General features: G+C 66.6%; 111 protein-coding genes (2 of these 111 running past the window's edge). 58 read left to right on the top strand and 53 right to left on the bottom strand.

Features of this window, described 5'->3' with window-relative positions:
- The 3 genes in view from N0B15_RS01520 to N0B15_RS01510 are tightly spaced (at most 56 nt apart) and all read left to right on the top strand, a layout consistent with a single transcriptional unit that may run on beyond the window.
- Positions 1-1,145, top strand: the 3' portion of a protein-coding gene (locus N0B15_RS01520) for a DUF8167 domain-containing protein (RefSeq protein WP_263017534.1). It extends 118 nt beyond the left edge of the window; 1,145 of the gene's 1,263 nt are visible here — the last part of the coding sequence; its start codon lies beyond the left edge, outside the window; the stop codon is at positions 1,143-1,145.
- Positions 1,142-2,344, top strand: coding sequence for a TrkA C-terminal domain-containing protein (locus tag N0B15_RS01515; protein ID WP_263017533.1), 1,203 nt, complete (start codon positions 1,142-1,144; stop codon positions 2,342-2,344). Before N0B15_RS01520 ends, N0B15_RS01515 begins: the two co-directional genes overlap by 4 nt.
- A gap of 56 nt (positions 2,345-2,400) precedes the next feature.
- Entirely contained in the window at positions 2,401-2,682 is a 282-nt protein-coding gene (locus N0B15_RS01510; RefSeq protein ID WP_263017531.1) for a ubiquitin-like small modifier protein 1, read from the top strand.
- On the opposite strand, the gene N0B15_RS01505 is transcribed toward N0B15_RS01510, so the two are convergent.
- From N0B15_RS01505 to N0B15_RS01495, 3 genes are all read right to left on the bottom strand, one after another.
- Positions 2,679-3,569, bottom strand: a complete 891-nt coding sequence (locus tag N0B15_RS01505; RefSeq protein ID WP_263017530.1) for a GNAT family N-acetyltransferase — start codon at positions 3,567-3,569, stop codon at positions 2,679-2,681. The two genes, N0B15_RS01510 and N0B15_RS01505, sit on opposite strands and share 4 nt — an antisense overlap.
- Positions 3,570-4,817: a Glu-tRNA(Gln) amidotransferase subunit GatD gene (gene gatD / locus N0B15_RS01500; protein WP_263017529.1), complete on the bottom strand. Its 1,248-nt coding sequence runs from the start codon at positions 4,815-4,817 to the stop codon at positions 3,570-3,572. It lies immediately after the preceding gene.
- A gap of 77 nt (positions 4,818-4,894) precedes the next feature.
- On the bottom strand, positions 4,895-5,107 hold the full coding sequence (locus N0B15_RS01495) for a hypothetical protein (protein WP_263017527.1): 213 nt from the start codon (positions 5,105-5,107) through the stop codon (positions 4,895-4,897).
- A 134-nt stretch (positions 5,108-5,241) separates the two neighbouring features.
- Between N0B15_RS01495 and N0B15_RS01490 the strand changes: the two genes are divergently transcribed.
- On the top strand, positions 5,242-5,820 hold the full coding sequence (locus tag N0B15_RS01490; protein ID WP_263017526.1) for a UbiA prenyltransferase family protein: 579 nt from the start codon (positions 5,242-5,244) through the stop codon (positions 5,818-5,820).
- Between the two features lie 104 nt (positions 5,821-5,924).
- Here N0B15_RS01490 and N0B15_RS01485 read toward each other — a convergent pair whose 3' ends face one another.
- Positions 5,925-6,599 carry a metalloregulator ArsR/SmtB family transcription factor gene (locus N0B15_RS01485; RefSeq protein ID WP_263017525.1) on the bottom strand — a complete coding sequence of 225 codons (675 nt, stop codon included), beginning with the start codon at positions 6,597-6,599 and terminating at the stop codon, positions 5,925-5,927.
- Between the two features lie 95 nt (positions 6,600-6,694).
- Positions 6,695-7,630, bottom strand: coding sequence for a hypothetical protein (locus N0B15_RS01480; protein WP_263017524.1), 936 nt, complete (start codon positions 7,628-7,630; stop codon positions 6,695-6,697).
- Positions 7,631-8,059: 429 nt separating this feature from the next.
- Between N0B15_RS01480 and N0B15_RS01475 the strand changes: the two genes are divergently transcribed.
- The 4 genes from N0B15_RS01475 (at position 8,060) to N0B15_RS01460 (ending at position 11,763) form a co-directional block, all read left to right on the top strand.
- On the top strand, positions 8,060-8,437 hold the full coding sequence (locus N0B15_RS01475) for a DUF5802 family protein (protein ID WP_263017523.1): 378 nt from the start codon (positions 8,060-8,062) through the stop codon (positions 8,435-8,437).
- Between the two features lie 134 nt (positions 8,438-8,571).
- A complete protein-coding gene (locus N0B15_RS01470) occupies positions 8,572-9,486 on the top strand; it encodes a Vms1/Ankzf1 family peptidyl-tRNA hydrolase (protein ID WP_263017560.1) in 915 nt (304 codons plus the stop codon).
- A 138-nt stretch (positions 9,487-9,624) separates the two neighbouring features.
- Positions 9,625-10,413 (top strand): DUF7388 family protein, encoded by a 789-nt coding sequence (locus N0B15_RS01465; RefSeq protein ID WP_263017521.1) that lies wholly within the window; start codon positions 9,625-9,627, stop codon positions 10,411-10,413.
- A 150-nt stretch (positions 10,414-10,563) separates the two neighbouring features.
- Positions 10,564-11,763, top strand: a complete 1,200-nt coding sequence (locus N0B15_RS01460; protein WP_263017559.1) for an NAD(P)/FAD-dependent oxidoreductase — start codon at positions 10,564-10,566, stop codon at positions 11,761-11,763.
- Here N0B15_RS01460 and N0B15_RS01455 read toward each other — a convergent pair.
- Both N0B15_RS01455 and N0B15_RS01450 read right to left on the bottom strand, forming a co-directional pair.
- Entirely contained in the window at positions 11,760-12,215 is a 456-nt protein-coding gene (locus N0B15_RS01455; RefSeq protein ID WP_263017520.1) for an Hsp20/alpha crystallin family protein, read from the bottom strand. The genes N0B15_RS01460 and N0B15_RS01455 overlap by 4 nt on opposite strands.
- Positions 12,216-12,403: 188 nt before the next feature.
- Positions 12,404-12,562, bottom strand: coding sequence for a DUF7559 family protein (locus N0B15_RS01450; RefSeq protein ID WP_263017519.1), 159 nt, complete (start codon positions 12,560-12,562; stop codon positions 12,404-12,406).
- A gap of 123 nt (positions 12,563-12,685) precedes the next feature.
- On the opposite strand from N0B15_RS01450, the gene N0B15_RS01445 reads away from it, so the two are divergent.
- Positions 12,686-14,407, top strand: a complete 1,722-nt coding sequence (locus tag N0B15_RS01445) for a radical SAM protein (protein WP_263017517.1) — start codon at positions 12,686-12,688, stop codon at positions 14,405-14,407.
- Positions 14,408-14,494: 87 nt separating this feature from the next.
- Positions 14,495-14,938: a TRAM domain-containing protein gene (locus N0B15_RS01440; protein ID WP_263017516.1), complete on the top strand. Its 444-nt coding sequence runs from the start codon at positions 14,495-14,497 to the stop codon at positions 14,936-14,938.
- A gap of 48 nt (positions 14,939-14,986) precedes the next feature.
- On the opposite strand, the gene N0B15_RS01435 is transcribed toward N0B15_RS01440, so the two are convergent.
- A complete protein-coding gene (locus N0B15_RS01435; RefSeq protein WP_263017515.1) occupies positions 14,987-15,643 on the bottom strand; it encodes a YkgJ family cysteine cluster protein in 657 nt (218 codons plus the stop codon).
- 46 nt (positions 15,644-15,689) lie between these two features.
- On the bottom strand, positions 15,690-15,968 hold the full coding sequence (locus N0B15_RS01430; protein ID WP_263017514.1) for a MarR family transcriptional regulator: 279 nt from the start codon (positions 15,966-15,968) through the stop codon (positions 15,690-15,692).
- A gap of 156 nt (positions 15,969-16,124) precedes the next feature.
- Here N0B15_RS01430 and N0B15_RS01425 point away from each other — a divergent pair, with 156 nt between their 5' ends.
- The gene (locus N0B15_RS01425; RefSeq protein WP_263017513.1) at positions 16,125-16,529 is read left to right on the top strand and encodes a PPOX class F420-dependent oxidoreductase; all 405 of its coding nucleotides are present in this window, start codon (positions 16,125-16,127) and stop codon (positions 16,527-16,529) included.
- Between the two features lie 9 nt (positions 16,530-16,538).
- Here N0B15_RS01425 and N0B15_RS01420 read toward each other — a convergent pair whose 3' ends face one another.
- Positions 16,539-16,679 (bottom strand): hypothetical protein, encoded by a 141-nt coding sequence (locus tag N0B15_RS01420; RefSeq protein ID WP_263017512.1) that lies wholly within the window; start codon positions 16,677-16,679, stop codon positions 16,539-16,541.
- Between the two features lie 91 nt (positions 16,680-16,770).
- On the opposite strand from N0B15_RS01420, the gene N0B15_RS01415 reads away from it, so the two are divergent.
- The gene (locus N0B15_RS01415; protein WP_263017511.1) at positions 16,771-17,478 is read left to right on the top strand and encodes a class I SAM-dependent methyltransferase; all 708 of its coding nucleotides are present in this window, start codon (positions 16,771-16,773) and stop codon (positions 17,476-17,478) included.
- A gap of 74 nt (positions 17,479-17,552) precedes the next feature.
- Positions 17,553-18,473, top strand: coding sequence for a glycosyltransferase family 2 protein (locus N0B15_RS01410; protein WP_263017510.1), 921 nt, complete (start codon positions 17,553-17,555; stop codon positions 18,471-18,473).
- Here N0B15_RS01410 and N0B15_RS01405 read toward each other — a convergent pair.
- Positions 18,470-19,282 carry an amidohydrolase family protein gene (locus N0B15_RS01405; RefSeq protein WP_263017509.1) on the bottom strand — a complete coding sequence of 271 codons (813 nt, stop codon included), beginning with the start codon at positions 19,280-19,282 and terminating at the stop codon, positions 18,470-18,472. The genes N0B15_RS01410 and N0B15_RS01405 overlap by 4 nt on opposite strands.
- Positions 19,283-19,455: 173 nt before the next feature.
- On the opposite strand from N0B15_RS01405, the gene thsA reads away from it, so the two are divergent.
- On the top strand, positions 19,456-21,012 hold the full coding sequence (thsA, locus tag N0B15_RS01400) for a thermosome subunit alpha (RefSeq protein ID WP_263017557.1): 1,557 nt from the start codon (positions 19,456-19,458) through the stop codon (positions 21,010-21,012).
- 146 nt (positions 21,013-21,158) lie between these two features.
- On the top strand, positions 21,159-21,521 hold the full coding sequence (locus tag N0B15_RS01395) for a HalOD1 output domain-containing protein (RefSeq protein WP_263017508.1): 363 nt from the start codon (positions 21,159-21,161) through the stop codon (positions 21,519-21,521).
- Positions 21,522-21,523: 2 nt separating this feature from the next.
- On the opposite strand, the gene N0B15_RS01390 is transcribed toward N0B15_RS01395, so the two are convergent.
- Together N0B15_RS01390 and N0B15_RS01385 are read right to left on the bottom strand one after the other, a co-directional pair.
- Positions 21,524-22,300: an SAM hydrolase/SAM-dependent halogenase family protein gene (locus N0B15_RS01390; RefSeq protein WP_263017506.1), complete on the bottom strand. Its 777-nt coding sequence runs from the start codon at positions 22,298-22,300 to the stop codon at positions 21,524-21,526.
- A gap of 40 nt (positions 22,301-22,340) precedes the next feature.
- Positions 22,341-22,859: a nicotinamide-nucleotide adenylyltransferase gene (locus N0B15_RS01385; protein WP_263017505.1), complete on the bottom strand. Its 519-nt coding sequence runs from the start codon at positions 22,857-22,859 to the stop codon at positions 22,341-22,343.
- Positions 22,860-23,023: 164 nt separating this feature from the next.
- On the opposite strand from N0B15_RS01385, the gene lonB reads away from it, so the two are divergent.
- Genes lonB through N0B15_RS01370 form a run of 3 tightly spaced genes read left to right on the top strand, consistent with a single transcriptional unit; the run spans position 23,024 to position 26,589 of the window.
- Positions 23,024-25,258, top strand: a complete 2,235-nt coding sequence (lonB, locus tag N0B15_RS01380; protein ID WP_263017503.1) for an ATP-dependent protease LonB — start codon at positions 23,024-23,026, stop codon at positions 25,256-25,258.
- 3 nt (positions 25,259-25,261) lie between these two features.
- Positions 25,262-26,176, top strand: coding sequence for a CPBP family glutamic-type intramembrane protease (locus tag N0B15_RS01375; RefSeq protein ID WP_263017502.1), 915 nt, complete (start codon positions 25,262-25,264; stop codon positions 26,174-26,176).
- Between the two features lie 59 nt (positions 26,177-26,235).
- Positions 26,236-26,589: a hypothetical protein gene (locus N0B15_RS01370; RefSeq protein ID WP_263017501.1), complete on the top strand. Its 354-nt coding sequence runs from the start codon at positions 26,236-26,238 to the stop codon at positions 26,587-26,589.
- 302 nt (positions 26,590-26,891) lie between these two features.
- Here N0B15_RS01370 and N0B15_RS01365 read toward each other — a convergent pair whose 3' ends face one another.
- Positions 26,892-27,383, bottom strand: coding sequence for an NUDIX hydrolase (locus tag N0B15_RS01365; protein WP_263017500.1), 492 nt, complete (start codon positions 27,381-27,383; stop codon positions 26,892-26,894).
- A gap of 112 nt (positions 27,384-27,495) precedes the next feature.
- Positions 27,496-27,966, bottom strand: coding sequence for an MGMT family protein (locus N0B15_RS01360; RefSeq protein ID WP_263017499.1), 471 nt, complete (start codon positions 27,964-27,966; stop codon positions 27,496-27,498).
- A 94-nt stretch (positions 27,967-28,060) separates the two neighbouring features.
- Between N0B15_RS01360 and trpC the strand changes: the two genes are divergently transcribed.
- From trpC to N0B15_RS01335, 5 genes are read left to right on the top strand one after another with little or no spacing between them, the layout of a single operon-like run.
- Complete coding sequence (trpC, locus tag N0B15_RS01355) at positions 28,061-28,831, top strand: indole-3-glycerol phosphate synthase (RefSeq protein ID WP_263017498.1); 771 nt, start codon at positions 28,061-28,063, stop codon at positions 28,829-28,831.
- The gene (gene trpB / locus N0B15_RS01350; RefSeq protein ID WP_263017497.1) at positions 28,828-30,063 is read left to right on the top strand and encodes a tryptophan synthase subunit beta; all 1,236 of its coding nucleotides are present in this window, start codon (positions 28,828-28,830) and stop codon (positions 30,061-30,063) included. The genes trpC and trpB overlap by 4 nt, the downstream gene beginning before the upstream one ends.
- Positions 30,060-30,908, top strand: a complete 849-nt coding sequence (gene trpA / locus N0B15_RS01345; protein ID WP_263017496.1) for a tryptophan synthase subunit alpha — start codon at positions 30,060-30,062, stop codon at positions 30,906-30,908. The genes trpB and trpA overlap by 4 nt, the downstream gene beginning before the upstream one ends.
- A 52-nt stretch (positions 30,909-30,960) precedes the next feature.
- Positions 30,961-31,755 carry a 2-amino-3,7-dideoxy-D-threo-hept-6-ulosonate synthase gene (locus N0B15_RS01340; protein WP_263017494.1) on the top strand — a complete coding sequence of 265 codons (795 nt, stop codon included), beginning with the start codon at positions 30,961-30,963 and terminating at the stop codon, positions 31,753-31,755.
- A 50-nt stretch (positions 31,756-31,805) separates the two neighbouring features.
- Positions 31,806-32,366 (top strand): SprT-like domain-containing protein, encoded by a 561-nt coding sequence (locus N0B15_RS01335; RefSeq protein WP_263017493.1) that lies wholly within the window; start codon positions 31,806-31,808, stop codon positions 32,364-32,366.
- 39 nt (positions 32,367-32,405) lie between these two features.
- Here N0B15_RS01335 and N0B15_RS01330 read toward each other — a convergent pair whose 3' ends face one another.
- Positions 32,406-33,086 (bottom strand): HAD family hydrolase, encoded by a 681-nt coding sequence (locus N0B15_RS01330; RefSeq protein ID WP_263017491.1) that lies wholly within the window; start codon positions 33,084-33,086, stop codon positions 32,406-32,408.
- A 92-nt stretch (positions 33,087-33,178) separates the two neighbouring features.
- Here N0B15_RS01330 and N0B15_RS01325 point away from each other — a divergent pair, with 92 nt between their 5' ends.
- Positions 33,179-33,967 carry an HFX_2341 family transcriptional regulator domain-containing protein gene (locus N0B15_RS01325; protein ID WP_263017555.1) on the top strand — a complete coding sequence of 263 codons (789 nt, stop codon included), beginning with the start codon at positions 33,179-33,181 and terminating at the stop codon, positions 33,965-33,967.
- A gap of 13 nt (positions 33,968-33,980) precedes the next feature.
- On the opposite strand, the gene N0B15_RS01320 is transcribed toward N0B15_RS01325, so the two are convergent.
- Positions 33,981-34,628, bottom strand: coding sequence for a hypothetical protein (locus tag N0B15_RS01320; RefSeq protein ID WP_263017490.1), 648 nt, complete (start codon positions 34,626-34,628; stop codon positions 33,981-33,983).
- A gap of 286 nt (positions 34,629-34,914) precedes the next feature.
- On the opposite strand from N0B15_RS01320, the gene N0B15_RS01315 reads away from it, so the two are divergent.
- Complete coding sequence (locus N0B15_RS01315) at positions 34,915-36,096, top strand: 3-dehydroquinate synthase II (protein WP_263017488.1); 1,182 nt, start codon at positions 34,915-34,917, stop codon at positions 36,094-36,096.
- A 29-nt stretch (positions 36,097-36,125) separates the two neighbouring features.
- Here N0B15_RS01315 and N0B15_RS01310 read toward each other — a convergent pair whose 3' ends face one another.
- Genes N0B15_RS01310 through N0B15_RS01300 form a run of 3 tightly spaced genes read right to left on the bottom strand, consistent with a single transcriptional unit; the run spans position 36,126 to position 38,282 of the window.
- Positions 36,126-36,533, bottom strand: a complete 408-nt coding sequence (locus N0B15_RS01310) for a zinc ribbon domain-containing protein (protein ID WP_263017487.1) — start codon at positions 36,531-36,533, stop codon at positions 36,126-36,128.
- 52 nt (positions 36,534-36,585) lie between these two features.
- Positions 36,586-37,254 (bottom strand): type I 3-dehydroquinate dehydratase, encoded by a 669-nt coding sequence (locus tag N0B15_RS01305; RefSeq protein ID WP_263017486.1) that lies wholly within the window; start codon positions 37,252-37,254, stop codon positions 36,586-36,588.
- Between the two features lie 41 nt (positions 37,255-37,295).
- Complete coding sequence (locus N0B15_RS01300; RefSeq protein WP_263017485.1) at positions 37,296-38,282, bottom strand: transcription initiation factor IIB; 987 nt, start codon at positions 38,280-38,282, stop codon at positions 37,296-37,298.
- A gap of 214 nt (positions 38,283-38,496) precedes the next feature.
- Between N0B15_RS01300 and N0B15_RS01295 the strand changes: the two genes are divergently transcribed.
- A complete protein-coding gene (locus tag N0B15_RS01295) occupies positions 38,497-39,009 on the top strand; it encodes an inosine/xanthosine triphosphatase (protein WP_263017484.1) in 513 nt (170 codons plus the stop codon).
- A 333-nt stretch (positions 39,010-39,342) separates the two neighbouring features.
- A complete protein-coding gene (locus N0B15_RS01290; protein WP_263017483.1) occupies positions 39,343-39,576 on the top strand; it encodes a DUF7123 family protein in 234 nt (77 codons plus the stop codon).
- Between the two features lie 49 nt (positions 39,577-39,625).
- Here N0B15_RS01290 and N0B15_RS01285 read toward each other — a convergent pair whose 3' ends face one another.
- From N0B15_RS01285 to pyk, 5 genes are all read right to left on the bottom strand, one after another.
- Positions 39,626-40,243 (bottom strand): winged helix-turn-helix transcriptional regulator, encoded by a 618-nt coding sequence (locus tag N0B15_RS01285; protein WP_263017482.1) that lies wholly within the window; start codon positions 40,241-40,243, stop codon positions 39,626-39,628.
- 119 nt (positions 40,244-40,362) lie between these two features.
- Entirely contained in the window at positions 40,363-41,493 is a 1,131-nt protein-coding gene (locus N0B15_RS01280) for an SPFH domain-containing protein (protein ID WP_263017481.1), read from the bottom strand.
- A gap of 83 nt (positions 41,494-41,576) precedes the next feature.
- A complete protein-coding gene (locus N0B15_RS01275; protein ID WP_263017480.1) occupies positions 41,577-42,203 on the bottom strand; it encodes an NfeD family protein in 627 nt (208 codons plus the stop codon).
- A gap of 47 nt (positions 42,204-42,250) precedes the next feature.
- Positions 42,251-42,562 (bottom strand): DUF7312 domain-containing protein, encoded by a 312-nt coding sequence (locus N0B15_RS01270; RefSeq protein WP_263017479.1) that lies wholly within the window; start codon positions 42,560-42,562, stop codon positions 42,251-42,253.
- 66 nt (positions 42,563-42,628) lie between these two features.
- On the bottom strand, positions 42,629-44,389 hold the full coding sequence (gene pyk, locus N0B15_RS01265) for a pyruvate kinase (protein WP_263017478.1): 1,761 nt from the start codon (positions 44,387-44,389) through the stop codon (positions 42,629-42,631).
- 224 nt (positions 44,390-44,613) lie between these two features.
- Between pyk and N0B15_RS01260 the strand changes: the two genes are divergently transcribed.
- Entirely contained in the window at positions 44,614-44,901 is a 288-nt protein-coding gene (locus N0B15_RS01260) for a GYD domain-containing protein (RefSeq protein ID WP_263017477.1), read from the top strand.
- On the opposite strand, the gene N0B15_RS01255 is transcribed toward N0B15_RS01260, so the two are convergent.
- Positions 44,902-47,241 carry a sensor histidine kinase gene (locus tag N0B15_RS01255; RefSeq protein WP_263017476.1) on the bottom strand — a complete coding sequence of 780 codons (2,340 nt, stop codon included), beginning with the start codon at positions 47,239-47,241 and terminating at the stop codon, positions 44,902-44,904. It abuts the gene before it with no gap.
- A 110-nt stretch (positions 47,242-47,351) separates the two neighbouring features.
- Positions 47,352-47,672 (bottom strand): hypothetical protein, encoded by a 321-nt coding sequence (locus N0B15_RS01250; RefSeq protein WP_263017474.1) that lies wholly within the window; start codon positions 47,670-47,672, stop codon positions 47,352-47,354.
- A 244-nt stretch (positions 47,673-47,916) separates the two neighbouring features.
- Here N0B15_RS01250 and N0B15_RS01245 point away from each other — a divergent pair, with 244 nt between their 5' ends.
- From N0B15_RS01245 to N0B15_RS01225, 5 genes are all read left to right on the top strand, one after another.
- Positions 47,917-48,846 carry an ABC transporter substrate-binding protein gene (locus N0B15_RS01245; protein WP_263017473.1) on the top strand — a complete coding sequence of 310 codons (930 nt, stop codon included), beginning with the start codon at positions 47,917-47,919 and terminating at the stop codon, positions 48,844-48,846.
- 4 nt (positions 48,847-48,850) lie between these two features.
- Positions 48,851-49,567: an ABC transporter permease gene (locus N0B15_RS01240; protein WP_263017471.1), complete on the top strand. Its 717-nt coding sequence runs from the start codon at positions 48,851-48,853 to the stop codon at positions 49,565-49,567.
- Entirely contained in the window at positions 49,564-50,328 is a 765-nt protein-coding gene (locus tag N0B15_RS01235) for an amino acid ABC transporter ATP-binding protein (protein WP_263017470.1), read from the top strand. The genes N0B15_RS01240 and N0B15_RS01235 overlap by 4 nt, the downstream gene beginning before the upstream one ends.
- Positions 50,329-50,342: 14 nt before the next feature.
- A complete protein-coding gene (locus N0B15_RS01230; RefSeq protein WP_263017469.1) occupies positions 50,343-51,029 on the top strand; it encodes a TOBE domain-containing protein in 687 nt (228 codons plus the stop codon).
- Between the two features lie 1,447 nt (positions 51,030-52,476).
- On the top strand, positions 52,477-52,659 hold the full coding sequence (locus tag N0B15_RS01225) for a hypothetical protein (protein WP_263017468.1): 183 nt from the start codon (positions 52,477-52,479) through the stop codon (positions 52,657-52,659).
- A 30-nt stretch (positions 52,660-52,689) separates the two neighbouring features.
- Here the strand turns inward: N0B15_RS01225 and metG are convergent, their stop codons facing one another.
- The 3 genes from metG to mfnA form a co-directional block, all read right to left on the bottom strand.
- Positions 52,690-54,780: a methionine--tRNA ligase gene (gene metG, locus N0B15_RS01220; RefSeq protein ID WP_263017467.1), complete on the bottom strand. Its 2,091-nt coding sequence runs from the start codon at positions 54,778-54,780 to the stop codon at positions 52,690-52,692.
- A 118-nt stretch (positions 54,781-54,898) separates the two neighbouring features.
- The gene (locus N0B15_RS01215; protein WP_263017465.1) at positions 54,899-55,240 is read right to left on the bottom strand and encodes a hypothetical protein; all 342 of its coding nucleotides are present in this window, start codon (positions 55,238-55,240) and stop codon (positions 54,899-54,901) included.
- A 74-nt stretch (positions 55,241-55,314) separates the two neighbouring features.
- The gene (mfnA, locus tag N0B15_RS01210) at positions 55,315-56,403 is read right to left on the bottom strand and encodes a tyrosine decarboxylase MfnA (protein WP_263017463.1); all 1,089 of its coding nucleotides are present in this window, start codon (positions 56,401-56,403) and stop codon (positions 55,315-55,317) included.
- A 199-nt stretch (positions 56,404-56,602) separates the two neighbouring features.
- Here mfnA and N0B15_RS01205 point away from each other — a divergent pair, with 199 nt between their 5' ends.
- Positions 56,603-58,261, top strand: coding sequence for a hypothetical protein (locus tag N0B15_RS01205; RefSeq protein WP_263017462.1), 1,659 nt, complete (start codon positions 56,603-56,605; stop codon positions 58,259-58,261).
- A gap of 6 nt (positions 58,262-58,267) precedes the next feature.
- On the opposite strand, the gene ppsA is transcribed toward N0B15_RS01205, so the two are convergent.
- Positions 58,268-60,628, bottom strand: a complete 2,361-nt coding sequence (ppsA, locus tag N0B15_RS01200) for a phosphoenolpyruvate synthase (RefSeq protein WP_263017461.1) — start codon at positions 60,626-60,628, stop codon at positions 58,268-58,270.
- A gap of 228 nt (positions 60,629-60,856) precedes the next feature.
- Entirely contained in the window at positions 60,857-61,237 is a 381-nt protein-coding gene (locus tag N0B15_RS01195) for a hypothetical protein (protein WP_263017460.1), read from the bottom strand.
- A gap of 573 nt (positions 61,238-61,810) precedes the next feature.
- Here N0B15_RS01195 and N0B15_RS01190 point away from each other — a divergent pair.
- Positions 61,811-62,803 (top strand): transposase, encoded by a 993-nt coding sequence (locus N0B15_RS01190; protein ID WP_263017459.1) that lies wholly within the window; start codon positions 61,811-61,813, stop codon positions 62,801-62,803.
- A 100-nt stretch (positions 62,804-62,903) separates the two neighbouring features.
- Here N0B15_RS01190 and N0B15_RS01185 read toward each other — a convergent pair whose 3' ends face one another.
- The 3 genes from N0B15_RS01185 to thiC all read right to left on the bottom strand — a co-directional run bounded on the left by N0B15_RS01185 (position 62,904) and on the right by thiC (position 65,770).
- Positions 62,904-63,803, bottom strand: coding sequence for a PhzF family phenazine biosynthesis protein (locus tag N0B15_RS01185; protein ID WP_263017457.1), 900 nt, complete (start codon positions 63,801-63,803; stop codon positions 62,904-62,906).
- Positions 63,804-63,864: 61 nt separating this feature from the next.
- Positions 63,865-64,245, bottom strand: a complete 381-nt coding sequence (locus N0B15_RS01180; RefSeq protein ID WP_263017456.1) for a hypothetical protein — start codon at positions 64,243-64,245, stop codon at positions 63,865-63,867.
- Positions 64,246-64,345: 100 nt separating this feature from the next.
- Positions 64,346-65,770 carry a phosphomethylpyrimidine synthase ThiC gene (thiC, locus tag N0B15_RS01175; RefSeq protein ID WP_263005180.1) on the bottom strand — a complete coding sequence of 475 codons (1,425 nt, stop codon included), beginning with the start codon at positions 65,768-65,770 and terminating at the stop codon, positions 64,346-64,348.
- Between the two features lie 189 nt (positions 65,771-65,959).
- Between thiC and N0B15_RS01170 the strand changes: the two genes are divergently transcribed.
- The 4 genes from N0B15_RS01170 to N0B15_RS01155 all read left to right on the top strand — a co-directional run bounded on the left by N0B15_RS01170 (position 65,960) and on the right by N0B15_RS01155 (position 72,905).
- Positions 65,960-66,835, top strand: a complete 876-nt coding sequence (locus N0B15_RS01170) for a helix-hairpin-helix domain-containing protein (RefSeq protein WP_263005179.1) — start codon at positions 65,960-65,962, stop codon at positions 66,833-66,835.
- On the top strand, positions 66,832-69,450 hold the full coding sequence (locus tag N0B15_RS01165; protein WP_263005177.1) for a hypothetical protein: 2,619 nt from the start codon (positions 66,832-66,834) through the stop codon (positions 69,448-69,450). The genes N0B15_RS01170 and N0B15_RS01165 overlap by 4 nt, the downstream gene beginning before the upstream one ends.
- 63 nt (positions 69,451-69,513) lie before the next feature.
- Positions 69,514-70,215 carry a phosphoribosyltransferase gene (locus N0B15_RS01160; RefSeq protein WP_263005176.1) on the top strand — a complete coding sequence of 234 codons (702 nt, stop codon included), beginning with the start codon at positions 69,514-69,516 and terminating at the stop codon, positions 70,213-70,215.
- 137 nt (positions 70,216-70,352) lie between these two features.
- Positions 70,353-72,905 (top strand): PAS domain S-box protein, encoded by a 2,553-nt coding sequence (locus tag N0B15_RS01155; RefSeq protein WP_263005175.1) that lies wholly within the window; start codon positions 70,353-70,355, stop codon positions 72,903-72,905.
- Positions 72,906-72,994: 89 nt separating this feature from the next.
- On the opposite strand, the gene N0B15_RS01150 is transcribed toward N0B15_RS01155, so the two are convergent.
- Positions 72,995-74,443 (bottom strand): MATE family efflux transporter, encoded by a 1,449-nt coding sequence (locus N0B15_RS01150; RefSeq protein ID WP_263005174.1) that lies wholly within the window; start codon positions 74,441-74,443, stop codon positions 72,995-72,997.
- Between the two features lie 239 nt (positions 74,444-74,682).
- Between N0B15_RS01150 and mtnP the strand changes: the two genes are divergently transcribed.
- A complete protein-coding gene (gene mtnP / locus N0B15_RS01145; protein WP_263005172.1) occupies positions 74,683-75,558 on the top strand; it encodes an S-methyl-5'-thioadenosine phosphorylase in 876 nt (291 codons plus the stop codon).
- Positions 75,559-75,613: 55 nt separating this feature from the next.
- Here the strand turns inward: mtnP and N0B15_RS01140 are convergent, their stop codons facing one another.
- The 4 genes from N0B15_RS01140 to N0B15_RS01125 all read right to left on the bottom strand — a co-directional run bounded on the left by N0B15_RS01140 (position 75,614) and on the right by N0B15_RS01125 (position 80,972).
- The gene (locus N0B15_RS01140) at positions 75,614-76,069 is read right to left on the bottom strand and encodes a DUF8108 domain-containing protein (RefSeq protein WP_263005171.1); all 456 of its coding nucleotides are present in this window, start codon (positions 76,067-76,069) and stop codon (positions 75,614-75,616) included.
- Positions 76,070-76,135: 66 nt separating this feature from the next.
- Positions 76,136-77,083, bottom strand: coding sequence for a segregation and condensation protein A (locus tag N0B15_RS01135; RefSeq protein ID WP_263005170.1), 948 nt, complete (start codon positions 77,081-77,083; stop codon positions 76,136-76,138).
- A complete protein-coding gene (gene smc, locus N0B15_RS01130; RefSeq protein WP_263005169.1) occupies positions 77,076-80,651 on the bottom strand; it encodes a chromosome segregation protein SMC in 3,576 nt (1,191 codons plus the stop codon). The genes N0B15_RS01135 and smc overlap by 8 nt, the downstream gene beginning before the upstream one ends.
- A 36-nt stretch (positions 80,652-80,687) precedes the next feature.
- On the bottom strand, positions 80,688-80,972 hold the full coding sequence (locus N0B15_RS01125; protein WP_263005167.1) for a DUF7518 family protein: 285 nt from the start codon (positions 80,970-80,972) through the stop codon (positions 80,688-80,690).
- Between the two features lie 262 nt (positions 80,973-81,234).
- On the opposite strand from N0B15_RS01125, the gene N0B15_RS01120 reads away from it, so the two are divergent.
- The 3 genes from N0B15_RS01120 to N0B15_RS01110 all read left to right on the top strand — a co-directional run bounded on the left by N0B15_RS01120 (position 81,235) and on the right by N0B15_RS01110 (position 85,248).
- The gene (locus tag N0B15_RS01120) at positions 81,235-82,602 is read left to right on the top strand and encodes a PQQ-binding-like beta-propeller repeat protein (RefSeq protein ID WP_263005166.1); all 1,368 of its coding nucleotides are present in this window, start codon (positions 81,235-81,237) and stop codon (positions 82,600-82,602) included.
- 53 nt (positions 82,603-82,655) lie between these two features.
- Positions 82,656-84,143: an Asp-tRNA(Asn)/Glu-tRNA(Gln) amidotransferase subunit GatB gene (gatB, locus tag N0B15_RS01115; RefSeq protein WP_263005165.1), complete on the top strand. Its 1,488-nt coding sequence runs from the start codon at positions 82,656-82,658 to the stop codon at positions 84,141-84,143.
- A gap of 109 nt (positions 84,144-84,252) precedes the next feature.
- Positions 84,253-85,248: a C45 family autoproteolytic acyltransferase/hydrolase gene (locus N0B15_RS01110; RefSeq protein WP_263005163.1), complete on the top strand. Its 996-nt coding sequence runs from the start codon at positions 84,253-84,255 to the stop codon at positions 85,246-85,248.
- A gap of 9 nt (positions 85,249-85,257) precedes the next feature.
- Here the strand turns inward: N0B15_RS01110 and N0B15_RS01105 are convergent, their stop codons facing one another.
- Positions 85,258-86,700, bottom strand: a complete 1,443-nt coding sequence (locus N0B15_RS01105; protein WP_263017554.1) for an MATE family efflux transporter — start codon at positions 86,698-86,700, stop codon at positions 85,258-85,260.
- 324 nt (positions 86,701-87,024) lie between these two features.
- Here N0B15_RS01105 and N0B15_RS01100 point away from each other — a divergent pair, with 324 nt between their 5' ends.
- The 3 genes from N0B15_RS01100 (at position 87,025) to N0B15_RS01090 (ending at position 91,349) form a co-directional block, all read left to right on the top strand.
- Entirely contained in the window at positions 87,025-89,514 is a 2,490-nt protein-coding gene (locus N0B15_RS01100; RefSeq protein WP_263005162.1) for a DNA topoisomerase I, read from the top strand.
- Positions 89,515-89,603: 89 nt separating this feature from the next.
- On the top strand, positions 89,604-90,266 hold the full coding sequence (locus N0B15_RS01095) for a DsbA family protein (RefSeq protein ID WP_263005161.1): 663 nt from the start codon (positions 89,604-89,606) through the stop codon (positions 90,264-90,266).
- A gap of 126 nt (positions 90,267-90,392) precedes the next feature.
- Complete coding sequence (locus N0B15_RS01090; protein WP_263005160.1) at positions 90,393-91,349, top strand: DUF7958 family protein; 957 nt, start codon at positions 90,393-90,395, stop codon at positions 91,347-91,349.
- A gap of 1 nt (position 91,350) precedes the next feature.
- Here the strand turns inward: N0B15_RS01090 and N0B15_RS01085 are convergent, their stop codons facing one another.
- The gene (locus tag N0B15_RS01085; RefSeq protein WP_263005159.1) at positions 91,351-92,121 is read right to left on the bottom strand and encodes a CPBP family intramembrane glutamic endopeptidase; all 771 of its coding nucleotides are present in this window, start codon (positions 92,119-92,121) and stop codon (positions 91,351-91,353) included.
- Between the two features lie 65 nt (positions 92,122-92,186).
- A complete protein-coding gene (locus N0B15_RS01080) occupies positions 92,187-92,927 on the bottom strand; it encodes a DUF7847 domain-containing protein (protein WP_263005157.1) in 741 nt (246 codons plus the stop codon).
- Between the two features lie 159 nt (positions 92,928-93,086).
- On the opposite strand from N0B15_RS01080, the gene N0B15_RS01075 reads away from it, so the two are divergent.
- Positions 93,087-93,767: a LysE family translocator gene (locus N0B15_RS01075; RefSeq protein ID WP_425494203.1), complete on the top strand. Its 681-nt coding sequence runs from the start codon at positions 93,087-93,089 to the stop codon at positions 93,765-93,767.
- A 9-nt stretch (positions 93,768-93,776) separates the two neighbouring features.
- Here the strand turns inward: N0B15_RS01075 and N0B15_RS01070 are convergent, their stop codons facing one another.
- Positions 93,777-94,271, bottom strand: a complete 495-nt coding sequence (locus tag N0B15_RS01070) for a hypothetical protein (RefSeq protein ID WP_263005154.1) — start codon at positions 94,269-94,271, stop codon at positions 93,777-93,779.
- Between the two features lie 52 nt (positions 94,272-94,323).
- Positions 94,324-94,995 (bottom strand): HD domain-containing protein, encoded by a 672-nt coding sequence (locus N0B15_RS01065; RefSeq protein WP_263005153.1) that lies wholly within the window; start codon positions 94,993-94,995, stop codon positions 94,324-94,326.
- 205 nt (positions 94,996-95,200) lie between these two features.
- On the opposite strand from N0B15_RS01065, the gene N0B15_RS01060 reads away from it, so the two are divergent.
- The 3 genes from N0B15_RS01060 (at position 95,201) to N0B15_RS01050 (ending at position 97,784) form a co-directional block, all read left to right on the top strand.
- Positions 95,201-95,644 (top strand): cobalamin B12-binding domain-containing protein, encoded by a 444-nt coding sequence (locus tag N0B15_RS01060; protein WP_263005152.1) that lies wholly within the window; start codon positions 95,201-95,203, stop codon positions 95,642-95,644.
- Positions 95,641-96,780: a methylmalonyl Co-A mutase-associated GTPase MeaB gene (gene meaB, locus N0B15_RS01055; protein WP_263005151.1), complete on the top strand. Its 1,140-nt coding sequence runs from the start codon at positions 95,641-95,643 to the stop codon at positions 96,778-96,780. The genes N0B15_RS01060 and meaB overlap by 4 nt, the downstream gene beginning before the upstream one ends.
- Before the next feature lie 74 nt (positions 96,781-96,854).
- Complete coding sequence (locus tag N0B15_RS01050) at positions 96,855-97,784, top strand: alpha/beta fold hydrolase (RefSeq protein ID WP_263005150.1); 930 nt, start codon at positions 96,855-96,857, stop codon at positions 97,782-97,784.
- Positions 97,785-97,815: 31 nt separating this feature from the next.
- Here N0B15_RS01050 and N0B15_RS01045 read toward each other — a convergent pair whose 3' ends face one another.
- Both N0B15_RS01045 and N0B15_RS01040 read right to left on the bottom strand, forming a co-directional pair.
- Positions 97,816-98,217 (bottom strand): Zn-ribbon domain-containing OB-fold protein, encoded by a 402-nt coding sequence (locus tag N0B15_RS01045; RefSeq protein ID WP_263005148.1) that lies wholly within the window; start codon positions 98,215-98,217, stop codon positions 97,816-97,818.
- The gene (locus N0B15_RS01040) at positions 98,214-99,380 is read right to left on the bottom strand and encodes a thiolase C-terminal domain-containing protein (protein ID WP_263005147.1); all 1,167 of its coding nucleotides are present in this window, start codon (positions 99,378-99,380) and stop codon (positions 98,214-98,216) included. Before N0B15_RS01040 ends, N0B15_RS01045 begins: the two co-directional genes overlap by 4 nt.
- Positions 99,381-99,860: 480 nt before the next feature.
- Here N0B15_RS01040 and N0B15_RS01035 point away from each other — a divergent pair, with 480 nt between their 5' ends.
- Positions 99,861-99,986: a hypothetical protein gene (locus N0B15_RS01035; protein ID WP_263005146.1), complete on the top strand. Its 126-nt coding sequence runs from the start codon at positions 99,861-99,863 to the stop codon at positions 99,984-99,986.
- A 5-nt stretch (positions 99,987-99,991) separates the two neighbouring features.
- On the opposite strand, the gene N0B15_RS01030 is transcribed toward N0B15_RS01035, so the two are convergent.
- Positions 99,992-100,576, bottom strand: a complete 585-nt coding sequence (locus tag N0B15_RS01030) for a DNA-3-methyladenine glycosylase family protein (RefSeq protein ID WP_263005144.1) — start codon at positions 100,574-100,576, stop codon at positions 99,992-99,994.
- Between the two features lie 253 nt (positions 100,577-100,829).
- On the opposite strand from N0B15_RS01030, the gene N0B15_RS01025 reads away from it, so the two are divergent.
- On the top strand, positions 100,830-102,173 hold the full coding sequence (locus N0B15_RS01025) for a hypothetical protein (RefSeq protein WP_263005143.1): 1,344 nt from the start codon (positions 100,830-100,832) through the stop codon (positions 102,171-102,173).
- A 25-nt stretch (positions 102,174-102,198) separates the two neighbouring features.
- On the opposite strand, the gene N0B15_RS01020 is transcribed toward N0B15_RS01025, so the two are convergent.
- The gene (locus N0B15_RS01020; protein ID WP_263005141.1) at positions 102,199-103,554 is read right to left on the bottom strand and encodes a putative ATP-dependent zinc protease; all 1,356 of its coding nucleotides are present in this window, start codon (positions 103,552-103,554) and stop codon (positions 102,199-102,201) included.
- A 122-nt stretch (positions 103,555-103,676) separates the two neighbouring features.
- Complete coding sequence (locus N0B15_RS01015; RefSeq protein WP_263005140.1) at positions 103,677-104,444, bottom strand: GNAT family N-acetyltransferase; 768 nt, start codon at positions 104,442-104,444, stop codon at positions 103,677-103,679.
- A 126-nt stretch (positions 104,445-104,570) separates the two neighbouring features.
- Here N0B15_RS01015 and N0B15_RS01010 point away from each other — a divergent pair, with 126 nt between their 5' ends.
- The 5 genes from N0B15_RS01010 (at position 104,571) to N0B15_RS00990 (ending at position 109,362) form a co-directional block, all read left to right on the top strand.
- Positions 104,571-105,656: a succinylglutamate desuccinylase/aspartoacylase family protein gene (locus N0B15_RS01010; RefSeq protein WP_263005139.1), complete on the top strand. Its 1,086-nt coding sequence runs from the start codon at positions 104,571-104,573 to the stop codon at positions 105,654-105,656.
- A 158-nt stretch (positions 105,657-105,814) separates the two neighbouring features.
- Positions 105,815-106,246, top strand: coding sequence for a succinate dehydrogenase, cytochrome b556 subunit (sdhC, locus tag N0B15_RS01005; RefSeq protein WP_263005138.1), 432 nt, complete (start codon positions 105,815-105,817; stop codon positions 106,244-106,246).
- Positions 106,246-106,611, top strand: a complete 366-nt coding sequence (locus tag N0B15_RS01000; RefSeq protein ID WP_263005136.1) for a succinate dehydrogenase/fumarate reductase transmembrane subunit — start codon at positions 106,246-106,248, stop codon at positions 106,609-106,611. The genes sdhC and N0B15_RS01000 overlap by 1 nt, the downstream gene beginning before the upstream one ends.
- Position 106,612: 1 nt before the next feature.
- Positions 106,613-107,518, top strand: a complete 906-nt coding sequence (locus tag N0B15_RS00995) for a succinate dehydrogenase/fumarate reductase iron-sulfur subunit (RefSeq protein WP_263005135.1) — start codon at positions 106,613-106,615, stop codon at positions 107,516-107,518.
- A gap of 5 nt (positions 107,519-107,523) precedes the next feature.
- A complete protein-coding gene (locus N0B15_RS00990; protein ID WP_263005134.1) occupies positions 107,524-109,362 on the top strand; it encodes an FAD-binding protein in 1,839 nt (612 codons plus the stop codon).
- Between the two features lie 45 nt (positions 109,363-109,407).
- Here N0B15_RS00990 and N0B15_RS00985 read toward each other — a convergent pair whose 3' ends face one another.
- On the bottom strand, positions 109,408-109,602 hold the full coding sequence (locus tag N0B15_RS00985) for a XapX domain-containing protein (RefSeq protein WP_263005133.1): 195 nt from the start codon (positions 109,600-109,602) through the stop codon (positions 109,408-109,410).
- A gap of 214 nt (positions 109,603-109,816) precedes the next feature.
- Between N0B15_RS00985 and N0B15_RS00980 the strand changes: the two genes are divergently transcribed.
- A complete protein-coding gene (locus N0B15_RS00980; RefSeq protein ID WP_263005132.1) occupies positions 109,817-110,041 on the top strand; it encodes a helix-turn-helix domain-containing protein in 225 nt (74 codons plus the stop codon).
- Between the two features lie 30 nt (positions 110,042-110,071).
- Here the strand turns inward: N0B15_RS00980 and N0B15_RS00975 are convergent, their stop codons facing one another.
- Both N0B15_RS00975 and N0B15_RS00970 read right to left on the bottom strand, forming a co-directional pair.
- The gene (locus N0B15_RS00975; RefSeq protein ID WP_263005131.1) at positions 110,072-110,353 is read right to left on the bottom strand and encodes a hypothetical protein; all 282 of its coding nucleotides are present in this window, start codon (positions 110,351-110,353) and stop codon (positions 110,072-110,074) included.
- Between the two features lie 40 nt (positions 110,354-110,393).
- Positions 110,394-110,428: the 3' end of an HD domain-containing protein gene (locus N0B15_RS00970; RefSeq protein WP_263005129.1), read on the bottom strand. The gene runs 781 nt beyond the window's last position; only the last 35 of its 816 coding nucleotides appear in the window; its start codon lies off the right edge, out of view; the stop codon is at positions 110,394-110,396.

The raw sequence follows: 110,428 nt of genomic DNA, 5'->3' as shown, positions 1-110,428 counted from the left end.
CCCTCCCGGGATTCGGTGTCGTCGTCCTCGCGCTCGCCATCGCCAGCGTCAACGGCGGCTTGCTCGTCCTCGCAGAGCCCGAAATCGTCCGCTCGCCCCGACTGCTCGTCGCCGTTCTCGTCGTCATCATGCTCGCCCTCTACGCCCACAGCCAGGGCGACAAACTCGGTAGCGAACTGCCAAAGCGTGTCTCGCTCACCGCCGTTCGAAAACGCACGCTCTCTGCCGACGCCGTCGAGTTCGTCGGCAGCGTCGGCCAGGTAACCGTCCGTCCCGCCGGGCCGATTCGCGACATGGAGGGCTTCCCGCCGCTCTCGCCGTCACTCCGAGAGGCGCTCGCGGCTGGCTCGTGGCGACTCCCCGCCGACCTCCCGCTCTCGGAACTCGAGCACCGCCTCGAAACACGGCTGCGAACCGACCACGACCTCGCCGACGTCGCCGTCAGTCTCGACGACCGCGGCCGGGCGACGATCACCGCCGCACCACCCTCGAGCGGTCTCTCGAAGCGGGTACCGGAGGGTTCTCGCGCCGTCACGCTCGAGACGCTCGTCCCGACGGGACTCGCCCGCGACGACACGGTCGTCCTCGAGACGCCGACGCGCTCGGTCGACGGGACGGTCCTCAGCGTCGACGCCACTCACGTGCCGTCTCGAGCGGCCGACGGTCAGGAGACAGCCGAGAACGCGCCACCCGCCGCCACACCGGCGACCGAAAGCGCGGGTGGAAGGGGGCGAGTAACCGTCGCCGTCGCCCGACGGGACGTCTCCGCGCTGCTCGAGAGCGACTCCGACCGACTCCTCGTCCGCTCCCGTGGAACGAGTCCCGCACTCGAGGCGCGCTCGCTGCTCTCGCGGACGGAGACGGTCGTCGAGCGCGTGGTGGTCGACACCCACACCCCGGTTCCGGCCGACGGTGCGGTTCGCGTCCTCGCGGTCCTGCGCACAGCGGGGTCGCCCCGCGAGCCGACGAGCGACCGCCGCCCGTGGCGGTGGCTTCGTCCGGGCCGCGGCGAGACCGGCTCCGACCGGCCGCAGACGTGGGTGTTCGCGCCGGGTATCGAACGCGCGCTCGAGGCGGGTGACGAGGTGTTCGTCGCCGGTCCCGAACGCGCCGTCGACCGGTTCGTCGCGGAGGCGTCGCGATGAGCGACCTCCTCGTCGACGCCGCGGTTCGCGTGCTCGGCTTCGCGCTGTTGGCAGGCGGTGTCGGTACCGTCTCCGCGTTCGTCTACCGCTGGTACAGTACCGACGCCCTCTCCGACGGCGTCGCCGTCTTGACGGGTCTCTCCGCCGTCGCCGTCTGGCTCAACACGAAGACCGCCCTCGGCGACGCGATCATCGGCGAGACCGCTCTGTTCGACCCGCTGACAGCCCTCTACACCGTCACCGTCTTCGTCGCGAGCGCCATCGCCGCCGACGCAGGCCGGCGCTTCGGCGACTACCTCGCTCGAGACGCTGTCGCCGCCGCGACGCCACAGACGGTCGACGAAGTCACCCAGTTCGTCCGCTCCGGCGGTCGCGTCACCGCTCTCACGCTCCCAGAGACGGTCGAGGATGTCCCCGGTTACGACCCGGTCGACGACGCTCGCAAGGCGGCGCTGGCGGGGTCGACCCTCCGCCTCCCACGGAGTGACTCTCGAGCGGAACTCGAAGAGCGCCTCGTCTCCCGGCTCGAGCGTGACTACGCCGTCGGCGTCGTCGAGGTGTCGTTCGCCGACGACGCCACCGTCTCCCGTCTGGCCGTCGGGAGCCGCCGAACGGGTCTCGGCCCGACGCTCGCCCCCGGAACCGTCGCGCTCGCCGTCGAAGCGGATCCCGCTCCCGACGCCAGCCCGGGCGACGCCGTCGAGGTGTGGCACGCGCCGAGACCGGGAGCGGCGGTGGACGACCCCGACGCGAGTGACGGGTCGCTCGCGACACCCTCCCCGGACGCCCCGGCCGACGACGCCGCCCGCCGCCTCGGAACGGCCGAGGTGCGGGCGACGGCGGGCAACGTCGCGACGCTCGCCGTCTCTCCGTCGCTCGCCGCGCGCCTCTCCGCCCGAGAACCAGTCCGACTCGTGACCCTCCCGGTCGCACCCGACGCCGGCCGCGAGTTCGTCTCGGTGCTCCGGTCTGCGAGCGAGACGGTGCTCGCGGTGACCGTCGGCGCGGACGGTGACGACCTCGCGACCGGACTCGAGGGGAGCGCCGTTGGATCGCTCCCCGTCGTCGTCCTCGGACTCGAGCGTGACGGGCGTGCCCGGCCACTGCCGGAGGAGTCGACGGTACTCGAGCACGGCGACCGCGTCTTCCTCGTGGGCCGGCCGGCCGCGATTCGTCGTCTCGCGACGGCGAGTGGGTAGCTGTCGACGGTGGGCCGAGCGGTAGCTACTTGCGCCGGGAGTCACAATCCGCGGGCATGACCCAGCAGTGGAAGCTGTTCGCCGACCTCGCCGAACTCGCCGGCGAGCGCGAGGTCACCGTCGACACCGCACCCGGCGAGACCGTCGGGGACGCCCTCGACGCGCTGCTCGCAGCTAACCCCGACCTCGAGACACGCGTCCGTGACGACGACGGGACGCTCCGCCCCGAGATCAACGTGCTCAGAAACGGCGCGGACGTCGCGAGCGAGGACGGTCTCGGGACCGAACTCGAGGCGGACGACGAACTCGCGTTGTTCCCGCCGGTCAGCGGCGGCTAGGCGTCGAGTGGATTCTCGAGGACGACCATCGCCTCTTCGGCCAGCTCACAGCCGCCGTAGGCGGCGTCGACGAGCGCCGTGGCGGTCTCGGGGAGCAGGACCCGAATCTCGTCGCCACCCCGGTCGGCGGCGTCGCGTGCGATGGCCGCGAACAGCGCCCGCGCGCTCTCTTCGTCCGTCCACGCCGCCGCGCCGTACTCGACCGTCGTCGTCGACTCGCCGTCGTCCTCGCGCTCGGTCTCCCGTACTCGCCAGGCCATCGCTCGCGTCTCGCCGTCACGCTCGACGGTGAGCACGCCCGCTTTGGTGAGGTCTGTGCGCGTGAGTTCCCGCAGCGACCACGGCGACTCCGGAGCGAGCGCCAGACCCGCGAGCGCTCCCCGGGCGTCGCTCTCGAGCCAGCACTCCCAGGCGGCGTCGGCGTCGCTCGAGACGGTGTAGCCCGCTGGCCCGCTCGCGTCCGCGTCGGGTGTCGGCTGGGCGAACCGGCAGACGGTCACCGGGTCGAAGCCGTTCGCCCGCGCGGCGGCCATCGACGCGGGATTCCACGAGAAGATCATCACGCGGCCGACCCGCGCACCTCGCTCGCGGGCCCACGCGAAGCAGGTCTCGTTGAGCCGTGCGCTCACCCCCTGCCGGCGCGCGTCGGGGTGGACGCGCATGCTCTGAAACCAGGCTTCTTCGGGCGAGAGGACGAGCGCCTGGACGATACCCACGGCCTGCCCGTCGAGTTCGGCGAGAAACGTCCGCCGTCCGGTCTCTTCGGGCGACTCGAGCCACTCGTGGTAGACCTCGGGGAGGTAGTCGCCGCCGCGGTCGTCCCAGAGGTCCGCGGTCATCTCGCGGACGGCCGCGTAATCCTCCGGCGTCGCCCGTCTGATCTCCATCTACGTCCAGGGTGCAGAGCGGCGGGTGATCTCGCCCGCGATGGAGGTCCCCATCGCCTCCTCGACGTCCTCGGCGTTCGCGAGCGCCCACATCAGCTTCACCATCGCCGTTCCCGGCAGGGTGTCCTCGGCTTCGACGACACCCGCCTCGAGCAGGTCGCGGCCGGTGTCGTAGACCCGATCACAGACCCGCCCCTCGAGACACTGGCTGGTCATGACGACCGTCGTGCCGTCTTCGACGAGTTGGGTGATCTTCGGGATCAGGTCGGTGCTGACGTGGCCGAGACCGGTCCCCTCGAGGACGAGTCCGGCCTTCCCGTCGGCGACGTCGAGGAAGGCGGGGTCCATCCCGGGGGTGAACTTCAGGAGGTCGACGTCGGTCTCGAGCGCCGACGAGATCGAGAGGTCGGTCTCGCCGCGGCGCTGGTAGTCGCCCCGGAAGGTCGCCTCGAGGCTCTCGTAGTCGATCTCGCCGAGCGGACTCGCGCCGACGGTCTCGAAGGCGTCGCGCCGGGAGGTGTGGTTCTTCCTGACGCGCGTCCCGCGGTGGAGCGCACAGGTGTCGTCGTCGTCGCTCGCGTGCATGCAGACGAGCACCTCCGCGCAGTCGCCCTTCGCGGTCTCGACGGCGCAGACGGCGTTCATGACGTTGTCCGAGGAGGGGCGGTCCGCCGAGCGCTGGCTGCCGGTGAAGACGACCGGCACGGGCGTCTCGAGGGCGAACGCGAGCGCGCTCGCGCTGTACTGCATCGTGTCGGTGCCGTGCATGACGACGACGCCGTCGGCACCCGCCTCGATCTCTTCGGCGACGGCTGCTGCGAGCTCTTGCCAGGTCTCGGGCGTCATGTTCTCGGAGAGGATGTTCGTCACGACCCGTCCCCGGTAGTTCGCCCGCCCGGCGAGGTCGGGAACCGCCCGGAGGACGTCTTCGGCGTCGAACTGGGCGGTCACCGCACCGGTGCGGTAGTCGACCGTCGAGGCGATGGTGCCGCCGGTCGAGATCAGCGAAATCGTCGGTAGCTCCTCGTCGAACTCGATCTCGGAACTCGAGCCGTCGCCGTCCTGTGCGCGCTCGACGTCGTAGACGTCCGCCTCGAGTACGTCGACGCTCGCCTCGGCGCGGTCGACGCCGACGTTGTAGCCGCCCTCGAGTTTGACGACGAGGTGGTCGTCGGTGCTCGAGGGGAGCAACACGCCCTCGTAGGTGTCGCCCGCGCGTTCGACGCGGACGCGGTCTCCTGGATTCATCTCGTCACGGAGTTCTCGGCCGTCGGACTTGAAAGCACCTCTTCGGGCGCTCACCGGCGGGACCGTTCGTCGCGTCCTCACACGCCGAAGTAGGCGCGAACGGCGTAGACGAGAAAGACCACGCCCAGCGCCGCACCGCCGACGGCGATGGTCCCGCCGAGGACGCGCATCGTGTCGGTCATGATCGTCGGGTACTCCGGCTGGGCGGTGAGGTTCGCCGTCAGCGTCCACGCGAGCCACGCGCCAGCGAGGGCGACCACCGCGAACGTCAGCGCCGCGAGCCAGGCCATGTCCCGCCTGCGACGCCGGGCGTGTAAAACGCTGTGGCCGTTTCTGCGGCGGGTGGGTCGGTCCCGTGCCGCGCTCGACTGACGGCGCGTTGACAGGGAAAGGTCCATCACCCCGGAGCGCCTCGGACTCGAGTATGAGCGACCGCTCAGACGAGGTGTCGATCGAGCGCGAGGAGGAGCCGCAATCGACGGCCGACCTCCTCGAGCAGACGGACCAGCTTCTCGGTGGCACCACACCGTCGGACTCGAGCGCGGCGGACGCGGCCGCCGACCCCGAAGCGACCGACGAGGCGACGGAAACTCGCTCGAGACGGTCGTGGCTCCCCTCGTTCGGCTCGAGCGACCGCTCGCTTCGTTCGCGTCTCTCGCCGACGAGGCACTTCTCGGTGAAGGCGTTCGTCGCAGTCGTTCTCTTGCTCGGCTTCGGGCTGTTCGTCGGGAATCTGTTCCTCCCGATCGGCGGCACGGCCGTCGGCATGTTCGCCGTCGCGTTCGCGTTCGGTCTGCTCACCTCGAAGCGTCGCTACAGCGAGGTGGTGGTCGCTGGCAGCAGCCTGGGCGGTCTCTCGGCGGTCGCCGACTACATGGTCCCGATCCTCGCCGGGCGTGGCATGGGACTGATCGCCGTCGGTGTCAGCGTCGGTCTCCTCGCCGCCGTCATCGGCTACTACTTCGGGCGCGACCTCAGAGACGGTCTCTCCCGAGAGATCTGACCACGGCCGGGGCGGCGTCGACGGCCAGTACGCGTATTTCACCGGCGGTCGCCACCGGCGCCCACCGAGCGGTCGGCCGTGGCTCGAGTAGACTGCTCGAGCGGTCAGGTCTCGCGAGTTGACTCACTAGTGGCGAGTTCCCACCCGTGGGCCGTCCGTCGGACGATGCCGCGGTCTGCGAGTTCCTCTAAAATGTCGCCGGTGATCTCGCGGGGGATGCCGACGTCGTGGCTGAGCGCGTCGACCCCCTTCGGATCGGCACGGACGCTCGCGAGGACGTCGGCGTAGACGCGGCTGTCGGGACCCGTCCCGACGCTCTCCGAGATCTGATCGAGGACGTTACAGAGTCGCCCCTGTACCCACCGCTGGGCGAGCGAGAGTTCGTTCTCGAGTTGCTCTAGGTTGTCGAGCGTCGAGAGGAGTTCGTCGAGTTCGTCGCTCTCGTCGTAGCTCACGTCGAGGGTGAGGTGACGACAGGTCGTGATGTCGAAACTGCTGTTCGAGGGGTAGGCGCTCTTGCTCGCGAAGCCGTAGGGCGAGACGTTCACCTCGAGGCGGACGTTCCTGGCGATGTGGAAGTACTTGCGTCGCTGCTCGTCGGTTCGGCTCTCGATGAGTCCGGCCTCCTCGAGTTTGCGCAAGTGCTCGATGACGGCTTTCGGACTCACGCTGAGGTACTCCGAGATTTCGGTGACGTAACAGGGTTTCCGTGCCAGCAGTCGGAGGATCCGTCTCCGGTTTTCGTTTCCGAGCAGATCCAACAACGCGGCAGAGTCCATCACCCGTGGTTAGTGATGGGCGTTGAAAAGGGTGTCTTCTCTCGAGGGAGCAGGTGTGGCGGCCACTCTCCACTCGAGGGGCCAGCGCACCTGGCTCACAGGCCGTCGTCACTGGCGTTCACGACGTTCACCGGTCCCTGACCGACAGCACCACGTTCCGGTGGTCCCGCTCCGTGGTCCCCGTCGTGTCCCGGTGGACCGTCGTGGCTGGCGTTCGCTGTCTCGTTGTCGTCTCCCGCTCCCGCGAGTCCCGGTGGACCCTCTCCCGCTCCCGCGAGTCCCGGTGGCCCGCTCGCGTTGGACGCGTTCGCGGTTCCAGAACCGGGAGTGTGCTCCCCGTCTGGACCGCCGCCAACACCTGCCGGCGGGCCGCGCTGGTCGCTCCCCTGCTGACCGAGCGCGAGTCCGGTGGCGTTCGGCGGGCCGCGCTCTGCCGTCGCGTTGGTCCCGTGCCCCGGCGGCCCTCCCGGCCGGTCGACACCCCCGAGTCGGGTCGCAATCGCGGCGACTTCCGGTCCCGAGAGTGACGACGCGTTCGACCGAAGTGTCGCCAGCGCCTCGGTGTCAGCGCCGACGGCCGCCGCTCGCGGTTCGGCGTCGTCGACTGCGCGCTCGAGTGCGTCGATTCTGATCGCGAGGCTCGTCAGCCGGGCGGTGTAGGCCGCGTCGTTCAACTCGGCTCGTCGTTCGGTCACGTCGTCGTACTCGGCTTCGAGCGCGGCGAGTCTCGACTCGAGGTGTGTCGTTCGTTCGTCGATGAGTCGCTGGCGGGTCGCGTTGTCTCCGCGGTCGTATGCGGCGGTGAACATGCGGGCGTCGACCGACTCGTCGGTGTCGGTCGCGCTCGCTTGCATGAACGCCGAAACCTCCGTCCCCATGGCCGTGGCGTTCGCCTCGGTGTGTTCTTCGGTTTCCCCCGACGCCCCCAGCGTCTCGACGAACCCACCGGCGTGTATCGCGCTCGCCACCGGTGCGAGTGTGAGCGCACCGACGAGGAACACGACAGCGATCGTGAGGCGGGTTGCTGTCATTACCTGTTTCTCTCGTCCAAATATCTTAAAAAGCCGGATCTTCGTTCGAACCGTTCACTCACCATCCCGAGACGTTCACGTCGGTTCTTTGGGTTCATCCCCGAGAAACGCCGTCGAAATTATGGTGTCACTGAAAGTCAGTGCACACCCGCTCGCGATCGTTCCGCAGAAACCGTCCTCTCAGGTCGGTCTCCGGGCGATGGCTGCGAGCGGTGTGTACATCGTCTCAATCGATACTGTCCCCGTCGAACCGGACGCCCGTTGGGTGTTCGAGGACGGTTCGAACGGTTTCTCGGCGTCGGCAGCTGCCCGGCCGGGCGTCGAGTGGTGTGCGTTCGTGCGAGCAGCCGCCTGTGAGTGGCTTGAAAGCGCTCCCCTTAAGCGGTCCGGGCAACCCTTATGTTAGCTCGAACCCTGGGTGATGGTAACATGTTCGAGGTGTTCTCGCGAAGCTACTATCTCGGGCGCCTCTACGTGACGCCGACCGACGGCGATCACGCGGTGATGCACAGCGAACAGCACGAACGCGTCAACGAGGAACTGTACACCACCGGCGAGGGCGTCGAACCGCTCGACGCCCCGCTCGTGATGAAACTCGAGTCCGCCCACTTCGCCGTCCACGGCGACGACGCGGTTCCGACGAACACGCTCGCCGTCCCCAGGGGACTCCTCGAGGGGACGTCGATCAGCAACCCACCCTCACTCGAGGAGGTGTTTCTCGCGCGCAGAGAGCGCGCCCGACAGCTACTCGGTCTCGCGGGCGGGTTGGCGGCGGCGACCGACACCGACTGGTCGGCCGGCACCTGATACTGTCGGCTGTACCGACATTTCGGTGGGCCGCACGATGGGGCGCGGTCTCCGGTACCGACGTACAGCCGACGGTATGCGCGACCCGTCGGAACCTAGAAGTGGTCGGCTCGCGCGTGTTCAGCCGAATGTCCGTGTTCGACCGGCTACTCGGTCGCGCTCCCCTCCGGGAGCGAATCGACGAACTCGAGACCGAGAACGAGCGGCTGAGACGGCGCTACGAGGCTGAATCCGACCGGCGCGCAGACGCCGTCACCGACCGCCAGCGCGTCGAAGAGCAACGCAACCGACTCGAGGACCGCCTCGCTCAACTCGAGGGCGAACTCGAACGCGCTCGCGCGAGCGACGGCGAGCGCGAGGCGTCACCGCCGGCTCGAGTCGAGCGGCTCCGGGGTAGGCGGGTCGACGAGGTGTTCGACCGCCTGTCGTCGTTCGAGACGGGTCCGGAAGGCGCGCTGACCGCGGGGATCGGCGCCGACGGCGACGTTCCCGACGCCGTCACCGAGACGCTCGGCGACGGCCGTCTGCGCCGCCGACTCGCGGAAGCCGCCCCCTGTCTGGTCTGTCTCGACGATGCGGGCGTGCTCGCCGTCGCCCTCTCGGGTCCGCTCGTTCCGACGCCGGAGCCGACCTGGAGCGACCGGTTCGCGCTCGAGCGCTCCTGGGTCCGTCCGAGCGGCCGGTACACGCTGGCGCTCGTTCGCGCGGATCTCTTCGCGCTCGGCATCTACGAGGGTGACGAGCGCGTCGCCTACCGCGGCTTCGAGAGCGAGGTCAAAGGCAGCCACTCGAAGGGTGGCTTCTCCCAGGCGCGCTTCGAGCGCCGCCGCGAGGAACAGATCGACGCCCACCTCGAGCGGTGTCGGGAGGCACTCGAGGAACGCGCAGCAGAGCGGCTCTACCTCGTCGGCGGGACCGACCTCGTCGACCAACTCGCCGCGGACCTCGCGCCGGACGCCGTCGCGACCGTCGACGCGACCGGCGCACCGAAATCCGCACTCGAGGACGCGTTCGCCGACTTCTGGTCGGTGCGGCTGACCGCGCTCTGACGTCGCCCACGAGACCCACTCCCGCCGACCACGCGGCGGAAGCGCCAGCTTTTTCCACACCGACCGCAAGCGGAGTGATAACACACGGGGTGCGCCTCGTCGGGAACCGACGGCCGCGCTCGCCCGTCCCTCGAGACGATGCTAGAGTCACCACCCACCGACGGCGCGTCGGCCGTCGTCGGTCTCGACGCGCTGGCGCTGAAGCCCACCGAGTGTGTCCTCACGCGCGCGGCGGACGCTCCGGTCGCGACGCTGGCGGTCGACTACGAGGGACCCGAACACGTCCCCGACGCGTCGACGCTCGAGACGCTGGCGCGTGCACACACCGTCCGCCTGACGGTCCCGGTACGCGCCGACGGCTTCGACCCACTCGGCGACAACTCCACACTCGAGGCGCTGCCCGCGTCGGTCGAGTGCGTCTTCGTCGCTGGCCACCCGTCGTACCTGCGCACCGATGAACGCCGGCGCGCGGTCGCACCCAGACTCGCCGCGGCCCTCGAGTACGACCCGAACGGCTGGGTGGGCACCGAGGGCATCGAGCGCGTCGCCCTCGCCACCGGCGCGACCCAGTACGAGTTACTCACGCGGACGACTCGGCGCGACCTGCGCGCCCTCCGGAGCGCCGGCTTCGACGCCGACGTCGCCATCTACGCACCGACGGTCCGCTCGAGTGACCCCGACACCGTCCTCGACGCGGTCGGCGCGTACGTCGCTCGCCGCCGGCCCGTCGCCGAGACGCTCACCGCCGACGCGCCGGTCGACGCCACGGCGAGCGGCCGCACGCGCGAGGTGTTACTCGAGGCGGCGCGCGAGTACGCCCTCGTCGGTACCGACGACGAGATTCGTGCGGACGTCGCGGCGCTCAAAGCCGCCGGGGCGACGACGGTCGTCGGCTATCCCGCCTGTGGACTCGCCTCGTTCCTCTGAGCCGACCGCGTCGGACGGACGGCTGACGCTTTAAGTAATCGCCGTACGCAGAGACTCCCATGAGAGACAGCCGTGCGGTCGGTGACCGACTCGCCCGTCCCGGAGACGAGTATCGAAGGAAGCGCCCTCGAGCGTGCGGAGGTCTCGGCGATGTCTGACCCGTTGCTGGCCGACGAGGTGCGTATCGACACGACGGGATCGCTCGAGGTGGCCGTCGTCGGCGCTGGCGCAGTCGGCACGACGGCGGCCTACGACCTCGCACGGCGGGGAGCGACGGTCACGCTCTACGACCGCGGTGGCGTCGCGAGCGGTGCGAGCGGGCGGGCGGCGGGGGTGTGCTACGACGCCTTCGCGGACGAGCGCGACGCCGACATCGCCGGTGAAGCGATCGAACGCCTGCGCAGGCTCGCCGGCGACGAGACGTTCCCGTTCGTCGAGTGTCCCTACGTCTGGTTCGCGCGCGAGGGCGACGACCGGAGCGCCGGCGCAATCTCCGACCACCTCCCACGCATGCAGGCCGCCGGCGTGATCGCCCTCGAGATGGACGCCGAGGCGCTCGGAGACCGATTTCCCTCGCTTCGAACCGACGACGTCGCGGTCGCCGGCGTCGCGGGTGCGGCGGGCTACACCGACCCCGCGGCGTACACGGCCTGTCTCGCGGCGGCGGCCACCGGCGCCGGGGCAACACTCGAGACACAGACGCCGGTCGAGGTGCGAAGCGATCCGCCGCGCATCGTCGACGGCGGGCGCGAGCGGACGTTCGACGCGGTTCTCGTCACCGCGGGTGCACACACCACCCGTCTGCTCGAGGACGCCGGACTCGCGCTCGCGATGAAGCCCTACCGCGTGCAGGCGGCCGTGCTCGCGCTCGAGGGCGCGGGCGTCGACGAGCCGATGTGGTACGACGCGACCGACGAGCTGTACCTCAGACCGCATCCCGAGGGCGTGCTCGCGGGCAACGGCACCGAAACGGTCGAGGCGGATCCGGAGGCGTACGACCGCGACGCCGACGAGGGGTTCGCCCGCGAGATTCGCTCGCGCGTCGCTCACCGTCTGCCGGCCGTCGACGCTGCCCCCGCCGCCGACGACCGGGCGTGGGCGGGTCTCTGTACGGCGACACCGGACGGCGACCCGCTGGTCGGCGAACTCGAAGAGGGCATCTACGTCGCGACCGGCTTTCACGGCCACGGGTTCATGCGCGCACCGGCGTTCGGTGAGCGGGTCGCGACGCAGATACTCGCCGACGGCGGTCTCGGAGACCGCTCGAGCGATGGGCTCGACGGCTTCGATCCGGCCAGGTTCCGCGGCGACGAGTCGTTCGAAATCGTCGAAGGACTCGTGATCGACTAGTCGTCGACGGTGACTTCCGCGTCTTCGGACTCGCTCTCCTCGTCGACCGGCTCCACTCGCTCCTCGTCGTCGACCGGTTCGCCCTTCGGAATCTCGATGTTGAGCGTTCCGACGTCGGTCAGGCGTGCGGTCGCGGCGTCGGGGTCGACGAGCGCGTCCGCCGGCAGGTCGACGTCACCGCCGAGGGCCATGCCGCGGCCGGGGAAGGTCATCTCGAACCCCTCGTAGAACGGGCGGAACCGGTCGATCTGTACCTTCACGTTGCCGTCGAGGTAGCGCACCTGGATGTCCTCGGTCGTGACGCCCGGCGCGTCGAAGACGACGAGGTAGCCGTCGTCACTCTCGAGGACGTCGACGGGGACGGAACGGTACTCCTGTACGTGGCTGTTCGCACGCCCGACCTGGCGGTAGAGCGTGCTCCCGATCGACTCGCGGACGTCTTTGAAGCTCATTGGATCTCACTCAGGGTGGCAGCGGATTCGCACCGGTAGACGCAAACGTAACCGAAACCGCGGAAATACTTTCGAAAAACGCGGGAAACCGTGGATCGAACCATTGCCTTCTCCCCTCTACGACGGCTACCTTCTTATTGTTTTTGATGCGAACTAAATAAATGTCTGACGCGAACCGTTCGAGTCGTTCAGAGGACGAGTTCCTCGAGCGGATCCGTCTCGCCGCAGTAGGGACACGAGAAGTCCTCGACGGTCGTCTCGTCGGGCATCTCGTAGGTGTAGTGAAGTTCGAACATGTCGAGCGTACACTCCTCGTTCGTACAGGTGACCTCGAGCGTCGCGGGCATACACTCGTCTACCCGTGCCGGCGGTATCAACGCACGGGTTGCGGCGGATCGCTCCGTCGGCCGCGTGCGTCGGCTCACGGCGGGTAGTCACCGTTTTATCGCTCGAGCGGCTACGCCCGAGCCATGACCGACCCCGCGACGCTCACCGTGACGCTCGTCGACGGCTACGTCGACGAACCCGCACACTTCGGGGTCCCGCCGTACGTCTCGACGTACCCGCGCTACACCGCCGGTGCGCTCGTCGACGCCGGCGTCTCGCCGTCGAACATCACCTACCACACCATCGACGCGCTGCGCGACGACCCTGCCCGCTGGCGCGACGTCGACGAGACCGACCTGTTGCTCTACCTCGGCGGGATGACCGTCCCCGGCAAGTACGTCGGCGGGACGCCCGCCGAACCGGACGAGGTGCGAAAGCTGGCCTGGACGGCCAGCGGCACCACGCTGATGGGCGGGCCGATCAAGTTCGGCGTCGGCGAGACCAACGAGGGGGCGACCGAGACGGCCCGTCGCGATCTCGACTTCGACTTCGTCGCGAAGGGAGACGTCGAGGCCGCCGCCTACGACCTCGTCGAGAGCGGACTCGAGGGCTTCTCGAACCGGATGCGCGACGTCTCGGAGGTGAGCCGCTGGGCGCGGGCGGGGGCGTTCGTCGTCGAACAGCACCCGAACCACCCCGACCACCTCATCTGCGAACTCGAGACCTCCCGAGGCTGTGCCTACCGCTGTTCGTTCTGTACGGAACCGCTCTACGGCAACCCGTCGTTCAGGCCGCCGGCGTCAGTCGTCGACGAGGTCGACGCGCTCTCGGCTCACGGTGTGAAACACTTCCGCATCGGCCGCCAGGCGGACATCCTCGCCTACGGCGGCGACGGCGAGGCGCCGAACCCCGACGCGCTCCGCGAGCTCTACGGCGGCATTCGCGCGGTCGCGCCCGACCTCGAGACGCTCCACCTCGACAATATGAACCCGATCACGGTCGTCCGCTGGCCCGAGGCGTCTCGGGAGGGCATCCGGATCATCGCCGAGCACAACACCCCCGGCGACACCGCGGCGTTCGGTCTCGAGTCGGCCGACCCGCTGGTCCAGGAGCAGAACAACCTCAACGTGAGCGCCGAGGAGTGTTTCGAGGCGGTCAGAATCGTCAACGAGGAGGCGGGCTGGCGACCCGACGGCGAGCCCCGACGGCTGCCGAAACTGCTCCCGGGCATCAACCTGTTACACGGTCTCCAGGGCGAGCGCGAGGAGACCTACGAGCACAACCGGCGCTTCCTCGAGCGCGTCTACGAGGCGGGTTACATGCTCCGGCGGATCAACATCCGGCAGGTGATGGCCTTCGCCGGCACCGAGATGTCAGAGACCGGCGCGTCGATCGCTCACGAGCACAAGCCGCTGTTCAAACGCTACAAACGCCGGATTCGTGAGGAGATCGACCGCCCGATGCTCGAGCGCGTCACCCCGCCGGGAACCGTCCTCGAGAACGTCTTCCTCGAGTACCACAGCGACGGGATGACCTTCGGTCGCCAGCTCGGCACCTACCCGCTGCTGGTCGCGGTGCCCGGCGAGCGCGACCTCGGACGAGCCATCGACGTCGCCGTCGTCGACCACGGCTACCGGTCGGTGACCGGCGTTCCGTACCCGCTCGATCTGAACGCGGCGTCGCTCGCAGAACTCGAGACGGTGCCGGGAATCGGCCGCCGTCGCGCGGGCGACATCGTCGTCAACCGGCCGTACGACTCGCTCGCCGACGTCGAGGCGGCAGTCGACATCGACCTGCGCGGTGAGTCGGCCAGCGTCGACCTCAGCCGTGTCGCGAGCGCGGGCGAATCGCCACGAGCGGACTGAGAGAGCGTCCGCAGGGGCAGATTTCTTCGCCTCGGTCGGTAGTTCTATTACGAATGGGCCGCCAGACAGAGAACAGAGGGTCTAACTGTGGAAATATCTGATAAACTCCTGTGTCTGTTCAGTACGGACATCACGGTCGAGGACGACCGATACGTCATCGAACTCCCGAAACAAGAGGTCGAAACCGGCGATATCGATCTCGAGGAGGTCTATCGCGTCGCACTCATCTCTCGTGGCCGTTCGACTGATGGAACCGCTTCGACGACTACCTCGACGAGTAGTACACACTCGAGTTCCTCGAGTGCGCGCTCGAGTCCGCCGTCTTCGGAGCCCCAGCCACCGGTCGAGGTCGGCGAGACGCGCTACGTCGAGATCGAAGACATCGGCAAGCAGGGCGACGGTATCGCCCGCGTCGAGCGCGGGTACGTCATCATCGTCCCCGGCGCGGAGGTCGGCGAACGCGTCAAAGTCGAGGTGTCGGAAGTGAAGTCGAACTTCGCCGTCGGCGAGATCATCGAAGAGACCTTTTGAGCGGGTTCCGAGCGCCGTCGGCCGCTCGCGTGGGACCGGCGCGCTCGATCACTGCTCGAGCGGCCGCCCGTCTCCGTCTTTCGCCCCTTCCGAGTCGTGGACGACGACCTCGCCGGGGCGGGGTGTCGGCTCGTAGCGCTCGCCGAGTGCAATCGCCTCCTCGAGTTCGCGAACGGCGCGTTCTTTCAGCGTCCGGGCCAGTTCGCGGGCGTCCTCGCGGGAGATGTCTCGGCCGAGTCCCTCACACTCGTGTGCGCGGACGATGCCGCGTTCGTCGACGGCGTCGCCGAGTGGCTGGCTGGTTCCCTCGAGTGCGACGCTGAACGGGTAGGTCTGACAGATCAGCGGCCGGGTGTCGTGGACGGTACACGCGCCGACGCCGTCGTGTTCCTCGTAAAACGTACAGTCGCCACAGGCGTCGGTCTCGAGCGCCCACTCGAAGGTCTCTCCCTCGAGCGTGCCGTCCGCCCGCTCGGCGAGTCCGTACGGCATCGGGCGGGCGACGTCGCGCCACTCGTGGCCGGTCGCTCCGGTGATCGTCCGTACTTCGTCGGGGAAGACCGTCGCGGTGTGGGGGTCGCCGTCCTCGCGCGTACAGCACGCGCCACAGCGGGTACACTCGAAGCCGATCGAGTCGATGGCGTCGGCGAGTTCTTCGACATCGAGTTCGCGGGCGCGTGCGAGGTCGTCTTCGAGTGTGGACACGTCTCTGCTGAGACCGTCGACGGAGAAAAGCCCGACGCTCGCCGCGTCAGCGAAGCAGGTAGTAGACTTGTTTTCTGGCGTCGCGGAAGCTGTAGCGGGAGCCGACGAGGTCGACGTCCTCGAGGCGGTTGAGTGCGTAGCGGACGGTGCGGTCGGGCAGCAGCGACTCCTCGGCGAGCTGGCCCTGTGAGAGCGGGGCGTCCGACTCGAGGACTTTCGCGACGAGTTTCGCACTCGGCGGCAGTTCGCGGAGTCGGTCGCGGTACTCGGTCTCTGAGAGGAGTTCTTCGGTCGCGCTCGGGTCGTCGACGGTACTCGTGCTCATATCACCTCCAGTGCAATGGCTGTTGGTAAAGTTTCCCTATATGTGGATACCTACAATCTTGCTTATAATAGGGACATATGTAGCATATATATTCACCCGAACATTGCCAACGGCTAGAGGGTGTACTACTATACGTCGCGGCTTCGAGTCGCCGGTATGGAAGCGATCCCTGCGGCGTTTCACGACCTGTTCGAGAGCGATGCGCTCGCGCACTTCGCGACAGTCATGCCCGACGGGACGCCGCAGGTGACGCCGGTCTGGGTCGGCGTAGACGAGGAGGGCCACCTCCTGGTGAACACCGCACGTGGGCGACAGAAAGAGCGCAACGTCGAGCGAGAGTCGTCGGTGGGGGTTTCGATGGTCGACCCGGAGAACCCGTACCGCTACCTCTCTGTGCGGGGGACGGTCGTCGAGGTGACGACCGAGGGGGCGGTCGAACACATCGACAGCCTCGCGAAGCGGTACATGGGTGTCGAGACGTATCCGTACCACGACGATGACGAGGGCGAGCGCGTGATCCTCCGGATTCGGCCGGACCGTGTCGTCGCCGACGGCGGGTGACCGTCTCAGTTAGCGCCGAACTCCCGGCTCGCGGTAGGTCCCCATGACGGTGTGACACTCGGGGCAGTGGACGAACAGGAGGTCCGCGGCCTCGTGGCGGACGAGTTCGTCGGCGGCAGGCGTCGCTCCACAGCGAGTACATCGTGCCATACTGTGGTCTATGCTACCACTGCCCAAAAGGATGCGTCCCGACCTGAGTCCAGTATCTCTTTATTCCCGGGGTGGCGTAGTTTCGCCCAGTGTGAAAGGACAGGAGTGGTACCAGGCCGACGACGTCGCAGAGGAGTACGACGACAAGCGCTTCTCCCGGGGCGGGCAACTGATCGACAGACGGGAGAAGACCGCCGTCCTCGAGGCACTCGCGCCTCTCGATGACCGTCGTGTCCTCGAAATCGCCTGTGGTACCGGGCGATTTACGACGATGATGGCCGACCGCGGTGCGGACGTCGTCGGTCTCGACATCTCGTCGGCGATGTTACAGCAAGGCCGAGCGAAGGCAGTACAGATGGACGTCGCGGACCGCCTCGAGTTTCTCAGAGGTGACGCGGGACGGTTACCGTTTCCGGACGACCACTTCGATACGGTCGTCGCGATGCGCTTTTTCCACCTCGCGGACGACCCGGAGTCGTTCCTCCGGGAGATGCGCCGCGTCTCGCGCGAACAGATCGTCTTCGATACGTTCAACCGGTTCAGCGCGCGCAGCGTCTACAACTGGGCGCTGCCGATGGGATCGCGACTGTACTCGAAGAGCGAGGTCGCCGTCTTGCTGGCGAAGACCGACCTGACGCTGAGGGGCGTCGAGGACGACTTCATCGTTCCGTACGGTCTCTACCGGTCGATGCCGAACGTGCTCGCCGAACCGATCCGGACGGTCGACCGCGCCGTCGGGTCGCTCTCGGCCGCCGATCACCTCGCGTCGGTCTCGTACTGGAATACGAAGGTCCGGTAGACGACTCGCTCTCACCCCACTTCGTCAGCGACGAACCCGGCCAATTTTTACCTCCCGGCGAACCTATTACAGGCATGACGCTCGCGCTCTCGGTGGTCGTTTCGACGCTGAACGACCGAGAGCAGTTGCTCTCCTCTCTCGATGCGCTCTCTAACTGTCTCCCTGCGACGGCAGAGATTATCGTCGTCAACGGGCCGTCTTCCGACGGGACGACCGGCGCGGTCAGAGACCGTGAGGACGTCGACGTGCTCGTCGAACTCTCCGAGCGGAACCCGAACGTCTCGAGGAACGCCGGTCTCGCGGTCTCGACCGGTGACGTGGTCGCGTTCCTCGGTGACCGCTACCGCGTCTCGCCGTCGTGGTACGACGCCATCGAGACTGCCATCGCGAGCGGCGGCGACGTCGTCACCGGTCCCGTCCTCGGAGGCGACGGTCCGACGGCCGACACGAGGCGGGCGAACACCGTCGCTGGACGGACGGTGACCCACTTCGACGGGAACAACGTCGCGTTCGACCGGACGGTTCTCGAGGCGCTCGACGGCTTCGACGAGTACCTCGTCGTCGGCGGCGACCGCGACTGTGCACACCGGGTCGGTGCGCTCGGCTTCGACGTCATCTGGAGCGGAGAGATGGCCACGCGCGACGAAATCGGCACCGACGGCGGCCACTCACAGAGCGAGTGGGGCGAGCGCTATCAGTCGCTCGCCTACCGGCTGGCGAAGAATTACGGGCCGCGCCCGACCGTCGTCGGCCGCACCGTCTTCAGTGCGGTTCGGGACGGGTACGCGAACGCCCGCACCGTCGCGAGCGGCGACGAGACGCCGACCGGCTGGTTCGGCGACGGCGTCACCGTGCTCTCGAGTACCGGACGCGGTCTCACGGACGGTCTTCGCGCCCGCTTCGCCGACCGGACGCGGCGTCGAAATCCGAACGGCCTCTCGACGCGACACGACCGTGCGGTCCGGGTGTACGACCGGCGGGACAGCGAGCGTTAGTCGGGCGCGAGCGCGCCGACCACGCGACAGGCGTTCTTCGAGAACGCCCGCCAGAGTTTGTCTTCGGAGACGTCGAGGGTAAGAATCTCCATCACGGCGACGTTCGGGTGACACGCCGGCGCACCGCTGCCGAAGAGCACCCGGTCCGGGTGTTCTAAGAGTGCCCGCTCGAGGACGTCGCGGTAGCGGACGGCACTCGTGTCGAGGTAACACTCGTCGTAGGAGTCGAGCAGGTCGATCATCTCGTGCATCGACTCGCGTGCCAGCGGATGGCCGCCGAAGTGGGCGACGATGACGGGGAGCGACCGCTCGAGGAGCGTCTCGGCGAGCACCGGCGGTGGGGCCCCGACGCCGCCGCGGACCACCAGTGGCAGACCGACGTCCTCGAGTCGGTCGAGGACGGCTTCGTCGGGAAACCCGTCGGCGATCGGATCGAGCGTGAAGCCGTAGAAGCGGTCGTCGTAGGCGTACTGTTCGATGTCGTCGGGCGTCGTATGCCACTCTTTGCGCCGGCTGACGGCGTTTCGAAACCGTCCCGTCGCGGTGGTGGTCGCTGCGTCGGCACCGTTGATCCGTGCGAAGGCGACGAACGGCCGTTCGACGCTCAGGCGGGCGACGCCGTTGTTCGCCGCGACGTAGCTCCGTCCCGGAGTCGTCCCCGGGAAGACCACGGCTTTCACGATGCCCGCCTGGTGCATCTCGCGCTCGAGCCGGTCGGGCGAAATCGTCCGCCCGCGCGTGCTGACGGCGTCCGGCGTGAGCTGTGTGTGGACGTCGACCACCCGGAAGCCGTGCTCTAGCTCGAGCATTCGGAGGGAGATTCTTACTCGACCCATATTGTGCTACCGGTCGGGGGGGCTCTCCCGTGTGTAGTCCGTTCACACGGACAATCGCCAGAGGGGAGCGAGGTGGTAGGGAAAGAATTATATAGAAGTGCTAACGATACGTTAGTGAGGATCTACACATGGCACAACAGCGACGCATGGGCGGACAGCCCCTGTTCATTCTGAGCGAAGACAGCCAGCGAACACAGGGCCGAGACGCGCAGTCGTCGAACATCATGGCCGGGAAGGCGGTCGCGGAGGCCGTTCGGACGACCCTCGGTCCCCGAGGTATGGACAAGATGCTCGTCACCACGAGCGGTGACGTGATGATCACGAACGACGGGGCGTCGATCCTCCGCCAGATGGATATCGAACACCCTGCCGCACAGATGATCGTCGAGGTCGCCGAGTCCCAGGAGGACGAGGTCGGCGACGGGACGACGACGGCAGCGGTAATCGCGGGCAACCTCCTCGCCGAGGCCGAAGACCTCATCGAGCAGGACGTCCACGCGACGACGATCGTCGAAGGCTACCACGAAGCCGCACGTATCGCCCTCGAGGCCATCGACGAGCAGGTACTCGAGATCGACGTCGACGACGACATCCTCGCCCAGGTCGCCGAATCGAGCATGACCGGGAAGGGGACCGGGAACCTCTCGCCCGACGTACTCGCCGAGACGGTCGTCGAGACGGTCCGCCGTGTCGACAGCGAGGATGGCGTCAAGCGCGACGACATCCACGTCCACGCACAGGTCGGGGCCTCCTCGTCGGCGACCGAGTTGATCGAGGGAATCGTCCTCGAGGAGGAACCGCTCCACGACGAGATGCCCACGACGATCGAGGACGCGAACATCGCGATCATCGACGTCGACCTGGGTGTCCGCACCGGTGATATCGACGCCGAGTACTCGATCGAGTCGATCGATCAGCTCAACGCCGCGATCGACGCCGAGACGAGTGAACTCCGCGAGACCGCCCAGACCGTCGTCGACTCCGGCGTCGACGTGCTGTTCACGACCAAAGACATCGACGACCGCATCGCGGCGGTGCTCGCCGACGAAGGCATCCTCGCCTTCGAGGTCAAGAACCGGGGTGCCCGCCAGGTCGCCGGTGCCACCGGTGCCGCACGCGTCGGCGCCGTCGCCGACCTCTCCGAGGAGGACTTCGGCCAGGCCGACCGCGTCCGCACCGAGACCTACGGCGACGACGACCTCGTCTTCGTCGAGGGCGGTGCGACCGCCGAAGCCGTCACGCTCTTCATCCGTGGCGGAACCGAACACTTCATCAACGAACTCAACCGGACGCTCAAAGACGCCCTCGACGTCGTCACCGCGGCGCTCGACTCCGGCGAGGTCGTTCCCGGCGCTGGTGCCACGGAGATCGCGATCGCCGACCGCATCCGCTCTGCAGCTGCCGGTATCGAGGGGCGGAAACAGCTCGCCGTCACGGCGTTCGCCGACGCCCTCGACGTCGTCCCCCGCACCCTCGCCGCCAACACCGGTACGGACCCGATCGACGCCCTCGTCGACCTGCGTGCCGCTCACGAGACCGACGGCCGCGCCGGTCTCGTCACCGACGGTGAGAGCGTCACCGTCGCCGACCCGATCGAACTCGGCGTCGTCGACCCCGCAGACGTCAAACGTGAGGCGATCGAGAGCGCCACCGAGGCCGCGACCATGATCGTCCGTATCGACGACGTCATCGCCGCCGAGTAAGCGACGCTGACCGTTCACGGTCTTCGATCGCGGATCAATTTCTTCCTGGTCGCCCTCGGCCGTATTCGTTCGCGAAACAGTATGTCTGAATAGACACTCTACGTTGGCCAATAATGTTATATGTTAACGCATGGTACATCGGTGATATGCCCGAGCACACTCCGGCGGACCGACTCGAGCACATCGGAGACGCAGGCGGGAGGCCGGTCTACTACGACTGTTGTCGGGGAACGTACCACACGTGGTACGACGACGAGTCCTACGAGCCGGTCAGCTCAGCTCTGCTGGAGGCGGTTTCGTCCGTCCTCGAGGTCGAGGTCGACGATCTCGAGACGCTCTACGAGCGTATCGACCCCGACGCGCTGAACGCGCTCTTTCACCACTGGCGCGGCGAGCGCACCGGGGCGACCGGATCGGTCTCCTTTCGCTTCGCTCGCTGTAGTGTGACGGTCTGTGCAGACGGCGAGATCGTGATCGATCCCGTGAAACGGACCGCGGCGCCTGCCTGAGTTCAGATCGGCCACTCGAGACGGACCACCTCACCCGGTGCGAGCGAGAACGCCTCGTCACCACGCCCGTCGTTGACGTCGAGTTCGACGAAGCCGTGGCTGCCGACCGTCGCGAGTTTCTCACCCGGCGGTACCGCCGCGAACGTCTCGCCGACCGGTACCCGCTGGCCGTCGACGCGGACGTCCTCTCGGCCCTCGAGTACCGCGCCCGGAACGTTCGTCACGACGTTTCCGAAGTCGTCGACGACGAGCACCTCACCCGTCGCGCCCGTTTCCTCGAGCCTCGCGTCGGGTATCGTCAGGTCGACGACCGACGGCACCGGTGTGAGCGACGGCACCGTCTCGAGGGCGTCGACGCCCGCCTCGTGGACCGCCGCGGCGGCCGGCGCGAAGACGTCTCGCCCGTGGAACGTCGCACTCTCGGCGCTCGAGTCGTCGATGGTGAACGCCGAGAGCGCGTCGGTCTCGCTCGCCTCGAGGAGCCGCCGTGCGGCCGGGAGCAAGACGCCGTTGTCCGGGCCGACGAGGGCGTGCTCGCCCGCGCGAATCACGAGCGCGTTCCGGTCGGTGCCGACGCCGGGGTCGACGACGGCCAGGTGAACCGCCGGCGGGAAGTACGGGAGGACCTCTCGAAGCCAGAACGCGGCCGTCCGAACGTCTCCACGGGGAAAGTCGTGTGCGACGTCGACGAGGTCGACCGGTGTCTCCGTCCGCGCCAGTATCACGCCCTTCATCGCCGCCGGGTAGGGCGTCCCGAAGTCGGAAGCGAGGGTGATCATACCCGACGGTGAGGTGCTCACCGCTCAAAGGCGGCTCGACTCACTCGCCGTTGGCGTCCGTCTCGCTGATCATCTGCATCCGCTCGATGCCGTCGATTTCGTCGATCACGGTCGCCACCGGCTCCGGCACCAGCGCCTCCCAGTCCCCGTCGGCGGCCATGCGCTCGCGAACCTCCGCTCCCTCGAGTACCTCTCGGCGGAACATCGGCGACTGGCGGACGTCGACGCCGGCCTCCCGGAACAGCTGAATCACGAGCGGGTTGTTCGAGTACGCCACGTCGAAGTCGGGTGAGATGCTCTGGACGTGGCTCACCCAGACGGAGTTTCGCTCCAGGTCCTCGATGGGGACGACGTAGGTGACGATGTCGAGGTCGACCAGACACTTCGTGATCATCATGATCCGCTCGCCCGCGGTGAACGGATTTCGTGGCGTGTGCGAGTCGCCAGCGCTCCCGATGCCGAGGACGAGTTCGTCGACTTCGGCGGCGATCTGATTCACCATCGCGTGGTGGCCTTCGTGGTAGGGTTGAAAGCGGCCGATGTAGAACCCCCGCGTCATACTCCCCCTCTGGGCTTCGAACGCTTAAGACTGGCGAGCTGTCGCTCGAGACGAAAGCCACGATATCGGTTGCGTTGGCCCTCCTGGCTGCCGCTGAGGGTCTGTCGTGAGGGAGAAAGTATATCAGTCGCAACGCCTTCGGTTGACGTACTGAATACAGTTCTATGAGTAACGATACGAACGTTGACGACGCCGCCTCAGCGGAGACCGATTCCGACTCCACTGAGCAGGCGCCGGACGACCGGCCACCGGTCGACGCCGACCGAGAGGAGGTGCCAGAGCGACCCGAGGACGACGGGTCGTCTGTCGCCGACTCCGACGGCGAGTCAGATCCCGACGAGACCGCCGTCCACGCCGACGGCTCCGCCCTGGAGATCGAGGACGACGTCGACGAAGACTCCGAGACCACCGAAGACGGTGACGAGGTCGGGGAGACGATCGACGATCTCGGGAGCACCGTCGAGGTCGATCCGGGCGTCGAGATCGACGAGGAGATCGCCGAGGACGACTTACTCGGCGGTCTCGCGATCGACTCGACCGACGACATAGAGGTCCCGGACCGGCTCGTCGACCAGGTCATCGGTCAGGACGAAGCCCGCGACATCATCATCAAGGCTGCCCAGCAGCGACGCCACGTGATGATGATCGGCTCGCCCGGGACTGGCAAGTCGATGCTGGCGAAGGCGATGAGTCAGCTCCTCCCGAAAGAGGACCTCCAGGACGTTCTCGTCTACCACAACCCGGACGACGGCAACGAGCCGAAGGTCCGGACCGTCCCCGCTGGCAAGGGCGAACAGATCATCGAAGCACACAAAGAGGAGGCCAGAAAGCGCAACCAGATGCGCTCGATCCTGATGTGGATCATCATCGCGATCATCATCGGCTACACGATCCTCAGTTCGGCCAGCATCCTGATGGGGATCATCGCCGCCGGTGTCATCTGGCTCATCTTCCGGTACACCTCCCGCGGGACGGACGCGATGGTGCCGAACATGATCGTCAACAACGGCGACCAGCGCACCGCGCCGTTCGAAGACGCCACCGGCGCACACGCCGGTGCCTTACTCGGCGACGTCCGCCACGACCCCTTCCAGTCCGGTGGCATGGAGACGCCGAGTCACGACCGCGTCGAACCCGGTTCGATCCACAAGTCGAACAAGGGCGTGCTGTTCGTCGACGAGATCAACACCCTCGACGTGCGCACCCAGCAGAAGCTGATGACGGCGATCCAGGAGGGCGAGTTCGCCATCACGGGCCAGTCCGAGCGCTCCTCGGGTGCGATGGTCCAAACCGAACCCGTCCCCTGTGACTTCATCATGATCGCCGCGGGGAACCTCGATGCGATGGAGAACATGCACCCCGCACTCCGCTCGCGCATCAAGGGCTACGGCTACGAGGTCTACATGGAGGACACCATCGAGGACACCCCCGAGATGCGCCGCAAGTACGCCCGCTTCATCGCTCAGGAGGTCGAACGCGACGGCCGCCTCCCCCACTTCACGCGCGACGCCGTCGAGGAGGTTATCCTCGAGGCGAAACGCCGTGCCGGGCGGAAGGAACACCTCACGCTTCACTTCCGTAACCTCGGCGGACTCGTCCGCGTCGCCGGCGACATCGCACGCGCCGAGGAGAAAGACGCGACCAGTCGCGACGACGTCTTGCAAGCGAAGGCGCGCTCGCGATCGATCGAACAACAGCTCGCCGACGACTACATCGCCCGCCGGAAGGACTACGAACTCCAGGTCAACGAAGGCGGCGTCGAAGGCCGCGTCAACGGTCTCGCGGTCATGGGCGAAGACTCCGGGATCATGCTCCCCGTGATGGCGGAGATCGCCCCCGCCCAGGGTGGCGGACAGGTCATCGCGACCGGCCAGCTCAAGGAGATGGCCGAAGAGTCCGTCCAGAACGTCTCGGCGATCATCAAGAAGTTCTCCGACGTCGACCTCTCGGAGAAGGACGTCCACATCCAGTTCGTCCAGGCCGGACAGGGCGGCGTCGACGGCGACTCCGCCTCGATCACCGTCGCGACCGCCGTCATCAGCGCCTTAGAGGACATCCCGGTCGACCAGTCGGTCGCGATGACCGGCTCGCTCTCGGTGCGCGGGGACGTCCTCCCCGTCGGCGGCGTCACCCACAAGATCGAAGCCGCCGCGAAAGCTGGCTGTACACGCGTCATCATCCCCAAGACGAACGAGCAGGACGTGATGATCGAAGACGAGTACAAGGAGATGATCGAGATCATCCCCTGTGACAACATCAGCGAAGTGCTCGAGGTCGCCCTCATCGGCGAACCCGAGAAGGACTCGCTGCTCGACCGCCTCAAACAGATCACCGGCACCGCCTTCGACGGCCAGGTTCCCGGCACGTCTGCAGGTGGATCGAACCCGAGCCCACAGTAACCGATGACGCAGTGGGCGACGTTCGCTGGCCTGACCGGCGTCGTCTGCGCCCTCCTCTTACTTCTCTCGCACGCGACCACGCACTCACTGACCGGACCCGACGACGCTGACACGCCCACCCGTACGGACGCCGCCGGCTCCGACTCGAGTGCGAGCGAACCTGCACAGACCGCCGAGTCGACACGCTCGTCGCACGACCCCTCCGCCGAACCGCGGTCGCTCGAGTCTTCCACCGAACCGCGTTCGAACGAACCGCCGACGGGGCGAGTGCCCGAGCGGGACGGCGCTCGAGCAGCGCAGTCGAACCTGCAGCCGCCGGAGTCGATGTCGACCGGTGCGCTGCTGGCGAACGTCGCACTCTCGCAGGGACTGTTCGCTGCGGTGTTGATCGGTGCAGCCGTCTACACGGCAGTTCCGGCGAGTGCGCTCGGGATCGAATTCAGCCAGTCGTACCTCCTCACTGGCCTGCTCGTCGGGGTGGGCGTCGGCGTCGTCCTCGCAGCGGTGAACGAACTCGGCTCGGTGGCTGCGGCCCGACGCGGCGTCGACCCCGGCACGGAGCTTCGCGAACTGCTGGCCCCCGAGACGCGCGGCGGCTGGCTCGTCCTCCTGGTCGTCGTCCTGCCGGTGATCGCGCTCTTCGAGGAGTTTCTCTTCCGCGCGGCGTTGATCGGTGCGCTCTCGGTCGGCTTCGGCGTCTCGCCGTGGCTGCTCGCCGTCGTCTCCTCGCTCGCGTTCGCCCTCGGCCACGGCATTCAGGGACGGGTCGGCATCCTCGTCACCGGCACCCTCGGGTTCGTTCTGGCGGCCGTCTTCATCCTCACCGAGAGCCTCCTGACCGTCGTCGTCGCCCACTACCTCGTCAACGCCTTCGAGTTCGTCCTCCACGAGGGGACCGGTCTCGAGTGGTCGTCGTGACGCTCTCGAGGCGAGACGAACCACCGACAGCTAAGCGTCACTGCCCCATTCGTGTTGGTATGAGCACGACAACGCTCCGTGATGCCTCGGTGAGAGTCCGGCAGGCAATCGTCGCCAGCATCTTGCTGTACTTCGCGCTGATCATCTACGCAGGAACGGCAAATGACGTGACGGCACGGATCGCCGCCGACATCCTCTTCGGACTCGTCGCCATCGGTATCGGCGGCCTGCTGTTCAGAGGCTCGAGGCAGGATTTCTCGGCGCTGACGGCGGCGGGTCTCTGTCTCGTCGTCGGCGGTCTCGCCCAGCTCGCCTGGGTCGCTCTCGACGACGTCGTTCTCGACCTCGCTTCGACCGTCGCGGTGTTCACCGGCGTCTTACTCTACATCTACGCGATCTGGATCGCCGAGTGAACGGGCGGCCCGGCCGACTCAGTCGGCGATGCTGGTTCGCAACTGACCACCGCACTCCGGACACTGCGCCCAGTAGGAGAGCGGGTGGACATCGGTCGAACAATCCTGACAGGTGTAGCGGTCTTCGCTGATTCGCATCGGTCTTCTCCGTGTGGTATGATAACAAACTACTCGGTAATAACTCTTTTCGACGGGTACTCACCGGAGCGGGAAAAATCGTCACGAACGGTCGATTCTCTGGCGGAAAACTCCACTTCGTCACGCACCACGGATCGGGGAGCCAACCGATCCCCGGTCTCCGATCAGTCGGAGGTCGGCTCTACGGCGACCGACGCCGCCGGCTCCGTCGACTCGGGCGTCGGTGACGGGTCCGCCAGCAGGTGGGTGTAGTCGTCGAGGTCGAGTGCGAACTCCCGGTCGGCCGGTAACTCGAGCCAGGAGAACTCGAACGCCGCGCCGCGTTCCTCGCCGTCGCCGGTCACGATGTGGGTCCACTCGTCGCGCGGTTCGTAGACGCTCGTGTGGAAGAAGTGACGCACGTAGCGCTTCGGCGGCGACTCGCGACGGGTCCAGACGTCGCTCGCGACGTGACGGGTCGGGCCGACGCCCGCCAGCCCGCTCTCTTCGACGATTTCACGAAACAGCGCCTCGCGCGGGCGTTCGCCCTCCTCGAGCGTCCCCTTCGGGATCTGAAGTCCCTCGTGGCCGGGACCCTCGAAGACGAGCAGTTCGTTCCCGTTGCGCGTGATGTACGCGCAGGCCTTCTGAACGTGGGTGACGTCTGCCTGGTTCATATCGCATACGGACACGGTTCTCTATGTAAAAGGCTTCCCCAAAGGGATATTATCTCGTTTAAGGACTGTGGGGGAGTATCGAGACCTCCTCGAGACGCCGCCTCGAGTCCGCTCAGAGACCCTCGAGCGAGCGCAGTTTCTGCTCGACCGGCGGCGGCGCAGCGCTCGGGCCGTCGCGCACGCGGTGGTCGGGGATCACGATCGGGAGCGGGTTCTCCGCGAGCGCCGTCCGCACGAGCACGATGTCCTCGTCGTCTGCGGGGTCGAGTCCAGCCGTCATCCGGGTGAGCGTCGTCACGTCGACCTGTTCGCCGTAGGGAACCGTCCGGAGGCTCTCGAGGACCGCCCGCTGGTCGGTCGCCATCGTCAGCGCGACCTCGACCTCCTCGAAGCCCACCTCCTCGACGCCCGCCAGGTACTCGAACAGTCGCTCGAGTAGTGGGTGGTCCGCTCGCGCGTTCTCGTCGGGGTGTTCCGGGAACGAGACGCGCAGCAGGCGGCCGCTCGCGACGCCGATCTGTACGAACCGTTCGAGGTACGGCGACTCGCGCGCGTAGATTCCCGACTCCGGATCGTCGTCCATGCTACGTGAGAAGGGCGGGCCGGACTTCAATATTCGCCGCAGCGGCTCCGAGGGCGCAAAGCTTTTGTACACATGCGTACGTTGATGTACAACAATGAACCAAGGTGAAGAACTGGCTCCCGCAGTCGAGTCGATTCTCGAGGCTGCGCGAGCGCGGACGGGCGGCGAACGGGTCGCCGTCGAGGCGCGTTCGTTCCCGGCAGCGCTCGAGCGCGCCGAGACCGACGGCCGGGTACCGGTGATCGCGGAGGTCAAGCCGACCTCGCCGACGACCGACGGGACACGAGAGGACGACCCGGTCGACCTCGCACGCGCGATGGTCGAGGGTGGGGCGAGCGCCATCTCGGTGCTCACCGAACCGACCCACTTCGGTGGCTCGCCGGAGTCACTCGAGCGCATCCGCGAGGCGGTCGACGTGCCGGTCCTCCGGAAGGACTTCGTCCTCCGCGAGGAACACCTCGACGTGGTCGAGTCGGACCTCCTCCTGTTGATCGTCCGCTTCGTCGACGACCTCGAGTCGCTGCTCGAGGCGACCCGCGAGCGCGGTTTTCAGCCGCTCGTCGAGGTCCACGACCGCGAGGAACTGACGGTCGCCCTCGAAGCGGGTGCCGACCTGATCGGTGTCAACAACCGAGACTTAGCGAAACTCGAGGTCGATTTAGCGACGTTCGAGGCGGTCTCACCGCACGCCCCCGAGGACGTGACCCTGATCGCAGAGAGCGGCGTCTCGACCCCGGCGGACGTCCGGCGGATGCGCGAGGCCGGCGCGGACGCACTGTTGGTCGGCAGCGCCATCATGGCCGGAGCGGACGTCACCGCGACGACGCGCGAACTGGTCGAGGCAGAGACGGAGACACAGACATGAGCGAGAGCGAGACGAGTTTCGGACGCTACGGTGGACAGTACGTACCCGAGGCGCTGATGCCAGCGCTCGAGGAACTCGAGGACGCCTACCAGCGCTACGTCCTCGAGAACGAGGACGGCTTCCTCGACGAGTTCGAAGAGCGCATGCGCGAGTTCGGCGGGCGGCCGACGCCGCTCCAGCGTGCGGATCGGCTGAGCGAGCGCTACGGCCGCGAGGTCTACCTCAAACGCGAGGACCTCGTCCACGGCGGCGCGCACAAACTCAACAACGCGCTCGGGCAGGTGTTGCTCGCGAAGTACATGGGCAAAGAGCGGATCATCGCCGAGACGGGCGCGGGCCAGCACGGGACGGCGACCGCGATGGCCGCAGCCCACCTCGAGATGCCCTGTGAGATCTACATGGGCCGGACGGACGTCAACCGCCAGCGGCCGAACGTCTACCGGATGCGGATGAACGGCGCGGCGGTCAACCCCGTCGACGCGGGCAGTGCGACGCTGAAAGAGGCGATCAACGCGACGCTCCGCGACTGGGCGACGACCGTCGAGACGACTCACTACGTCATCGGCTCCGTCGTCGGTCCCCACCCGTTCCCGAAGATGGTCAGGGACTTCCAGGCGGTCATCAGCGAGGAGGCCCGCGAGCAGATACAGGCCCAGGCGGGACGGCTCCCCGACAGCGTCGTCGCCTGTGCTGGCGGCGGCTCGAACACGATGGGGGCGTTCCACGCGTTCGTCCCCGACGAGTCGGTGGCGCTCTACGCCGTCGAGGCCGGTGGCTCGAGCCTCGACATCGACGAGGAGGCGGGTCTCGCCCCCAACTCGGCGACGCTCTCGACGGGCACCGACGGTGTCCTCCACGGTGCGATGACGAAACTCCTCCAGAGCGGTGACGGCCAGATCATGGAGTCACACAGCGTCAGCGCCGGTCTCGACTACGCGGGCGTCGGTCCCGAACTCTCCCACCTCGTCGCGACCGACCGGGTGACGCCGGTCAGCGTCGACGACGAGACCGCCCTCAACGCCTTCCACCGCCTCTCGCGACTCGAGGGGATCATCCCCGCCCTCGAGTCGAGCCACGCCCTCGGCTATCTCGAGGACGCCGCCGAGGACCTCGGCGAGGTCGTCGTGGTCAACGTCTCCGGACGCGGCGATAAGGACCTAGAGACCGTTCTCGAGGAGACCGAGAAACGTGATCTCGAGGCGGCTCCGGACGTGGAGGTGTTCGAGCGATGACCGACTCCGACATCGAGCGCGCGATTCGCGAGCACCACCCCGCGCTCATCACCTACATCACCGCGGGCGACCCCTCGCTCGAGGAGACGAAAGCCTACGTCGAGGCGCTCGACCGCGGCGGTTCGGACCTGATCGAACTCGGCTTGCCCTTCTCGGAACCGATCGCCGAAGGGCCGACGATTCAGGCGGCGATCAACCGCTCGCTCGCGGCGGGGACGACCCCGCGGCGCTTCTTCGAGATGGTCGACGACCTCGAGACCGACGCGCCGCTGCTCGTGATGACCTACTACAACATGGTGTTGCAGTACGGCTCGAGCGGAGAGTCACGAGACGGGCCGGACGTCCGGCCGTTCGTCGAGCGCGCCGCCGAGGCGGGTCTCTCTGGGATCATCGTCCCCGACTTACCCGCCGAAGAGAGCGGCCCGCTGAAAGCCGCCTGTGAGGAGTTCGGTCTCGACCTCGTCTTCATCGTCGCGCCGACGACCGCGGGCGAGCGCCTCGAGACGATCATGTCCCAGGCCTCCGGCTTCGTCTACGTCCAGGCGCGACTCGGGACGACCGGCGCGCGCGCGGACGTCTCCGGGGCGACCCACGAGAGCCTCGAGCGACTGGCCGCGTACGACGCCAGCGCTGACGGCGTGCCGAAGGCGGTCGGCTTCGGCGTCAGCGAAGCCGACCACGCCGCCGAAATCGTCACCGCCGGTGCCGACGGCGTGATCGTCGGCTCCGCACTCATCGACCTGATCGCCGACGCCGACGACCCGGCCGCGGCGCTCGAGGCGAAAGCCCGCGAACTGAAAGGCGGTGCCGAGGCGGGACTCGCCGACGCCCCGACGAAGCAGTAGCCGGGCGGAATCAGAAACACCCATAACAGAAAGCTTGCTATACACTCGCAACATGACTCCTGGAATCGACGCACGACTCGAACGGATCGGGACAGACGGCTCCTACGTCATCGTCCCGATGGACCACGGTATCTCTCTCGGCGCAATCGACGGTCTCAGAGGGATCGAATCGACTATCGACGCGATCACGCGCGGCGGTGCGGACGCCGTCCTCACCCAGAAAGGACTCGCCGCGCGCGTTCACCCGAACAAGAACGGCCAGGGCTACATCGTCCACCTCAACGGCTCGACGGCGCTCGGGCCGGACCCGAACGACAAACGCCGCACCGGCACGCTCGAGGACGCGATCCGCGCCGGGGCCGACGCCGTCTCCTTTCACATCAACGTCGGCTCGAACAGCGAGCCCGGCCAGATCACCCAGCTCGGCGAGCTGACGAGTGAGGCCGCCCGCTTCGGCATCCCCGTCCTCGCGATGGCCTACGCGCGCGGTCCGGACGTCGACGGCAGCGACCCGCAGGCGCTCGGCCACGCCGTCAGGCTCGCCGAGGAGGTCGGTGCGGACATCGTCAAGACCGGCTACAGCGGCGACCCCGAGAGCTTCGAACACGTCGTCGGCTCGACCGCCCTGCCCGTCGTCATCGCCGGCGGTGCCCGCGGCAGCGACCGCGAGACCATCGAGATGGTCCGCGGCGCGATGGACGCCGGTGGCGCTGGCATCTCGATGGGACGGTCGATCTTCCAGCACGAAGACCCCGAGGCGATCACGCGCGCGGTCGCCGCTGTCGTCCACGAGGACGCCTCGGTCGAGGAGGCACTCGAGCGCGCCGGTCTCGCGCTCGAGGTCTGAGATGCGAGGCGGTCGCAACCGTTAGGGTGTGGGCGTCCGTCGTCCCCGCCGTGAGCGACCCGACCGACGAACAGATCCTCGCCCACGCCCGCGTCCACGCCAGGGCCGTGATTCGCGACGAGCGAAATGGACTCGCGGTCGAGTTCGACGCGCTCGAGTGGGCGGTCTCGAGGCGGGCGAAACGCCGCGCGGGGTCGTGTCGGTGGGACGCAGACCGCGAGGTTGCGACCATCGTGCTCTCGCGGCGGGCCTACTGTGCGTTCGAACCGTCGGCGTTCGAGGCGGTCGTCCGCCACGAGTTGATCCACGCCTGGGAGTTCCAGCGCTTCGGCGAGGCGGGCCACGGCGAGCGCTTTCTCGAGCGGGCGGCCGAACTCGACGTGCCGAGACACTGTGCGTCGTTCACGCCGCCGCGCTACACCCTGTCGTGTCTCGAGTGTGGCTGGTCCGCCGAGCGTCACCGGGCGTCGAAGCCGGTCCGTGCGCCGGATCGCTACCGGTGTGGCGTCTGTGGCGGCGGCTACGAGGTCGAACACGTCGAGAGCGGCCGGACCTGGCGCTCGGCGAGTGGCTACGGCGGTGCGAAGGCGGCACTCGGTGCGGAGTGGTGAGCCGGGAGGTGGGCGGTAGGTCGAGAGACGAGCGGTGGGTCAGGAGAGAACCGACTCGAGGTCGGTGAGCGTCTCGAGTTCGTACGTCGGCTGGTGGTCCGGGACGCGCTCGTCGCCGACGTCGATCCAGGCGGAGTCCATCCCCATCGCGTTCGCGCCCGCGACGTCGGCGTGGAGCGAGTCACCGATGTGGAGGGTGCGTTCGGGAGCGACTCCCAGCCTCGAGAGCGCGCGCTCGAACGGAATCGTGTGCGGTTTCGGGTGGACGCCCGCCTCGAGGTCGGTGTAGACGGCCGCGTCGAAGGCGTCGGCGATGTCGAGGCTCTCGAGTTTCTGCGTCTGCGTGGGTCGGCCGCCGTTGGTGATCAGCCCGACGGGACCGACCGACCGCGCGAGGTCGAGCGCGTCGGCCGCGCCGTCACAGAAGCGGACGGCGCTCGGGTCGCGCTCGGCGAGATACGCCCCCGCGAGGTCGTCGACGGTCGCGTCCCCGACCTCGAGACCCGCACGGGTCGCCACCTCGGCGAAGAGCAGTTCGTAAAACTCCCGGTCGGTTCCGGCGGTGGGAATCGCGGGGACGGCCGCCCGGAGGTCGGTCGCCGAACAGAAGCGCTCGAGACCGACCCGGGCACACGCCGTCTCGAGGACGGCTGTGGGGTCCTGTGTCGACTCACACAGGGTGTGGTCGAGGTCGAAACAGATCGCGTCGTACCGGCTCATCTCTCCTCTCTACTCACGGCACCTCCCTGAGCGTTTCGCTCGCCGCGAGTCACAGCAGTTATTTTCACAGACACGTCTCTCGGTGCATGGACATGGACGTCCCCCAGCGGGTCCACGTCGTCCCTCTCGGCTACGAGTACGACCGGATCCTCGAACCGGTGACGGCGATGCGTGCAGACCTCGTCTACGTCTTGCTCGACGAGCGTCAGTCGGCCACCTACCACGACGACCTGCTCGAGGAACTCGAGCGGGCCGTTCGGACGGTCGAGACGGTCGCGTGCGACCTGGGTGACGTCTACGCCGTCCTCGGGACCGTGACGACGCTCGCGGCCAGACACGCCGCCGACGACGTGCGGGTGAACGTCTCGGGTGGTGGAACCATCGCCGCCATCGGGGCGACCATCGCGTGTATGGACGTCGATACGGACGCGACGGCCTACTACGTGAAACCGGAGGGGTTCGCCCACGAGGGATCGAGCGCGCCCGCCTCGGTCGGAATGGCGGACCTCTCGCAGTTGCCGACGTATCCGATCGCCTCGCCGTCGCCCGAGCAGGTCGCCATCATGGAGTTTCTCGCCGATCCGACGCGCTGGGACGGGTTCGACGAGCGCCGAACTGCGCCGCCGAAGAAGAAGGACCTCATCGCCTACGGCCGGGACGAGGGGCTCCCGTTCATGGCCGACCGCACGCCGCCGGACGGCGCTGGCGGTGAGGACAAAGGGGCGTTTCGCGTCCTCGATACGCGCATTCTCGACCCGCTCGAGACCGACGGCTACGTCCGTCTCGAGCAGCGCGGGCGTCGCTACGCCATCGAGTTGACCGAACGCGGCGAGAACGCCTACCGGGCGTTTCGACACAAACTCGAGTACGGCGGGGAGTGAACGCGGCCCGTTCTCACCGTCTCCGGTCGTCGCGCTCACGCGCGACCTGGTGGCGCTCAGCCCGCTCGTTCTGGTCTGCTTCGGGTGTGCTCTCGTCTGCTCGCGCTTCGGTGACCAGCGCGTGTAAGCGAACGCCGAGGCGAGCCACGTCGAGGTCCGTCTCGAGGCGCTCGCGGTGGGCCCTGAGCGCGTCGGCGTCGACCGTCTCGAGCGGGCGACTCGTCAGCGCGAGCAGCGCCGGGTCCGTCGGCGTCGACGGCGGGAGCCGAGGTGCGTTCGACCGGCCGTTCTCGACGGCGGCCAGAATCTCGGTGATCGCGATGAGCCGCCGCCTGAGCGAGCGATACGTCTCCGCCGATGCTCGCGGGCTGAGTTCGCGCTCGATCAGCGTCTCGGCGTGAGCGAGCGTACACGGGTCGGCGTCACCGACCGCACACGCCTCCTCCGGGTCGGGACCGTCGCAGTCCGTCCGCTCGCTCGCGACGCGCAGCGCTGCGACGAGTGTCACTTCCGGCCCGTAGAGCGTTCGTGCGCCGCCCCCTCCGTGCTCGTCGATCACGCGAGCCAGCTCGAGTACGCGCTCGTCGGCACACCCGAGGGCCGCCGCGACGGCTTCGATGTTCGAGCGTTCCGTGACCGACTGGCACTTGTGTGTCACCATACACGATATTCGTTCCTCGGGAAACGTATTTGAATTGAAGACAGTATTGAGAATGCGATTACTATTGCAACTGTCGGTACTATCGATCTCCATCACGCCGGTGGCTCCGTTCCTCGCCCGTCTGCAATCAGGTCGCCAATTCACTCGAGATTGGGTGTGTCTCCGGCGCGGGTTGCGAACGCTCGTCTCGAATACGATCGCAGGCGATCACTGAACAGCCAGCCGTACAGTGGCGACTGCTGTCGCTTTCGCCACGTTCAAGGCCGCTGGCTTCGACGGTCGAGTCATGACGAGAGCAGTCTGGGTCAAAGCCGACGACAGCGTCGGCGACTGGGACGTTCGCCGTGCGCGGATTACGACCGCGCTCGAGGCAGGTGCCGACTGGGTACTGGTAGACGAAGCCGACGTCGAACGCGTCCGCGAACTCGGTGAGATCAACGTCGCCGCGTTCAAAACCGACGGCGACGTGACGCTGATCGACGACGCCGAAGACGACGAGGAACTCGAGGAACCCGCAGACGCCTACGTCGTCGGGAAAGACGGCGAAGGCGACGGCACCATCGACCTCCCCGGGGACTTCTCCGGGTCGGCCGATCTCTCGACGCTCAGACGCGACGCCGACGTCGAGCGCGGTGCGTACGTCCGCATCCTCGGCAAGGAGTACGAGGCGTTCGCCGAAGCCGCGGCCGTCGCGGCCGACTACACCATCGTCATCGGTGACGACTGGACGATCATCCCGCTCGAGAACCTCATCGCACGCATCGGCTCGGAGACGATGCTCATCGCGGGCGTGACCAACGCCGAAGAGGCCAAGACCGCCTTCGAGACGCTCGAGATCGGCGCTGATGCGGTCTTGCTCGACTCCGACGACCCCGACCAGATTCGGCGCACCGTCGAGACGCGCGACGCTGCCGAGCGCGAGCGCGTCGACCTCGAGTGGGGGACGGTGACCGACGTCGAACAGATCGGCAGCGCCGACCGCGTCTGCGTCGACACCGGCAGCCTCTTAGAACACGACGAGGGGATGCTCATCGGCTCGATGTCCCGCGGTCTGGTCTTCGTCCACGCCGAGACCGCCGAGTCGCCCTACGTCGCCTCCCGCCCGTTCCGCGTCAACGCCGGTGCCGTCCACGCCTACGTCCGCACCCCCGACGGCGGGACGAAGTACCTCGCCGAACTCCAGAGCGGCGACGAGGTCCAGGTCGTCGACCTCGACGGCCACACCCGCGAGGCCATCGTCGGCCGGGTCAAAATCGAGAAGCGGCCGATGTTCCGCGTCGCCATCGACACCGACTCCGGCGACCACATCGAGACGCTCTTACAGAACGCAGAGACGATCAAAGTCGCCACGAGCGAGGGCCGGAAGGCGGTCACCGACCTCGAGACCGGCGACGAACTCCGACTGTTCTACGAGGACACCGCCCGCCACTTCGGCGAGGCGGTCGAAGAGAGCATCATCGAGAAGTAGCGCCGCCTCAGTTTTCGGCCGCCGCTTCGTTACGACTCCTGTTCCTCGTCGGGATACATCACGCGCGTCGTACACCAGTGACAGAACTCGAGGTCGGTGTCGAGTTCGCGCCCGCAGTGGGGACAGGTCGGCCCGTCACCCGCCGCCGTCGGCCCGAACGGGGGCGACATCGCCCGAAAGCCCGCGTCGAGGGCGGCGAACAGGAGCATAAACGAGAGCATGAACTGGCTCAACGCCGGTTCACTCGAGATGACGTCCATCGCCTCGGTCACCGACCCCGTCTCGAGGAGGTCTTCGAACGGCAAGACGAGCACCACAGTCAGCGCGAACACGCTCGCGAACAACAGCGCACGCGCCCAGTCACGAATCAGTGCGTGGCCCGCACCGGGGAGGAAGAGTGAGAGAACGGCGGCAGCCAGCGCACGAATCCAGGTCATTCGTGCGTAGCCATAGGGGACCCCTCCCCTTAACATTCCGATTTCGCTTCCGTCACTCGAGCGCCGCGACGAGTCGCGAGAGCGTCTCGAGGTCGTACTGGCCGGGAGCGGTCGCGTCGGCCGGATCGACGGGGGCGTAGCCGATCTTCGAGCCGTACACCGGTGCGACGGCACGGGTGTGGCTGCCGGTCTCGCCCATCGCCATCGTCGCGACGGTGTCGCCGTGGGCCGTCAGCTGTTCGGTCGCCGAGAGCAACGCGAGGGTGTCCCACGTCGAGGTCGCCGTCACCGCGAGCTTCGCCACGTCGGCGTACTTTCGCGCTTCGGTCAGCGTCTTCACCATCTCACCGCGCGGGGGTGTCCCCTCGAAGTCGTGAGCGGAGGCGATCACTGCGACGCCGCGTTCACGGGCCGTCTCGAGTAGGTCGTCGGCTTCCCCGTCGAGGATCGAGGCGAGTTCGACGTCGATCGCTTCGACGGCGTCGATCCCCGTCGCCTCCGCGAGCGCCGCCAGCCGGCCTTCCTCGGCCGCCTCGCCGCCCTCCCACTCGGCGCGGTTGGTCGCGAGAATCGGTAGCTCGCCGTCGTAGGTCTCGAGTGCCGAGAGTGGGTCGTTCGCGAGGTCCATCCGAAACTCGAGGGCGTCGGCGTGTTCGCGGGCGGCTGGCTCGTCGGTGAGGTCTGCGGTGGCGGCTGCGAGCACGAACGAGTCGAAGTCCATACGCGAGCCTCGCAGTCGGCGTCGAAAAAACGGTCGGTTCTTCAGGCGACGCCGATGGTCTCTTCGGCCTCGAGCAGCTCGTGGTAGCGGTTGCGGATCGTCACCTCGGAGATGTCAGCGACGTCGCTGACGGCGGCCTGGGTGGTCTTCTCGTTCGTGAGGAGTGCCGCGGCGTAGACGGCGGCGGCGGCGAGACCGACCGGCGACTTCCCGGAGTGGACGCCCTTCTCCTTGGCGTTCTGTAAGAGCGAGCGCGCGCGGTGTTCGGCCTCGTCCGAGAGGTCGAGACCGCTCGCGAAGCGCGGGACGTAGCTCTCCGGGTCCGCAGGCTGGACCTCGAGTCCGAGTTCGCGCACGACGTACCGGTAGGTGCGGGCGATCTCGTTCTTCTCGACGCGCGAGACGTCGGCGATCTCGTCTAAGCTGCGTGGGACACCGGCCTGTCGGGCGGCGGCGTAGACGCAGGCGGTCGAGACGCCCTCGATCGAGCGCCCCGGCAGCAGGTCCTCGTTGAGTGCGCGCCGGTAGATGACGCTCGCGGTCTCGCGGACGTTCGTCGGGAGACCGAGTGCGCTGGCCATCCGGTCGATCTCACCGAGGGCCTGCTTGAGGTTGCGTTCTTTCGAGTCGCGCGTCCGGAAGCGCTCGTTCCACTTGCGCAGCCGCTGCATCTTCTCGCGCTGGCGCGAGCCGAGTGAGTTCCCGTAGGCGTCTTTGTTGCGCCAGTCGATGTTCGTCGACAGCCCCTTGTCGTGCATCGTGTTCGTCGTCGGTGCACCGACGCGGGACTTCTTGTTCTTCTCTGCGGCGTCGAACGCGCGCCACTCCGGGCCGCGGTCGACCGACTTCTCGTCGACGACGAGCCCACAGTCTTCACAGATGGTCTCGCCGTGTTCGTCGTCGACGATGAGGTGGCCGGTACACTCCGGACAGCTCAGGTCGCCGTGTTCGTGCTCGCGCTCGTCCGCTTGTTCGTCCGTCTGTCGTTCGTTACGCCGTACTCGCGTGCTCGATGGTGCGTTGGTCATATGAGGGCGAATGCTGGCCGGCCGAACTGCCGAGAAGCCCGGACGGATTCGTTACCTACTCCGTTCAGACACCCCGCATTTAAGAATTTCGAATTCGTGGCGCTATCACGCCGGTACGCGCCCTGTTACCCGTTACCAGCATGAGAAATGAAAACATTGATATATCCTGTCACGGAGCGGCGCCTCCAAGGTGGTTCACCCCGACGACACCCGTATGCACGTCGCTCTCGGGAGCACGAACCCGGCCAAACGCGCAGCAGTCGAACGCACCCTCGAGCGCTTCGACCCGACCGTCTCGACTCTCGCCGTCGACTCCGGCGTCGCCGAGCAGCCACGTTCGGTCGCCGAGACGGTCGACGGGAGTCGAACTCGCGCGACGCGAGCGTTCGCGGCGCTCGAGTCGGCCGCGTACGGCGTCGGTCTCGAGAGCGGTGTGGCGGCGCTGTCGGGCGTCCCCGGTGACTCGCTCGTGATGTGGGCGGCCGTGACCGACGGTGAGCGGATCGAAGTCGGTGGTGGTCCGTCACTCCCGCTCCCGGAGACGGTCCGCGCACGCGTCGAGCGCGGCGAGGCGCTCGGACCCGTGATGGACGACCTCTACGGCCGGTCGGGACTCGCCGACGGTCCCGGTGCCATCGGTCTCCTCACCGATGGTCTCCTCGACAGAGAACGCGCGCTCGCGGCCGCCCTCGCGTGCGCGTTCGGCCCGTTTCTCGTCGACGCCTGACGGACTCCTTCCCGGTCGACCTCCGAGTAATACGAAATTGCTCCGCTGGTAACGACGAGTGAGCAGTCGGCTGCCACTGTGCGCTGAGGCACCTGCACCCGTCTCCACGCGCGAGCGGCCGGTTCGTCGGTTCCACTCGTCTCCGTGACGGTCACTCGAGTCACACATTCTTGAACTGGTGGTTCTCTGCTGAAATTATGCATTAACCACCCGTACCAACCAGGTGTTGTGGTCCGAGTAATAGTCTCTTACTGACCGCAGAAACCGCAAGACTGCGGCCGATTAACCACACGTACCAAACCCCCTAATATGGACACTCCCTATCACACTGGTATGAGCACCACAGCCTCCCCCGACCTGACCACGAAGCAGTTCCAGATCCTCCAGTACTTACGGGAACACGCCACGACCAAGACCTACTTCAAGTCCCGACTCATCGGCCAGGAACTCGGCATGACCGCCAAGGAAGTCGGCTCGAACATCACCGCCCTCCAGGAGGGAAGCTACGACATCGAGATCGTAAAGTGGGGCTACTCCTCGAGTACGACCTGGAAAGTCAACGTCTGAACGTATTCTCTCGTCTGTCACCGTCCTCGCAACGAGAGGTCTCTCCGCGTCAGGGGTCGTAGGCGATCAGCGCGTCGGCGTCGGTCGCCAGCGCCTCCCCCCGTTCGCCGAACGAGTCGGCGTGACGGACGAGCAAGAGTAAGATCGTCTCCGGCCGTTCGACGGTGTAGCCATCGTCTCGAGTGAGCAGGCCCGCCTCCTCGAGTTCGCCTGCGTACTTACTCACCGTCGGTGGTGAGACTTCGAGCGCGGCCGCGAGGTCACTCGCCGTCACCGCCGGGTTGCGCAGGAGTTCGATCAGCATTCCGCGCGGAGTGTCGCGCCGGAGGTAGCCGAGCGCGTTCTTCTCGAAGGCGTCGAACCGGTCGGCGACGACGAAGCGCTTGTAGTCGCCGTCACGGAAGCGTTCGACGACGCCGAGTTCCTCGAGTCGCCGGAGGTGGTGTTGTGTTTCGCCGGTGCCGAGCTGGAGGTCGTCACGAATCTTCGAGAAGTGTGCACCGGGTGTCGTCGAGAGATAGCCTGCGATCGCATCACGCGCGTCGCTCTCGCCCGCATCTGCCGCTGCCGGGTCGGAGAACCGAGCGAGCGGTGTGGCCGCGCCAACGGCGGCGAACCGTCGCAAGGTCGCCCGCTTCTCTTCGTCGACCCCGTCAGTAGTTGTCATACGTTACCGTACCCGTGTTTGGAAATGAGTCGGGGGGTAAAACGCGTTTCGCTCCGGACGATTGCCCGTCTCGGGTGGGCCGTCAGGGCGTGGAACTCTCAGCGGGCGGCCGAGGACGCTCAGGCGCCCGTTCCGCTCTCAGCTTCGGTCTCGAGATCGCCGTCGAGTGCGTCGTCACCGCTCGAGAGCGCGCTGGTATCTTTGCCCTCTTTGATCGCCTGGGCCTGCTGTTCCATCGCCTCGAGATCCATCTCGGCTTCCTTGTCGATCTCGCCGATGATCTCGGCGATGTCGTCGAGACCGATGAGTTCGCGCGTCTCGTCGTCGAACTCGAGGCTGTCGAGGACGCCGGCGTCCTCCTTGATGTCGCTGCCGGTGAGGTGTTTGCCGTAGCGGCCGACCATCGAGGTGAGTTCCTGCGGGAGGACGAACGTCGTGGATTCGCTGGTACCGATCTCCATCAGCGCGTCCATGCCCTTGTCGATGACGGCGCGCTCGCCCATCGACTCCGCAGAGCGTGCGCGCAGGACGGTCGAGATGGCGTCACCCTGTGCTTCGAGGATCTGGCTCTGTTTCTCACCCTGTGCGCGGATGATCTGGCTCTGTTTGTCACCTTCGGCCTTCTCGACGGCGCTGCGTCGCTCACCCTGTGCCTCTAAGATCATGGCACGGCGTCTGCGCTCTGCGGAGGTCTGTTGCTCCATCGCGCGCTGGACGTCCTGGGAGGGGTTGACCTCGCGGACCTCGACGGACTCGACGCGGATACCCCACTCGTCGGTGGGTTCGTCGAGTTCCGTGCGGATGCGCGCGTTGATCTCCTGGCGCTTGTTCAGCGTGTCGTCGAGTTCCATGTCACCGAGGACGGCACGCAGCGTCGTCTGCGCGAGGTTCGACACAGCAGTACTGTAGTTTTCGACCTCGAGGAACGCCTTCTTCGCGTCCATGACGCGAATGTAGACGACGGCGTCTGCGGTCACCGGCGAGTTGTCGCGGGTGATCGCCTCCTGGCGGGGCACGTCGAGCGTCTGTGTACGCATATCGAACGTGTGTGCCTTCGAGACGAACGGTGGGACGATGTTGATACCCGGTTCGAGGAGCTTTCGGTACTCCCCGAAGACGGTCAGCGCCCGTTTCTCGTACGCGTTCACGATCTCGACCGCGCTGAACAGTGCGGCGAGAACGACGATCAGTACGAGTGCACCGACGAACAGACCGATTTCGGCCTGCAGGACGACAGTCTCTAGGACCATAGGTTCGACTTGTAGCGGTGCCGTAAAAAGCGTTCCCTTATTCCGTAGACATTTGCGAGAGAGTGACTGTCTCTGTCAGGCGATCAGGCACCCGACCGCTCCGTCTCGGTCTCTTTGCGTTCGGTCTCCTCGCCACCCGCGTCGGTCCCGCTCGCGGACTCGCCCTCTTCGATCTCCGCAGATCGTTTCGCGGCCTCTCGAGCCAGTTCGCGGTCGATCTCGTCCTCTTCGAGCACGTCGTAGGATTCGACCGTCAGAACGTTTCCGCCGCCGGGGTCGAGCACGAGCACTTTCTCTCCCTCTTCGATCGTCCCCTCCTGGGCACGGGCGCTGTAGAAGGGGCTGAAGCCGCCGTCCTCGAGTTTGACCTGGCCGCCCCGTGGGGTGACCGTCTCGGTGACGTAGCCGACACGTCCCGAGAGCGCGTCGGAGTCGCGCGTCTGGGCGGTGCCCTTCCCGCCGTAGAAGTCGAACTCGCGGTAGATCCACGTCGCGACCGAACCGATCGCGAGCGTCAACGCGGCGAGGACCAGCAGTAACACCGTTCCGCCGAGGAACGGGCCGAGCACGAGACCGAACAGCCCCGCACCGACGAGTGCGACGCCGACGACGATCAGGTGCGCACCAGGTGAGAGCGCCTCGAGCGCGACCAGAAAGAGCCCTGCCGCGAGCAACAGGTACGGCATATTCGCTACGAGGAGTTCGAGCATGTACGACGGTTAGGTCTCGCCACGATTAAATGTTTACCGCGAACCGCTCAGCCGACGAACCCGATCGACACCAGTCGGAGCAGGATGGCGACCGTGAGCACGACGCCGAGAACGACGAAGACGGCACCCTCGAGCGTCGGCGACCCTGGCTCGATCACCGTCGAGTTCGGCTCCGGTACGAGGTGGTCGTCCACCTCCCCTTCGCGTTCCGTGTCTTCGGTCGCGTCCGTTTCGCCGTCCCGTTCGGCGGCCGCAGGCGCACGAGTCGTGTCGATCGGTATCCGGTCGTACTCGTCGTGAGCCTCGGTCTCGTCGCCGTCTCGCTCGTCCGCTCGAGCGGGCGAGGCGTCCTCGTCCATACGGTGAGTACGCACGCCGCGGTGAAAAGTCCGCCGTCGCCGTCCCGTTGCGGCCGGGGGTGTCCGCTAGCGATCCGACGCGCCGTCGAGTCGCCCGTCGTAGACGACGCCGCGTTCGGCGTCGACGGTCACCTCGCGGCCGTCGGCCAGGTCGGTGAGGTCGGCCCCGCTGAGCATCGGGATGTCGAGTTCGCGCGCGACGAGTGCTGGGTAGCCGGTCATGCCGCGTCGAGCGTCGACGATGCCGGCGATCCTCGAGAGGTTGCCGTCGAACTCGCCGTCGAACTCCCGGTCGAGCGTGACGATGGCCCCGTCGGGCAGCCTCGAGAGGTCGCCGTCGTCGGAGAACGCGACGGGACCGGAGACGCGCCCGTCGACGACGACGCGGCCGGTCGCGAGCGCCTCGGCGGCGACGTGAACTTTCATCATGTTCGTCGTGTTCGCCCCCTCGAGTTCGGTCATCATCCCACAGAGGACGACGACGGTGTCGCCGCTGTCTGCGACGCCCGCGTCGAGCGCGGACTGGACGGCCTTCTCGATGACGGCGTCGGCTCCCTGGTTCGAGACCGACGCGAACAGCGGCGTCACGCCCCAGGAGAGCGCGAGTTGCCGCCGGACGCGGTGGCTCGGTGTCGAGGCGACGACCGGGACGCCGGGGCGGTACTTCGCGGTCTTCAACGCCGTGTAGCCGGACTCGGTCGCAGTCACGACGGCGTCGGCACCGATGTCGCGCGCGAGAAACCGTGCCGAGCGTGCGAGGGCGTCCGTCCGGGCGTCACCCGAGGAGGGGACGCGCTGTTCGAGCAACTCGGCGTACTCCCGGGAGCCTTCGACTTCGGAGACGATACTGTCCATCGCCTCGACGACGGCGACCGGGTGGTCGCCGACGGCGGTCTCGGCCGAGAGCATGACCGCGTCGGTTCCGTCGAGGACGGCGTTGGCGACGTCCGAGGCCTCCGCGCGCGTCGGGCGTCTCGAGTGAACCATCGAGTCGAGCATCTCGGTGGCGGTGATGACCGGCGCACCCGCCTCGCGACACCGGCGGATGATGCGCTTCTGGATCATCGGCACGTCCTCCATCGGACACTCGACGCCGAGGTCGCCGCGGGCGACCATCACGCCGTAGGAGGCTTCGATGATCTCCGTCAGGTTCTCGACCGCGCCCGCGCGTTCGATCTTCGAGATGATCGGGATGTCGGCACCGAACTCCTCGAGCACCTCGTTGACCTCGTAGACGTCCGCCGCGTCGCGGACGAAACTCGCGGCGACGAAGTCGACGTCCATCTCGGCGGCGAGTTCGAGGTCGGCGCGGTCTTTCTCCGTGACGATGTCCAGGTCGAGGTCGACGCCGGGGACGTTGACGCCCTTCCGTCCGCCTAACTCGCCGCCGGTCTCGACGTGGGCGAGGATGGTCTCGCCGCCGTCTTCGACGCCTTCGACGCGTGTCTCGATCAGGCCATCGGCGAGGAGGATCCGGTCGCCGACGTCGACGGCGTCGATCGCCAGCGAGAGACCGACCGTCTCGGCGCTCGCCTCGTCTCCCTCGACGAACCGGACGGTCGAGCCAGTCTCGAGTGTGACCGTCTCACCGTCGGGCAGCGGTGCCGTCCTGATCTCGGGACCTTTCGTGTCGAGCATCACCGCGACGGGCATCTCGCGTTGTTCGTCGACGTTGCGCACCGTCTCGATCATCGACGCGCGCGACTCGAGGCTGCCGTGGCTCGCGTTGAGCCTGGCAACGGACATACCAGCGTCCGCGAGGGACCGAACCGTCCGCTGAGAAGCGGAGGCTGGTCCCAGCGTACAGACGATTTTCGCATTTCTCATGCCCACCGGTAGGTGGGTCGGTGGCAAAAAGGTACGTGGACTGGCCGACCGGATCACCGTGTGATCAACTCTCACGATGCAAATTCTGCCGTATCTTCCGCCTCTGGTGTACGAATGTCTACTTCGATGCCGTCGGCCAGGGGCGAGTAAGGGGACCGTCCGCACAAGGGCTGCCGGGAGTCGCCACGCCAAGGCCTTTCGGTCCCGCTCGCTTGCACTCGTCTATGCCGACGTACGCATCACTCGTCGACGCGACCGACCGCGAGGTCCACACCGCACAGGAACTGGCGTCGATCTGGGGTGAGATCGACCGCGAGTTCACCGAACTCGGCGTCGAACTACGCGAGTCGTACGCCATCCTCGGCTCGCACGACTTCCTCGTGACCTTCGAAGCCCCCGACCACGAGACCGGCTTCAAGTCGGCGTTGACGCTTCGCCGCCACGGTCTCTCGGCCGAGACGATGCAGGTCCTCGATACGGACGCGTTCGCACACGTCGTCGACGACATCTGATCACTCCGTCTCTTCGACTCGGCGCAGTCGCACGGTGACGGTCGTTCCCGCCTCGTCGCTGTCGATCTCGAGGTCGCCGTAGGCGTCGACGACCCAGCGGACGATCCAGAGTCCCAGGCCGCTCCCGTGGACGAGCGGCGACTCCATGCGTCCGGTGATCGCCTCGAGCTCCGAGGACGGAATGCCCGGCCCATCGTCGCTGATCTCGATCGCGGCGCGCTCGCTCGAGGGCTCACGGACCGTGACCGTGATCGTCGGGTCGGATCCGTCCGCCGTGGGGTCGCCCGGCGTCGTCTCTCGGCCGTGGACCGCGGCGTTCTCGAGCAGTTCGTACACCGCCGTCTCGAGGTGTTCGTTGCCGTAGACGGGAACCGCCCCCGGCAGTGACGTCTCGAGGGTCACCTCGCGGGCGTACTCGAGGTTGAAGCGCATGATCGCCCCCTCGACGGTCCGGACCGCGTCGATGCGTTCGATTTCGGGGGCGTGATCGGCGTCGAGCAGTCCCTGTATCTTGCGCGCTTTCGTCCCGAGGCGCGTGACCCGGTCTGCCGCTCGCGCGACGATCTCGAGGTGGCTTCGCGTCTCCTCGTCCGCGCTCGCCAGCGCGAGGTCGAGTCGGCCCGAGATGACGTTCATCTCGTTTCTGATGTTGTGTCGCAACACCCGGTTGAGCACCTGGAGTTGCTCGCGCTGTTTGTTCTCGGTGACGTCGAGCATGAACCCCTCGACGAACTCGAGGTCGCCGTCGGCGTCGTAGACGCCCTTGCCGATGTCGCGCACCCACCGCTGGGTCTCGTCGTTCGTGACGATGCGGTAGACGACGTCGAAGCGCTCGCGGTTGGCGATCGCGATCTCGCGCTGCTGGCGGGTGGTCTCGTGGTCGTCGGGGTAGATGATCGAGTCGACGGTGACCGCTCCCGACTCGAACTCGGCGGCGCTGTAGCCGGTGAGCGCTTTCGCCCCGCTGCTGACGAAGGTCATTCGTTCCTCTGGGCCGCCGGTACAGCGGTAGACGACGCCCGGGAGGTTCTCGATGAGTGTCGCCTGCTCTTTGTTGCGCAACTCGAGCTGGTGGGAGCGTTCCTCGAGCGTCCGGGTGATCGCCTCGAGTTTGTGCTCGCGGCGTTTGATCGCCGTCACGTCCTCTGCGACGACGAGTCGGCCCGTGATCTTCCCGCCGCCGTCGTGCAGCGGCGAGAGCGAGAGCACGTAGTGGCGGCGCTTGCCGTCGACCGTACACGTCACCTCGGTCGTACACTTCTCGCTGACGTCTCGTTCGAAGACGTCCTCGAGCGTGAGTCCGACGAGCGTCTCGAACCCGTCACGGTCGACGCCCTCTCGGCGGTCGCGCTGCTCGTGTAGTGGCTCGTTCACTCGTTGTCGGCTGGCCGACGCGTCCCCGCCGTAGTCGGCGCCCGGACGCGCCGGGAGCGGGTGGCCGTGTCCGTCGGCCAGCCACTTCTCTCGCGTCTCGTCGACGGGTGACGCAGCGAGCGTCGAGACGACCGCCTTGCCGAGGACAGAGGTCTCGCTGTCGGCGTCGAGTACCGGCAGGGCGGCCTCGTTGAGGTCGACGATCCGGTCTTCGATGTCGAGAACGAGCACGCCGTCGCGCATCTCTTCGATGATACGCTCTCGAGCGATGGGAACGAGGTCGAGTAAGTCGTAGCGGTACATCGCCCACACGAACGCGACCGCAGAGATCGAGAGACCGAACGCGGTGTAGTCGACGGTCGTCACCTCGAGCACGTACAGCCCGTTGACGAACCACGGGACGATCGCGGCGACGACGATGGTGATCGCCTGGTCGCGATAGATCGTCCAGTTCCGTCTCGCGAACCGGGTGATCCAGAAGATGGCCGTCGCCATGAGTACGTAGACGTACGCCAGATACACCCAGAACCAGGTGCCACGGTCGAACGAGAGCACCACGGTTCCACCGGCGGTCCTCAGGCTCTCGCCCGTGCGAACGAGACCGTGTACGTCGTTGGTGTACACGAGCGCGACCGTCACGATTGCCGGGAAGACGAGGGCGAGAAACGTCGGCTGACGGAGCCAGCGGTCGTTCGAGGTGTAGCGCGCGGCGAAGGCGATGTAGCCGACGATCGTGACGAGGACGAACACGTATCGGAGATCGTTCCAGAAGAGTTTGGTCTCGAGAGCCGTGTTCGCGATCTGAAACGCGTAGGTCAGAGACCACCCGACGGCACCGACCAGGGTCGCCAGCAGGGGGAGCGATCCCCGTGACTCTCGGTTGCGCCAGACGACCGTCGCGAGGGCGACGCTCACCGAGACGGCGGCAAGCTGTGGTAACACGTGATAGGTCAGCTGCCAACCCATTTGGATGGTATTATTCACCGACTCGCCTGATATAACAGTATCTGTCTATATATGAGACAGGTCGCGGCGCTGACTACGGCAGGTGGCGCTAGCGAGTGGTACTCGAGCGATCACACCGTTCGTCCGGTCCAGCCGCCGATGGCCCCGAACACCGACGTGTACACCGGTATCGAGAGCAACCACACGAGCGCGGTGAGGCTCACCCACCCGAACACCGCGTAGACGACGAGCCAGAGTACCAGCACGAACAGGCCACCGATGACTCCCGCGAGCGTGCCGCGAAACGCCGTTCCACCGAGGCGCCCGGCGAGGAACCCGGCGATCATGTGCGTCAGATCGAACACGAGCACCACCGGCAGCCAGAACAGCGTGACCGAACAGACGACCACGACCATCACACACGCCGGAAGCCCCCGGTTCAGCCGCATCATGCCCTTCTATTCTAACACTAATTGCATTAGTGTATCGGTGCAGTCACCTCACACAGCCACCACGCCCCGAGCGCCACCCGCTTTCGTCTGCGAGTTCCTGGCTCGCGTGGCCCACCTGGTTGGGTCCTGATAACTACTCCTGGTTTCGTCCGGCTCGAGACCGTCCAGATAGCCGTTTTCCTCAACCGACCGTGGTTGCGTCCAGTTCCGAACTTATTTACCCACCTACTCCGTCGTGGTATCCATGACGATACATCGTCGCGCCGTTCTCGCTGGCGTCGGCGGTGGGGTGGCGGCTGCACTCGCAGGCTGTCTGGCACTCGACGACGGCGACGACACCGAGAGACCCGCACTCAGCGGCGAGACCCTCAGACTCACCACGACGACGAGTACGTACGACACCGGACTGCTCGACGACCTCAACGCACCGTTCGAAGCACGCTACGGCGTCACCGTCGAGACCGTCGGACTCGGAACCGCCGCGGCACTCGAGACCGCGCGCAGCGGCGACGCCGACGTCGTCCTCGTTCACGCCCGTTCGCTCGAAGACGAGTTCCTGCGCGAGGGCTACGGCGTCAACCGCCGCGACCTCATGTTCAACGACTTCGTGATCGTCGGCGACCCCGACGACCCCGCTGGAGTCGGCGCCACCGAGGACGCACTCGAGGCGTTCGAACGGATCGCCGACGCCGAAGCGACGTTCGTCTCCCGGGGAGACAACTCGGGGACACACACCAAAGAACTCGAGATCTGGGCGGCGACCGCCGTCGGTGACGAACGCGGGGAGTGGTACCGCGAGGCCGGCGACGGCATGGGCATGATCCTCAACCAGGCCAACCAGAGCGGCGGCTACACCCTCTCTGACCGGGGAACCTACCTCTCGATGCGCGAGACCCTCGACCTCGAGATTCTGCTCGAGGGACCGATCGAGGACGGTCCCGACCGCCTCGCGAACCCGTACGGCATCGTCGCGGTCAACCCCGCCGTCTACGACCACGTCGAGTACGACCTGGCGATGGCGTACATCGGCTACCTGACCGGTCCCGAGGGCCACGACCGGATCGAATCCTACACCGCCAACGGCGAGCAACTGTTCTTCCCCGAGGCGCTCTCGGCCGACCCGAACTTCGAGCAGTACGTTCCAGCAGACTGGAGTAGGGCGGGCAACGACTGAGCCTATGACACTCGAGACCGCGATTCTCGCCTCGTCGTTCGTCGAGTTTCCCTTCGAGTGGCACTACGTCCGCAGCATCGTTCGCGTCTCGCTCTACGTGAGCCTCGTCGCCGTGGCGTTGAGTACGCTGTTCAGTCTGCCGCTCGCGCTCGCGATCGGCTTCTCCGAGTTCCGCGGCAAGCGACTGGTGACCGCCGTGATCAACACGGGAATGGGCTTTCCGAGCGTCGTCGTCGGCCTGGTCGTGCTCTTCGCCGTCTCGAACCAGGGACCGCTCGGCCCGCTGAACCTCGTCTTCACCCCCGAGGCGATGATCCTCTCACAGTTCGTTCTCGCCGCCCCGGTCGTCACCGGCGTCAGCCTCGCGGCGGTGAGCGGCGTCGACCGGCGCGTCCGCGACGCGGCCTACGCGATGGGCGGGACGCGTCTCGACGTCGCCCTCGTCGTCATCAAGGAGGCGCGCTACGGCATCGCGACGGCGATTCTCGCGGGCTTCGGCCGTGCAGTCAGCGAAGTCGGCTCCGTCCTCATCGTCGGCGGCAACATCGCCAGCGCCGACGGCACCTCCTACACCCGGACGCTCACCACCGCGATCCAACTCGAGGCACGCCAGGGGCGCTTCGAGACCGCGATGCTCCTCGGCGCGATTCTGGTCGCCCTCGTGCTGGTCGTCAACGCCATCGTGATCCGCCTCGGCGGCACGGGCGGGAGGTACCGATGACGCTCGCCCTCGAGGGTGTCTCCCACGGCTACGGTGACGGCTTCGTTCTCGAAGACGTCTCGCTGACGGCCCACTCCGGCGAGGTGCTCGCGGTCATCGGTCCCTCCGGCGTCGGCAAGTCGACGCTCCTGCGCCTGCTCGCCCTCTTCGAGCGGCCGGACCGGGGATCGGTCACCGACGACGGAACCGACGTCTGGACGCTCTCGACACAGGAACGCCTCGCCGCTCGCCGTGGGGTCGCCACCGTCTTCCAGGAGGCGAGTCTCTTCGGCGCGAGCGTCCGCCGGAACGTCGAGTACGGTCTCCGGGTGCGCAAATCCTGGCCCGCCCGGCTCCGTCACGAACTCGCGACCCGTCTCGGAATGCCGACCGACGCCGCCGTCCTCGACGCGCTCGAGACCGTCGGTCTCGCCGACCAGCTCGACCAGCACGCCGCGTCGCTCTCGGGCGGCGAGGCTCAGCGCGTCGCCTTCGCCCGTGCGCTGGCCTACGACCCCGACGTACTCCTCCTCGACGAACCGACCTCCGACCTCGACCCGCGAAACACCGCCCTCATCGAACGCGCCGTACTCGAGGCCCGCCGCCGCGACATCGGCGTCGTCGTCGCGACCCACGACATGCACCAGGCCGAGCGCATCGCCGACCGCGTCGCCGTCTTACTGGACGGCGGCGTCATCGACGTCGGTGACGCCGAAACCGTCTTCGAGAACCCGGCAGACGAACGAACCCGGAAGTTTATCGACGGCGAACTGATATACTGAGCCGAGACGCGCCGATGACCATCGAGAAGGACTACAGCCCGAAACTCGCCGTCGGCGAGGTCACCGTCGACCGCCGCGACATCGAGATGCTCGAGGCGATCGACCGCTGTGGCTCGCTCCACGCCGCGGCGACCGATCTCGGGCGTTCCTACGCCCGCCTCCAGCGTCGCGTCGTCGAACTCGAGGCCGCCGTGGGGACGCTCACCGAGCGCCGTCGCGGCGGCAGCGGCGGCGGCGGTACCGAGTTGACCGCCACCGCCTTCGACCTGCGGCGGCGTTTCGAGCGCCACGAGACCGAACTCGAGGGTGTCGCCCGCGTCACCGAGTCGGTGCTCTCTGGCACCGTCGGCGAGCGCACCGGCGAACTCGCGACCGTCGAGACGGCCGTCGGTCCCGTCCTCGCGCTCGTCCCCGAGGGCGCGAGCGACGTCGAGATCACCGTCAGATCCGACGCGGTGGTGTTGACCGACCCCGACGAGACTCCGGATGGCAACGACACCAGCCTCCGGAACACCTTCTCCGGCACCGTCACCGCCCTCGAGTCGGGTGAGGCGATCACACGCGTCACCGTCGCGCTCGGAGAGGGGGTCACACTCGAGGCGCTCGTCACGAACGCGAGCGTCGACCGACTGGGACTCGAGACCGGGCGGGCGATCACCGCGGCGTTCAAGGCGACGGCTGCGCGGGCGATTCGGGTGTAGGTGGACCGGCGTTCGCTTTGGATCTCGGCGGTGGTCTCCAGCTCTGGAAAACAGACAGTCTGATTCCGCCGATCTACGGCGGCAGCCGAAACTACCCGCGTCTGAACAGAAGATTAATACCCAACAAGGTGAATAGCGTAGTATGAACTGGGAAGCAGAGAAGCGAATGCAAGAGGACGTTCGGGAAAACGAGGAGTACTACCGCGCCCTCGGTGAAGTCGAAGCTGAGTAACTCGCTTCTTTTAGCTCGGTCTTGAGCACGTCGACGAAGTGAAACCACCACACGTAGTAGTGCATATCTTTACTATACAGTGTATCGAGTTCGTATCTCGTTTGGACACGAATCGCTTTCGACTCCCTAATTGCACTTACTGTTCTATGGACCGGCCACTGTGTAATTTCGAACCCACTCGAGACCAACAGTTCTCTCAGCGTCGCAATCGCCGTTCGGTGATTCGCATCTGGAAAAAAGTGTTTTCCAGTCCACGCTCGCATCCACAGTGCACACTGGTTGATGAGTGGCTCGTCTCGCGGAAACCGTCGGAGAACGCTTCGGAGGTCACCGTTTCGAACCCGCCAAATTTCGGTCCGTGCGTCGACGAGCCGTTTGTGACTTTGTAACTCGTATGGTGTACTCCCATGTAGGAACTTCATGTTCCGGTATTTGAAGTTCGCTGCGCTAATTGTTGATAAATCTATAATTCTATCGATTGTATGTGGGTTGTCTGGATCGAACTCCTCGCTCAAATACTGTGATCCCGCTTCTGTAAGGTGGTAGGTTCGACAACCAAGGTCCTGTAATAGCCCATGCAACGCTAGCTGCTTACACCGCGAGTACGTATACTCGATGCTCCAGTTTAGTTCCCCACTCTCATCGAGGTCTCTGAGCCAAGATGTTTGGTTTTCTCGAAATGTCTGCAAAATCTCTGGGTCTTCCGGTTCCATCCACTGTGCAGGCTCAACCATACTACAGCTAAAACGACCACATCTAACACTGTTTTGTCCGCTTTATTTATTGTCTGAACGTACTGTTCCCGAATTGTAATGAGTTTGCTCGAGTACCCCATCCCGACCCCCGTTGGCCAGTGGTTCGGGCCCACTTCCTCGTATCACCACTAGCCATCTCCAGAAATTATATGTATCTGTCCGTGAAACTCTCTCGTGGAAGCGACGCCCGCCGCGGAGGTGGGGCACGCACAGAAAGTGCCCCGGGTGCAGCCACACCCGAGGCGTGGCTTCCACAACCCAAGCAGGGTTTTGAAGCCATGACTCAGTACCAACCACGCGACCTTAAAAGGCTCGCAAACACGCTGTACAGCCCGCGAAACGCCGATTCTCGGAGTGGATACGCTCGCTCTCGTGTGAGTGACCCGACCGCTCGAGCCACGCCTCTCACCACACCATTGCAACTGCGTCCCGCTCGAGTTACCCCGTCAGTGGGGCGTCGATGAGCGAGGATCTCGGCCGGTGGGGCGGTGAGAACTGGAATCCGCCGCGCTGTCCCCACTGTGAGAGCGTCGTCGTGGGGGTGACGGCGACGGGTCCGGACACCATCGTCGCCTCCTGTGGCTGTTATCTCACGCAGAACGAGGCGCGAGCGCTTCGCGAGACGCCGGCGGAACTCGAGTGATGGCCACGGACTAGCGCTCGAGCGCCCGTCTTACCGAACCTTCTCACCCAGGTCGGCGTCACCGTGGGTCGTCAGCAGGTCGGCCTCCTCGCCCGCCGCGAGGATCATGCCGTTGGACTCGACGCCGAAGAGCGTCGCGGGTTCCATGTTCGCCAGCAGGATGCACTTCTCGCCGGGCAGGTTCTCGAGGTCGTGTAGCTGTTTGATCCCGGCGACGACCTGACGCGTCTCGAGACCGATGTCGACCTCGAGTCTGGCGAGTGCGTCGGCCCCCTCGATGCCTTCTGCCGACTCGATGCGGCCGACGCGGATGTCGAGGTCCTGGAAGTCGTCGAAGCTGATGCGCTCTTCGAGCAGTGGCTCGAGGTCCGCGTCTCCGCCAGCCTCCTCGTCGTCGGCGTCTGTGGGCGCGTCGTCGGCTGCATCGTCGTCTCCGTCGTCGCTCGCGGCGTCGATCTTCGCCTCGAGTTGTTCGGTCAGCTCCTCGACGCGGTCGTCCTCGAGTTTCTCGAAGAGTTCGCTCGGGGCGTCGAAGTGTCGGGGTGGCTGCTCGAGGGCGGCCTCGAGACCGGTGTCGCCGACGGCACTGTCTTCGCCGAGCTGTTCCCAGAGCGCCTGCGCCTTGCCGGGGGCGATGGGTTCGAAGAGGACGGCGATGGCCTTCGCGAGTTGGACGCAGTCGCGGATGACCTGGGCGGCCTGCTCGGGGTCGTAGTCGGTGAGTTTCCAGGGTTCGTTGCGCTGGATGTACTCGTTGCCGAACTGGGCGAGGCGGGTGGTCGCCTGGCCGATGCCCCGGAGTGAGTAGTCGTTGACCGCCTCGCGAACCTCGCCGATGGCGCCCTCGATTCGCGCTTCGACCTCGTCTGAGACGTCGGTCTCCGGGGTCCCCTCGTAGTTGCGCTGGGCGAACAGCAGCGAGCGGTAACAGAAGTTGCCGACCGTGCCGACGAGTTCGCCGTTGACCTTCTCCTGGAAGGCCTCCCAGGTGAAGTCGACGTCCTGCTGGAGGCCGCCGGTCGTCGTCAGGTAGTAGCGCAACAGGTCGGGGTGAAAGCCCTCCTCGAGGTACTCTCTCGCCCAGATGGCGCGGTTGCGACTCGTCGAGAGGCCCTTGCCGTCGATGGTGATGAAGCCGGTGGCCGCGACGGCGCGTGGGGCAGTGTAGCCTGCGGCCTCGAGCATGGCGGGCCAGAAGACCGTGTGGTGCTGGATGATGTCGCGGCCGATGACGTGGACGATGTCGCCGCCGTCTTTCCAGACATCTTCCCAGTCGTAGGCGTCGGAGCCGACGCGCTCTGTGTACTGTTTCGTGCTCGCGATGTACTCGATGGGGGCGTCGACCCAGACGTAGAGGACGAGACCGTCCGCGCCCTCGCCGGGGTAGTCGATTCCCCAGTCCATGTCGCGCGTGATACACCAGTCCTGGAGACCGTCTTCGATCCACTGACGCGGCTGGTTTCTGGCGTTGGGGGTCCCCTCGAGTCCGTCGAGGAACTCGGTGAGGTAGTCGGTGAACTCGGAGACGCGGAAGAACTTGTGGGCGCGCTCGCGGTACTCGGCGGTGTTGCCGGTGATGCTGCTGGTCGGATTCTCGACCTCGCCAGGCTCGAGGTGGCGCTGACAGCCCTCGTCACACTCGTCGCCGCGGGCTTTCGACCCGCAGTAGGGGCAGGTCCCCTCGACGTAGCGGTCGGGGAGGTACTGGTCTGCGTCGGGGTCGTAGGCGACTTTGATCTCCTTCTCGTAGACGTAGCCCTCCTCGTCGAGCGTGGTGACGATCTCGCGGGTGAGTTCGGTGTTGGTCTCGTCGTGGGTGTGGCCGTAGTTGTCGAACTCGACGCTGAACTTCGGGAACGTCTCGCTGTACTGCTCGTGCCAGCGGAGGGCGAACTCCTCGGGGTCGACGCCCTCTTTCTCGGCGTTGACGGCGACCGGCGTCCCGTGCATGTCGGAGCCACAGACGTACGCGGTGCGCTGGCCGAGCGTCTTCAGCGCGCGCGAGAAGGCGTCCGCGCCGATGTAGCCGCGCAGGTGGCCGATGTGGAGGTCGCCGTTGGCGTAGGGCAACCCGCAGGTGACGACTGCGGTCCGCTCCGTCGGAAACTCGTCGCTGCTCATACTCGATGTGTCTCGTCTGCGAGCGTAAAACCCGCCGGTTTCGCCTCGCTCGTCTCACCCCCCGTCACCTGTCGCTTCGGCGGATCGAACCAGTGCTGTCACCTCGAGCGGTCGGTGGTCACGCCCGGTCGCTCGTGCCCGCGTCGTCGCTGGCGAGGTCTGGCAGAAGGCCGAGTCTGGACCCGAAGAGGAGGGCGATGCCGAGGGCCATCGTGGTGAAGAAGGCCGCGAGCAACACCGGGTGACTGTCGGGTCCGAAGGCGGTGACGACGGCGGTTCCAACCCACGCGAGCCAGGCCAGCGCTTCCCAGAGTCGGCCGCCGTAGAGGCGCCACGTCGACAGTGAGAGGGCGAATCCAGCCAGGAGGACCGCGACTAATGTCCCTTCGAGAACCTGCGTCGCGGCGACGAGTCCGAGGATACCCACCACTGCCGCGTAATCGAGCGCGTCCATCGCCATGGTCGTCCCGTGGGTGGTACGCCGTCAAAAGCGAGTTGATTCGTCGGTGTGCGACCCGGATCTGTCCGTTCGGCTCAGTCGTCGCCGGTGACCGTCGCGCTCGCACGCGGTGCCAGGCGGTCGAGGTCGGCGAGGAACGACTCGAGCATCTCCCGGGTGACGTGGGGCATACAGACGACCCTTAGTTCGCCGGCGCCGGTGCGCGAGATGCGCCAGCCTTCCTCGCGGAGCGCGTAGAAGACGGGTTCGGGAACCGACGCCGAGACGAGCGGTAGTTCGGGGTCGACGACGTCGTAGCCGCGAGCGAGGAGCGCCTCGGCGAACCACTCCGCGTTCGCCTGTGAGCGTTCGTGCTGGCGGCGGTAGCCGTCGGGCCAGAGCGCCTCCATCGCCGCGACGGCGCTCGCGACGCCAGCGCCCGAGCGCGTGCCGGTGAGCGTCGCCTGTGAGGTCGACTCGAGGTAGGGTGTGTCGACGGCGAGCGCGTCGAGGAGAGATTCCTCGCGGGCGAGGAGTCCGCCCGAGGGAACGGCGGCCTGGCCCATCTTGTGTGGATCGATCGCCATCGTGTCGACCGGTGCGTCCGCGAAGTTCCAGGCGTGGTCGGTAAAGGGGAGGAGGAAGCCGCCCCAGGCGGCGTCGACGTGGAGCAAGGCGTCGGCCGAGGCGGCGATCTCGCCGAGTTCGGGGATGGGGTCGACCCGGCCGTACTCGGTCGTCCCTGCGACGCCGACGACCAGCGCCGTCTCGTCGTCGACGCAGGCGGCCATCGCCGCCGGGTCGGCCCGCAGGTCGTCGTCGACCGGCGCGATTCGTAACTCGATTCCGAGGACGTCGGCGGCCTTCTGGAAGCTGAAGTGGCCGGACTCGGGCATGACGACGTTCGCCCGCTTCGTGCGTCCGGCGCGTTCTCTGGCGATCCTCACCGCCTGGATGTTCGCCTCCGTGCCGCCGCTGGCGACGTACCCACCTGGATTCTCGAGACCGGCAATCTCGCCGAGGGTGTCGACGGCGGCGCTCTCGAGTGCTGCCACGGCCGGGTAGGTCGCCGGGTCGCCCGGATTCGTCGCGAGAAAGCGGATGGCCGCGTCGCGGGCGGCCGGGTGAGGCTCCGTACACATCGAGGAGAGCACCCGGTCGAACGCCTGCGGCTCGGCCTGCATATCACGCTCATGGTGGTTCATCGGTTTATGGGTTGTGTTCTCTCCTGCACCGCGACTCTCCGCTGACCCGAAACCACACGCCTCGCTGCGGGCTATCACCGCCCTGTGTGTCGTCGCGGTGTGTTGCGGTTCGATATATTTTCCATCAACAAATAGATTAGATTATATACGTCGTCCCTCGTTGAGGACGGCGGTTAAAATGTCACCAAGACGAATCCGTGGCGCTGGAGCCGACGACGAAGATGCCTCGAGCGAGACCACGGCGATGAACCGCCGGTCGTACCTCACGGCGACCGCGGGTGCGGCGCTCGCTGGCGTCGGTGTTTCGTTCGCGGGCGCAGGAACGGCGGCTGGCTCGAGCGATGGCGCGGGCGGCCCGGTCGTGCTCATGGGAATCGACGCCGAGGACGGCGGCATCGGCGGCCACGGACCCATCGAGGTGTACGCCGACGTCGTCGACAGCGTGCTCGAGGCGGTCACCAACGGCGGCCAGGGAATTCTCGTCGTCGGTGAGTCCGGTATGCCGAACACGGTCTTTCAGTTCTGGCAGGAGATCAGACTCCTGACGGGCGAACCAGTCAGCTACGTCGGCGGGGCGGACGACATCGAGACGGTCGACTTCGACGGCTACGCGATGCTCGCGGTCGTCTCGAGCGAGTACGAGATGTTCCAGACGGGACCCGGCGTCCCTGCGGGTGAGGGACTCACGGAAGCGGAGAACGAGGCGTTCACCGCGCGCGTCGCCGAGGTCGCAGACCACGTCAACGCCGGTGGTGGCCTACTCGGCTTCTCCCAGAGCGGTCTCTCGAGCCAGTTCGGCTACCTCGCCGACATCGGCGACTTCGAGACCCAGGGTGGACTCGGCTACAATACGATCGAGCCGACCGACGAGGGCGCAGAGATCGGAATCACGACCGACCTCAACGTCTGTTGCTGGCACGACCTCTTCCTCGCGTTCCCCGACTTTCTCGACGTGCTCGCCTACAACCCGTCGGGTGACGCGGCGGCAATCGGTGGCGTGCAGGTCGTCGTTCCGACCGTCTCCGTAGCCATCGACGGCGCAGACGAGACGTACGTCGGCACGGCCGAGGAGTACGACCTGACCGTGACCAACACCGGCGACCCGACGCCGGAGGAGACCTCCGTCGACCTCGCGATCACTCGAACTGCGGGTATCGAGGACGGCGACGTCTCGCTCGAGGCCGACGACGAGGGGGCGTGGAGTGGCCTCTCACTGAGCGCGGACGGGGACGCGCTCACGGTGGCGCTCGCCGAGGACGTCGCCCTGCCGAACGGCTTCGAGGAGACGACGCCACTGCGCGCGGCCTTCGCCGAACTCGACACGTACACGCTCGAGGCGACTGTCGTCGGCGTCGACACCGGGACGGTGTACGCGCGTACGAGCCACGACGTCGACGTGCTCGAGCCACCGATCGTCGAACAGTGCGTCGACCTCCTGGCTGGCCAGCACATCGAGGCCGGATCTGTCTGTGTCGTCAACGACGGCGAGCACCTGACGGTGACCTACGCGACCGACGACGGCTGGGAGATCACCGAAACCCACCTCGCCGTCGGCGCGTCGTTCGACACCTTCGACGCCGAGGGCTGGACCAACCGGCCGGGCAACCCGCGCCCGGGTCGCTTCCCACACGGTGACAGCTACGACGGCACCGAGGAGACCACGTACACGGTCTCGCTCGAGGACGTCGGCGTCGAACCCGGCGACGAGGTCGTCATCGCCGCCCACGCCGCCCTCGAGCGCGACGACGGTACCGAGAGCGAGAGCGCCTGGGGCGCTGGCGAGCGCTTCGTCCAGCGCGGCAACTGGGCGACGCACTTCGGCTACGAAATCCAGTAGGCGGCCCTATCGGACCGACTCGAGTAACAGTTTCTGCTCGACCCGTTTGACCTCGTGTTGGACGTCGCGGACGGCGTCGATGTTCGCCGAGATGGAACTGACGCCAGCCTCGACGAGGAAGCGGACCATCTCGGGTTTCGAGCCCGCCTGTCCGCAGATGCTGGTGTCGACGTCGTGTTCGCGGCAGGTCGCGATCACGTCGCCGATCAGGCGCAGTACGGCGGGGTGGAGTTCGTCGAAGCGCCCGGCGACGTGTTCGTTGTTCCGGTCGACCGCCAGCGTGTACTGGGTGAGGTCGTTCGTCCCGAAGGAGGCGAAGTCGATGCCCGCCTCGATCAACTCCTCGACGACGAGTGCCGCGGCGGGCGTCTCGACCATCACGCCCCAGCGGCGCTTCTCGGGGTCGATACCCACCTCGCGGAACGCCGCCGTCGCCCGGTAGACGTCCTCGGCGTCGTTGACCAGCGGCAGCATGATCTCGACGTTGTCGTAGCCCATGTCGTAGACCTTTCGCAGGGCCTCGAGTTCGTAGGCGAACACCTCGGGTTTCTCGAGGCTGCGCCGGATGCCGCGGTAGCCGAGCATGGGGTTGTGTTCGACCGGTTCGTCCGCGCCGCCCTCGAGCTGGCGGAACTCGTCGGTCGGGGCGTCGAGGGTGCGCACGCGGACGGGCCGGGGGTAGAACTCGTCGGCGACCGCGCGGATGCCGTCGACGAGTTCCGAGACGTAGGCGTCCGCGCCGTGTTCGGCGACGAACGTCTCGGGGGTCTGCCCGAGCGAGAGGATCATGTGTTCGATGCGCAGCAGGCCGACGCCGTCGGCACCGGTCGCGGCCGCCCGCTGGGCCGCCTCGGGAATCGAGACGTTGACCTTGACCTCCGTCGCGGTCATCGGCTTGACCGGCGCTTGCGGGCGCACCTCTTCGACGGGCTTGCGCTGGTCACTGGGTGCGGTCTCGCCTTCGAGAACCGTCCCCATCTCGCCGTCGATGGTGATCGCCTGGCCGTCCTCGAGCACGCGCGTCGCGTTGGTCGTGCCGACGACGGCGGGGACGCCGAGTTCGCGGGAGACGATGGCGGCGTGGCTGGTCATCCCGCCTTCGTCGGTGACGATTCCCGAGGCGCGTTTCATCGCGGGCACCATGTCGGGCGTCGTCATCTCGGTGACGATCACGTCGCCTTCGCCGACCTTGTCGAGTTCGTCGAGTTTGGTCACGATCCGGGCCGCTCCACTCGCCTTGCCCGGACTCGAGCCCAGGCCGTCGACGAGCACGTCCGTCGTCTCGCGCTGGGCGCGTTCGACCGTCTGGACCCGGCCGCCGCCGCTCCCGCCGTCGGTCGCGTTCGCCCGCTGGTCCTCCCCTCTCGCCGTGACGCCCACGAGGCGCTCGGTCGGCTCGTCGCCCTCGTCGGCTCCCGGTGCGATGGTCGTGATCGGGCGAGACTGGAGCATGAAGTCCTCCTCGCCCACCATCGCCCACTCGACGTCCTGGGGCGTCCCGTAGTGGGCCTCGACGCGTTCGCCGAGGTCGACGAGGCGCTCGAGGTCCGCATCCGAGAGGACGCGTTCGTCCTGTTTCTCCGCGGGAACCTCGCGCTCGCCGGTCTCGCCGGTCTCCTCGTCTTTGACGCACATCAGCTTCTTCGTCGCCACCGTCACGTCGACGGTCCGGTCCCCGCGGTCGACGACGTAGTTGTCCGGTGAGACTGCACCCGAGACGACCGCCTCACCGAGACCCCAGGCGGCTTCGACGATGGTCGTCGCCTCGCCCGTCGAGGGGTGGCTCGTGAACATGACGCCCGACTTCTCGGCGTCGACCATCCGCTGGACGACGACGGCGATGTTGACCACGTCGTGGTCGAAGCCCTGCTCGGTCCGGTAGTAGATCGCCCGCTGGGTGAACAGCGAGGCCCAGCACGCACGCACCCGCTCGAGGAGCGTCTCGCTCCTCACGTTCAGGAAGGTCTCCTGCTGCCCGGCGAAGGAGGCGTCGGGTAAGTCCTCTGCGGTCGCCGACGAGCGGACGGCGACGAACGCCTCCTCGCCGTGGCTCGCGTCGATCTCGTGGTAGGCCTCGAGGATCTCCTCCTCGAGATCCGCCGGAAACGGCGTCTCGAGGATGAGTTCCTGCGCGCGTCTCGCCGCCGTCGCCAGCGCCGCCGAGTCGTCGACGTCGACGTCGACGGCCGCGAACAGCTCTTCGTCGATCCCCGCGCGCTCGATGAAGTCGCGATACGTGGGGGCGGTCACGACGAAGCCGGGTGGTACGGGAAGCCCCGCGCCGGTGAGTTCACCCAGGGATGCACCTTTGCCGCCGACGCTCTCTACGTCGGTGGCATCGATCTCTGCCAGCCAGCGTACTGCCATCTGTACTGGAGTGGACCACCGTCCGGACAATGAATGTTGTGAAGAAATCTGACAAATCACTACTTCGATCCGAGTGAATGTTTCGTCATTCGGCCGATCGTCGGCCCACCCTCGCCGGGTTCTCGCGCTCGCTCGTCGGTCACCGGCCTGCCCGCTGGTATAGTAACATTTCGACGGGTAGGCGGGTCCAGTTCGAATTAGCGAGACGCCCTCGAGTGATCGAGCCCATCACCGCTCTTCCCGATCGGCCGAGAGAAACGGATGGACGTAAGTCGCCCAGATGAACAAGACGAAGATCGTCGCGATGAGACCAGCCACTACGCCGATGAACTCGGGTGCTTCGTGTACGAAGATACGGATGTAGACGAGCCCAAGTAGTATTACGACACTAGATGCGATCCAGTTCGTGATACGCCTGCGAGCAGCGAGGTTCGAACCGAAAAAGAGGATACCCCAGAGGATGCCAGCGACGAGACCCTGGGCTGAGGGGATTTCGACCCAAAATGCACCGAGGGTTAGCGAACCCCAAAACGCGATGAGGAGAAATCCAACGAAACCCGGAAGACGAAAGCGTTCAGCAACGATGTCGAGTCGACGGTTGTAGGTCATTCGTGAATCCATTATCTAATAACCAATGGGCATTATTGAAACTTTTGTGTTGGAAGCAAACGGATCGGTCAGACAGCGAGAAGCGGTCAGAGGTAGCTGGAAAGCCTCTCGCTTAGACCGAGGCGGGCACTGGGCCAACTGTACGTATATCGGAGATCAGATATATCTGTGGTGTGCCGATGGAGCCGTTCTCCACGGGTTACGGTTGGGATGCACTGCCCCCAGCTACACGCGCTAGTGTCCCAGAGACCAATGGTGTAGTCGACCTGTCCCGTAGGTTCTGCATCGTGCAGTCGGTCGGCAATATGATCGCTGAGATTGATTCCGCAAATGACTGCCTTGGCGGCACCGGCAAGCAATTTCCAGGGCGTGTGGGCCTCGAGTTCGCTGTGTGCCGTGAGCTCACCAGCACTATCGTCGGCACTCAGCTCGATAATGTGCTCATCACGAAGGTCTTGTATCGCTTCACAGATCGCGTTTTGGAGTACGCCCGCAGTCACATCCGTTGGGTCGTTGAAGAGGGTGTCATAGAACAGTTAGCATACCAAAGAGCAGGGTGAACGCTGAGGTGGAATGAGTTCAGCGACCCTGCAAGATGAGCCTTGGATAGACGAGTTCTTTAATCTCGTGGCAGTCGAGACGCTTCCGCTCTTCGAATACCTCAGCTTTGACTTTCTCAGTGAGTATGACGTGTTCGCCCCCGCTCATCGGGGGAGAACACGAGACCATCACCCGCCAGAACTGTTCAGAGGCTTTCTTCACTGCTTCTACAGGGGAATCTACGGGCCTCGTCCTGTCACCCGAGAACTCCAGAATACGGCCGTTTGGCTCAGCTGTGGGTTCGATCGATCGCCGTCGAGAGACGCGGCCGATCGCTTCCTCACCGATCTCGGACTCGTCGTTGACGACGTGTTCAGCCGCCTCGTCGAGCAGGCCGCCGCTCGTGGCCTGCTCGACTCTACCTTCCGTATCGATTCAACCGATCTCGAAGCTCTCGCGTGGAACGGTGACGCGTCGTGGAACTACGATCTAACGGCCGAAGAATACTACTACGGATTCGGCCTCACGATCGCTTCGGCAGGGTCAAATATTCCGACCGCAGCGGAGTTTACGCAGGCGAAACAGGCCTCGAAGGAGACGGCGATGCGCGTCACGTGTGACGCGCTCGCCATCAAATGTCCGATCTGGATGCTTGGGGACAGTGCTTACGACATTCTCGACTGGCACGACTTCCTGCTGGAAGCAGGAGTCGTGCCGATCGCCCCGTACAACGCACGAAACACCACTGATCCGCTCGATATCGAATACCGCATCGAAGACCGAATTAACGAATTTCCCGAGGATGTAACGCTCAAGCGTTTGATCCTTAATGAGACGTACAAGCGTCGAACGCAAGTTGAGCGGACGTTTGGAGCGTGTTTAGACTGCGGCCTCGGGACGCTGCGCGCCCGAGGCCGCGTCCATGCGCGGGTACAAGCGTATCTTGGACTGTGTCTCCGAGTGATCGTCGCCATCACGAACTACGAACAAGGTGAAAATCCGGGCCGAACTAAGCTCGTGGCATGAGATGAATTGTATGACACCATCTAACAACTGCAACGATTCACACACTGATCGCCGCCCCATCTGGCGGCCGGGTGTGCACTGACTGGCAGTGGCTACTATCTCACACTTCGATGATGTCTTCCTCGTCTGCGTCGGGTACGACGAGCGTCCCCTCGAGCGTCGTCACCGCCGTCCCACCCACGGACACCCCGCCGGCGAGGCGGACGCGGACCTGGCCCGGCCGCTCGAGGAAGTGGCCCTGCTCGAGTCTGAACTCCTCGGGTGGGGTGTCGAACGCACCGTAGCGCTCGAGGTAGGCACAGACCGCGCCACTGGCGGTGCCGGTCACGGGGTCCTCGGGGACACCGGCACCGGGTGCGAAGAAGCGGCCGTGGAGCGTCGCGTCGGCGGCGAGCGTATCGAAGGTGAACAGGTAGAGGCCGGTCGCGTCGACCTCCGCACAGAGCGCCTCGACGGCGGCGGCCGACGGCGTTGCATCGCCGAGTTCCGAGAGGTAGGTGATCGGGACCACCAGTGCGGGCAGCCCAGTCGAGGCGACCGCGAGCGGCAGGTCCTGGCCGACGCTCTCGAGTGCGCCCTGCTCGACGCCGAGGGCGTCTGCGAGCCTGCTGTAGGCGAGGTCGGCCGGCCGGACGCTCGGGGCGTCCTGGTCCATCCAGACGGTGCCGTCGTCGTCGACGCGGGTCTCGAGGACGCCGACGTCCGTCTCGAGCGTCAGCCGCTCGCCCTCGAGCGCGCCCGACTCGTGGAGGTGTGCCACCGCGGCGACCGTCGCGTGCCCACAGAGGGGTACCTCCTGGGTCGGCGTGAAGTAGCGAATCCGGTAGTCAGCGCGCGGACTGGCCGTCAGGAAGGCGGTCTCGCTCACCGCGAGTTCGGATGCGATGGCCTGTTGCTGGTCGCCTGTGAGTCCGTCGGCGTCACACACCACTCCCGCGGGGTTCCCGGCGAACGGCTCGTCCGTGAACGCGTCGACCGTCCGGACGCGAATCGTCTCCATACGACTTCGCTCGAGCGGGCGGGCTATCAAGCCACCGCCGTCGGCCGACGCGTGTCCCCGCTCAGACGACCAGGAACGCGATCGGATAGACGATCAGGACGAGACCGCAGACCGCCCCCATTCCGATCTGGGCCCTGGTCGCCCGGCCGTCGAACCGGCCCGTCGCCGCGGCGTAGACGGTGAACGCGCCGAACGGGACGAGCACGAGCGGGAGGAACCGACTGTACGGCGGGAACGCGCCCGCCAGCGACGAGAGCACCAGCCCCAGCACCGCGAACGCGACCGCGAAGACGAGGTAGAAGATCCCGGCCTCGAAGGCGGGATTCGGCTCGCGCTCGTCGATCGTCGGCGGTTCGTACCACCGGACCGTGACCGCCGCCTGCCCGGCCGCACCGGCGAGCGAGACGGCGGCGACGACGAGCGTGGGTGTGACCTCGAGCATCGCCGTCCGGTTGTGTCTCGAGCGTCAAACCGGTTCGCATCGGCGTCGGGAGGAGGGCGTATCGGTCGACCGGGAGCGTGCGCCAGCGGGGACCGAGAATCTAGTCGTCGGAACTCGAGGCGGCCGGGTCGGCTCCGTCGTTCGCGGGGTGGGCGTCGTGGTGGGTGCCGACCGGCGGGAGGTTGACCTCGGCGGCGGCGGAGGTCTCGAGGTCGGTGTCGGCGACGAGGTGTTCGAGACTGTCGCCGTCTCTGGCGTCCTGGTCGATGCGCATCGAGCAGAAGTCGACGCCGCACATCGAGCAGAAGCGCGCCTCCTTGTAGTTGTCGCCGGGGAGCGTCTGGTCGTGGAACGAGCGGGCGCGTTCGGGGTCGAGCGCGAGGCGGAACTGCTCGGTCCAGTCGAAGGCGTAGCGCGCCTCCGAGAGGGCGTCGTCCCAGTCGCGCGCGCCGGGGAGACCGTTGGCCACGTCACCCGCGTGGGCGGCGATCCGGTAGGCAGCGAGTCCGTCGCGGACGTCCTGCTTTTCGGGCAGGCCGAGGTGCTCTTTGGGGGTGACGTAACAGAGCATGGCGGCACCCTCCTGGGCGGCGATGGCCGCGCCGATGGCGCTCGTGATGTGGTCGTAGCCGGGGGCGATGTCGGTGACGAGCGGGCCGAGGACGTAGAATGGCGCGCCGTCACAGACCTCCCGCTGGCGTTCGACGTTCTCGGCGATGCGGTCCATCGGGACGTGGCCGGGACCTTCGACCATCACCTGCGCGCCGCGCTCGGTGGCGATGCGGGTGAGTTCGCCCAGCGTGTCGAGTTCGGCGTACTGTGCCTCGTCGCAGGCGTCGGCGAGACAGCCTGGCCGCAGACTGTCGCCGAGGCTGAAGGTCACGTCGTGTTCGACGAAGACCTCACAGATCTCGTCGTAGACCTGAAAGAGCGGGTTCTGCTCGCCGTGGGTCTCCATCCACTTCGCGACGATCGACCCGCCCCGGGAGACGATGCCCGTCTTTCGCCCCTCCGTCAGCGGCAGGTGCTCGGCGAGGATGCCCGCGTGGATCGTCATGTAGTCGACGCCCTGCTCGGCCTGTTTCTCGATCACCTCGAGTAACAACTCGGGCGTCAACTCGTCCGGGCCGCCCGCGCGCTTGACCGCCTCGTAGATGGGGACGGTCCCGACGGGGATCGGTGAGTGTTCGACGTTCGCCTCGCGGATCCGGTCGAGGTCGCCACCGGTACCTAAGTCCATCACCGTGTCCGCGCCGTGGTGGACCGCCGTGTGGAGTTTCTCGAGTTCCTCCTCGAGGTCGCTCGTCGTCTCCGAGTTGCCGATGTTGGCGTTGACCTTCGTCGAGAACGCCTCGCCGATGATCATCGGGTCGAGCGAGTCGTGGTGGACGTTCGCCGGAATAACGGCGGTTCCGGCCGCGACGTGCTCGCGGACGAACTCGGGCTCACACCGTTCTCGCTGTGCGACGCGTTCCATCTCGGGTGTGATCGTCCCGTCTCGAGCGGCCTGTCGTTGCGTCGTCATCGTATAACTAGAGAATACAACTCAGTTATAACTCCACCGGATGTGCGCCCATCGAAACTTCACTCACCTGATGTATTATTACGATGGTGGCGAATTTGTGGTTATGGGGAATACCCATTGGTGGAAGATAGACATGTGTGTGATGAATTGTGAGAAACGGTGCCCGGTCGGTCAGGGGAGTGGTGTCTGATGACGTCACTCGAGGATCTCGACGGCGTCGGCCCGTCGCGGGCGACGCTGCTCCGGCGGTCGGGATTCGAGACGATCGACGATATCGGCCGCGCCTCGCGAACCGAGCTGACTGCCATCTCCGGTATCGGTGACGCGACGGCGCGTTCGATGATCGAATCGGCGGCCGAACTGATCTCTGAGACGCGTGAACTCTCCTACGAGGAGTCGAAGACGCGCGAGCGCCTGACCCGTCAGCGCTCGAGCGACGGCGACGCGGTCGTCGTCGAACGCGACCGGCTCGAGGAGGAGGAGATCGCTCGGCGCGAGGAGGAGGAGACCGCCCGACGCGAGGCAGAGGCGACGCGTCGCGAGACGGCGACATCGAGACGCTGTCGGCCCTCGTCGTCGGCCGCACTCGAGTCGGCCATCGACGAGGCGCGTGAACGCGCACGCCCGGTCTCGAGTGAGGCGGCTGGTGTCCGCGGGGCGTTGCTCCAGCGGGTTCTCGAAGCCGAGATCGACGAGGACGGCCGCGTCGGCTCGACGCCGCTCACCGGACACGATGTCGACGTGGACGTGACGGTCACGTTCAGGCCGAGCGAGTCGTTCGGTCCCTGGCTCAGGCGTGCCCTCGAGGAGGGGACACTCCCCGATGGCGTCGACGAGCGCGACCTCGAGCTCGTGAACCAACTCGAACCACACCTCCTCGAGTGGATCGACGCCGATCCGGAACACGCCGCACAGTTCGTCCTCGATCCGGCGTCGGCGCTCGCCGAGATCGCTCCCGAGAAGACGCGTCGGCTCCGTGCGATCCTGGCTGACGAGCAGGTCAGCGCTCAGCCGCCGGTCTCGATGCGTTCGCTGTCTGTTGCCGTCGAGGAGGGGCACCGATGACCTCGACGCACGGCTACGACGTGGTCGTCCAGATCGACGAACGCGAGTTCAACGACCAGGTCGCCCTCCAGTTCGCCACCGGCGGAGACGAGTTCGGGATGCCGCTACAGATCCGCGATACGGAAGCGATTTTCGCCCTCGAGATCGAGTTCAACTTCCTCTTCGACACGCCGTTCGTCGACTTCAGCGACGATCCGGCGACGACGCCCCTGCTCAGTAAGTACGACTGGGGCCAGCACGGCGTGGCCGGACTCGAGCCGGCGACCGACCGGACGGTGACGTTCTGTCTGCCGTTCAGTTCCTCGCTGATCGAGATCTCCGGACAGGTCGACGCACCGGACCTCGACGGCTGCTTTCTCATCCAGCAGGAGTTCGAGATCCGCGACGCCCCGGGGCAGGACGAGGCGCGCGAGGTCGTCCTCCCGATCGACGAGGACGTCGACGAGGTCGCCGTCGGCTTCACCGCCGAGTCAGCGGCCACCATCGACGCCGGTGACGGACTCCTCGGTGACGCAGATTCGATCAGCCAGGCGATGGCGATCACCGTCCGGGACGAACTCGAGGAGATCAGCGAGGAGATTCCGCTGACGCCACAGCCCCTCGAGTTGCAGCCGGTCGTCTCCGACCCCGACCACGAGTACGACGTCGCGACGCCGGTCGACCTCGACGCCCGTCTCATCAGGACCGACTCGAGCAACTGTCTGGCGTTCCTCATGGCGACCCATCCGGAGACGACCGGCAACCCGGACGCCTTCCAGACGAGCCAGACGACGGCGGCGAACCCCATCGTCGTCATGGTCGACGAGGAGACGGTCATCTCGCGGCTGCTCTGTTCGGAACTCGCCGAGGCGCTCGACGTCGATCCGGACGTGCTGGACTCGCCGTGTCGCTTCACCGGCTCTGCGCCGATTCCGGTCGACGACGTCGACGAGGTGGACGATCTCTCGCTCGAGTCGCTCGAGGTCCGGTTCGTCGACGGCCACATCGAGGTCACGGGGACTGCCGAGGGCAGTGGCAGCTACAAAAAAATCCCCTTCGACGTCGAGGCGGACATCCTCCTCGAGATCACCCTCGAGTTCGAAGATGGCGAGATCGTCGTGAACATCGAGGAGGACATCGACGTCGACGTCAAGCTGTCGACCTGGGCGTCGATTGCCGGTGCCGTCATCGGGGCCATCACGGGCGGTATCGCGGGGGCGATCACCGCGTTCGTCGTCATCAAACTCGTCGACGTCATCGGTGACCGGATGGCGAGCGGCTTCGTCGACGACTTTGTCGGCTCCGAACTCGCCGACGTCGACTCGCTGTCGATCCCGCTCGGTCCGCTCGCGGAGGTGTTCACCGTCGAGTCGGTCGAGATCACCCCCGATAGCCTGCTCCTCGCCGGAAACGCCGCCTACGACGAGTCGCTCCCGCTCGCCGCCTCCGGGATGGTCGGGCTCGCGCCGGGAAACGGCGTCGACCTCGACACGGGCACGGTCGACTCACTCGCCACTCCCGTCCAGTCGGGAATCGATCTCAGTTGGCGCGCCTCGGGCGACGGCGTTCGCGCCCACAACGGGGCGACGATCGTCCCCCTCGGGTGGACGTCCTTCGCCAACCTGACGCCGATCGACCTCGAGCAACTCGACTACCAGGGCGACGGGACGACGTTCGTCTCGGCCTCGGCGATTCCAAGCACGCCCTTCTCACCCTGGTCGCCAGGCTGGACCACGTTCGCCGTCAGAACCGCCGACCAGCGCTACGCGAAGTGTCGGGTACGTCGGGTCGGTGCCGTCCTCGAGTTGACGTTCGTCACCTACGAGCGGCCACAGCCCGGCGTCGAGGTCGACACCGTCGTCGAGATCACCGACCGCGAGGAGATCGACAGTGGTGTCGAGACCTGGACCGAGTTCGAGTGTCGCTCCTCCTACGGTCTCGGCGGTGGCCGGTTCGGCGGCGGACTCGTCCCCATCGAACACTCGGCGACCTACACCGTCGAGACCGTCGCCAGACGGATCACCGCCTCGCTCGAGAAGTCCCTGCTCGCCTACCCGCTCGAGACGGTCGAGTGGCGTCTCGACGGCACCGTCATCGAGGGCGAGGGCGTCCTCGACGTAGACGGCTACCCGATCTCGTACGACGTCGACGGCACCGAGTGTGAACTGACGACCGAACTCGGCACGCCGCTCGAGGCGGACCTCTGTGGGGCGGTCGTCGACGACCGCGGTCTCGCCCTCGCCGGGTGTGAGTGGTTCGATCTCGCGGGTACGCAGAAGAGCGGCGGCAAGCCACCGGCGACGGGCACGTCGATTCCGGGCTGTCTGGCCGGTCTCGACATCCTCCGGGAAGACCTCCGGCCGCTCCACCCCGACTTCTGGGACGGGCCGTTCCCGAAGCCACCCGTGCCGATCCCCGGACGGTTCCCCGACGTCGGTCCCGTCACGACTCCGATCGAACGGACTCCCGACCTCGAGCGCTTCGTCGAATCGGTCGTCACCGACCGGTTCGACCTGCCCGCGGAGGGTCTCGACCGTGACACCGCCCGCTTCGACGCCGATCCCATCCGGTCGGCGCTCGTTCGCGGGATGGATCTCGAACCCGAGACACTCCAGCGCGAGCCACTGCGTCGCTGACGGTCTCGCTGGCCGCTTTCGGTCTCACTTATACCGGTCGCTCACGAGTGCACACTCGAGAGCATGTCCGACCTACCGGAGGACTTCGACTGTACGATCACCAACTGGGAGTACATCTACGGGCTGTGTCGCGACGTCGCCACCGAGGTTCGCCGTGACTCGTTCGAACCCGACGTCGTCGTCGCGCTGGCGCGCGGTGGCTGGTTCGCCGGCCGGTGTCTCTGTGACTTTCTCGGTCTCGACGACCTGACCAGCCTCAAGATGGAACACTACGTCGGCACCGCCCAGAAGTCGGGTGAGCCGACGATCCGCTACCCGATGCCCGAGGGCAGTGTGAGAGACAAAGACGTCCTGATCATCGACGACATCGCCGACACCGGCGGCTCGATCGAGCGCGCCCACGAGTACGTCACCGACCGTGGCGCGCGCCGGGTCAGAACCGCCACCTTACAGCTCCTCCAGACCAGCGCGTTCGAACCCGACTACGTCGGCGAACGGCTCGAGGAGTGGACCTGGGTCGTCTACCCGTGGAACTTCATCGAGGACATGGTCGACCTCATCTCGAGTGCGATGGCGCGGGCCGACCAGGAGTCGTTCACCGTCGACGAGATCTGCCACGCGCTCACCGCCTCCCACGACATCCGCCGCATCGAGATGGAGATCGCCCAGCCAGGGCGCGTGCTCGAGGTGCTGACCGAGATGGAACGCCGTGGGCTGCTCGAGGCGACGCGAGACGACGAGTGGCGGCTCACGACCGGTGACTGAGCGCCGCTCCGTCGAGTGCGACTGGTGTCGGTTCCGCCCGATGCGTGCCCGGTCCGGCTGATACTCCGTTAGATACTACAGGTGCCGTTTGGGAACGATACCGGACAGTCTTCACCGTGGACGGGGTACGTTCGCACATGGCATTCGGTTGGGTGGCTGCCCTCGCGGCCGACGGTGTTTCGCTCGATGTCCGTGTGACTCCTGGGATCGGGAGCGGGCCGGCGGTACTGAACGCCGTTTTGCTGAGCGCCCTCGTTGGACTCGTCGCTCGAGTGGATTCGGGGAGCCCCCTCGACCGGCTGACGGAAGCGGTCGACCGACTCACAGCGGGCGAGTACGACGTGGACGTGCCGACGGATCGAACCGGCGAGGTGGGCCAGTTGGCCGAAGCGGTCGAGGAGTTGGCGGACGAATTGCAACACCGCGAGCGGGAACGACACCGGAGCGAACAGTGGTTCGAGGCCGTCTTCGACGACCCGAATATGCTCGTCGCGCTGATCGACCCGGACGGGACGTTACGACACGTCAACGAGACGGCTTTCGAGTACGTCGACGCCGACCGTGAGACCGTACTCGGCGACCCGTTCCCGGAGACGCCGTGGTGGAAGGACACACCGACGGAGGCGCTCGAGCGGTGGATCGACCGCGCCATCACGGGCGAGTACGTCGGGTACGAGGCTCACCTCGACGTTCCAGACGCGGGTCGCTTCTGGGTGGAGGGAACGTTCCGACCGGTGGTAGACGAGACGGGAGCGGTCGTCTCGATCGTCGTCTCCGCTCGAGACGTCACCGAACGCAGACGACGCGAACGCGAACTCCGCGAGACGAAACGGCGACTCGCGCTCGCACTCGAGGGATCGAATACGGGTGTCTGGGAGTGGGACCTGGCGTCCGACGAGGTCACCTGGAGCGAGTCGCTCGAGCGGCTGCTCGGACTCGAACCGGGCGCGTTCGAGGGGACGATCCAGGCGGTCGAACGGTACGTCCATCCGGACGACTGGCCACGCGTCGAGTCGGCGGTCGAACGGACCGTTGCGCACAGCGAGCCGTACAAGACGGAGTTCAGCCTCCGACACGCGGATGGAGGCTGGATCTGGGTCGAAGCCCGCGGCCGGCTGATCGCAGACGAGGGGGGCGACCGACGTATGATCGGCATTCTGAGCGACGTCACCGAACGAAAAATGCGTGAGCGAGAGGCCCGCGAACGCGAGCGGCAACTCCAGCGGTACAAAGCTTACACCGACGACGTTCTCGACGCCATCGACGACGTGTTCTACGTGATCGACGCCGAGGGGTTCCTCCAGCGCTGGAACCGGAGTCTGGCCGACGTGACGGGGTACTCGGACGCGGAGATCGCCGAGATGCACGCACTCGAGTTCTTCGACGAAGCGGAACAGCCCCACATCGTCGCTGCCATCGAGGAGGTGCTCGAGACCGGTGACGCTCGCGTCGAGTCGGCGGTCCTGACGGCCGACGGCGAACAGATTCCCTACGAGTTCGTCGCCGTTGCACTCGAGGACCTCGATGGAGAGACGGTGCTGACCGGTATCGGACGCGACATCAGTGAGCGCGTCGAGAAAGCACGCCAGCTCTCGCGGCTGATCAGCAACATCCCGGGGCTGGTCTATCGCGTCGACAACGCCCCCGGGTGGCCCACCACGTTCGTCAGCGAGGGTGTCGCCGATATCACGGGGTACGACTCGGCCGCGCTGGAGCGTGGAGAGGTGTCGTGGCACGATATCTACGCGGCGGACGTCGACTGGGACTGGATCTGGGAGACGGTACAGACTGCTCTCGAGCGACGCGAGCCGTTCCAGCTGATCTATCCGATCCAGACCGCCGACGGCGAGCGGCGCTGGGTCAGCGAACAGGGCCGAGGCGTCTACGCTGCGGACGGCTCGGTCGAGACCATCGAAGGCGTCATCATCGACGTCACCGACCAGCGCGAGTACGAGCAAGAACTCGAGGAGACTCGTCGCCTGCTCGAGCGGACGATTACGCGTCTCGAGGCCTCCAACGAGCGCCTCGAGGACTTCGCCTACGCTGCCTCTCACGACCTCCAGGAGCCGTTACGGATGGTCTCGAGTTTCCTCCGGCTCATCGAGGACCGGGAGGATGGGCTCTCCGAGGAGAGTCGGGAGTTTCTCGCGTTCGCCGTCGACGGTGCCGAACGGATGCGCGAGATGATCGAGAGCCTGCTCGCGTACTCGCGCATCGAGACGCGAGGAGAGCCGCTCGAGCCGGTCGATCTCGACGCCGTCTTCGCGGACGTCTGTGACGACCTCCACTTTCAACTCGAGGAGAGCGAGGCGCACCTCACGGCCGACTCGCTCCCAGTGGTCGAAGGTGACGGGAACCAGCTTCGACAGTTGTTCCAGAACCTGTTGAGCAACGCGGTCAAGTATTCCGGCGAGGTGCCACCACAGATCGAGGTCGAGACCGAACGCGTTGGAGACGAGTGGCTGATTACGGTTTCAGACGACGGCATCGGGATCGATTCCGGCAGTCAGGACCGGATCTTCGACGTCTTCGAACGGCTCCACACCCGTGAGGAGTTCGAGGGGACGGGCATCGGCCTGGCGCTGTGTGAACGCATCGTCGAGCGCCACGGCGGTGAGATCGAGGTCGACTCCGAACCCGGGCAGGGGACGACGTTCTCGTTTACGCTCCCTGCGGCCGCCGACTCCTAACGGTGTCGCTCGAGCCGGGACGGCCAGGTTGGGCGATGGCCGGGACGAACTCGGCGGGCACCGCGGTGTCGTGGCTCGTGGTGTCCGTCTCAGTCGTCGGTCGGTGGGACGCCGCTCGAGTCCTCTCGCTCGTCGACGAGCGACCCCTTCCAGGTACCACGGGTGAAGTAGGCGATGGCGGCGGTCGCGCCGACGATGTCGCCGACGACGACACCGAGCCAGATGCCGGTGGTGCCCCAGCCCTCGACGAACACCAGGACGTAGGTGACCGGCACGCGCGCCAGCCAGAGGGTGACGACGGAGAACGCGAGCGCCGTCTTCGTGTTCCCCGCGCCGCGGAACGCGCCGAGGATGACCTGTAAGACGCCCATGAAGACGAACATCACCGCGGCGAAACGCAGGTAGGTCGTCCCGTAGGCGATGGTCGCGGCCGCACCCTCGGTGTCCGCCATCATGAAGACGCCGACGATCGGTTCGGCGAAGACGTAGGCGACGAGCGCGCCCGCGAACATGATCGCACCGATCACTCCGGAGGCGATCCAGGTCGCCCGCTCGGCGCGCTCTGGCTTCCCGGCACCCAAATTCTTCCCGACGATCGTATCGGTCGCCTGGCCCATCCCCATCGCGGGGAGAAACGCCAGCGAGATCAGACGGTTACCCAGGCCGTAGGCGGCGACGACGGCGGGCGGGAAGGTCGCGATCATCGCCGTCAGCGTAACCATCGCGAGCGAACTCATCGACTGCTCGAGCGCCGTCGGTACGCCCAGACGGGTGATCTTCGAGACGTACTCGAGGCGCGGCCTGAGGTGGGCGCGTTCGATCGTCGGGCCGACGTCGGTGTAAAAGAGGATGTAGAAGCCGATCGCAGTGGCGAGACCTCTCGAGACGACGGTCGCGACCGCCGCTCCCTGAATCTCCATGCGCGGGAAGGGACCGACGCCGAAGATGAGCAGCGGGTCGAGCGCGAGGTTGACGAGGACGCTGATGAACATCACGCGCATCGGCGCGCGGGTGTTGCCGTAGCCGCGCATCAGCGAGACGAAGACGAAGAAGCCGAACAGGAAGGGCATCCCGAGGAAGAAGACGCGCATGTAGGCGGCCGCCTGGGGGATGATCTCGGCCTGCGTCTCGGCGTCTGCGGGGAGCATCGAGAGCATCGGGTCGGTCACGACGTAGCCGAGCACCCCGAGACAGATCGCGACGATGGAGATGAACGTGACCGTCTGGCCAGCGATCAGGCCGTCGTCGCCGGTTCGTGCGCCCGTGTGCTGGGCGATGAGAATCGCCCCCGCGGCGGTGAAGCCACCACCCAGCGAGATCAACAGGAAGATCAGCGGAAACGCCAGGCTGATCGCCCCGACGGCGGTCTCGGAGAGCATCCCGAGCCAGAAGGTGTCGCCGACGTTGTAGGCGACCTGCAGCAGTTGAATCACGACGAGCGGCCAGGCGAGGCGAAACATCGGCCGGACGAGCGTCCCCTCGGTGAGATCGCTCGTTCGGTCACGCTCACCGCCGCTCGTCTCACCCCCCGAAACCATTACGAATCGAAATACACTCCGGCTACTTTAACTCTCGTGGGAAGTGATACCACGGATCCTGGATGGCCCCTGACACGCTGTTGTGACCCGCCACGTCGCCACGCCGCCACGCTGCCACGCCGCCACGCCGCTTCGTCTCTACACGCCGCTCCGCCTCGCCACTCGAGAGCGCTCCTCTCCAACTCCCGACCGGCCGCCGACCCGTACGGTTTAGCCGCCGCCTCCCGTATCCTCGCCCCATGACCATCGGCGTCATCGGCGGCAGCGGCATCTACGAGGCACTCACACTCGAGCACGTCCGGACGGAGACCGTCTCGACCCCCTACGGCGAGCCGAGCGCCCCGCTCACGGTGGGTGAGTGCCACGGCCACGAGGTCGTCTTCCTCCCACGCCACGGCGAGGCCCACAGCCACACCCCGACCGACGCCCAGTACCGGGCGAACCTCTACGCGCTGAAGGCCGCAGGCGTCGACCGCGTCATCTCGACGAACGCCGTCGGCAGCCTCCGCGAGGACCTCCCGCCGCGGACGCTCGTCGTCCCCGACCAGATTTTCGACCGGACGAAACACCGGACGCCCACCTTCTTCGGCGACGGGGTGGTCGTCCACATGGGCTTCGCTGACCCCTACTGTCCCGCCTTATCCGCCCACCTCGCTGCCAGTGCCCGCGACGCACTCGAGACCGACCCAGACGCGTCACCGGCCGTCGTCGAAGGCGGCACCTACGTCTGCATCGAAGGCCCGCAGTTCTCGACGCGGGCCGAGAGCGAGTTCTACCGCGCCCAGGGCTGGGACGTCGTCGGCATGACCGCCATCCCCGAGGCGAAACTCGCCCGCGAGGCCGAGTTGAGTTACGCCACCGTTGCGGGCGTCACCGACTACGACGTCTGGAAAGACGACCGCGAGGTCACACTCGAGGAGGTCCTCGAGAACGCCGCCGAAAACCGCGCGTCGATCACCGCCGTCGTCGACCGTGCCATCGAGACGATGCCCGACGACTTCGAGAGCGACGCCTGGCACGCACTCGAGGGGACGATCAACACCCCCGCCGAGGCGATTCCCGAGGAGACACGCGAGCGCGTCGACCTCCTGGCGGGGCACTACCTCGACGACTAACGCACCGACGACCGGCGGCGTCTGCCGGCCTGCATCACGCTCGGCCGACGGCCAGTTAGGCACGCTCGCGCTCGAGCGCTCGCGTTCGCTCGTGTGGGTCCACAGACTCCTCGAGACGCTCGTCGCCGACACAGGCTGGACAGTACTCGTTGACGCCCCACTCGGGCACGGCGATGGTCGTCCCGAAGAGGATGCGCCGCGTGGTGTAGCGCCTGCGCTCGCCGTCTCGGGCCCGGCGACCACACTCGTCACACCGACACCGCGGATCGGTAATCGCCTCGACGTCGACCTCGCGTCGGGTGCCAACCGTGTAGACCGGGTGGCTCGCAGCCCTCGCGGCCTGCCAGCCGACGAGGAACACGACCCCAGCGAGGGCGAGACCCACCAGCGGATAGCCGAGCCAGGCCGGAAAGAACAGCGAGGAGAGCAGGATCCAGCCCCACAGCGCCACGAAGGCGGCGCGCTCCGTGAGCCGTCTCAGCCGCCGGTCGAGGCTGTCCGGGCGCGTCATCGCTACGTGCTAGTCGAGAGCGGTACAAAAGCTGTTGTGATCGCTACGGCCGCGCTCGAGTGCGACTCAGTCGGCGACCGCCTCTTCGGGCGTCGCCTCCACCGTGACCCGCTGGATCCAGAGGTCGCCGAACAGTTCGTCCTGTTCTAAGAAGACGCGGCCGCGGTGGGCCAGGAACAGGAGTGCGAGGTAGGTCATCACCCGTGAGCCACCGACGTGGTCGATTTCGGCGTAGAGGACTTCCTCGCGGCCCTTCTCGTAGTGCTCGCCGAGGGCGTCCTCGACGTCGTCGATCACCGACTCGATGTCTTCGGCGTGGGCAGTGTGGGTGACGTCGTCTGCGGTCGGCTCGTCGTCGACGCGGAAGTCGTCCGCGGAGTGGTAGCTCAACTCCTGCATCCCGCGGTCCCATCCGCGTGGGGAGTCGCTCGTATCGTAGGTGCGCGACTCTTTCCACCAGGTGCCCCGCTCTGCCTCGCGTAGGTCGCGCACCAGTTCGTCGAGCGTCTCGGGCTTGCCGCGGGCGTGTTTGCGCTCGAGCCGGCGCTCCATCTCGGCCTCGAGTCCGGCGATGGGGTCGAAGCCGGGGTCGAACGCCGCGTCGTCGTCGGCGAAGGGCGCTTCCCACGGCGGGAGTTCCTCCTCGTCGGGCTCGTCGATGGCGAACAGTTCGTCGCTCTTCATCCGTAAGAGAACGCTCGCGTAGAAGAGCGCCCGCCCCGAGGTCCGCAGGTCGGTCTCGTCGAGCGCGGCGAGGAACTTGTCGGTGACGGCGACGATGTCGATGTCCCAGGGGTCGATCTCGCCGTTTTTCGCCAGCTGGACCAGCAGTTCGACGGGTTCGACCGACTCGTCGTCCTCGAGCGAGTCCGCGTCCGCCTCGGTCTCCCCGCTCAGCTCCGACTCGGTGAAGGAGAATTCGGCCGCCTCCGACTCGCCGGGGCGCTCGCGCTCGTCGTGGCCGACGATCTGGAGCGGGATGTCGTCCTCGTCGCCCGCTCGCTCCTCAGTCATCGGCGGGCACCTCCGTCTCGCCGCTGAGGTCGATGCCGGTCACCGCGCTCACGTTGTCCTGTTGCATGGTGACGCCGATGGCGCGCTCTGAGCGGTCTAACATCGCCGAGCGGTGCGAGACGACGACGAACTGGGCGCGTCCGGCGAGTTCGTCGACCATCTGGCCGACGCGCTCTGCGTTGACCGCGTCGAGGAAGGCGTCGACCTCGTCGAGCGCGTAGAACGGCGCGGGGTTGTGCCGCTGGATCGCGAAGACGAACGCGAGCGCGGTCAGCGACTTCTCCCCGCCCGACATCGCATCGAGGCGCTGGATGGGTTTATCGCCCGGCTGGGCTTTCATCGTCAGCCCACCCTCGAACGGGTCCTCCTCGTCCTCTAAGTGGAGTGTGCCGGTCCCCTCGGAGAGCTTCTCGAAGATCTCGGTGAAGTGCTCGGCGATGGCGTTGTACGAGTCCATGAACGTCTTCTTCTTCTGGGTCTCGTACTGGTCGATCCGCTCGCGGATGCCGTCTGCCTCCTCGACGAGCGTCTCCCGCCCCTCTTCGAGCGTCTCGAGCTCCTCGCGGACCTCGTCGTACTCGTCGATCGCGAGCATGTTCACTGGCTCCATCGCCGCCATGTCAGCCTCGAGTACCTCGATCATCTCGAGGACGGTCTCGTGGTCGGGGACGTCCTCGGGGTCGTACTCGCCGACGTCGATCTCGAGGGTTTCGATCTCGCGGGTCAGCTCGCGCACCCGCTCGCGGTTGCCCTCGAGTTTGCTCTCGACGGTGTTGACCCGCTCTTGCTGGGCGTCGCGTTTCGTCCGCGCGTCCGAAAGCTCGTCTTTGAGCGTCGTCCGCTCGTCTTTGAGCTCGGTCAGCTCTCCCTCGAGTTCCTCGACGGCGGCGTGTTTCTCGGCGAGTTCCTCGTGTTTCGCCTCGATTTCGTCCTCGCAGTCGGCGATGCGCGCTTCGTACTCTGCCTTGCTGTTCTGGGCGGTCTCGATCTCGTCGTGGAGGGTCTCGACGGCCTCCTCTGCGTACTGCTTCTCGAGACCGAGTTCGTTGAGCCTCGCGTCGAGCGTGTCGATGCGCTCCTGGCGCTCGGTGATCTCGGCGTCGATCTCCTCGAGTCTGGCGCTCAGTTCGGGAATCTTCGAGTCGGCGAGCTCGGACTCGAGGTCGGCGATCTCGGCCTCGATGCCCTCGATCGCCTCGGCTTTCGCCTCGATTGCACTCGAGATCTCGCTCATGCGCTCGTCGACCGACTCGCGCTCGGCTTCGAGTTCCTCGAGTTCGTCCTCGAGCCCCTCGATCTCGTCCTCGAGCCGCTCGCGGCGCTCGTCGAGACGCTCGAGTGCGGTCTCGATCGAGCGGACCTCGTCACCGGCGTCGCTCTGGCGGTCGCGGGCGTCGTCGAGGCGGTCGTCGACGCTGCGCTGCTGGTCGCGCACGTCGTCGCGTTCGTCCTGCAGGCGCGTGATCTCGGTCGCGACGCGCTCGAGCTGGCCCTCGCCGCTGGCGGTGAACGAGAAGCGAGAGCCCTTCCGGGAGCCGCCGGTCATCGCCCCGCTCTTCTCGACGAGGTCGCCGTCGAGGGTGACCATGCGGAAGTCGCCTGTGTAGGCGCGGGCGGTCTCGAGGTCCTCGACGACCAGGGTGTCTCCCAGGACGTACGAGAAGATGCCCTCGTACTGGGCGTCGAAGTCGACGAGATCGTAGGCGAAGCCCACGACGCCGGGGTCGTTCGGCGCGTTCGGCAGCGACCGCGAGCGCATCTTCGTGATCGGGAGGAACGTCGCCCGGCCGGCGTTTCGCGACTTGAGGTACTCGATACACTGCTGGCCGATCACGTCGTCGTCGACGACGACGTTCGCGAGGCGGTTGCCCGCAGCGGTCTCGCAGGCGACGGCGTACTCCCCGGAGACGCTCCCTAGCTGGGCGACCGCGCCGTGGACGCCGCCGATGCCCGAGTTCAGAATCGTCGTCACCGCGCGGCCGAACGAGGAGTCACCGCTCTCGCTGGCGTTCGCCTCGAGTTCGGCGTACTCGGCCTGTTTCGCCTGCAGTTTCGAGTCGAGATCGTCGAGGTCGTCTTGCAGGCGGCGCTTCTCGTCTCGCAGGTCGTCGACGACCGCCTCGATGTTCTCGAAGTTCGCCTCCGCCTTCGACAGCTCGCGCGCTAAGTCGGTGCGTTCGGTCTCGAGTTCCGGAATCGCCTCGCGTTTCTCCTCGATCGCATCTGACGTCTCGGCGATGGCGTTCGAGCGCCGTCTGGCCTCGTCTAAGAGCCGATCCTGCTCGCGCTGGTGGTCGTTCTTCGCCGTCTTCGCTTCCTCGAGCGCCTCCTTCCGTTCGGCGAGGTCGGCTTTCACCTCGTCGTACTCGGTGTCGACGTCGTCGATTTCGGCCTGGACCTCCTCACGGGCGCGCTCGCGCTCCGTAATCTCGGCGGTGATCGAGGCCTTCTCGAGCTTACACTCGCGCATCTCGGCGGTGAGTTCGTCGACCTGCTCCTGTTTGCGATCGATCTGGACGAAGGCGTCGCGGCGCTTGTTCTCGGCCGCTTCGATCTGTTCTTCGCTCGCCTCGATGCGGTCTTCGAGCCGCGAGATCTCGCCTTTGACGCTCTCGATCTCGCGTTTGATCTCGAGCTGTTCGTCCTCGCCTTTGCGTTCGATCTCGGCGTTGAGGTCCTCGAGGTCCTCCTGGAGGCGGACGACGGTGCCGCGGCGTTCGTCGAGCACCCGTCGGCGTTCCTCGAGCGTCTCCTCGAGTCCGTCGACGCGGCCTTCGGCGCGCTCGAGGTCGGCGCGTTTCTCCTCGAGTTCGCTCGCCTTGCGGTAGCCTTCGTACTCGTCTTTTTCGCGGCGAAGCCGTCGGTAGCGCATCGCACTCCGGCGCTCGTCTGCGAGCTGGTCGATGCGGGTGCGTTTCTCTCCGATCCGGAGTTCGGCCTCGTCGATGCGTTCGGAGACGATCTCGAGTTCGCCGAAGGCGTCTTCTTTCTTCGCGTCGAACTCGGCGACGCCCGCGATCTCGTCGATGATCCCTCGCCGGAGGTAGGGCGTCATGTTGATGATCTCGGTGACGTCACCCTGCATGACGACGTTGTAGCCTTCGGGGGTGACCCCGGCCTGGGCGAGCAGGTCCTGGATGTCAGAGAGGTTGACCGCGCGCTCGTTCAGATAGTAGTAAGAGTAGTAGTTGTCCTCGGTCTGTTTGACCCGCCGCCGGATCGAAATCTCCTCGCAGTCGCCCACGTCGTCGCTGCCCGCGGCGCTCGTGACCTGTGAGCGCTCGAGCGTGCCGTCCGAGTTGTCGAGGACGACCTCGACGATGGCCTCACGCGGTCCGGCCGTCTCCGCGCCGCCGTCGTGGCCGGGGTTGTAGATGAGGTCGGTGAGTTTCTCGGCGCGGATCCCGCGCGTCCGGGTGAGTCCGAGCGCGAAGAGCACGGCGTCGATGATGTTCGACTTCCCGGAGCCGTTCGGGCCCGTAACCACGGTAAAATCCTCGTAGAACGGGATCTTCGTCTTTCGACCAAAACTCTTGAAGCCGTCCAGGACGAGCGCCTTTATGTGCATCTTCTCCTCGGGTCCGGTGTGTTCGACCGTCGGTCCTTACGCGACGATGATGTCGTCGGTACGTGTCTCTTCCGTTTCGTCGACGGACTCGTCGTCCGTGTCGGCGTCGGCGGTCGCTTCGGCGACCTCGTCTGGCTCCGCCTCGTTCGCCTCGGCGTCCGCCCGCCGTGGCGGGACGCGCGTCGGTACCTCGGTGTCGAGTTCGGCCTCGAGCACGCGGATGCGCTCTTTCGATTCGACGAGTTCCTCGGTGAGTCCGCGAACCGTCGACTGCAACTCTGCGACCGACGCCTCGAGTTCCTCGACGCGGTTTTTCGACATACCACCTAGGGGTTCGTCTCGCCACTTAAACGTACGTCAGACACCCATCAACTCGTATACATTTGTGTACGTTCGCTGGCTCCTCGTTTCACTGGATGCCGGTGGTCACGACGCGTGTCGGCCGACATCCCTCCCCGTTCTCCCGCACGTTCCACATCGGCTGAGCCGCTCGGCACCCTCTCAATAGATATCTGGATACCACAGATATCTACTGTAGATAATATGCATAAGTTATTAGTACGTATCTACTCGTCGGTTAGGTATGGTCCTCACACCAACCCGCCGCGCGGTGCTCGCGAGCGGAAGTGTCGCGCTCGCGCTCGGTCTCGCTGGCTGTACTAGTTCTCTGCCGGGACAGTCGGGCGGCGATTCGACGGCCGAGTGGCCCTCGTTTCGTCACGACGCTTCGAACACCGGTTCGAACCCCGATTCACCGGGACCGGGACCGGACCTCGAAATCGACTGGAGCGTCGACGTCGAACCAGCCGCGTTCGAGTCTCTCGACATCGAACTCCCACCACACGACATTTCGTCGCCCCTCGTCCTCGGCGACCGCGTCTTCGTCGCGTTCGACTTCCGCGGGACGCTCGAAACGGGGTCGAGAACCCGCCTCGTCGCCCTCGATCGCGACGGGGGTGGGCGCGAGTGGGTCGAGGAGTTTCCGTTCGAACCGGACTCGGGGGAGACGCCGCCACCGGCGCTCACGCTCGAGTCGGACGGCGAGACGCTCTTTCTCGCCACCAAGGAGGCTGCCGGCTGGTCGCTCCGTGGTCTCGACCCGGCGACGGGCGAGGAACACTGGCGTGAATCGCTCGAGGAGCCGCTTCACTCCTCGGTGACGGCGTTCGACGGCTCGCTGTACGCTGGTGGGTCCGCGCTCACGGTCTTCGACGCGAGCGACGGCAGCCTCGAGTTCCGTGACGAGTGGGACGGACCGGACGGCGACGACCACCGTCGGTGGTGGTTTTCGAACCGGCCGACGGTCACCGACGAGGCGGTGTACGTCGGCGTCGGTGACCGCCTTCGCGCGCTCGACCGAGACGACGGCTCGCTGCGCTGGGAGGGGACTTCGCCGTTCGATTCGTCGACGAGTGAGGGAGGGACGTGGGTTTCGTCTCCGGTCGTCGTCGACGAGGTCGTCTACGCGGCGACCGGTGGCCTCGATTCGCTCGACCTCGGCGGACTCGTCGCGTACTCGGCCGCAGACGGCGAGCGTCTCTGGAAGACGCAGCCAGCACGAGCCTCGCTCGAGGAGGGGGAATCTTCCGAGGACGAACAGTTCGCGGGGCTGTACGGACTGCCGGTCGTCGTCGATGATACGGTCTGTGCGTACGGACGAGAGTACGGTGAGTGGGGACTGTTCGGTCTCGACGCCGTCGACGGCTCGATCCGCTGGTACCAGGACGAGGTCGGCTCGACCGGACTCGCCGCTGGCTCGGACGGGACGGTGTACGTCCACGCGGCGGGTGGAGTCGCCGCCGTCGACCCGAGCGACGGCGACGTACTCGCCACTGCCGCGCTCGACGGCTCACCGCTCCCGTACGTTCAGTACCCGGCGGTCGTCGACGACCGCCTGTACGTGGCCACGAGCGAGGGCGTCGGTGCGTTCGCCCGTTCGGACGGCTCCTGACGCTCGCCCCAGGTCCGGTATCCTTTACCTCACGCGCGCCGAAGCGCCTCGCAATGACCGCACAAACCGTCCAGCGGGGCGACCTCGTCACCGTCATCGGTCTCGAGGTACACGTTCAGCTGGAGACGGAGACGAAGATCTTCTGTGGCTGTCCGACCGCCCAGACCGACGAGCCGAACACGAACGTCTGTCCGGTCTGTCTCGGCCTGCCGGGGGCGCTCCCGGTGCTCAACGAGACCGCCGTCGAGGCCGCGGTCAAGATCGGCAAGGCCATCGACGCCTCGATCCCCGAGGAGACGCGCTTTCACCGCAAGAACTACTACTACCCCGACTTGCCCAAGAATTTCCAGATCACCCAGTACGACGAGCCGATCTGTCAGGATGGCGAACTCGAGATCGCCGTCGAGGGTGAGCGCCGGACCATCACCATCGAGCGCGCGCACTTAGAGGAAGACCCCGGCAGCCTCCAGCACGTCGGCGGTGGAGGCGGCATCGACACGGCCGAGTACACCCTCGTCAACTACAACCGCGCGGGCGTCCCCCTGATGGAGATCGTCACCGCACCTGACTTCCGCACCGCCGCCGAGGCCCGGGCCTTCCTCGCCGAACTCGAGGAGGTCCTCGAGTATCTCGGCGTCTTCGACGCGGGCCGAGACGGCAGCCTCCGCGTCGACGCCAACCTCTCGATCGTCGACGGTGAGGAGGTCGACGACGAGGGCCGGATCGGCACCGAGGCGCTCGAAGCGGCCAACCGGACCGAGGTGAAGAACATCTCGAGTCACAAGGGCGCAGAGAAGGCGCTGGCCTACGAGGAGACCCGCCAGCGAAACGCCATCCAGCGCGGCCGGGTGGTCGAACAGGAGACGCGCCACTGGGACGAATCGCGCGGCATCACCGTCTCGATGCGCTCGAAAGAGGCCGAGAAGGACTACCGCTACTTCCGCGAGGCGGACCTCCCGCCGCTGCGGGTCTCTCACTGGAAAGACGAGATTCCCATCCCCGAACTCCCGACGGCACGCCGCGAGCGCTTTCGCGAGGAGTACGCTCTCGGCGAGGAGGCGGCCTCGAAACTCACCTCGACGAAGCAGGTCGCCGACTTCTACGAGGACGTCGCCCGCGAGTTCGACCCCGACCTCGCGGCGACCTGGGTCGCCGACGAACTGCTCGGCGAACTCAACTACCGTGACCTCGAGATCACGGACGTTGCGGGCCGTCTCGACGCCGTCCACCGGCTGATCGAACTCGTCGACGGCGACGAGATCACGGCGAAGAACGCCAGAGAGGTCGTCCTCCGCGGGATGTTAGACGACGGCGACGACCCCGACGAGATCGTCGAGCGCGAGGGACTCGGCAAGACCGGCGCGGACGAAGTCGAGCAGGCGGTCCTCGAGGCCATCGAGGAGAATCCCGAGGCGGTCGCCGACCACGAGGCGGGCGAGGCCGGCGCGATCAACTTCTTGGTCGGCCAGGTCATGGCCAAGACCGGCGGCAGTGCCGACCCGGGTGACGTGAACGGACTGTTGCGCGAGGAACTCGAGTGACACCACTCGAGTGACCCTGCGCTGGCCGACCGGCCACGGCATTCACGGCCGCCGGTCACTTTCACCTCGCTCGGCGAGCGTTTTTCTCCCCGCCAGTCGTGTCCGGAACATGACTCGAACCGACGATCTCGAGTACGAACTCGCCGCCGACTACCGCTCGTACCACGTCGACGGCTCCCACTACGACATCGGCGTCAGGACGGCCGGACACAGCACGACGGCGATCACGCCCGAGGCAGGAATCGACCTCACCCCGGGCGCTCGAGCGGTCGCCGAGGAGTCGCGGGAGGCGGTTGCAGGAGTATTTCCCGAGCTGCTCGAGGAGTTCCGTGGCTACGCCGAGGCGCTCGACCTGCCGGAGGCGGACCTGTACTGGCACTTCGCGCCGGGTGTCGAGGGGGCGTGCAGTGCAGTCGCGCTCGAGACCGACGACGGTCTCCTCGTCGGGCGCAACTACGACTTCTTCTACGACGTGACGCGCAGACACCTCGTCTACACCACGCCCGAGGTCGGCTACGCCCACGTTGGGACGCACGAGGGGCTGGTCGGCGGGCGTTTCGACGGCCTGAACGAACGGGGGCTGTTCGTGGCGTTCACCGCTGCCGGGGAACCCGACGACTCGGTCGCCGGGATGGCGTTTCACCTCGCGGTTCGCTACCTCCTCGAGCGCTGTGACTCCGCGCGCGACGCCCTCGAGACGCTGCGCTCGCTCCCGCTCCGTGAGCCGAAGGGCTATCTCCTGGTCGACGGTGACGACGCGTTCGTCGTGGAGGCACACCCCGAGCGGACGGCCGTCCGTGAGCCGACGGCAGGCGTGCTCGCGCTGACGAACCACTTCGTCGACCCGGCGATGACCGCCTACCAGCCGCCGTGGGAGAACTCCCAGCGGCGCTACGAGCGGTTGCGCGCGCTCGCGACACTCGAGTCGCCCGGCCGTGACGCCCTCGAGAGCGCGCTCTGTGACCACGACGCGCCGGTCTGCGGGCACGAAGACGGCCTCTCGACCTTCTGGTCGTGTGTGGCCGAACCCGGTGCGGGGACGGTCACCTACGCGCTCGGGGCACCGTGTCGAAACGCCTACGCCTGGCGGGTCGACCTCCTGTGACCGAGCGTCTCAGTCTTCCGTCGGCGTGTGTTCGTCGGCCCGCTCCGCCTGCCCTTCCCCGTCCGACTCTCGCTCGAGGATGCCCTCGCGCCAGGTGCCGAGTCTGAACCAGACGACGGCGACGAAGAAGGTGCCGAACGCTCCGACCGAGAACGCCCACCAGACGCCGCTGACGCCGAGGTCGACGATGCCCGCGTCGAGCGTGATCCCGACGACGGGAATCGTCACGGCCCAGGTGAACGCGAATACGACGACGACGGGGATGCGCAACACCCACTGAGAGAGCAACTCGAGGACGAGCGACACTTTGGTCTTCCCGGCCCCCTCGAACGCGCCGCGCAGCACCATCACGCCGCCGAAGAGGGCCCAGAACGGGGCGGTGATCCGTAAGAGGACGACGCCCTCGGCGATCACGTCGGGGTCGTCGATGAAGATGGCCATGAGCTGGGCGGGGAAGAGGAGGACGAACGCGCCGACGGCGGCTAACAGCCCCATCGTGGCGACCGTCGCGACGAAGACGACTCGAGCGGCCCGCTCGGGCGAGCGAGCGCCGAGGTTCTGGCCGACGCCGGTAGCCGTCGCGCCGCCGACCGCGCCCGCGACCATCCAGGAGATGGACATGAGTCGGACGCCGATGCCGTAGGCGGCCGTCGGCGTCGCCCCGAAGCGGGCGACGAAGCCGGCCATGATCACCGCCGCGAAGCTGTTGGCCCACCCGGCGAACGAGGCGGGGTAGCCGATGCCAACGAGTTTCCGCAGCAGGCCGGGATTCGGGCGCAGGTCGGCCAGCCTGAGCCTGACGCCGTAGGTTCCCTCGAGGAGGATGTAGATGCCGGCGGCGGTCGCGAACGCGCGGGCGACGAGCGTCGCGACGGCCGCCCCGCGGGTGCCCATCTCGGGGAACGGTCCCCAGCCGAGGATGAAGAAGGGATCTAAGACGACGTTCAACCCGGCGGAGATGAACACGAGCCACATCGCCGTCTTGGTGTCGCCCGCCCCCTGGAGCGCCGAGCGGAAGGCGAGAAAGAGGAACGTCAGCGGCAGGGTGAGGAAGATGACTTCGATGTAGGCGAGTGCCTCGACGAACACCTGATCGCGCGCGCCGACGAGGTGGAGCAGCGGCCGCCGTGCGGCGAGACCGAGCGCCGCGAGGGCGCTCGAGACGACGAGTGCGAGGAGGATGGTCTGGCCGACGACGCGGTCGGCTTCGCGCCGGTCGCCGCTGCCGACGTGCTGGGAGACGAGGGCGATGGTGGCGGCGGTGAGACCGATGGCGGTCGAGACGAACATCCAGGTCAGCGGGAACATGAGCGCGACGGCCGCGACTGGTTCCGAACCGAGTCGGCCCACCCAGAACATATCGGCGAGGTTGTAGAACGTCTGTACGAGGTTGCCGAGGACCAGCGGCCACGCCAGGTGGGCGAGTTTGGGCGTGATCGCGCCGGTGGTCATGTCGACGCCTGACCGGTCAGTCTCTGCCACGTTCGCGAGGGGACGCCCGGGTGAGCGAAAAGGCTGCGCTTTCGCGTCGGACTTGCCCCCTTTCCGTCGTGGTCACCGTCCACACTCGAGTGAACGCTGGCTGAGACGTCCGCCGAATGCGGCGCTGGCTTCGACCAGGAGACGTGACTGTCAGGGACGGGTGTTCCACTCACTCGCGCTCGCAGACCGCGCGTACACCCGCGCAGTCGCCCGATTCCTGGCGAAAGGGTTATCCGACCAACTCTCGTAGCGAGCGACGATGATCGGGACTCGCACACCGAGAGGTGAACCGTCGTGGAGCTGATTATTACGGAGAAGGACAACGCTGCACGGCGGATCGCCGACATCTTGAGCGGTGACAGCCGAGACGCCAGCCGCGAGAACGGCGTGAACGTCTACGAGTGGGGCGGCACCCGCTGTGTGGGGCTGTCGGGCCACGTCGTCGGCGTCGACTTCCCGCCGGAGTACAACGACTGGCGCGACGTCGAACCGGTCGAGTTGATCGCCGCCGACGTCGAGAAGTCGGCGACCAAAGAGAACATCGTCGCCACGCTTCGCATTCTCGCCCGACAGGCGGAGGTCGTCACCATCGCGACCGACTACGACCGCGAGGGGGAGTTGATCGGCAAGGAGGCCTACGAGATCGTCCGCGACGTCAACGAGACGGTCCCGATCCGTCGCGTCCGCTTCTCTTCGATCACGGAAAACGAGGTGACGAACGCGTTCGCCGAACCCGAGGAACTCGACTTCGATCTGGCCGCTGCGGGCGAGGCTCGCCAGATCATCGACCTCGTCTGGGGGGCGGCGCTGACGCGGTTTCTCTCGCTCTCGGCGGGCCAGCTCGGCCACGACTTCATCTCCGTCGGCCGGGTCCAGTCGCCGACGCTGAAACTCATCGTCGACCGCGAGCGCGAGATCGAGGCGTTCGACCCCGAGACCTACTGGGAGCTGTTCGCCGCGCTCACCAAAGACGAGGGCGACGGCGAGGGCTTCGAGGCGCAGTACTTCTACTTAGACGACGACGAGAACGAGGCCGAACGCATCTGGGAGGAGACCGCCGCCGACGAGGCCTACGCCACACTCACCGACGCGACGACGGCGACCGTCGTCGACGTCACCCGCCGGACGCGCACCGACTCGCCGCCGACGCCGTTCAACACCACCCAGTTCATCCGCGCGGCGAGCGCCATCGGCTTCTCGGCCAAGCGCGCGATGTCCATCGCCGAAGACCTCTACACCGCCGGCTACATCACCTACCCGCGAACCGACAACACCGTCTACCCCGACGACCTCGAGCCGGACGAACTCCTCGACGCCTTCGTCGGCCACCCGACGCTGGGTGAGGATGCCGAATCACTGCTCGAGACCGACGAGATCGAGCCGACCCGCGGTGACGAGGAGACGACCGACCACCCGCCGATTCACCCGACCGGCGAGATTCCGACCCGCGGCGACGTCAACGACGACGAGTGGCGCGTCTTCGAACTCGTCGTCAGGCGGTTCTACGCGACCGTCGCGGAGGCGGCCATCTGGGAACACCTCCGCGTCGTCGCCGAGGCGAGCGGCCGGTCGCTGAAAGCCAACGGCAAACGCCTCGTCGAACCCGGCTACCACGCCGTCTACCCCTACTTCTCCACGTCGGAGAGCTTCGTCCCCGACGTCTCCGAGGGCGAGGACCTCGCCCTCTCGGCGGTCGAACTCGAGGAGAAAGAGACCCAGCCGCCGCGGCGCTACGGCCAGTCGCGGCTCATCGAGACGATGGAGAAGATGGGCATCGGGACGAAGGCGACCCGCCACGAGATTATTCAGAAACTCTACGACCGTGGCTACATCGAGAACGATCCGCCGCGGCCGACCCGCCTCGCGATGGCGGTCGTCGAGGCCGCAGAGAACTACGCCGACCGCGTCATCTCGGAGGAGATGACCGCCCAGCTAGAGACCGACATGGACGCCATCGCCCACGGCGAGGCGACGCTCGAGGACGTCACCGACGAGTCGAGAGAGATGCTCGAGGCCATCTTCGCCGAACTGGGCGAGTCGCGCGAGGAGATCGGCGACCACCTCCGGAAGTCGCTCAAAGACGACAAACGGCTCGGACCGTGTCCCGACTGTGGCGAGGACTTACTCGTCAGGCGTAGCCGCTACGGCTCGTACTTCGTCGGCTGTGACGGCTACCCCGACTGTGAGTACACGCTGCCGCTGCCCTCGACGGGCAAGCCCCTCATTCTCGAAGACGAGTGCGACGACCACGGGCTCAACGAGGTGAAGATGCTCGCCGGGCGGAGTACGTTCGTCCACGGCTGTCCGCTCTGTAAGGCCGAGGCGGCCGGTGAGGGACCGATTCTCGGCACCTGTCCCGACTGCGGCGAGGACGAGGGCGGCGAACTCGCGGTCAAGACCCTCCAGAGCGGCTCCCGACTCGTCGGCTGTACGCGCTATCCCGACTGTGAGTACTCCCTGCCGCTGCCTCGCCGTGGCGACATCGAGGTGACCGACGCCGTCTGTGAGGAACACGACCTCCCCGAACTCGTGATCCACAACGGCGACGAGCCCTGGGAACTGGGCTGTCCCATCTGTAACTACCGCGAGTTCCAGGCGCGAGAGAGTTCCTCCGGCTCCGACCTCGAGACGCTCGAGGGCGTCGGCGCGAAGACCGTCGAGAAACTCGCCGCCGCCGGGATCGAGTCGCTCGAGGACCTGACCGAGGCGGACCCGGACGATATCGCCGCCGATGTCGAGGGAGTCAGCGCCGACCGCGTCCGCGGCTGGCAGGCGAAGGCCTGAGCCGTCAGTTCCTCACCACGGTCGCTCGAGCGGACGCGTTCCGCTCGTGAGCCGACAGGTCTACGGACGTCGACTGCTTTCGTAGCGGCATGAACCGCAGAACGTTTCTCACCGTGGCCGCGGGCGCTGGTTGCGTCGCCCTCGCTGGCTGCACGTCCGATTCCGGTCCAGAGGAGCTCGACGACGTCGACGGAGACGGGGACGGGGTCGGGGTCGACCCCGACGAGTTTCCCCGGCCAGCACTCGGGAGCGGTCCCGTCACCGTCGACGTCTACGAGGACCTCGCCTGTCCCTTCTGTCACCAGTTCGAGGCACAGGTGTTCCCCTCGATCGAGTCGGACCTGATCGACACGGGTGAGATCACCTACCGCTACTTCGACTTCCCGATTCCCGTCGACGAGGATCGTTCGGTCGACATGGCCAACGCCGCCCGCGCCGTCCAGGCCGAGACCTACACCGACGACGAGCCGGCGGGGGACCTGTTCGCCTACAAGGCTGCGGTGTTCCGGACGAGCGACTGGAGCGATTCGAACCTCGTCGCGCTCGCCGAGGACGTCGGTGTCGACGGGGACGCGGTGGCGTCGGCGCTCGAGGAGGGCACCTACTACCCCGTGATCGAAGCGGATCGCTCGGCAGCCGTCGACCGCGGCGTGACTGGGACGCCGACGGTGTTCGTCGAGGACGAGCGGATCGAAGCGAGCTCGCTCCAGGGGATGTACGACGGCATCGTCGAGACCGTCGAGTCGAACTGACGGCGACACCCTGGCCGAATTCGCCTCGTTCGCTCCCGGCGGCGACCCGCCTGACGGACCCACCGCCGTTCGCCCCGGCGAGACCGAACCCACACCACTCATCGTCTCCCCACCGAATCGGTGTGCATGGAAGGCCGGATTACGCGCGAGGTCGACGGGTCGGTGTGCGTCGAGGTGACCGATGCCGACGGGCGGTCTCACCGCGTTACGTTCGAGACCGACGGGTGGACGGTGCGTCGTCAGGAACCCGAGGCGTCACCACCCGACTCGTCGTCGGATCCATCCGTGCGCGACGAACGCACCGCACAAGCTCGTCGCTTCGCGCGGTACCTCCTCGTCCGCGAGCGGGGCTATCCCGCCAGGGCGCCACGCACGCTCCCCGAGTGGGTCGCAGTTGCGGCGGTGACGGTCGCCTCGATTCCACCGGCGTCTTTCGAGGCACAGTTCGGGCAGTTCGCCAGACAGCTTCGAAGTGCGGTCGACCCGGCCATCGAGCCGGTCGTCGACCCCCCAGCAGTCACCGTCGACGGGGCGACCGTCTACCGACTATCGGTCCACCTCGAGTTCGCAGACGAGACGACCTTCGAGCCGATCTCGCAGGCGGTGGCGACGGAGCTACGGGCGGCCGACGACTTCGATGCGCTCACGGTCGCGGTCTCCCGTGCGATCGGTGCGTCGGCTCCGCCCGGTCGTGCTCTCCGACTCGCCGTCTCCGGCGTCTCCGACATCGGTGTCCACTACGAGGGGCGCACTCGAGACATCGTCTCCGACGGCGACGACCCGAACTCGGGGCAGTTTCCCGTCCGACTCGAGATGAACCCCGATACCGCACCGATCGAGGCGTACGAACCGCTCGAGGGCGGTCTCCAGCAGCTCCTCGTCCTCCACCTGTGCTGTCAGGCACGCGACCGCTTCCTCGAGATGGGCGTCGACCTGCCGCCGTGCCTGCGGATCCTCGGACCCGGGATACACCGCCAGACCGTCGCCAGTCGGCGTCTCGAGTGTTACGGTCGACTGTTCGACGTCGAAAAACCGGTCGACGGCTATCGACTGCTGGACCTCGAGCGTGCGTTCTCGGTCTGAGCTACAGTGCGACGTACGTACCGGCCGCGAGGATCACGTTGTACACTGCGTGAGCGACGACCGGGACGGTGAGGTTGTCGGTCTGTTCGTAGATGTAGCCGAAGACGAGGCTGACGCTGCTGATGAGCAGGACGCCGACGACCACCGACTGGAGACCGACGTAGTTGAACGCGTGCATCCCGCCGAAGACGAGGCTCGCGCCGACGATCGCCCCGACGGGACCCATGACGGTTCGCAGGCGGCCCTGGACGACGCCGCGGAAGAGGTACTCCTCGGCGGGGGCGACGATGAGAATCGAGAGGACGGCGAGGACGATCAGCACCTCCTCGTTCAGTGCGACTTCTTCGTCGAGGACGGCCTCGGGAGTGACGCCGAGCAGGTCGGCGACGTAGAGCAACGCTCCGGCGGCGACGAGCGCGACGAGTGCGCCGCCGACCGCGTAGAGGAGGTCACGTCCGTCCGGGACGGCGATCGGCACGGAGAACGAGCGCGCCCAGGTGTAGGCGAGACCGGTCAGTAAAAATCCGAGCTGGGTCGCGATGAGCAACGTTGCGAAGACGACCGTACTCGACGTCGCGAACACCTCCTCGAGACTGAGGTCGAGCGTCACCATCAGCAGGCCAGCGGTGACGAGCGTGAGTACCGTCGAGAGGGCGAGCGCAGCGACCGTGAGCACGATGGCGACGGCGACTGCCCAGAGCCTCGGGTATCCACGGTCCGCGTTCGTATCCGGCGCGTCTGTTCCCGTCGACGAAGCGGTCTCTCCATCCATGTCGATGGCTCGCCACGTCGGCTATATAAAATAGCCTGGTTTTCACTCGAGTGTGGCGCCCGTCCTCACGCCGAGGCGGCCTGCGGTGTCGGGTCGGGTCCGTCGTCGTCGTGCTCGCGGTCCTGTAACTGGACGAATGCGGCCCCCGTCGTCGCGAGCGTGAACACGGTGACGATCGACGCGGAGAGTCCCGAGAGGACGATTGCGACGCCGCCACCGAGGAGTTCGCCGGGGATCGTCACGACCATCGTAACCGCGGTGACGAGCAAGACGACGACGACACCGAGACCGAACAACGGCCAGCGAGCGCCGCTCGTCAGCGCCCAGCTTCGTTTCATCGCGGAGACGAAGTTGTCGTCTTCGACGGCGACGAAGACCGTCCAGTAGTAGAGCGCGACGAGCAGGAAGAGCCCCGGGAGGATGAACAGCACGAAGCCGATGGTCACGAGGATGCTGAAGACGAACCCACCGACGACGAGGTTCGCCACGGCGAATCCGATCCCCTCTCTGTAGTACGCTTCGGGAATCGCCTCTCGCTCTTCGGTGACGTAGACGCGGAGGGCGACGACGCTCGTCGCACTCATCGCGACCACCGCGAGCACGTAGAGCAGACCCGCAAGCGCCGGCGAGATGTCGAGCACCAACGGTCCAGCGAGCGCTTCGTCGACGAACGGTGCGACGATCGCCGGGACGGCGAACGCGCTGAGCGTCGCCAGGACGAAGAAGACGGCCGCCAGTACCGCACTGTTTCGCTCGAGCGTCCGATCGATTCCTCTCGTCACCGCGTCCGCGATACTGAACGACATCGTTACTTCTCCGTACGTGACTCTTCACAATAAATTCTAGTACAGAGTGATGTGTCGGAGGCCGCTCTCGGCTGCCCGGCGACCGCACACCCGTGTCGTCGCGGTCGGTGGTGGGCGACGATTCGTGGACCTTTTGCCCCTTCGTCACCCAGCCCAGTCGTGTTGTCGTGGCTCTCGACGTTCGCCGTCGGTGTCCTCTTCGGACTCGCACTCGCCGCTCCACCCGGGCCGATGAACGCGATCATCGCCGAAGAGAGCGTCGTCCGCGGGTTTCGGTCCGGCGTCCGCGCCGGTGGCGGGGCGATGGCTGCCGACGTCGTCTTCTTCGTCCTGACGGTCGTCGGCGTCGCGACAGTCGTCACTGCCTTCGCCACGCTCGAGTCCCTGCTGTTCGTTCTCGGCGGACTCTTGATGGTGTGGTTCGCCGCCGACGCCGCGCGAGCGGCGTACGCGGTGGGGTCGTACACGGACACGGGCACCGAGGAGTCGACGGCCGGCTTTCGCAAGACGTTCGTCCTCTCGCTGACCAACCCGTATCAGCTCACGTTCTGGCTCACGGCTGGCGTCGGACTCGTCACACCCGGCCACGTCGACCTCACGCGGCACGTTCCCGCGCTCGAGCGGGTCGCCGGCGCTGCCGTCGTCGAGACCGGCCACCCGACGCTGCTCGTCGGCTTCTTCGGCGGCATCGTCGTCTGGATCGTCTGTTTTCCGGCCGTTCTCGCCGCGGTCGGCCGCCGAATCGATTCGTTCGCGCCGGCCGTCGCGGTCTCGAGCGCGCTCGTGCTGGCGGGGTTCGGCGTGGTCTTCTGTTGGCTGGGACTCTCGGGGCTGTCGTGACCGTCTCGCTCACTCGCGCGCTCGCTTCCAGAGACGAGTGAGCAGGTGGCGAATCCGTACGCGAAGCCGCGAGACCCTCGAGGTGACCAGCGGCCGCTCGACGACGGGCGGATACTGCCCTGGCAACGAGTCGATGACCTCGAGCAGCGTCGGGTTGAACCAGTCGCCGTCCGGCCGGCGGGTGCGTCGGCTTCGTCGGTCGACGAACGTGCGTTCCTCGTCGGTCATCGCCCAGTGGGTGAGTTCGTGGAGTTCGTTCAGGACGATGAGTTCGACGAGACCGACGTCCCACTCGGCCATCCCGAGTTCGTAGTAGCGCAAGTTGTGGACGATCACGGGGATGTCGACGACCCGTCCGTCGACGGCGACGTCGAACTCGCCGTACAGGGCCGGGGCTGGTGGGTAGTCGTTGAACAGCGCGTAGACGTGTATCGGCGTCGTCGCGTTCTCCTCGGCGGCGTCTACGACGTCCGCTTCGAGCGCTCGCTCGAGCGACCCAACCATCTCTCCCGAGACGACGGGGACAGGTCAGTTAACGTCGTCGGTCGTTCGCAACTCAGCCCATCCCGGCGATTTCGTCCTCGAGCCACTCGCGGAACCAGCGCACGCGCTTGAGTCGCTGGTGGGCGATGCTCTCTGCGGTGTCGCTCTGGACCTGGCTCGCCGCCTCGAGACCGCGCTCTAAGACGCGGTCGACCATCTCGTCGGTCTCCATGTGCGTCCGCGCCTCGTAGCCCATGCGCAACAGCATGAGTGCCGTGCCGTTCGCCCCGATCTTGTCGAGTAAGTCGGCCTCGATCAGACACTGGCTCTCGAGGGTGACCTCCTGGAGGTCACCCTGGTAGGAGTGTTGCTCGATGGCACGACAGACCTGCGTGATGAACGACTCGGGAAACTCCCCGCGCGCCTCCAGGTACTCGCGGGCGACGTGTGCGCCCGCTTCGGCGTGGCGCTCCTGGTCGGTCTCGAGTTTCGCCACGTCGTGAAAGAGCGCGGCGACGCGGGTGACGTCGACGTCTGCGCCCTCCTTCTGGGCGATTCGCTCGGCGAGGGAGACGACGTTGAGGATGTGGTTGTGGCGGTACTCCGCCGAGTGCCACGGATACCAGCGCATCCGGCCGCCCTCGCTCTCTTTCTCGACGCTGGCGGCGAGGTACTCGAAGACGAAGTGTTTCATCTCTTCGAACTCCGCATCGCTCACTCGCGTCTCTTTTATCTCGACGCCCACGAGAGATCCCTCCGCAGTAGATGAACGGTAGTCATTATACGAATGTTGGTCAGTTCCACTCTTTAGCCTTTGGTTCAGGGGAATCTTCACGCCCTCGTGATAGTATCTCAGACCAAACTGACAGCGCCCAGCGCGGCGCTCGCGTCGGATCACAGCGTGACCCGTCTCCGGTAGAGTGAAACTGCTCGCGTGTGAATGAGTGCCTATGAGCGAACAGGAGCACGAACACGACGGTGAGCGGCGCTCGATTCGCTGTCTCGTCGCGAAGGTCGGCCTGGACGGCCACGACCGCGGCGCACACGTCGTCGCCCGTGCGTTCCGCGACGCCGGCTTCGAGGTCATCTACTCCGGCCTGCACAACGCACCCGAGGAGATCGTCCAGGCGACCGTCCAGGAGGACGTCGACGTTCTCGGCATCTCGATTCTCTCTGGGGCGCACAACACGCTCGTCCCCAAGATCGTCGACGGTCTCGAGTCCTACGGCGCGGCCGAGGACACGCTCGTCCTCGTCGGCGGCGTCATCCCCGAGGAGGACCGCCCGGCGCTGTTCGAGGCGGGCGTCGCCGCCGTCTTCGGTCCCGGCACGCCGATCGACGAGACCATCGACTTCGTCAGAGAGCACGCTCCCGCGCGCGGACACGATCGATGAGCGACGCCGGTCTCCACGACGCCGACGAAGCCCTCCTCGAGCGACTGCTCGAGGGCGACCACCGGGCGCTGGCGCGGGCCATCTCGCGGATCGAAGACCGCGCACCCGGCTACCGTGGTCTCGTCTCGGCGCTCTACGGCCACACGGGCAACGCGACCGTCGTCGGCATCACCGGCAGTCCCGGGGCCGGAAAGTCGACGCTCGTCGACAAACTCGCCGAACACTACCGCGAGCGCGGCGAGACCGTCGGCGTCGTGGCGATCGACCCCTCCTCGCCGTTCTCCGGCGGGGCCGTCCTCGGCGACCGCATCCGGATGGCGTCGACCGTCGGCGACATGGACGTCTTCGTCCGCTCGATGAGCGCCCGCGGCCGCCTCGGCGGTCTCTCGAGTGCGACCGCCGACGCCGTCGTCGCGATGGACGCCTTCGGCAAGGACCGCATCCTCGTCGAAACCGTCGGTGCGGGCCAGAACGAGATCGACGTCGTCCGCACCGCCGACACCGTCGTCGTCCTCGTCCCGCCAGGCGCGGGCGACACCGTCCAGACGCTGAAGGCGGGCATCCTCGAGATCGCCGACTGCTTCGTCGTCAACAAAGCCGACCGCGAGGGCGCAGACCGCACGGTCCAGGAACTGCAGGAGATGCTCCAGGTCGGCGCTCACGGTCCCGGCGGCGACGGCGGGACCAGCGGATTCACCGCACACGACGCCGGCCACCACGGCGTTCGGGGGGTAGCGGGCCACGACTCGGACCCCGACGGTGACGACCATCTCGAGGAGGGGTGGTCGCCGCCGGTGCTCGAGACCGTCGCCACGCGGGGGACCGGTCTCTCGGCACTGCTCGAGTCGCTCGAGGACCACCGCACCTACCTCGAGCGCTCGGGCGAACTGGCGGCCCGTCGGCGCGCCCGCCACGGCGCAGACATCGAAGCCCTCCTGCGAGACGACCTGGGCGCGCTCGTCGCGCGCGAACTCGAGACAGTCGGCGGCGTCGACGCCCTCGCCGAGGCGGTCGCCGACGGCCGGAGCGACCCCTACCGCCTCGTCGACGCGCTCGTCGAGCCGCTCGAGCGCTGTCTGGCCGACGAAGACGTTCGCGACCGCGCCGAGGGTGACCTCGAGGCGCTGCTCGAGTGACGCGCACCTCGTCGCTCGTCGCGCTCGCCGTCACGACCGCCCACCACTAAGGACCTCTCCGTCGAACGTCCCGTATGAACCGCCGCTCACTCGCCGGAGGTGCCGTCGCACTCGCGACCGGGGCGCTCACCTACCGGCTCCTGCGACGGCGTACTGGGGACCTCGAATCGCCGCTCTCCGGCGTCGAGCGAACCTACCGCTGGCGGGGGATGGACGTCGCCTACACCGTCGTGGGCGACCCGAACGCTCCCGACCTCCTCCTGGTCCACCGTCCAACGCCGGGGACCACGAGCCACGAGTTCGGCCCGCTCACCGAACGCCTCGCCGACGACTTTCACGTCTACGCGGTCGACCTCCCCGGCTTCGGCCGGTCGGATCGGCCGCCGCTCGTCTACTCGACGACGCTCTACACGGAGTTCCTCCGCGACTTCACAGCCGAGGTGGCCGACGATCCGATCGTTCTGGCCCCCTCGCGTACCGCCGCGTTCGCGGCGCTCGCCGCACGTGAGTCGTCGCTCGAGCGCCTCGTTCTGGTCTGTCCGGTCGTCGACACTGCCTCGAAACGGCGCTGGCTCCGCTCGCTGGTGCGCACGCCCGTCCTCGGGACCCTCCTCTTCGACGCGATAGCGAGCGCTCCGGTGGGACGCTACCTGCTGCAGAGAGGCTGTCACGAGACGGCGGCCGTCCCGGACTCACACCTCGAGTACGCCCGCCAGAGCGCACGTCTGCCGGGCGCTCGGTTCGCCCCCGCCTCGCTCCTCGGCGGCGACCTCGACCCAGCCAGCGATCTCACGGCCGTTCTCTCCGACCTCGAGACGCCCGTGACGCTCCTGTGGGGGCGGGAGACCGACCGCCCCTCGCTCGAGGAGGGGCGGGCGCTGGCCGAGGCGGTGAACGCTGACCTCGCCGTCGTCGACGCCGCCGGTCGCCTCGTCCACCTCGAACAGCCGGATGCCGTCGGGGCGTTTCTCACCGAGTCGTTCGCACGGCTCGAGCACGCCTGAGCGGCCGTCGGGTACAGCTGGGGCCACCGCGTCAGTCTCCGACGACCTCGAGTGCGACCACCCGGTCGCCGGTCGTCCCGGCGGTCCGAACCGTCAACGCGACGCGCTGGCCCGTCTCGACCTCGGCGGGGTCGACGTCGACGACCTGCCCGGTGATGCGGACGGGTCCGAAGTCCGCGATTGCGATCGCGTAGGGTGCGTCGTCGGCGAACGCCGGTGTCGCCACCGTCGTCACCGTGTAGGTCTCGAGTTCGCCGGTCTCCGGCAGGGGTCGCTCCTCGAGGACCGTCGAGCCACAGCCCGGCTCCGGACACACCCGGCGAGGCGGGAGCGAGCCGTGGCCGTTCTCACACTCGAGGTAGTACGCCCGTCCCGCTGTGACCGCCTCGAGCCAGTCGTCGAATCCGGCGTCGCCGACGGGGTCGTCGCTCATCGGCTCACCTCCAGGACGTGGACGAACGCGCTCGCGACCGTCCCACCCGCGTTGTGGGTGAGACCGACGGTCGCGTCGGGAACCGCCGCGCTGTTGACGTGGTCGCCGCGCAGTAGCTGCGCCATCTCGGCGATCTGTGAGGCTCCGGTCGCGCCGACGGGGTGGCCCTTCGCCTTCAGCCCGCCCGAGAGGTTCACCGGGAGCGCTCCGGTGGCCGTCGTCAGGCCGTCTCGAGCGGCCGTGATGGCCTCGCCGGTGGGGACGAGACCGACCGACTCGAGTGCGAGCGCCTCGGCGATGGTGAAACAGTCGTGGACCTCGGCGAGGTCGACCGCGTCGGCGCCGATGCCGGCGTCGGCGTAGGCCGCCTCGGCCGCCTCGCGCCCGGCGGGCGTCCGCGCGAGGTGTGTTCGGTCCTGGAGCGCCAGTCGGTCGCCGCCCTGGCCGGTGCCGGTGATCGCCACCGGCACGTCGAGTCCGTGCTCGTCGGCGTAGCGCTCGCTGACGAGGACGAGCGCCGCCGCGCCGTCGGAGATGGGACAGGCGTCGTAGAGACCGAGCGGCGAGGAGACCATCGGGGCCTCGAGTACGTCCGCGACGCCGATTTCGCGCTGGTACTGGGCCTTCTCGTTCTCGAGGGCGTTCGCGTGGTTCTTCACCGCGACGTGGGCGAGATCCTCCCGAGTGCCGCCGTAGCGCTCGAAGTACGCCCGCGCCATCAGCGCGTACGCGCCGGGGAAGGTCATCCCGGCGCGGACCTCCCAGAGGTCGTCGGCCGCGATGGCGAGCGCTTCGGTCGCGCCCGCGGTTCCGAGGTTGGTCATCCGTTCGGCACCGCCGACGAGGACGACGTCGTCCACGCCGCTTCGGAGACGGACGACGGCGTCGCGGACGGCCGCGCCGCTCGAGGCGCAGGCGGCTTCGTAGCGGGTCGCGGGGGCGGCGACGCCCGCGGCTTCGGCCATCAGCGGTCCCTGGTGGCCCTGGTGTTCGGCCAGTTCACCCATGAAGTTGCCGTAGAGGACCGCGTCGACGTCGCTGCGGGGGACATCGCTGTCGGAGAACGCCGCGGTGGCCGCCTCGGCGAAGAGGTCGCGACTCGTCCGTTCGGGGGTGGTCCCGAACGACGTGAGTCCAACGCCGGCGACGCGTACGGGTGTCATGTATCAGTCATAGTGGCGGACGCGCTTAACCCTACCCCTGAATACGGACCCTAACCGACCGCCCGCTAGCGGTTTGGTGTGAATATTCGTTGGTACTGTGGGGTAGTGTATGGTCACCTTCGGTGGTGTTTGCACCTGTGGGATGGTCCTAGCATACACTACCATTATATACCACACTGGACCACCAGCCACCACTCGATGGGGCTACTACCGGCTTTTGGTAGTCACTACCTTTCAGCGGGTTTCACTGGGTCTCTACGCTCCCGTCGCGCTCCTCCCGCTCAGGTGGCTCTCGATGCTCTCGAGTCGACTCACCGCCTGGACTCGCCTTTCGCTCTGTCCCATCCCACACCCGCGTTCACTCGAGTTCGCCTCGCCTCCGTCGCCTCCACACGCTCACCTCGCCCACACACTCCCGGTGAGCGATAACTCGAGCCGTAGTAACGGAGTTTTATAAACTAGTGTAACTAATCGAGTTGTATGCCCACGGTAGAGAGCTGCCTGAAATGTGGTTCCGAGAACGTCGACTTCGGGAAACGATCGCGCGACTTCGGCTGCGGTGAGTGTGACTGGACGACGACCTACGAGGGGTTGATGGAGCTGTGAGACGGTCAGACGCTCGAGTCGGGCGCTTCGTAGGCCGCCCAGATGTAGAGCGTCGCGAGTGAGCGGTACGGTCGCCAGGCGGCGGCAATCTCGCGCATCTCCGCGCGGGTGAGGCTCGCACCGTCGTTGTAGAGCGCTTCGATGCCGCGTCGGACGGCGAGGTCGCCGAGCGGGAGGACGTCGGGCCGTCCGAGCGCGAACATGAGGTACATGTTCGCCGTCCACGGGCCGACGCCGCGAATGTCGGTGAGTTCGTCGATCACCACCTCGTCCGGTTCGTCGGCGAAGCGCGCCGCCGAGAGGTCCCGCTCCCGGAACGCCCGCGCGACGTTTCTGACGTACTCGACCTTCTGTGTGGAGAGTCCAGCGTCGCGCAACACCGCCGCGTCGGCGGCGAGCAGCCCCTCGGGCGTGATCTCGACCCGGCTGAAGACGCGCTCGCGAATCGCCGTCGCCGAGGCGGTCGACATCTGCTGGTTGATGATCGAGACGACGAGGCGTTCGAACTCGTCGGCCGCTGGCTCGAGTTCGAGCGGGCCGTGTTCCTCGATCAGTCCCGCCATCACCGGATCGCGCCGCAGTTCGTCCATGGCCCGTCTAGCGGCCGACGGACCAAAAGCGACGCTCTCGCGGACAGCGACTCGTTTCGGGAGTGAAACGGTCACGCGAGTCGGACGCACCCGCGCTCGAACCGCTGACGCCTGCGCCGCGTGCCTTCGGGCGGTGGCACCGCCGACCAATCGGGTATTACTCGCGCTCGCGGTCGGCTCCAGTTCCGGGGCGGGCGCTGTCGCTCGCTGAATCGCACACTGACCGGCGACAACGACCCTGCTGAGCTAAGTCGTGACTGCCGTACTCACGCGGGCGATGAGCGAGAATCCACACGAACGGCGCGTCACGACGGACCGAGAGGAGATCAGGCGCTGGCTCGACGACCGGGACGCGGTTCCGGCGACCCGTCGCACGGACGCCTCGGAACCCGACGACCGGACGGCCACCTCACACGAGTACACGGTGGCTACACGCGACCGCCTCGGCGAGGAGTACGACGAACTCGAGTGGGAGACCTTCTTTTCGACCATCGAAGACGAGGGGCTGGTATTCGTCTACCGCGACAGCGACGAGGGTCTCGAGTCGGTCGAACTGCTCGAGCGCGAGGCGATGCTCGACCGGTCGGCGCTCGAGGACGACCGACTCGAGGCGGCGCTCCGCGAGGGGGAGACGGTGACGACCGAACTCGTCGAGACACGCGTCGTCGAGCGCGAAATCGTCGAGACGGACACGATCGAGACAGAACTAATCGACACCGAACTCGTCGACCGGGAGGTCGTCGCGACCGAGATACTCGAGCGCGATCCGATCGAGGTCGAGTTCCTCACCGACGACGCACTCGAGGTCGGTACCGCTGGCGTCCTCGAGGTCTTCGTCGAGGAGCGTCGCATCGACACCATCGAGGAACTCGAGTTACTGACCGTCGAGAGCCGGATCGTCGACGTGGACGTGGACGTCGACGAGCGGGACGAACTCGAACTCGAGGGGGCCCGGACCCGGGTGGGTGACGAGACGATCCAGCGGGCGATCGTCGAGAGCGACGTGGTACACACGAGCGGCGACGTCGACACCTACCTCGAGGAGGGGCGCATCGAGACGCGCCGGACCGAGGGTGAGACGATCGAGAGCCGCGTCGTCGAGCGCCGGACGCTCGAGACCGAGGTCAGAGACCGCCGCCGCCTCGTGTTCACGCTCGAGGAATCCGAAATCGTCGAGACGGAGGTCGTCGACCGGACGCTCATCGACGCGGAACTGCTCGACGTGGGTGACTACGCGGAGGCGAGCGGTCCGCGAGCCGACCCGGCGGCCACGTCGCCAGCCGATACGCCTACCGACGCGGACACAGCGCCCGTCGAGGGTGAGCCTGCTCACACCGCCGGGGCGGAGGAGCCGATACAGCTGGCCGACCACGACCGGGGGAAGGCGGTCGTCGACGCCGCTGGCGAGCAGGTGGGTATCGTCGCGGATATCGAGGAGGAGCGCTTTTACATCGATCCGGAGGCAGGTCTCACGGACCGGCTGAAAGCCCGGTTCAACTGGGGCGAACCCGACCGGGACGCCTACCCGGTCTCGGTCACGGAAATCGAGGACATCACCGACGACGAGGTCGTCTTACGCGGCCACGACGAGCCCTGAGCCGGACCGGTGTCACCGTGAGCGATCACTCGAGGTCTTCTTCTTCCTCTTCGGGACTGTCGGGGGTGTCGCGGTCGACGCGGCGGCCGACGTCGACGCGGTAGTTCTCTAAGATGTCCCGGCCCAGGATGACGGGGTAATCCATGTGGCTGCGGTCCTCGATGCTGGCGGTGACGGTGTGCTGGTTGCCGCCGACGCCGACGACGACGTCGACGACGGGTCGGCTCCGCGAGGTCTTTCGGCTGCCGGATTTCACACGCGTGATCGATTTGATGGGACCGGCGCCGATGTCGGCGGCGAGGCGGGTGTCGATGCTGGTTCGGGTCGCGCCGGTGTCCGACTTCGCGTAGATGGACTTCGAGCCGCGGGTGCCCGAGAGGACGACCTCTTCGGTGTAGCCGACGACGGTGGGTTCGCCGTTGTCGGTCGTCATCGGGACGGGCATCGTCGACGGCATCGAATCGTCGAGCGTCGTCGAGAGCTGCTCGACGCGGTCGTCGTCGACCGTCCCGCCCGCCCGCTCGATGGCGAGTTTGGCGATGTACGGTGCTGGGCTGATGCGGGACGCCTCGAACAGTCCTTTGAAGCCCGCCGTCGGGTTGACCTCGAGGACGAACCAGCCGTCTTCTCCTTCGACGAGGTCGACGCCCGCGTAGTCGAGGCCAGTGACCTCCGTCGACCGGCGGGCCATCTCGGCGACCTCGTCGGGGAGTTCGTTCGTCGCGTCCTCGACGTCGCCGCCGAGGGCGACGTTGGTCCGCCAGTCGTTGTCGGGCGCGTAGCGGTACATCGCCCCGATGACCTCGCCGCCGACGACGTAGACGCGTACGTCGCGGTGGCGTTCGTTGTCCCGCTCGATGAGTCGCTGTAAGAACGCGTATCGGTTGCCGACCTTCGCGTTGACGGCCTCGTTCGGCCCGACCTTCCAGGTGCCGCCGCCGTGGGTGCCGATCGCCGTCTTGTAGACCGCTTCGTCGCCGAAATCGCCGCGGGCGGCGTTGAGTCGATCGCTGCTGAGTGAGAGGAGCACGTCGGGGACGCGGATGTCGTTGGCCGCGAGGGTGGTCGCCGTCGAGAGCTTGTGAAACGACGTCAGTGTCGTCTGTGGCTCGTTGAGCATCGGCACCAGCTGTGCCAGCGTGTTCGCGAGACCGAGTTCCTCACAGGGCTGTTCAGTGTTCGAGAGGAGCATCCGGTTGGCGACCACGTCGACTTCCGGCTCGAGGGTGACCGTCCCGTCGGTGACTCGAATCATCGTATTCTCCGCTCTGAGCCACTCCGGATGGTGGCCGAGGTCTTCGATTGCGTTACAGATCGCCTTCGACTCCTTGCTCGTGTGTAGACTCAGTACCCCAACGCGGACGGACTCCTCGGCGCTCATTACTCGATACTCTCCGCCCCGTCGGAAAAGCGTTGCCAGTTATCTCAGCCTTGCCACCTGTGTACAGCCACCTCGGGCGGTGAGCCGTCCGGATTCACCGATGGCGCCACACTCGTTCTCGTTCAGAGGTACGACGCGTCCCACCGGGTCGCCTTCCGGCGGTTTCCACAGACGTTACACTCGATGCGCCCCATCGCGTCCATCGCGTTGTCGAGTGAGTCACAGTTACCACAGAACCAGCCGTACCGGCGCGTCCCCTCGTCGCTCTCGTAGGCCGTATAAAAGGGTGCGTCCGACCCTCGAGTGACTTCGCCGTAGCTGACGTAGACCTCGCCGTCGCCGTTGCCGGTCGCGACGGGGGTGAGCGAGCGCCAGCCATCGTCTCCGTCCGCCGCGTCGAAGTCACGCTCGACGAAGACGTTCTCCGTGTGCGTTTCGTCACCCACGTCGATTTCGACCGTTCCCGCCTCCTCGAAGCCGTGGCTCCGATAGAACTCGTTGCCCTCCTCGTTTCGCTCGAGTACCGTCGCGCGGATGAGGTCCGCGCCCGACTCGAGGAGTTCTTCGCGCGTTCGTGCGAGGAGCCGCACGCCACTCCCGTCTCCGCGGTGGTCGGGGTCGACGTGTATCCAGAGGATCTGGCCCGTGTTGTGCCCCTCACCGACGAGTTCACTCTGGGCGAAACCAACGACGCCGTCGTCGGTCTCGGCGACGACGATCACGGTTCCGTCGCTCGTGAGTTCGTCCTCGAACGACTCGCCGTACCACGAGGCGACGGCGTCGTCGATGGTCTCGTCCGCGAGGAAGTGGCTGTATGAGGTGGTGAGCGATCGGCTCGCGACCGTTCGGATCGCCTCGACGTCGTCTTCGGTGGCGTCCCGGAGGTTCATAGCGTGTGCTACGGTAGCATGGTACTAAAGGTGGTCGCCGAGTCGCAACGCCAGCGTCTCGGCCGGTGCGTGCGCTCACGTCGCTGTGGCACATCATTTATACTTCTCCCCTCAGAGAGGGGGACAATGAGCGACGATCTCTCCCCGTCGGCCCCACCCGATCGAATCGACGCAGACGACGAGAACGTGTTCACCTACAACGGTGGACGCGTCGACCCCGGCGAGTCGGTGAACATCCGCTACGGTATCAGCGAGACCTACCTCGGTGACCCGGTCAGGATTCCGGTGACGGTCGTCAACGGCGAACACCCGGGTCCGACGATCTTCCTCTCGGCGGCCTCCCACGGCGACGAACTCAACGGTATCGAGGTCGTCCGCGAGGTCGCCCACGACTGGAGCCACGCCGACCTCCACGGGACGCTCGTCTGCCTGCCCGTGTTGAACGTCCCCGGCTTCCTGGCCCAGCAACGGTACTTGCCGATTTACGACCGCGACCTGAACCGCTCGTTCCCCGGACGAGAAGACAGCACGAGCGCCAACCGGATGGCCCACCGTATCTTCACCAACTTCATCGAACCGTGTGATCTCGGCATCGACTTTCACACCTCTACGCGCGGGCGGACCAACATGCTCCACGTCCGGGCGAACATGGACGAACCCGAGGTCAAACGCCTCGCTCACGCGTTCAGTTCGAACGTCATCATCGCCGGTGAGGGCGCGTCGGGAACCCTCCGCCGGGAGGCGTCCGACGCCGGCATCCCGACGATCACCATCGAGATGGGCGAAGCCCACCGCTTCCAGCGGCGGCTGATCGACCGCGCGCTCACCGGCGTCGCGAGCGTCCTCGCGGAGTTCGGTCTCCACCCCGACTCGTCGGTCCACTGGCCGGGCTGGCGAACCGTCATCAGCGACGACCAGGAGAAGACCTGGCTGCGCGCCGACGCGGGCGGCATCGTCGACATGAAAGTCGGCAGCGGCGACCTCGTCCACGAGGGCGACGTGATCGGTACCATCACCAACCCGTTCAAAGAAGAAGAGGACATCGTCACCGTCGACGCCCCCTTCACCGGTCTGCTCGTCGGCGTCCTCGAGAATCCGGTCGTCTACCCCGGCAACCCACTGTGTCACCTGGTCGGTCTCAGCGAGGACACCCTCCACGCACTCGAGCGCGAGTACGCTGATCCCCGGCCGTTCGTCGAGAGCGTCAAGTGAGCCATCTCGCGGTGGCCACCTTCGCACCGATTGCCGGATTTTTGCGTATTCGTCCGTTACCTCCCGGTAGTTCGTCACGAACGTCGATTCGTGTGCCGGGATGGCGAGTGAGGAAAGTAACCTCTATACCCCCAGGGTCCAACCCTCGGGGTGAGAGTATGAGTCAGTCTTACAATCGCGGTCTCATCGAGGACTTCGGGCGGTGGAAGGAGTTCTCGGCGGGCATGTGGGCGTGGATCTTCCACAAGTTCACGGGGTGGATCCTCATCGGCTACCTGTTCACCCACATCGCCGTACTGAGTAGTGCGATCGCCGCAGCCGACGGGCAGACGATCGTCGTCGGTGGGGAAACGGTCAATGCCTACACGGGGACGTTACAGGGTCTCGAGAGCCTCTTCATCGTCCGCGTGATGGAGGTCGGCTTGCTCGCCGTCGCCGTCTTCCACATCCTGAACGGCTGTCGCCTGCTGATGGTCGACCTCGGTATCGGACTCGAGGCACAGGATAAGAGCTTCTACGCGTCGCTGGTCCTCACGGGGATCATCGTCGTCGCCAGCGTGCCGACGTTCATGCAGGGGGTGGGTCTCTGATGGCGGAACACTACTCCTCCTTTACGCCCGGCGGCACGATGTGGCTTCTCCAGCGCATCACGGCGGCGTTTCTCGTCGTCGTGCTCGCGTTCCACTTCTTCCTCTTGCACTTCGTCAACCACGCCGCCGACATCACCTGGCAGGGCACCCAGATGCGCATGCAGGACCTCGGCTACTTCCTGACGATGGTGCTCTTTCTCATCACCGCAGCGTTCCACGGCATCAACGGCGTCTACAACGCACTGGTCAACCAGGGACTGTCGGGCACACCGAAGAAGGTCGTGCTCGCCGTCCTGACGCTCGCGGGACTGGCGCTCGTCATCCAGGGAGTCTACGTCGCACTCGTCATGCGAGGGATGGTCTGATATGAGTACACAACAGCAAGAACCCGAAGAGGCCCCCGAGACCGACCCGGAGGCCGCCGAAGTACCGCCAGAGAGCCACGAGATGAAAGCGCAGTCCTCGCCCCAGCAGGCGCGTCTCCAGCGCAAACAGGACGGTCTGGCCGCGCGCGAACGCGCCGCCGACGAGACGGAACTCGAGGGCGACACCGTCCACATCAAGGTGTTCCGCTACGACCCCGAGGTCGAGGCGAAACAGGAACCGCGCTTCGACGACTTCTACGTCCCCTACACCCGCGGGATGACGGTCCTCGACGCGCTCATCTACGCTCGAGACGAGTTCGACCCGTCGCTGACGTTCAGACACTCCTGTCGGCAGGCGATCTGTGGCTCCGACGCCTTCTTCGTCAACGGCTCACAGCGTCTCGGCTGTAAGACCCAGCTATCGGAACTCTCCCAGCCGGTTCGCATCGAGCCACTGCCCCACCAGGAGGTCGTCAAAGACCTCGTCGTGGACATGGAGCACTTCTACGACCAGATGCACTCGGTCGAGCCCTACTTCCAGCAGGAGGACCTCCCGGCGGGCGAGTTAGCAGAACAGCGCCAGACGCGGGAGAACCGCGAGAAGGTCAAGATGAGCACGCGCTGTATCTGGTGTGCGGCCTGTATGTCCTCGTGTAACATCGCCGCGGGCGACAACCAGTATCTCGGTCCCGCCGCGATCAACAAGGCCTACCGGTTCGCGATGGACGAACGCGAAGACGAGGAGATCAAAGAGCACCGACTGCGCATCATCGAGCAGGAACACGGCGTCTGGCGCTGTCAGACCCAGTTCTCCTGTACCGAGGTGTGCCCGAAAGACATCCCGCTCACCGAGCACATTCAGGAGCTCAAGCGGGAAGCGGTCAAGAAGAACCTGAAATTCTGGTGATTACAATGTACGAACACGACGTCATCGTCGTCGGCGCTGGCGGTGCCGGACTCCGGGCCGCCATCGCCGCACACGAAGCGGGAGCGGACGTGGCCATGGTCACGAAACTCCACCCGGTCCGCAGCCACACCGGGGCGGCCGAAGGGGGAATCAACGCCGCACTGCGCGAGGGCGACGACTGGGAACTGCACGCCTACGACACGATGAAAGGGTCGGACTACCTCGGGGACGCCCCCGCCATCGAGACCCTCGCGAAGGACGCCCCAAAAGACACCATCACGCTCGAGCACTGGGGGATGCCCTTCTCGCGTGAGGAAGACGGGACGGTCTCACAGCGACCGTTCGGCGGTCTCTCGTTCCCGCGGACGACCTACGCGGGCGCGGAGACGGGCCACCACCTGCTGCACGTCCTCTACGAACAGGTCGTCAAACGCGGCATCCAGGTCTACGACGAGTGGTACGTGATGAACCTGGCCGTGAGCGACGAACCGGACCCGAACGACCGCACCTGCCACGGCGTCGTCGCCTACGACGTCCAGAGCGGTGCCGTCGAGGGCTTCAAGGCCAACCGTGGGGTCATCCTCGCGACCGGCGGTCCCGGCCAGGCGTTCGACCACACCACCAACGCCGTCTCCTGTACCGGCGACGGCCACGCCATCGCCTACCGCGCGGGCGTCCCGCTCGAGGACATGGAGTTCGTCCAGTTCCACCCGACGACGCTCCCCTCGACGGGGGTGTTGATCTCCGAAGGTGTCCGCGGGGAAGGTGGCATTCTCTACAACAACGAGGGTGAGCGCTTCATGTTCGAACACGGCTACGCGAACAACGCGGGCGAACTCGCCAGCCGTGACGTGGTCTCGCGTGCGGAGCTGACGGAGGTCAACGAGGGCCGCGGCGTCGAAGACGAGTACGTCCACCTCGACATGCGCCACCTCGGAGCCGAGCGCATCGTCGACCGACTCGAGAACATCCTCCACCTCGCCGAGGACTTCGAGGGCGTCGACGGTCTGGTCGAACCGATGCCGGTCAAACCTGGCCAGCACTACGAGATGGGCGGGATCGAGACCGACGAGAACGGCGAGACCTGCATCACCGGGCTGTACGCCGCGGGCGAGTGCGCCTGCGTCTCCGTCCACGGCGCGAACCGCCTCGGCGGTAACGCGCTGCCGGAACTCGTCGTCTTCGGCAAGCGCGCCGGCTACCACGCCGCCGGCAAGGACCTCGGAGAGGCACAGATCGAGACCGGCTACCGCGAGGGTGTCGAAGAGGAGGACATGGAGCTGCCGATCGCGCCCGGCGAGACCGGTCTCGCCGAGACTGGTGACGACGCCGTCGCCGACGGCGGCCAGCTCGCAGACACTGATGGCGTGCTCGAGGGGGCCGTCGAGACCGAGCGCAAGCGCGTCGAGTACCTGATGGAGAGAGACGAGGGCATCCAGCACGCCGAGATCCGTTCGAAACTCCAGCAGGCGATGACCGCCGACGTCAACGTCTTCCGCAACGAGGACGGAATCAAACGCGCCCTTCGCGTCATCCGCGAGTGCAGAGAGGAGTACCGCGACGTCTACGTCGCCGACCCCTCGCGGACGTTCAACACGGACCTCCAGATGACCTACGAGACGCGCAACCTGATCGACGTCGCCGAGACCATCGCGCTCGGTGCGCTCGTCAGAAACGAGTTCCGTGGCGCACACTGGCGTCAGGAGAACCAGATTCGAGACGACGAGAACTGGCTCAAACACACCCTCATCTCCTGGAACGGCGGCAAGCCGTCGATCTGGTACCGCCCGGTCATCCTCGAGGGCGAGGACAAGACCTACGAGCCGAAAATCCGTTCGTACTGATCGCCCGGCGCGGTTCACAGCCGGCCGACGTTCTCCGGTCGCCGATCACATCCCGAGTGCCTCGAGTACGTCGACGCCGACGTCGAAGTGGTCGATGATCCTGTAGCCGACGTATATGCCGACGATTCCCATCAGCCCCGGCAGCTCCGGCGGCGCGGGAATCGGAATGTTCAGGAACCGAAACAGGCCACCGGTGAGCAACCCGGTGAGAAGCGCCAGCATCGTCAACTGTGTCGACATCGTGTATTTCCCATCCCGTGAACCTACAAAAGCAGTCCGCTCACGGGGAATGAACGATCGTTAACAACGACGATCGTCACACCCTTCCGGCCGCCTGAGCGCCACGTCAGCCACTCGAGACCGGATTCGCGCGGGTGTGTTACCAACGTGCGCGAAATATTACGTCGATCGTCGAGAGTAGGTTTTATTATCGTCGAAGTCGGGACTGTTCTGTATGAACGCATCCGTGGCCTACGAGGAGGACGTCTCGATCCCAGCAGAACTCGAGTCGGCACGTGCGAAACTCGTCTACCTCTACGTCGCCGTCCGCGGCAGTGCGACAGCCGACGACGTCTGTGAGGCGCTCCACATCGACAAAGGCTCCGTCCTTCGCATCGCCGCGACGCTTCGCGAACGCGGCCTACTCCACCAGGAGGACGGCCGGTACGGCGTTGCGTAGGTCCGTTTCTTCCGTCACCGTACGACTCCACTACGCGCGCACACGCTCGAGCGCGACGTCCGCGACGAACGAGCCGACCAGCAGCGGCACGAGCACGTAGGCGAACGCGTGCAACGAGACGAGCGTCAGCCACTGCGTGGTCGGCTCCGTGGGCGGCCAGAGCGCCGCCGTCGCCTCCGCGAGAAAGCCCCGCGTCAGGACGACGAGGACGAGCAACGTGGCGAACGAGCACGCCAACCGGACGGCCAGACGCGTCCGATCGACCTCCCGTGACTCGAGTACCGGGTCGGTCCACTCCTCCTCGTCGGTCATGACTCGTCGGCCCTCCGCCGCTCGAGTGTGTCTTCGCCCATCAGAGTTCGATCCGCTCGACTAGCTGGTCGCGGT

Source organism: Natronobiforma cellulositropha, from assembly GCF_025629245.1.
Classification (GTDB): Archaea; Halobacteriota; Halobacteria; order Halobacteriales; family Natrialbaceae; genus Natronobiforma; species Natronobiforma cellulositropha.
Note: the sequence above shows the minus strand (reverse complement) of the source record. Positions and strands in the feature narration are given on the sequence as shown.

Excerpts from the sequence above, each read along its gene's own strand:
- N0B15_RS01515 (WP_263017533.1), top strand. The coding sequence starts at position 1,142 with ATGAGCGACCTCCTCGTCGACGCCGCGGTTCGCGTGCTCGGCTTCGCG.
- N0B15_RS01510 (WP_263017531.1), top strand. The coding sequence starts at position 2,401 with ATGACCCAGCAGTGGAAGCTGTTCGCCGACCTCGCCGAACTCGCCGGC.
- N0B15_RS01505 (WP_263017530.1), bottom strand. The coding sequence starts at position 3,569 with ATGGAGATCAGACGGGCGACGCCGGAGGATTACGCGGCCGTCCGCGAG.
- gatD (WP_263017529.1), bottom strand. The coding sequence starts at position 4,817 with ATGAATCCAGGAGACCGCGTCCGCGTCGAACGCGCGGGCGACACCTAC.
- N0B15_RS01495 (WP_263017527.1), bottom strand. The coding sequence starts at position 5,107 with ATGGCCTGGCTCGCGGCGCTGACGTTCGCGGTGGTCGCCCTCGCTGGC.
- N0B15_RS01490 (WP_263017526.1), top strand. The coding sequence starts at position 5,242 with ATGAGCGACCGCTCAGACGAGGTGTCGATCGAGCGCGAGGAGGAGCCG.
- N0B15_RS01485 (WP_263017525.1), bottom strand. The coding sequence starts at position 6,599 with ATGGACTCTGCCGCGTTGTTGGATCTGCTCGGAAACGAAAACCGGAGA.
- N0B15_RS01480 (WP_263017524.1), bottom strand. The coding sequence starts at position 7,630 with ATGACAGCAACCCGCCTCACGATCGCTGTCGTGTTCCTCGTCGGTGCG.
- N0B15_RS01475 (WP_263017523.1), top strand. The coding sequence starts at position 8,060 with ATGTTCGAGGTGTTCTCGCGAAGCTACTATCTCGGGCGCCTCTACGTG.
- N0B15_RS01465 (WP_263017521.1), top strand. The coding sequence starts at position 9,625 with ATGCTAGAGTCACCACCCACCGACGGCGCGTCGGCCGTCGTCGGTCTC.
- N0B15_RS01460 (WP_263017559.1), top strand. The coding sequence starts at position 10,564 with ATGTCTGACCCGTTGCTGGCCGACGAGGTGCGTATCGACACGACGGGA.
- N0B15_RS01455 (WP_263017520.1), bottom strand. The coding sequence starts at position 12,215 with ATGAGCTTCAAAGACGTCCGCGAGTCGATCGGGAGCACGCTCTACCGC.
- N0B15_RS01450 (WP_263017519.1), bottom strand. The coding sequence starts at position 12,562 with ATGCCCGCGACGCTCGAGGTCACCTGTACGAACGAGGAGTGTACGCTC.
- N0B15_RS01445 (WP_263017517.1), top strand. The coding sequence starts at position 12,686 with ATGACCGACCCCGCGACGCTCACCGTGACGCTCGTCGACGGCTACGTC.
- N0B15_RS01430 (WP_263017514.1), bottom strand. The coding sequence starts at position 15,968 with ATGAGCACGAGTACCGTCGACGACCCGAGCGCGACCGAAGAACTCCTC.
- N0B15_RS01425 (WP_263017513.1), top strand. The coding sequence starts at position 16,125 with ATGGAAGCGATCCCTGCGGCGTTTCACGACCTGTTCGAGAGCGATGCG.
- N0B15_RS01420 (WP_263017512.1), bottom strand. The coding sequence starts at position 16,679 with ATGGCACGATGTACTCGCTGTGGAGCGACGCCTGCCGCCGACGAACTC.
- N0B15_RS01410 (WP_263017510.1), top strand. The coding sequence starts at position 17,553 with ATGACGCTCGCGCTCTCGGTGGTCGTTTCGACGCTGAACGACCGAGAG.
- N0B15_RS01405 (WP_263017509.1), bottom strand. The coding sequence starts at position 19,282 with ATGCTCGAGCTAGAGCACGGCTTCCGGGTGGTCGACGTCCACACACAG.
- thsA (WP_263017557.1), top strand. The coding sequence starts at position 19,456 with ATGGGCGGACAGCCCCTGTTCATTCTGAGCGAAGACAGCCAGCGAACA.
- N0B15_RS01395 (WP_263017508.1), top strand. The coding sequence starts at position 21,159 with ATGCCCGAGCACACTCCGGCGGACCGACTCGAGCACATCGGAGACGCA.
- N0B15_RS01390 (WP_263017506.1), bottom strand. The coding sequence starts at position 22,300 with ATGATCACCCTCGCTTCCGACTTCGGGACGCCCTACCCGGCGGCGATG.
- N0B15_RS01385 (WP_263017505.1), bottom strand. The coding sequence starts at position 22,859 with ATGACGCGGGGGTTCTACATCGGCCGCTTTCAACCCTACCACGAAGGC.
- lonB (WP_263017503.1), top strand. The coding sequence starts at position 23,024 with ATGAGTAACGATACGAACGTTGACGACGCCGCCTCAGCGGAGACCGAT.
- N0B15_RS01375 (WP_263017502.1), top strand. The coding sequence starts at position 25,262 with ATGACGCAGTGGGCGACGTTCGCTGGCCTGACCGGCGTCGTCTGCGCC.
- N0B15_RS01370 (WP_263017501.1), top strand. The coding sequence starts at position 26,236 with ATGAGCACGACAACGCTCCGTGATGCCTCGGTGAGAGTCCGGCAGGCA.
- N0B15_RS01365 (WP_263017500.1), bottom strand. The coding sequence starts at position 27,383 with ATGAACCAGGCAGACGTCACCCACGTTCAGAAGGCCTGCGCGTACATC.
- N0B15_RS01360 (WP_263017499.1), bottom strand. The coding sequence starts at position 27,966 with ATGGACGACGATCCGGAGTCGGGAATCTACGCGCGCGAGTCGCCGTAC.
- trpC (WP_263017498.1), top strand. The coding sequence starts at position 28,061 with ATGAACCAAGGTGAAGAACTGGCTCCCGCAGTCGAGTCGATTCTCGAG.
- trpB (WP_263017497.1), top strand. The coding sequence starts at position 28,828 with ATGAGCGAGAGCGAGACGAGTTTCGGACGCTACGGTGGACAGTACGTA.
- trpA (WP_263017496.1), top strand. The coding sequence starts at position 30,060 with ATGACCGACTCCGACATCGAGCGCGCGATTCGCGAGCACCACCCCGCG.
- N0B15_RS01340 (WP_263017494.1), top strand. The coding sequence starts at position 30,961 with ATGACTCCTGGAATCGACGCACGACTCGAACGGATCGGGACAGACGGC.
- N0B15_RS01330 (WP_263017491.1), bottom strand. The coding sequence starts at position 33,086 with ATGAGCCGGTACGACGCGATCTGTTTCGACCTCGACCACACCCTGTGT.
- N0B15_RS01325 (WP_263017555.1), top strand. The coding sequence starts at position 33,179 with ATGGACGTCCCCCAGCGGGTCCACGTCGTCCCTCTCGGCTACGAGTAC.
- N0B15_RS01320 (WP_263017490.1), bottom strand. The coding sequence starts at position 34,628 with ATGGTGACACACAAGTGCCAGTCGGTCACGGAACGCTCGAACATCGAA.
- N0B15_RS01315 (WP_263017488.1), top strand. The coding sequence starts at position 34,915 with ATGACGAGAGCAGTCTGGGTCAAAGCCGACGACAGCGTCGGCGACTGG.
- N0B15_RS01310 (WP_263017487.1), bottom strand. The coding sequence starts at position 36,533 with ATGACCTGGATTCGTGCGCTGGCTGCCGCCGTTCTCTCACTCTTCCTC.
- N0B15_RS01305 (WP_263017486.1), bottom strand. The coding sequence starts at position 37,254 with ATGGACTTCGACTCGTTCGTGCTCGCAGCCGCCACCGCAGACCTCACC.
- N0B15_RS01300 (WP_263017485.1), bottom strand. The coding sequence starts at position 38,282 with ATGACCAACGCACCATCGAGCACGCGAGTACGGCGTAACGAACGACAG.
- N0B15_RS01295 (WP_263017484.1), top strand. The coding sequence starts at position 38,497 with ATGCACGTCGCTCTCGGGAGCACGAACCCGGCCAAACGCGCAGCAGTC.
- N0B15_RS01290 (WP_263017483.1), top strand. The coding sequence starts at position 39,343 with ATGAGCACCACAGCCTCCCCCGACCTGACCACGAAGCAGTTCCAGATC.
- N0B15_RS01285 (WP_263017482.1), bottom strand. The coding sequence starts at position 40,243 with ATGACAACTACTGACGGGGTCGACGAAGAGAAGCGGGCGACCTTGCGA.
- N0B15_RS01280 (WP_263017481.1), bottom strand. The coding sequence starts at position 41,493 with ATGGTCCTAGAGACTGTCGTCCTGCAGGCCGAAATCGGTCTGTTCGTC.
- N0B15_RS01275 (WP_263017480.1), bottom strand. The coding sequence starts at position 42,203 with ATGCTCGAACTCCTCGTAGCGAATATGCCGTACCTGTTGCTCGCGGCA.
- N0B15_RS01270 (WP_263017479.1), bottom strand. The coding sequence starts at position 42,562 with ATGGACGAGGACGCCTCGCCCGCTCGAGCGGACGAGCGAGACGGCGAC.
- pyk (WP_263017478.1), bottom strand. The coding sequence starts at position 44,389 with ATGAGAAATGCGAAAATCGTCTGTACGCTGGGACCAGCCTCCGCTTCT.
- N0B15_RS01260 (WP_263017477.1), top strand. The coding sequence starts at position 44,614 with ATGCCGACGTACGCATCACTCGTCGACGCGACCGACCGCGAGGTCCAC.
- N0B15_RS01255 (WP_263017476.1), bottom strand. The coding sequence starts at position 47,241 with ATGGGTTGGCAGCTGACCTATCACGTGTTACCACAGCTTGCCGCCGTC.
- N0B15_RS01250 (WP_263017474.1), bottom strand. The coding sequence starts at position 47,672 with ATGATGCGGCTGAACCGGGGGCTTCCGGCGTGTGTGATGGTCGTGGTC.
- N0B15_RS01245 (WP_263017473.1), top strand. The coding sequence starts at position 47,917 with ATGACGATACATCGTCGCGCCGTTCTCGCTGGCGTCGGCGGTGGGGTG.
- N0B15_RS01240 (WP_263017471.1), top strand. The coding sequence starts at position 48,851 with ATGACACTCGAGACCGCGATTCTCGCCTCGTCGTTCGTCGAGTTTCCC.
- N0B15_RS01235 (WP_263017470.1), top strand. The coding sequence starts at position 49,564 with ATGACGCTCGCCCTCGAGGGTGTCTCCCACGGCTACGGTGACGGCTTC.
- N0B15_RS01230 (WP_263017469.1), top strand. The coding sequence starts at position 50,343 with ATGACCATCGAGAAGGACTACAGCCCGAAACTCGCCGTCGGCGAGGTC.
- N0B15_RS01225 (WP_263017468.1), top strand. The coding sequence starts at position 52,477 with ATGAGCGAGGATCTCGGCCGGTGGGGCGGTGAGAACTGGAATCCGCCG.
- metG (WP_263017467.1), bottom strand. The coding sequence starts at position 54,780 with ATGAGCAGCGACGAGTTTCCGACGGAGCGGACCGCAGTCGTCACCTGC.
- N0B15_RS01215 (WP_263017465.1), bottom strand. The coding sequence starts at position 55,240 with ATGGCGATGGACGCGCTCGATTACGCGGCAGTGGTGGGTATCCTCGGA.
- mfnA (WP_263017463.1), bottom strand. The coding sequence starts at position 56,403 with ATGCAGGCCGAGCCGCAGGCGTTCGACCGGGTGCTCTCCTCGATGTGT.
- N0B15_RS01205 (WP_263017462.1), top strand. The coding sequence starts at position 56,603 with ATGTCACCAAGACGAATCCGTGGCGCTGGAGCCGACGACGAAGATGCC.
- ppsA (WP_263017461.1), bottom strand. The coding sequence starts at position 60,628 with ATGGCAGTACGCTGGCTGGCAGAGATCGATGCCACCGACGTAGAGAGC.
- N0B15_RS01195 (WP_263017460.1), bottom strand. The coding sequence starts at position 61,237 with ATGACCTACAACCGTCGACTCGACATCGTTGCTGAACGCTTTCGTCTT.
- N0B15_RS01190 (WP_263017459.1), top strand. The coding sequence starts at position 61,811 with ATGAGTTCAGCGACCCTGCAAGATGAGCCTTGGATAGACGAGTTCTTT.
- N0B15_RS01185 (WP_263017457.1), bottom strand. The coding sequence starts at position 63,803 with ATGGAGACGATTCGCGTCCGGACGGTCGACGCGTTCACGGACGAGCCG.
- N0B15_RS01180 (WP_263017456.1), bottom strand. The coding sequence starts at position 64,245 with ATGCTCGAGGTCACACCCACGCTCGTCGTCGCCGCCGTCTCGCTCGCC.
- thiC (WP_263005180.1), bottom strand. The coding sequence starts at position 65,770 with ATGACGACGCAACGACAGGCCGCTCGAGACGGGACGATCACACCCGAG.
- N0B15_RS01170 (WP_263005179.1), top strand. The coding sequence starts at position 65,960 with ATGACGTCACTCGAGGATCTCGACGGCGTCGGCCCGTCGCGGGCGACG.
- N0B15_RS01165 (WP_263005177.1), top strand. The coding sequence starts at position 66,832 with ATGACCTCGACGCACGGCTACGACGTGGTCGTCCAGATCGACGAACGC.
- N0B15_RS01160 (WP_263005176.1), top strand. The coding sequence starts at position 69,514 with ATGTCCGACCTACCGGAGGACTTCGACTGTACGATCACCAACTGGGAG.
- N0B15_RS01155 (WP_263005175.1), top strand. The coding sequence starts at position 70,353 with ATGGCATTCGGTTGGGTGGCTGCCCTCGCGGCCGACGGTGTTTCGCTC.
- N0B15_RS01150 (WP_263005174.1), bottom strand. The coding sequence starts at position 74,443 with ATGGTTTCGGGGGGTGAGACGAGCGGCGGTGAGCGTGACCGAACGAGC.
- mtnP (WP_263005172.1), top strand. The coding sequence starts at position 74,683 with ATGACCATCGGCGTCATCGGCGGCAGCGGCATCTACGAGGCACTCACA.
- N0B15_RS01140 (WP_263005171.1), bottom strand. The coding sequence starts at position 76,069 with ATGACGCGCCCGGACAGCCTCGACCGGCGGCTGAGACGGCTCACGGAG.
- N0B15_RS01135 (WP_263005170.1), bottom strand. The coding sequence starts at position 77,083 with ATGACTGAGGAGCGAGCGGGCGACGAGGACGACATCCCGCTCCAGATC.
- smc (WP_263005169.1), bottom strand. The coding sequence starts at position 80,651 with ATGCACATAAAGGCGCTCGTCCTGGACGGCTTCAAGAGTTTTGGTCGA.
- N0B15_RS01125 (WP_263005167.1), bottom strand. The coding sequence starts at position 80,972 with ATGTCGAAAAACCGCGTCGAGGAACTCGAGGCGTCGGTCGCAGAGTTG.
- N0B15_RS01120 (WP_263005166.1), top strand. The coding sequence starts at position 81,235 with ATGGTCCTCACACCAACCCGCCGCGCGGTGCTCGCGAGCGGAAGTGTC.
- gatB (WP_263005165.1), top strand. The coding sequence starts at position 82,656 with ATGACCGCACAAACCGTCCAGCGGGGCGACCTCGTCACCGTCATCGGT.
- N0B15_RS01110 (WP_263005163.1), top strand. The coding sequence starts at position 84,253 with ATGACTCGAACCGACGATCTCGAGTACGAACTCGCCGCCGACTACCGC.
- N0B15_RS01105 (WP_263017554.1), bottom strand. The coding sequence starts at position 86,700 with ATGACCACCGGCGCGATCACGCCCAAACTCGCCCACCTGGCGTGGCCG.
- N0B15_RS01095 (WP_263005161.1), top strand. The coding sequence starts at position 89,604 with ATGAACCGCAGAACGTTTCTCACCGTGGCCGCGGGCGCTGGTTGCGTC.
- N0B15_RS01090 (WP_263005160.1), top strand. The coding sequence starts at position 90,393 with ATGGAAGGCCGGATTACGCGCGAGGTCGACGGGTCGGTGTGCGTCGAG.
- N0B15_RS01085 (WP_263005159.1), bottom strand. The coding sequence starts at position 92,121 with ATGGATGGAGAGACCGCTTCGTCGACGGGAACAGACGCGCCGGATACG.
- N0B15_RS01080 (WP_263005157.1), bottom strand. The coding sequence starts at position 92,927 with ATGTCGTTCAGTATCGCGGACGCGGTGACGAGAGGAATCGATCGGACG.
- N0B15_RS01070 (WP_263005154.1), bottom strand. The coding sequence starts at position 94,271 with ATGGTTGGGTCGCTCGAGCGAGCGCTCGAAGCGGACGTCGTAGACGCC.
- N0B15_RS01060 (WP_263005152.1), top strand. The coding sequence starts at position 95,201 with ATGAGCGAACAGGAGCACGAACACGACGGTGAGCGGCGCTCGATTCGC.
- meaB (WP_263005151.1), top strand. The coding sequence starts at position 95,641 with ATGAGCGACGCCGGTCTCCACGACGCCGACGAAGCCCTCCTCGAGCGA.
- N0B15_RS01050 (WP_263005150.1), top strand. The coding sequence starts at position 96,855 with ATGAACCGCCGCTCACTCGCCGGAGGTGCCGTCGCACTCGCGACCGGG.
- N0B15_RS01045 (WP_263005148.1), bottom strand. The coding sequence starts at position 98,217 with ATGAGCGACGACCCCGTCGGCGACGCCGGATTCGACGACTGGCTCGAG.
- N0B15_RS01040 (WP_263005147.1), bottom strand. The coding sequence starts at position 99,380 with ATGACACCCGTACGCGTCGCCGGCGTTGGACTCACGTCGTTCGGGACC.
- N0B15_RS01035 (WP_263005146.1), top strand. The coding sequence starts at position 99,861 with ATGCCCACGGTAGAGAGCTGCCTGAAATGTGGTTCCGAGAACGTCGAC.
- N0B15_RS01030 (WP_263005144.1), bottom strand. The coding sequence starts at position 100,576 with ATGGACGAACTGCGGCGCGATCCGGTGATGGCGGGACTGATCGAGGAA.
- N0B15_RS01020 (WP_263005141.1), bottom strand. The coding sequence starts at position 103,554 with ATGAGCGCCGAGGAGTCCGTCCGCGTTGGGGTACTGAGTCTACACACG.
- N0B15_RS01015 (WP_263005140.1), bottom strand. The coding sequence starts at position 104,444 with ATGAACCTCCGGGACGCCACCGAAGACGACGTCGAGGCGATCCGAACG.
- N0B15_RS01010 (WP_263005139.1), top strand. The coding sequence starts at position 104,571 with ATGAGCGACGATCTCTCCCCGTCGGCCCCACCCGATCGAATCGACGCA.
- sdhC (WP_263005138.1), top strand. The coding sequence starts at position 105,815 with ATGAGTCAGTCTTACAATCGCGGTCTCATCGAGGACTTCGGGCGGTGG.
- N0B15_RS01000 (WP_263005136.1), top strand. The coding sequence starts at position 106,246 with ATGGCGGAACACTACTCCTCCTTTACGCCCGGCGGCACGATGTGGCTT.
- N0B15_RS00995 (WP_263005135.1), top strand. The coding sequence starts at position 106,613 with ATGAGTACACAACAGCAAGAACCCGAAGAGGCCCCCGAGACCGACCCG.
- N0B15_RS00990 (WP_263005134.1), top strand. The coding sequence starts at position 107,524 with ATGTACGAACACGACGTCATCGTCGTCGGCGCTGGCGGTGCCGGACTC.
- N0B15_RS00985 (WP_263005133.1), bottom strand. The coding sequence starts at position 109,602 with ATGTCGACACAGTTGACGATGCTGGCGCTTCTCACCGGGTTGCTCACC.
- N0B15_RS00980 (WP_263005132.1), top strand. The coding sequence starts at position 109,817 with ATGAACGCATCCGTGGCCTACGAGGAGGACGTCTCGATCCCAGCAGAA.
- N0B15_RS00975 (WP_263005131.1), bottom strand. The coding sequence starts at position 110,353 with ATGACCGACGAGGAGGAGTGGACCGACCCGGTACTCGAGTCACGGGAG.